Source organism: Paenibacillus sp. FSL F4-0243 (genome assembly GCF_037963295.1).
Classification (GTDB): domain Bacteria; phylum Bacillota; class Bacilli; order Paenibacillales; family Paenibacillaceae; genus Paenibacillus_AQ.
This window is the reverse complement of sequence record NZ_CP150151.1, coordinates 4,551,916-4,667,258: the sequence shown is the minus strand read 5'-3', so window position 1 is coordinate 4,667,258 and position 115,343 is coordinate 4,551,916. Positions and strand designations below refer to the sequence as shown.

Here is a 115,343-nt window from a genome sequence, read left to right as displayed (position 1 = left end):
TTGGTAGACTGCTGGTGGATTCCATTTTGTTCCGGGATTATACAGTTATTCAAGCTTTGCTGCTGCTGTTTTCAACACAATTTATCCTTATCAATTTAATTGTAGATTTATTGTATGGCGTACTCAATCCGAAAATCAGGTTTTCTCAGTAAGCTAGAGTAACTGAGAGGCAGAATTACGATAGTTTTCAATAGGGTGAATATAGGATTAGGAGGGATATCATGAGCGACAATTCGGCGGTAATGGGAACTAATTCTCCTATACCCGGAGAGGTAATAGCCCCGGAGAAAACAAAAGGCCGCGCGGGTGTTTTTATTCGCAAGTTCAGCAAACAAAAGATGCCCCTTGTGGCTGCATTTTTTATCATATTGCTTTTTTTAATTGCCATTTTCGGGCCATTTCTGACCCCTTATAATCCTGATGAACCGAACTATGATGCGCTAATGCAAGGTCCGTCTGCCAAGCACTGGGCGGGAACGGATGAATACGGCCGTGATATTCTAAGTCGCTTAATTGATGGTACAAGGTTGACTTTGGCGGTCAGTCTGAGCTCCGTATTGATTGCAGGTGTACTTGGAACTATCCTTGGTCTTGTCAGTGGATATTATGGCGGTTGGCTGGATCGGATTATTATGCGTGGCAGTGACGTATTGTTCTCATTCCCTGATTTACTACTTGCCATTGGGATCGTCGCTATACTTGGGCCTGGTTTATCCAACGTTGTGATTGCCGTTGCAGTCTTCGGTACACCCTCGTTCGCCCGCATTATTCGGAGCGTAACATTGTCTGCGAAGGAAACATTGTTTGTTGAAGCTGCCCGTTCAATGGGTGCAAAGAATCGAAGAATCATTTGGCGACATATTTTTCCTGAAACAGTCCCTAGTATCATCGTTAATTTATCCATGAAAATTGGCGGGGCAATCTTAGCCGCTGCGTCACTGAGCTTTCTTGGAATGGGTGCGAAGCCAACGGAGCCCGATTGGGGGGCAATGTTAAGCATGGGGCGCGATTATTTAAGTATAGCTCCACATATCGTTTATTTTCCGGGTTTAGCTATATTTTTGACAGTACTTGCATTTAACCTGGTCGGGGACGGACTGCGCGATGCTCTTGATCCCAAAATGAAAAACTAAGGAGGGACAAGACATGACTCAAAATTTGCTGGAAGTACAAGGGCTGAAAACGGAGTTCAAACGCGGCGATGGAAGTATAACGGCAGTTGCAGGTGTTGACTTTGTGATTAAGAAAGGTGAAGTGCTGGGTCTAGTTGGAGAATCCGGCTGTGGCAAAAGCGTTACCTCACTGTCGATTATGCGGCTCCTTAAGGATACGCCAGGCAGAATTTCTGGCGGTTCTGTTCGTTTCGAGGGAACGGATCTGACAAAGGTTACGGACAAAGAAATGCGCCAGATACGGGGAAATGAAATGGCGATGATTTTTCAGGAGCCGATGACTTCGCTTAATCCTGTGCTGAAGATTGGTTTGCAATTGATGGAGCCGATAATGTTGCATTTGGGTTATGGTCGGAAGAAGGCTCGTGAACATGCCATTCATATGTTGCGGTTAGTTGGTATACCACGTGCGGAAGACTTGGTGGATGAATATCCGCATCAGCTCTCTGGCGGTATGAGGCAGCGTGTAATGATTGCGATGGCGATGTCTTGCCACCCGAAACTGCTGATTGCAGATGAACCAACAACGGCGCTTGATGTAACGATTCAAGCTCAAATCCTTGATCTAATGAAGCACCTGAAAGAAGAACAGGATATGGGAATGCTGCTCATAACCCATGACCTTGGTGTAGTAGCAGAACTATGCGACCGTGTAGTTGTTATGTATGCTGGTCGTGTAGTGGAGGAAGCTTCCGTTCATGAACTATTTGCAAGACCGCAGCATCCATATACGAAGGGATTAATTCAATCCGTTCCTAAGTTGCGTCAAAACGTACGTCGCTTGGATTCTATTAAAGGGAATGTACCTGATCTATCACAAATGCCAGCAGGTTGTAAGTTTGCGCCACGCTGCGATTATGTCACAGAGCGTTGTCTCTCGCAAGAGCCAGAGTTACTCCCGATTGAGGGACTAGAGCGAAAGAGTCGTTGTTGGCTTACACAGCAGGAGAACACGGAAGGAGGGGAACGTTTGTGAAGGAGACTCCACTCATTGAAGTTAAAAGTCTGAAAAAGTTTTTTTCGGTGAAGAAGGGCTTTTTCGGAACTACTAGATATTTGCACGCAGTTGATGGGATCTCATTCGCTATACGTAAAGGAGAAACGTTCAGCCTTGTGGGTGAAAGTGGCTGTGGTAAATCTACTACGGGTAGATTAGTGACTCGCTTGCTGGAGCCGAATGACGGTGAAGTGTGGTTTAAGGGTCAAAATATTAGCCATATCTCAGACAATCAAATGCGGCCTATTCGTAAAGATATACAGATGGTGTTCCAAGACCCCTATGCTTCGCTTAATCCACGGATGAAGGTGAAGGATCTTGTGGCTGAACCTCTGCTCATTCATACAAAGCTCTCGTCCAAAGAACGGGATAAACTAGCATGCGAGTTACTAGAGACAGTGGGATTGAATAGTATCCACGCCGAGCGCTACGCTTTTGAGTTCAGCGGTGGGCAGCGACAACGGATTGGAATCGCCCGGGCGTTGTCTGTTCGCCCAAGCTTAATCGTAGCAGATGAGCCTGTGTCAGCACTGGATGTTTCGATTCAGTCACAAGTGCTAAATCTGTTGCAGGATCTGCAGGAAGAGTATGGCCTGACATATTTATTCATTTCACATGATCTAAGTGTTGTTGAGCATATTAGTGATCGAATCGGAGTTATGTATCTTGGTTCGCTCGTAGAGACGGCGGATAAGGATACCTTGTATGATCGTCCAATGCATCCATACACACAAGCACTGCTATCTTCTGTACCTGTACCCGATCCTACCTTAAAGAAGGAGCGCATTATTCTGAAGGGAGATCTTCCAAGTCCGGTTGATCCACCGTCGGGATGCCGTTTTCATACAAGATGTCCTTCCTGTATGGAAATCTGTAAGCAGCATGTACCGATATTCCGAGAAGTCGAACCAGGTCATGAGGTTGCGTGTCATTTATTTGATGAAGAAATGCTGAAATTAGAACGGTAACTGAAATTGTGAGATAACTTTACGGAAAAGAAGGGACAGCGATGAATATCTTATTCGATTCCGCTAATGTGGCGGATACTATTGTCTATTTAGCTTATGACGAGGAGTCTTTTCCTTTTAAGCTGGAAGCGCCCCACAAACAGTGCAGCAGTGTGACTTGGTTACATGCTCGCACTGAGGAAGAGTCTGATGTGTTAGCGGTAGGAATGGGAAAGCGCAAGGATATTACGCTTGAGAGGATTCGCCGAGCGGGTGGAGCTGCTGCTCGTGCAATTCTGAAGGAAGGACGCAGTAGTGCTTCGCTTGTTCGCTTAGCATCGGAGGCTATAAATAGGAATAAGGATATTACTGCTGCTGATGAATTACAAGCTTGGATGGAAGGTTGGATTCTCGGATTGTACCGTTTCCAAACTTATCGGGGAACTACCAAGGTGGAAGGCTCTGTTGAATTACAGCTTCAATCGATAGATTGGCCTGAGCTGTCATCGATTGAATTGGAAGCTGTACGGGTTTCTGCACAGATACGCGCTGAAGGAGCCGTAGTTGCTCGCGATCTTGTGAATGAGGTACCTGGGACACTGAACCCTGATCGTTTTGCGGAATGGATGGCAGAATTTTTCGACCGTGATGATGATGCTTTGAAAGTCCATATCTATCGAGGACAGGAGCTCGTGGAACTTCAGATGAATGGGTTGCTCGCAGTTGGAGCGGGGAGTAAGCACGCTCCAGCCCTAGTTGAAATTCGTTACAAGAGTAACCCTGAATTACCGATGTTAGCACTGGTAGGTAAAGGTGTAACCTTTGACTTAGGCGGCATGAATGTGAAGACGGCTAGCGATATCAGCGATGCACGCATGGATATGGGTGGTGCGGCTGCTGTTATTGGGGCTATGGATATTTTGATAGGGAAGCGTGCCAATGTAAATGTGACCGCACTTATTCCAGTCGTTGATAATGTGCCAGATGCTGAGGCGATGTTACCTTCGTCAGTTATCCGCTACCCTAACGGGGTAACTGTTCAGGTTGCGAATACGGATGGCGAGGGTCGACTTATCATAGCGGATGCGCTTATTCATGCCGCGAATATCGGAGCAAACCAAGCTGTTGATATCGCTACCCTAACTGGAAATGTCGGCGCAGCGCTCGGATTAGGCATCGCAGGCATATGGGGCGATGCAGATATAACACAGAGCCTGGTTGAGATCGGGGAGCGTAATGGAGAACGACTGTGGCCCATGCCGTTAATGGATGAATATGAAGCAGATCTCCGGAGTAATTATGCTGATCTCCGCAATGTTAGTACTTCTCCCTTTGCAGGTGCGATTACAGCAGCCCTATTTATTCGGCACTTTGTAGCAGAATCAATGAGCTGGGTTCATATTGATATGGCTGGGACAGTACAGTACAAACAGGATGTAGGGTACTCAGAAGCTGGAGCGACGGGATATGGTGCACGCCTGCTCGCCGATTATGTCATGAAGCAAGTGCATCATTAACAACTGGAAGAGTGGGTGAAAGTTATGAGATTGGAAATCATCGCTACTTGTATGGATGATGCTCTGACGGCTGAGGCGAATGGCGCAGATCGTCTTGAGCTTATTACTGCCATTACGGAAGGTGGATTAACACCAGGAATAGGGTTGGTGGAGCAGGTAGCCAAATCAGTTAGCATTCCTGTCTTTGTTATGGTCCGTCCGCACAGTCGATCATTTAACTATTCCAAGGATGATATTTTGACCATGGCTGCAGAGATCAGGCAGATTGCAGCCAGTGGTGCTTCGGGAGTTGTTCTTGGCGCATTAACACCGGAAAAAAAGATCGATGAGCATGCGCTTGAAATATTATTGCCGTTGACAGATGGCTTACAAGTAACCTTCCATCGTGCTTTTGACGAGCTGGAGGACCAAATTGCAGGTTATCGGACGCTTTGTAATTACCCGCAAATCACTCGTATACTTACCTCTGCTGGACCAGGTCCGGCACCTGAAGCCATTCCCGCTATGCGTAGGCTAGTAGAGGAATCAAGAGGTAGTTCGATAAGTATTTTGGCTGGAAGTGGTTTGAAGCCAGAAGGTATTACATCGTTTATTCAACAGACCGGAGTCACAGAAGTACATTTTGGATCGGCTGTTCGTCATGGCAAAGATGCTTTGTCGCCAATCGATCCAGTAGCCCTGCGGGCGTTAGCTAAGAATATTCATTCGAACGGCTAATAATAGATAGTGAAAAGGTGAATGGTTATGCATAAGGCTGAGAGCTATGTAGTAGGAATTGATTTAGGCGGAACAAAAATTGCCGCAGCATTATTCGATTCAAAGGGTACCATGTTGAATCGGGAATTAATGGAGACAGCTGGCGCGCGCACCGCAGAAGAGGTGGTGCAGCGAATGATCGGAATGATCCGCTCTGTATCCGAAGGGCGACCGCTGATTGGAGTCGGACTGGCTTCACCTGGAGCTGTGAATAGCCAGGATGGAATCGTAATTCACGGTACCAATCTTCCTGAATGGGATAATGTTCCACTGAAACATTGGATGGAGTCAGAACTTGGCATAGAAGTGAAGGTGGTAAACGATGCGAACGCTGCGGCTTGGGGCGAGTATGTAAGAGGGGCTGGTAAAGGCTCGAACAACATGGTGTATGTTACCTTCAGCACAGGAATTGGAGCTGGAATTGTTATGGATGGTGAGCTACTGCTCGGAACGAACTCATTTGCAGGAGAACTCGGTCATAATATTATTGACCCGAACGGAACGGAATGTAGCTGTGGAAGATATGGATGCTGGGAAGTATTTGCTTCGGGTACAGCGATTCGGGATATGGCACTGCGGAGTATGGAGAGCAGAACGTCGATGATTACAGAGCTGGCTAGTAGAAGTGGTGAAAAGATTAATTCTCGGCACGTCTTCGAAGCGATGGCACTAAAAGATCCGGTGGCTGTCGAGGTGATTGAGCGAACGATTCATTATATGGCGATTGGATTAGCTAACGCGGTACATACGTTTAATCCTGATCGCATTGTAATTGGTGGAGGTGTAAGCAAAGCTGGTGAACTACTGTTTCCAGCGCTGAGAGAGAAAACAGAGGAACTTGTCATGAAGCCGTATAAAGGAACTTATACTATTGAATCAGCAGGTCTGAGGGATGATGTAGGTCTTATAGGCGCTGCAGCATTATTTCATACCGTCTAGACTATCTGAACTATTTATCAAAGCTAGCAAACGGAGGGGCTGAAGAGATGGGTACAAGAGAAGAAAGAACGAGATGGTTCTTACAGGATAGATTCGGTATGTTCATTCATTGGGGATTATATTCCATTCCAGCACGAGGTGAGTGGATTCGTGGAAACGAGCGAATGAGTAGAGAGCATTATATGACGTATTTCGATGAATTTGACGCATCTCGATATGACCCGAAGAAGTGGGCCAGCGCAGCAAAAGCAGCGGGGCAGAAGTATGCGGTTCTTACGACCAAACACCACGACGGATTCTGCTTGTTTGATAGCAAGCTAACAGATTTTAAAGCGACTAACACGCCTGCTGGACGTGATCTCGTTCGAGAATATGTAGACGCTTTCCGGGCGGAAGGTATTGCTGTAGGTCTGTATTACTCTATTATTGATTGGCATCATGATGACTACCCTGGATATGGTGATAAAGCGCATCCTGATCGGGATAACGAAGCGGCTAAAGACAAGCCGATTGATTTTGATCGATACTTGGAGTATATGCATGGACAAGTGAAGGAACTGTTGACGAATTACGGCAAAATCGACATCATGTGGTTTGACTTCTCCTACGACAATATGACCGGAGAGAAATGGAAAGCAACGGAGCTAATCCGTATGATTCGCTCTATCCAGCCGGATATTATTATCGACAATCGTTTGGGTGGGAATATCCGCGCGGCCGAGCCAGAAGAATATGCTGGGGATTTCTTTTCTCCAGAGCAGATCATTCCTCCCGGTGGCATTGTTGACGTGAATGGTCAATCCATTCCATGGGAAGCATGCATTACTCTTAATGATAACTGGGGTTACCATTCCGAAGATAAAAATTATAAATCAACCCAGCAGGTGATTCGCTCAATGGTCGAATGTATCAGTAAGAATGGCAACCTCCTCCTTAATGTTGGACCAGATGCTAAAGGTGAAATGACACGGGAATCACTGGTTATCCTTGACGAAGTTGGGGAGTGGATGCGCCTTAATGGCGATAGTATTTATGGATGCGGGAAGTCTTCGCTGCCTAAGCCAGAGTGGGGACGTTATACGCAAAAGGGCAACAAGTTGTATGCGCACGTCTACGACCGTGGAATTGGCCCGATCTATTTCCAAAGCTTGAAAGGGAAGATTAAAAAGGCTAGATTACTACGTGATGGTACCGAGCTAAAGGTGGAGGTGCCGTGGATGGCTGAGGAATATTCGGATGTTGACGGTGGAGCGTTTATTACATTAAAAGGGGCTAAGCTTCCCGACGAGATGGATACGGTTATTGAGCTTGAGCTTCTTTAATTAAACCAGATAGAGTGTCCCATAAGTCATGAATGGCTGCTGGGGCACTCTATTTTTTTTATTTTGATTCGATAATGATTACGACATATACAAAGCACCAATCTGACACAGATGACCCTAATCGCAGTATTATTGCATTTTTTGGGATGTTAACGGATCGGTGCTGACTGACACTGTGAAAGCTGTTGAAGCAGGCAGCCAACGAATCAGAATACAAAGCGGCGATTCTCCAAATAACAGGAGAATCGCCGTTCTGTGAATACTAAAGGCGAGCCTTGCGGAAGCCTTCATATATATTGAGAACCGCAACTAAAATCAGGCAAGCAATTCCCCCACCTACTAACCCCGTTTCAAATTGATTAGCTGAAGTTGTTAATAAATTAGACATGTAGTTAATGAATTCTTGGTTAAATACATTCGGATTTATAAGGATAATAGCGAATACAATAAGCACTAAAAGCTCGAGGCCCGTATTACATAATGCTAATTCTCTAGTCCATTGTCTCTTGATTAATTTATATATAGTTAATGCGACTTCTAATCCGATCACAATAAGAATAATAGGCCAATAATCAAGTAACACATGCTGATTAAAAGCTGGGGCTACGAAGTTAAGTGCGCCTTCACCGCCTCTATAGACTCTGATCAGGTGTTCAGCATTAAAATAAACAGTAGCCCAAATGGCAGTCCACAGTAAACTTCCGAACACTTCGAAGCTTGTAATTGCTTTTTTCTTATGGACAAGCGCGATATCCTTCAAATCATCAGGAGTCCATTTCCTTAATTTTGTAGTAAGTGGATGACCTTCCTTTCCTTTATCCGCCCGTTCGATAATAGCGAACACAACAGTTATCCAAAAAAAGACTTGGATTCCTACTTCAAGGAAGGTTCCAATTCCTCTACTTATAACTGCAGTAACAATATCCGCAACTGTTTTATCTCCGCTATAGCCAATCAAGTAATCAGCAACCAGAGCGATTAAAGAAACAACTACAGCGATTGGTATAATCATTTTTAACAACGTAACATATAAATCGAAATAGCGTGGGCCGATGAGATACATGGGCTGATCGCGATACTCACTAGCTAAAATAGCGGGATTGCCCAATTTTGTAAGGACGGCTTTTACCTCTTTTTCGTCATAATCATCCGGTAACATATCCTCGATGGTAGATCGTAATTCGAGAGCGATATCCTCCCGATTTTGTTCCGGTAACCTCCGAGTCACTTCATGAATGTAAATCTCAATTAGATTCATGGTCATCCTCCCCTTGTAATAGGCCGTAGAGCTCTTTCGAATTCTTAAGCCATTCTTCCTTTAGCTGTAAAAAAATTTCTACGCCATAGTCACTTAGAACATAATACTTACGGGGTCTGCTCTCGGATGTGTCCCAGCTGCTCGTCACTAATTCCTGTTTCTCTAATCGGCGAAGTAATGGATATAGGGTGCTTTGATCGATGATGATGCTGGATTCCTCCAACAATTGAACGAGCGAATATCCATACTGGGGTGTTCGTAATTGACTTAAAACGGCTAGCGTTAACGTACCTCTTCTAAGCTCTGTGATTAAAGAATTTAATAAAGTACTCATTCACCCACCTCATTATTTAAAATATAAGGATTTATAATCTCTTATAAATTGTTCTTATATTTTAGGTTTAAACGCTTGCTGTCCTTGAGAGGACGTCGAAGCCGCTTATACTTACTATGTGTCATACAGTATTTGATCTATACTATGCATCATACACTATTGTTGTTCCAACATCAATTGAATAAAATAATCTTCTGAGAAATAAATAAGAAAATTTTTCTATTTTGTGAAGCAGTTTGATTAAAAGGAGGTTGTGAAATGATTCCATTTTTTAGTGACATCCCTAATGCTTCTAAAGGGGAGGTAGTTGAACCGGTTCATAGGGGGTGGTCAAAGGGAAGTTACTAATATGCTGAGCCGAGCGGAGAGTGTTCTGGAGTGGTATGATGATTTTCAAACCTATATTCCGAAGTGGTATTTGGCAAGCGTGTAGGATTTTTACTGAGCTTGACTCCTTGTCAGTTTACTAGTATACTCATATTAACAAATCAATTAACACATAAAATAAACAAACGATGGACGTGACCAAATGAGAAACAATGGATTCACTGAAGATAACCAATTAAGCTTATTGATCTGGTTGCGGCTGGTTAGGGTATATGAGAATAGTAACGATCTTTCCAATGAATTCTTGAAGCAATTTAATTTAACAGTTAATCAATTCGATACCTTGGTACAAATATTATTACATCAGCCTGTAACACAGATGGAAATTGCCGAGCATCTAACCATTACTAAAGGTGGGGTATCCCATATGCTTGGCAGATTAGAGAAAGAAGGATGGATTGAACGCAAACAGGATTGGAAAGTGAAGTACATTACTTTAACGGAAAAGGGCCAAACACTTATTGAGAAGGTACTGCCCTTGCAATCGGATTTCCAAGCCTCGTTATTCGATCCACTGACAGATGAGGAGAAGAAAGTGTTTTACAGCATGCTTAAAAAGATTCATCGCCATAGCCAAGATGAGAATCGACTCCCGCGAGGTGTTCAGTAGTATCGCAAAAGCTTTATTGATAATAAAGCTTACTTTTTTACTCATCAGTATACTAGTAAACTTAAATTCAACAAAACTCATTAGGAGGTTTTTAAAATGAAACAACAACCCATAAACGGACAACATCATGTGTCTATGCTTACTAAGGACGCTAAACAAAACTTATGGTTTTATACAGAGGTCCTGGGACTGAGACTTGTAAAGAAAACGGTCAATCAAGATGATCCATCCATGTACCATCTATTTTATGGAAATCGTAATGGTGCTCCTGGAACCGAAGTATCTTTTTTTGAAATGCCAAATGCAGGTCAGACCCGCAAAGGGACGAACAGTATTAGTTCTTTCTCCCTTCTTGTTCCTAGCGATGAAGCCTTGTCATATTGGGCTAGTCGATTAGATTCTTTTGAAGTTCCTCATGAAGCGATAGTAAGTATCGGGGAACGTAAGTCGCTTACTTTTTATGATAGAGATGAATTGACGGTCCATTTAGTATCGGCTGAAAAAGATAACGGTATCGAGCTAGTTGAACCGTGGATTACAGAAGACATCCCTCCAAAGTATGCCATCGTTGGGTTAGGACCCGTTGAATTGACTGTACGTGAGGCTGGCCGCACAAAGGCGGTTTTGGAAGATATCTTGGGCTATACACAAGTTCGGACAGTACCCTCCATGGGTGATTCCAAGAATATGGTAGATATATATGAAACGGGGAAGGGTGGTTTATACACCGAGCTCCAGGTCAAAGAAGTAAATGACAAAGATCGGGAGAGACCGGGTAAAGGGAGCATCCATCATGTGGCTATAAGAGTGAAGGATGTCGAAGAACTAACCGAATGGGCCTCCAAGATCACTTCTGCAGGCTTTAAAAATACAGGGGTCATTGATCGTTATTACTTCCATTCCTTGTATTTCCGGGATCCGAACCATATTCTTTTTGAGCTTGCTACAGATGGCCCGGGATTTGAGATTGATGAAACTTTTGACGCGCTAGGAGAGAATTTGACCTTACCTTCATTTCTGGAAGAACGTCGTGAAGAGATTGAATCGAAGCTTCATCCTATCCGCTAAACCTAATACAACTATGAGAAGAGGACATATCATGATGGAACAATATAGAATCGATGAGAAAAAAGGGTTGGAGCTAGGTTTATACACGTTAGGTGATCACACCACAGACGCCTTAACAGGAAAAGCAATTAGTGAACGACAACGGATTCAAGAGATCGTAGCGGCTGCCAAATTAGCTGAGGATGCTGGATTAGATGTATTTGGGGTAGGCGAGAGTCATCAACCGAAATTCATTACCTCAGCTGCCTCGGTTGTCCTTGGAGCCATTGCAAATGCAACCGAACGTATAAAGCTTGTCAGTTCAGCAACTGTACTAAGTACAGCAGATCCTGTACGTGTATATGAGGACTTTGCAACATTGGATTTGTTATCAGGCGGTAGAGCAGAGATTGTTGCTGGACGTGGATCGCGTCTCGGGGCCTATGAACTTTTTGGTTATGACGTAAGAGATTATGAAGAATTGTTCGAAGAGAAAATTGAATTGCTCATGAAAATAAATGAGTCCGATCGCATAACGTGGGAAGGGAAATTCCGCCCTGCATTAAATGATATGGAAATCTTCCCTAAGCCCTTAAATGGAAAGTTACCAATTTGGCGAGCGGTTGGGGGACCTCCAGCAAGTGCAATTAAGGCGGGAAGAATGGGAATCCCGATGATGCTGACCACCCTTGGTGGACCGTCATCTGCCTTTAAAGGTTCTGTAGACGCGTATCGTATGGTTGCTGCAGAGTCAGGGTTTAATCCAGCAGACCTTCCCATCAGCACAACTTCTTTAATGTATATTGATCCGGACTCACAAAAAGCATTCCGCGATTATTATCCATATATCAATCACTTGATGAAAGAGCTTCGTGGGTCTTACTATCCGAAAGAACAATTTGCGGAAGCGATGAGTGTGAGAAATGCACTGCTCGTGGGAAGCCCGCAACAAATTGTGGAGAAGATCCTCTATCAACATGAGATGTATGGCCATAATCGTTTTCTAGCTCAGATTGATGTCGGTGGGTTACCTTATGCTCAAGTGGAACAAATGATTGACCTGTTCGCATCTGAAGTAGCACCAGCCGTAAGACGTGCTACAGCTAAGAAATAAGAAAGAGGGGATAGTATGAAGATCATTGGGATTTCAGGATCCATTGTTGGATCGAAGACTAGAATTGCTGTACAGCAAGCACTTAACAACATCACAGAAAAGCATCCGGATTTCGACGTAGAACTAATTGATCTAGGAGATTATAAGCTGGAATTTAGTGATGGACGCAGCTACATGGATTATACAGGTGATACCAAAGTTGTTCTGGAGAAAATCATGGCCGCCGATGCATATATCATTGGCACCCCAGTTTTTCAAGCTTCGATTCCAGGAACACTTAAGAATCTATTTGATTTACTCCCGGTTAATGGGTTTAAGGATAAAGTTATCGGTATTGTAGTAACTGCAGGTTCTTCAAAACATTACTTAGTGGCAGAACAACAACTGAAACCGATCCTCTCTTATATGAGAGCGGTGGTGGTTCCTAAGTATGTTTTTATTGAAGAGAAACAATATGACCGGAAAGTAATTGTGGATGATGATATTATTTTTAGACTGAATCGACTAGCTAATGAATTGGTGAATACCACGAATGCGATGCAGCAAGTGAAGCAAGCGGAAGAAGCAGCGTTTTTCTTTTAAAAAGAAGGGCTCTGTTAAGAAAATACCTTCAGTCTGTAATATAAAAGGGTACTTTATCCCTAACGTTGTATTTCGTGCAACAGAATGGATCCAATAGAAAGGGGATCTGAATTCTGTTGCATTTTTTACAATTAAATATAGGTTAAAACTCTTTTTTGAAGGTTTTCAGCAAATTCTAATGTACGAAGTGCAACAGAAACCTTTTTTTGAGGTCTGTATATGACTTTCTATTGCACATTATGCAATGGAATGGAGTTCATATTCTAATTTAATCTCGTATTTCAATAGAATCAATAGTAATATCGACATAGACATGAGCAAGAACTTAACCATTTTGTTAAATAACTGGAAGTATATAATTTGAGGATTCATTTCTGAAAAGGGGGAGTAGTGTGACGAATAATCTTATTGCAAATAGTAGGTTGTATAATCAAATGATTGCAGGCTCTTTACATCACACACCAGAGCAGGTCGTGAAAAAAATGGGGGCTATGCAAGCGCAAGACTATATGCAGGCGGTTTGGGCCATCGGACTACGTTCTCCTGCTACGAAATTAGCTGATATAGAGCGTGCAATCGCTGACCGCAAGATTATTCTTACTTGGACGCTGCGAGGTACGCTTCATTTCGTCCCAGCAGAAGATGTAAAATGGATGCTACAGCTATCTGCACCGCGTTTAGCATCACAAACGAAGCGGCGAATGGCTGAGCTTGGACTTGATGATCAGACACTGGAGCGCTGTAGAAAAATTATTGTGGATGTTCTAAAGGGCGGGAAGCAAATGGATCGTTCGGTCCTACTTCAGCTAATAGAAGAGGAAGGCATCTACTCGGGGAATCAACGCGGTTATCACATGCTCTGGAATAGTGCCTATCAAGGACTGATTTGTTTTGGTCCGATGAATGGTAAACAGCAAACGATTGTATTGTTAGAGGAATGGGTGCCAGATTGCCGAGAGCTATCTTACGAACAATCGTTGCAAGAACTCGCCTTGCGGTATTTTACAGCCCGTGGATTAGCGACCGTTCAGGACTTCGCTTGGTGGGCAGGCATAACCCTTACAGATGCCAGACGAGGGCTAGAATCTGTGAAAAAAGAACTTCAATCGACAGATATAAATGGCAATGAGCATTGGATGTCTAACCATCGAGTAGTTTCAGCGGATGAAGAGTCAGGTATCTATTTACTTCCAGGTTTCGATGAGTACATTCTTGGTTATAAAGACCGGAGTGCTGTACTTGAACCTGAGACGGCTCCTTTAATTGTTCCTGGCAACAACGGTGTTTTCCTGCCTATGATTGTTGTTGGTGGCCAAGTTATAGGTACATGGAAACGTTCGATTAAGAAAAAAGGAATTGAGATAGTCATTCATCCATTTAGAGAACTTGGAAATGCTGAAGAAGCTGTGTTTAAAGCTGCTGAAAGATATGCTGCTTTTATCGGGCTGCCGATACTCAATTTTAGTGTGTCTTCTACATTGACATGAGAATGAAAATATCGTTCAGGGGTGAAGATCAAGTTCATGAATGAGAGCGAGTTAAGGTGCTTTATAGAAGACGAATACATATGGAACAGGTGCAGGCACTAACGCACTTATTAGCCCCTGAAAGTTGATTTTTCAGATAGTTCTGATAAGAACGCAACCCGGCAGGTGCGACCTGCCGGGTTTATTCATAAATCTAATTGACTATATGAACTAAATTCGTCTAGCTAATTCTGCACCCTCCCAAATAGCATTAAGCGCTCTGCGAGCTTGTACTGCATCCCCAATTACATGATAAGGAATGGAGCTTTCCTCCAAGAAGTTCTGAAGGGGTTGCTTGTTTAGGGCGCGTGATCCTACTGCGATTACTACATAATCGGCTGGCAGGCTGAGAAGCTCCCCATCTTTTTCAACCATCACGCTATTCTTTTGGATCGTCATGCACTTGCTGTTGGTCATTAATCTAACACCGTGGCCATATAAGCTTTCCATTACACAGATTTTACGAAGGATACCCAGATCATTTGCTACATCGGTTTGCATTTCTACAACAGTGATTTGATTTCCGCGTTCGACCAGGAGCTCAGCGACCTCGAGACCGACCAAACCCCCTCCAATAATAACAACTCGACCTTCAGGATGAGCTGTTCCCCATAATACATCATGTGAATTTACTACATGACTACTCAAAACACCTTCTACTGGAGGAATAATCGGGGCTGATCCGATTGCAAGAATGACTTCATCCGGACTGATTTCTTGAATAAGCTCTGGAGTAACCTCCGTATTCATTCGGATTTCTACACCTTCACGTTTAGCCGTCTCACCCATATTCAGAGCAGCCGCGGCCATTTCTTCTTTACGCGGTGCGGCACCAGCGATATAAAGCTGTCCGCCTAGAATGTCATTTTTTTCGCATAAAATTGGAGAATGCCCACGACGTTTCAGTGTGATTGCTGCTTCTAATCCGGCTGGCCCACCACCGGCTATAAGTACTTTTTTTGGTGTGCTCGCTCGCTGTAATTCATATTCACTTTCTCTTCCGGTAGCAGGATTAAATACACAGCTGATGAAAGGCACCTTCGGATTTACGAATCCATCGAAGCAGCCTTGATCACAACCCACACATTTAACAATGGTGTCCGCGCGTCCAGCTAATGCTTTGTTACAGAATTCAGAATCTGTCAATTGAGCGCGGCCAATAGCTACGAAATCAGCCAGTCCTTCGGCAATAATTCGATTAGCAATAGCTGGATCATTAATACGACCTACAGCTATAACTGGAATGTTAACCACGGATTTAATTTGTGCTGCGTTATCTACATTGAAGCCCACAGGTAAATCGATAGGTGGTACTTCATATTTAATAGCTGCGCCTGCTGGAACTCCGCGCGATACATTAATCGCATCAATACCAGCATCCTCAGCGAGCTTCGAGAAGAGCTTCATATCTTCCAGTGTAAGTCCGCCGGGAAGATCCTCGATAGCAGAGATTCTCATCAAGATAGGGAACCTGGGTCCAACGGCTTCTCGAATGGCACGGATACAAGCGAGCGGAAAGCGACAACGATTCTCCCAGGAACCGCCGTACTCATCCTGACGGAAGTTCATCGCTGGGCTTAGAAATTGTTGTGGCAAATAACCATGACCAGCATGGAATTCTACACTGTCAAATCCAGCTTTTTTCGCACGTGAAGCAGCATCTGCGTAAGCTTGAACCATCTCACTAACTTCGTGATTCTCCAGCTCTCGGGGGATATGTGTTACACCCTCGAAAGGGACAGGGGAGGAGGAGACTTGAATCAGGTTGGGAGTTACTTTCCCTCCATGCCATAACTGAAGACAGCTTTTGCCGCCTGCATCACGAATAGCATGAGCCAATTGGGTCATACCAGGAATGAATTTATCATCAAATATGGCTGGAGCATCCTCAGAAGCAGCCGTTGGGTGAACGGTTGTTACTTCAACTGTATTTAAGCCGTTACCTCCTTTTGCGCGTGCTACATGGTAATCAATCAAGCGCTCGCTGACATACCCACCCGGAGCATTCATTTTTGTTCCCATGGCAGGCAAAATGACCCGGTTCTTAAGCTCCATATTTCCTATCGTACCTTTGCTGAACAAATGTGCGAATTCCATGCTATAACTTCCTCTCTATATATAGGTTAAAAATAATTAGGTTATTTTAACCTATACTATCGAACGGAACGATAAAAGTATGTGCATAAAATCACGAAGTATTTGGCACAAATGCAGTCCTTGAGGTAAGATAAGAAAATGACCGGAAATGAAGTCCGGTAGTTCGGAGGATGAATATGGATATTGAAGTCTTGATTCTGGCTCAATTAATGAAAGGGTCAAAACATGGTTATGAGATTAAAAAAAATATCATTTTCGTAATGAGTAACGATAAAATCGTTAATAATAATTCGCTGTATCCGAAGCTGAAATTGTTTGAAAAGCGAGGTTGGGTGATTAAAAAAACGGAAATGCAGGAAAACCGGCCTAAACGGTATGTGTATTCCATCACAGCCGAGGGTGAGGAGCGGTTTCATATCTGCTTGAACGAATTTTCACTGGAGACTATTCGTATTGATAATGAATGGTCTATTCGTCTTGCTTATTATGAGCTACTGGATCAGGAGGCCCGCCGAAGATTACTTGATTACAGAGAGACTTACATGAAAGAGAAGCTGGAACATTTACAACAGTTATCCCTAGTGGTTGGGAACGGTGAAGATTTGGATTACTCTGAAGAGCTATATTTTTATACCCGAAGTATGGTATTACATGAGCTAGAGTTAATCCATGAGCTTTCCCATAAACTGGACGCCTTGGATATGCATTGATCCGTATCTCGCTGTCGATCATCATTGTAACTGAAATTAATGGAGAAGGGGGTTTTCCTTGAGAAAAGTATACTTATTAACCCTTGGTCTTGTACTCCTGTTTATTTTTTCAGCCTGCGATCAAGAACAGGCAAGTGATTCTGTAATTAAGGAAGTAACGGTTACATCCAAGGGGAGAGTCATTCAATCTGTCTTAAAGCCACTTGAAAGGAACACTAATTCAGAAGAAGTTAATGTATCTTTCCAAAGCCTTATGGCTGAACCGGATGTTTCAATTCCCTATGTGAAGCTTGGAGAAATCATAGAAATCGAATTTAGCAATACAGCCCCAAACAGCTACAAATTGACAGATTATATTTTGAAAGATAATGGCACTTTAAAGTATAAAAAAGAAACAGCAGAGCCGGTAAATGTTGAATGGGCGGATAAGACAGCTACTTTTAAGCTCGATTCGAATATGGCGGCTTTTCTTAGTTCAGATAGTAAGGATTATGAATCAGGGGCAACTATACGGGGATTTAGACTGACAGGCGAGTGGCTAGACCAGACTAAGGAAATCACGTTTGTTATTCGAACAGATGCTAAGTAGGTATGGAGATCATCATAGTGTATATGGGAGAACCCGGGATTGCGATTCATCAATCAAAAAGACTAACCAGAAAGTCTGGTTAGTCTTTTATGTTGTTCGATCTTTTTATTTCACTTTAATGCCCATGGCTTGCGCAACCTTAGTGAATACTTCGGTATTTTCGTATACTCCTGTAAACAACTGAGCGTTTTTGCCCATGGCCGTAATTGGAATATCCACTGCTGTATGACCTGAAGTCGTCCAGTCTACAACGAAATTCTGTTTGGAGTTAGCGATGGCAAACGGACCATCTTCTTTGGAAATGCCGTCACCTGATTCATCTTCAGCGTCTACGGCTTCAATAGAGAATCCACCTGTTTCATGGTCGGCGAGAACTAGGACAAGGGTATCCGGATTCTTTTTAGCGAAATCTTTGGCAATCTGTACGGACTTATCTAACTCTTGTCCCGCTTTAATCGTCATCTTGGCATTGTTTTGGTGTGCAAATTCGTCAGTACCCTCTTCTTCAACCATCAGGAAAAATCCTTTTTTATTTGCTGCAAGCGTGTCTATCGCTTTTTTCGTCATTTCAGGCAGGGATACAACCGGGTTGTAGATATCTCCTTCACCCTCTGGCTTTTGCTGGAACATTTCCTCATTTGCAAATAACCCGAGAAGCTTGCCGCTTTTCGCCTTTTGCATATCGGTTTTGTTCGTTACGTAGGAGTATCCAAGCTGTTTAGCTTTGTCTACAAGGTTCCCTTGCGTTCCTTTGCTCTTCTCTGAAGGATCTTCAGCTGGCTCATCTGCGAATTTACCTGGATTCCCAGCAGGATACCAGAAGTCTTCGCCTCCACCGAGAAGAACGTCAACTTTGCTCTTGGTCAGAAGCTGCAGAGCGATATCACTTTGTTTGGAGCGATCTTCAACATGAGCACCAAAGGCGGCGCCTGTAGCATCAGTAACTTGGCTGGTAGTTACAACGCCTGTAGATTTCCCTGCTGATTTTGCATATTCCATAATGGTTTGTACGGACTTTTTATCTGCATTCATCCCAATGGCACCGTTATAAGTCTTGACTCCGCTGGCATAGGCTGTGGCTGAAGCAGCTGAATCTGTAACAGGGACAGTGGAGCTTGTATGAATTAGTCCAGCATATGGCATAGAATCCATCGCTAGATTTCCTTTTTCACCTACTGTAGCTAGGCGGATGGCATTGCGCTGGGCAGTACCCATTCCGTCACCGACAAACAGAATCACATTTCTTGTGTTTGATGAAGCTGCATTGGCCTGATTTGGTGCTTGTGTAGTGACTACGTTGGAAACGAAGAGAGCAGTTGCTGCAGTCGCTACAATTGCCGTCTTAACGCCGTACTTTTTCGGTGATTTCATAATTTCCCTCCTAATGTATGTTTACAACCTCATACTATAGTAATTACATTAAGAGAATGTTTTCGGATATTGTAAAAAATGTAAATTGTAGCGTGCTTGAAAGCATAGGATTTACAGTAGGCAAGATTTCAAAATAAAATATATCTAGGTGTATTATTACAATATTGAATATATTCATCTCCGAATACAGATTTTAAATGCTGCTCTTCCTGAAGAATAAGAAAATGAATGGCTACAATGTTAAGAAAGAATATAATTAGTGTTAATGAATTTGGATACATAAGATACAATCCAAGAAACATGAGATCAAAACCGACAAATGCGGCGTTTCTACTAAATTTATATATACCGTGCGTGATGAGTTTTGTTACAGTAGACTTATCAATCCCAACTCTCCACGAAGTACGCATGGCAATCATTGCTTGTATGAAAATGGAACATCCGAGGGCTACTACACCAACACCGATAAAGTGAATCGCCGGATGATTAAAATGTTCTCCTACTAGTGTAACTATGTATGACTCCGCTAAGGAAAACATAAACCACGCTGCTCCCCACACAAAAGTAGTAGTCTTAACGAACAGCTCGGTATAATGGATCATAGATCGTTTATTTCCTTTAGCTAATACGTTACCTTTAATGTGGTTCTTTTTGTAAAGTATAAGGAGCTTCAAAAGGTAAGAAATAAGGAATATGAAGAAAAGAATTAGGGATAGGATATTTTTTAGATTACTCATTGTAATTTCCTCCTCACTAATACATATGAATGATTGCTCATATGTTTGCTTATATCTTATTTCCTGATGCTGTGCATGTCAACTAAATATTGATTTAGGGGGATAATGTGAAAACGTCAACGTATAAAAGATGGTGGTTAAGGGTCCTGATTATTGCGGCTATTGCATTAGTAAGTGGAATCGGAATGCTGGTTAAGCCATCGGGGTTGTCAACATATACTTCAAAAGAGTATAAGGTCACTTTGAAGTATCCCTCCGAGTGGGAAGTAAATCCAGAATATGCTGAGAGGTATCAGGGGAACGACGGATTTTTTCAATTATCCGCTATTTCTGGAGAGGGGTTATCCATCGATGAAGTAGCAAACAAGGATGCATTTCATCAACTGAAGCCTTATGGCTCTGATCCACAAATCATTGAACTGACACTAGAGGGGTTAAAAGCGGAAGAGAAAGCACGATTGATTGTGCCTTCTGCTGATCAGGAAGAGGAATGGAATCATCAGGCTGCTATTATTTTGAAATATCCAGAAGCGGTGAAAATAGGAGATTCTTTGTTCAATTATTTTATTTTATGGGCGGATATAAAACATGTGGAGGACATAGGTCAGACTGTTCGATTTACTGGAAAACCGTAAAGTGTTTGCACACGAAGATAGTCTGCTGGCTTAATTACCGGTATTTCTAGGAAATATTCCAACTGCCATTTTTGTGTTTTTTGAGCTTGACGACTCGTGGGATTATCCCATGGGGGGTACACTCGTAGTGCTCTTTTGCCACCGTCACCTTTATTGGATAATATATCTTGTTTACCTAGCACAGCTTTTGGAAATACAAATTGACCAAAGTGATTCTCATTGCGCGTACTTATAACGAAGAGATCAGCAGGATCTGATTTATCATAGGGTTGGATGGGGCCATCTCCAATTCTCTCCCATAACGTGACAAACTGCCCGATCTTTGTAGGTGTGATTTTTGCAACACGGAATCTAATGGATAGCGCGTTTATATTAAATATATACGCCCCATAATCAGCATTGTGTGGTTCATGAATGAGGTCAGAGCAATCAAGATTGCACGGGTTATATACAAGCTCTTGGGTAGCAAGCAGATCACTATGAATGATACCTGAAAAGCTGTGATTCTTAAATTTCATCTGTTCAAATCTCCCGGTTGAGTTCCTTAGAAACTCCTAATGTTCTCTATCATAATGCAAGAATAGGGAGTTCACAACCGTGAACAGAGCACCTTTCCCTTGAGATTGGAGGTAGTCGTATGAAATCCATACATAAATTAATTGAAATTTTTAAGCTGAGTGTTTTGAATATAGAGTCTGTTCCAGAGTCGTTTAGTTCTGAAGTGTATAAACTTACTCTTAATAATCTAGACAACGTATACGTGAAAATTCCATACAACAGGGATAAACTGGTTCGCGAATTTGAGATGCTTGAAAGACTAAAGGGTGTTATACCTGTTCCAAAAGTATTGGATTTCTGGGACGGAGATAATAAGAGTGTCGGTGCAATGCTTCTATCCGCTATAGATGGGGTGCCTTGTACGAGTAACATTGATCAGAGTCTGGCGTTTCAAATCGGTAATTATCATGCCATGCTTCATGAAGTTACCATGCCAGCGTATGGATGTTATGGATCCGATGGTTTTCAGATGGTAGAGAACAATAGCTGGAGATTATACCTGAAAAATAATTTTGAAAAGTGGAAAGAACCTTGTAAAGAACTCCTTCATCCTGATTTATTTGAGAAATGTATTACTCACTTTGATAGCGTATATTCGGCGTTACCTGAACCTGATGGGCCTTGTGTTGTTCATATGGATTTTCGACCAGGCAATATATTAATAAAAGATAATGAAGTCGTTGGTATAATTGATTACGAGAGTGCTCGTGGTGGTTCCTCTGAAATTGATTTTACAAAAATGAACCGATACGTCTGGGAAGTGAACCCGCTAACCCGGCTCCCGTATGTGCAAGGCTACGAATCGGTTTGTCCTTTACCTGATCTCGAAAATATTATACCGTTTTATAATTTTTATGATGCTTTTAGTGCGGTAGTTTGGTGTAAAACCAGAGGAATTGAGAACAATAAGGCATTTCTTCAGGAAAGTATAGAGGTATTGCAAAGATCTATAGAAGGAATGAAATGATTGGAAAAAATGTGAATGACTTTATTGCATGTTGGGAAAGTGCTGTGCATGCTTTATTGAATAATCCTATGCTTGGTAACTAAATAGAAGAGAAATGTTTAATCGTATGGGGGAGTAGAAGCTTTGGAAATAAAAAATAAACAAGTTGAACAACGGTATTGTCCTTTATGTAAAGAATTAAATCATTGTGGTGCTAATAGTGGTGATTGTTGGTGTTTTCATACGGAAATTCCTGCAGAACTACTAGAAAGGGTACCTTTGGAACTGAGTGGTAAAGCCTGTATCTGTCAAAGATGCGTAGAGGCGTTTAAAAAACATTAAATTGAAATTTAACTAACTCAAGACGAAAACAGTAATTATATTGTGTATACTTAAATAGTAATATAAAAAAACATATGGGGGACACAGATGAGAAAGCCTATAATTGCAGTTGATATGGATGACACGATATGCCATCTAGTCAAACGAGCTATATACCATAACAACAATGATTTCCCCACTCATGTACTGAAGTACGAGGAGATGCTTGATTGGAATACGGATCATTTACGTCATCCAGATTGTACACAAGATGTATTCTATGGGCGGCCTGGTTTATATGAGGAGCTTGAATTATTCGACGAGCATGTTGTAGGTGAAATGGAGAAACTGCACAATGCTTATGATGTTATTATTGTTACGGCGGCCCAGCCCAATGCAGTTGTTGAAAAATGGAACTGGCTGCAGAAGCATATGCCGTTTATTCCCATCGAAAATTTCTTCCCATGCAAACGAAAGAATCTTATTAATTATGATCTTCTGATCGATGACGGGGTTCACAACTTGGTTCCTGCATTGCAGGACGGAAGGAAAGTACTCTGTATTCCGCATCCATGGAATTTGAGAGCCCGTGAACAATATGGATTTCCATTATTGACCTCCTGGGAAGGTGCGAAAGAGAAGATTGATCAGATTTTTGAAAATTCAAGAAACTAGCTGATTTGAGGAGAGTTGCTCACATAGAGCAATTCTCTTTTTTTATGCTTTTTAGATTTTTTTGCCTATTTTTTTGCAACTACTTCATCTGTCGTAGTAATTATGGTATACTGCAACTACTACGACAGATGAAGTAATCATAGGGGGTACCATTTTTGATCAGCAGTGATGTTATACGTGGTTACAATGATACGATGATCCTCTACATGCTGCTCGATGGGGAATCCTACGGGTACGAGATTTCTAAGAATATCAGGCAGCTGACTCAGGAGAAGTATGTCATGAAGGAGACAACGCTGTATTCCGCCTTTACCCGGCTGGAGAAGAACGGGTACATTGAATCCTTTTATCTGGATGAGAGTCTTGGCAAGCGGCGCACATATTACCGGATTACCCCGCTGGGTCTCGCCTATTACCGAGAAAAATGTGAGGAATGGAAGGTTACGCAGGAAGTTGTAAACCAATTTATCAAGGAGTGGTGATAGTGCATGGAGACGATCATAGTATATCTGGATAATATGTTTGCAGGTCTGCCGAAGACTCCGGAACTGGAGCGTTTGAAGCAGGAGCTGCTGTCCGGGATGGAAGATAAGTACCTGGAGCTGAAGCAGGATGGTAAGTCTGAGAATGAGGCGATCGGTATCGTTATTTCGGAATTCGGCAATATTGAGGAGCTGACTGCTGAGCTAGGCATCCATCCAGCCAGACAGGAGAAGACTGTGCCCATGCTGAGTGAAGAAGAGGTTTATGCTTATGCGGCTGCCAAACGTAGCTCCGGATTATGGACCGGTCTCGGTGTTTTTCTCTGCGCATGCGGGGTGGCGCTGTTGATTACTCTTAGTACATTGTTTGAAAATAATGCTGATATGGCTGATAAAGGTTCAATGCTGGGGATGGTCGGAATGTTCGTGCTGGTCGCTGTGGCCGTTGGGATGTTCATTCATAGCGGCATGAAACTCGAGCGCTTCGAAAGTCTAGAGCAAGGCTTTCAGCTACCTTATGCGCTCAAAACGGCGCTTCAGCGCAGTCAAGCCCTTTATGCTCCGACTTATCGCCTTGCTTTGATTGTGGGCGTCTGTCTTTGTGTGCTGTCGCCGACCTTTATCTTCGCAACTTCTTATGTCAACGATGACTATGCTCCATATGGAGTCGCTGCTTTTCTTTTTATTGCGGCTGTGGCGGTGTTTCTATTCATCTATTACGGGAATATTCAGGGAACTTATACGAAATTGCTGGAGGAGCCGAACATCACTGCAGAGAAGCAGGAAGAGAACCGATTTGTTGGAGTTGTTGGGGCTGTGTTGTGGCCGTTGGCGACGGCGATTTTTCTGTTTACGGGCTTTGTCTATGGGCGATGGGACGTTAACTGGGCTGTATTCCCAATTGCTGGCATCCTGTCCGGTATGTTCAGCAATGTGTATCATATTCTAAAGCGCAAAAATGTCTCCTGATTATACTGACTGCACATTAAGGTAACCTCATTCTTTGGAGGTTACCTTTTTTCTTTTGTCCAATTTGCTGGAACATCATTGACATGATGTATTAAATGTATTTAAATGGAATAGACCGACGGTCGGTCTATAAAAAGGAGGACTCAGAATAAATGAGAATTTCCAAAGAAGCGGAAGAACGCAGAAATGAAATATTAGATAAGGCAGAAATGCTTTTTTTTACGAAAGGTTATGCGAGAACTACAGTGAACGACATCTTGCAGGAGATCGGGATTGCCAAGGGCACGTTCTACTATTATTTCAAGTCGAAGGAGGAGGTTATGGAAGCAGTGGTCACACGATTCATCGATGCTGGAGTAGACGTTGCGAAGATCATTGCTGCTGATTCAAAGCTCTCCGTACATGAAAAGCTACTACAAATCATAATGGCACAGAAACCTGATTCGGAGAGAAAAGGTCACATGATTGAACAGTTTCATCAAGCTGAGAATGCACTAATCCATCAGAAAAGCTTGGCTGAAACTATTTTGAAGCTAACACCTGTGTTGACAGAGGTGATTGAGCAGGGAATCGAGGAGAGCTTGTTCCACTGTCCTTATCCTAAAGAAACGATGGAATTTCTGTTGGTCGCCTCACAATTTCTATTGGATGAAGGGATTTTCAAGTGGCAACCGGAAGAGATCATTCTCAAAATTCAGAGCTTTATTTATATTATGGAGACTACGTTGGGAGCTGAAAAAGGAAGCTTTTCCTACGTAACGCAAATGTTTGAGTAAGGTCCGTGCAGGGAGGATGAATGAGACGTAGGGGAGAGATCGTCAATGCTGCTACACATTGTGAAAAAAGATTTTCAAAGAAATAAAATTATAACGATCGTCTTAATTATTTTTATGATGTTATCGGCCTTGCTTGCTGCTTGTGCTTCTCAAGTCATTATGGAATTGACCGGTTCTTTAAGTCATTTGCTGGATAAATCAAAGGCTCCCCATTTTGTTCAAATGCATGCTGGTCCAATAGATAACGCAGGTATTCAAAAATTCGCCTCAACAAATCCACTTGTTAAGAATCAACAAACAGTAGAAATGCTAAGGATAGATGGCTCGCAGATTGTCTTGGGTAACAGCAATAAGTCGGAAGAGAACAGCGTAATGGATATAGGTTTTGTTAAGCAGAACCCATCATTTGATTTGCTGCTGAATTTAGAGAATCAAGTGATTAGGGTAGCTGAAGGAGAAATCGCAGTTCCTATTTATTATATGAAGCAGAATGATCTGAAGATTGGTGATCAGGTTACCCTTTCCAATGGACAGTTAGATCAAAAATTTATGGTTACGGATTTTGTTCGAGACATCCAAATGAATCCAGCTATTGTTAGCTCTAAGCGCTTTGTCGTAAATGACACGGATTATAATGTACTTAAGAAGAACCATGGAGAAGTTGAGTACTTAATTGAATTTCAAATCACCGATTTAAGTAGACTTAGCGAGTTCCGGAATACCTATCAATCCTCAGATATGCCCGGTAAAGGACCAATGATAGACTATCCTTTGTTTAAGACGCTGAATGCGCTGACAGATGGGATTATTGCAGTTGTCATTATTTTGGTAAGTATCCTTCTTATGATTATTGCCGTCCTATGTTTAAGGTTTACGATGATCGCGACCTTAGAGGAGGATTATAGAGAGATTGGCGTCATGAAAGCAATTGGGATTTCACAGCGAGATATTAGAAGGATCTATTTGGCAAAATATATGGTTATGGCAGCATGCGCTTCACTGCTAGGATATTTATTATCTTTGGGTGTGGTGCGATTGTTTACAGCGAATATCACATTGTACTTGGGGACTGCTCCGAAAACGATACTTCAGCCTATTGTTCCAGTCTTAGCGGTCGGTTTGATCTTCGGCATGATTGTGTTCTTTTGCAGAGTTATTCTTAGAAGGTTTAATCGTATAACAGTAGTAGAGGCTTTAAGGTCAGGGACTGTGGGGGAGTTGAAAGGCAATAAAAGTAGAATGGTGCTGAGTAAGCGCAGGCATATAAATGTGAATGTTTTTCTTGGCCTAAAGGATGTTTATGGACGCTTCACCATGTTCGGATTGCTATTCTTCGTATTTGTGATCTGTCTGTTTATCATTCTTGTACCAGTAAATATATTGAATACCCTTCAGTCTCCTCGGTTTATTTCTTATATGGGTGTAGGTCAGAGTGACATGAGAATAGATTTGCAGCCATCTGATCAAATAGAGAAGCGATTTAATGAACTGATAACGACGCTAAATAAGGACTCCGAAATAGCTAAATTCTCACCATTAATTACTTCTCGATTTAAAGTGCTAGGCAGCGATGGCGTATGGGAGAATATCAATGTTGAAACAGGAGATTTCTCTATTTTTCCGCTCACCTATATTAACGGAGGAATCCCTGAAAGTGGGGATGAGATTGCCCTTTCTGATCTGAATGCCAAGGAATGGAACAAAAGGGTAGGGGATAGCGTTCTTTTGGAGGTAGATGGCACTTCGAAAAAATTGACGGTTAGCGGGATCTACCAAGATATAACGAACGGTGGTCGAACTGCAAAAGCCCGATTACCTTATAACCCGAAGTCCGTGCTATGGTATATCGTAGCTTTAGATGTGAATCCGAATGTTTCCGTTCAGGAGAAAATGGATCAATATGCAAAGTTATTTTATCCAGCCAAAGTTACTCATCTAGAAAGCTATTTATCTCAGACGCTCGGGAATACGATTCGCCAATTAAAGCTGGTCACTGGCTTATCCATTGCTATCTCGATATCAATTTCAGTATTGATTACAGCTTTATTTCTAAAAATGCTGCTAGCGAAGGACGTCTCGCAAATTGCAATTTTGAGAAGCATTGGCTTTACGTTAGAAGATATTCGAAAGCAATATCAGGTAAGGCTGCTACTGGTTTCTGGTCTTGGAATCATTCTCGGAACCTTTGCAGTTAATACCATCGGTCAAAAATTCACTCAATTACTCGGATCCTTTATGGGAGCATCCCAAATACAGTTTGTAGTTAATCCGGTAATAGCTTATCTTGTTCTCCCTCTTTTTTTCATGCTCATTGTAGCACTCACAACCGTAGTAAGCACGATATCGATGAAGAAATCCAATTTATCTAAACTGATTGTCGAATGAGGGTGAGGTGGTAGTATGTTCATATTAGAGACGAAGGGTTTAAATAAAACCTTTGTAACCGGGCAAGGAACCCCGCAGACGGTATTAAAAGATGTTCATCTACAGGTATCAAAGGGAGAATTCGTAGCTATAATGGGGCCTTCTGGCTCAGGGAAATCAACATTGCTCTATACGATCAGCGGTATGGACCGGATGACTTCAGGAAGTGTTGTTTTTAAAGGGCAGGACATCAGTGGTCTTTCTGAGAGTGAATTAGCTGAACTGCGTTTAAATCAAATGGGATTTATTTTTCAGCAGATGCATCTTTTAAAAAACCTGACTATTCGGGACAATATCATCTTATCCGCTTATCGAGCTAAAATCGTTAGTCGTAGAACCATCAATAACAGAGCCGCTGAGTTAATGAAAAAAACCGGAATCTCTGCACTCGCTGAGCGTGATATTACACAAGTGTCGGGTGGACAACTGCAAAGAGCAGCGATCTGCAGGTCAATCATCAATGAGCCTGATATTCTATTTGGTGATGAGCCAACAGGTGCATTGAACTCTAAAGCTGCTAGTGAAATTATGGAGATATTAATAAATATTAATCAGACCGGTACAACGATTCTACTGGCTACACATGATGCGAAAGTCGCTGCTCAGGCAGAACGTGTCCTGTATATGCTGGATGGCAGCATAGCTTCTGAGCAATGGCTTGGTAAATTCAATCGCATAAATGGGGACTTAAAAGAGCGGGAAGAGAAGTTGTCGGCTTGGTTATTGAAGTTGGGATTCTGATTGATAGGAAAGGGATACATAACATGGGAAATCTGAATTATAACTTAAATTTCGAAATGCTATGTGCAAAATACGAGTTAGGTCATTTGAAAAATGAACCAGAACAGGTAACAGGTGGTCTTCTACACAGAATGTATCGTCTACAAACGGACAAAGCGCTCTATGCAGTGAAAGCTTTAAATCCTCAAATTATGCAGCGGGATACTGCTATGTACAACTATACTCTTTCTGAAAAGGTTGCAAATATGGCTTATCAAAATGGGATAAATGCAGTACCGGCCATCGTATCCAAAGATAGTTTTATGCATGAATTCGAGGGTCAATTCTATTTATTATTTCCATGGGTCGAAGGTAAGGCATTGCCATCAGGAGGTATTAATATAGGGTGTTGTAAAAAGATTGGCGAAAACCTTGCTAAAATTCATAAGATCGATTTCGCTACACTTCTTAATCATCATCCTAATGGAAATCTTGAGGCAGTAAATACATCCACTGTTTGTTGGAATGAATATGCACTAACAGCAAAACAGGATGGTTTGGAATGGTCTAGCTTGCTATTAGATAACCTGAACCAAATAAATCATTGGGAACAACTTGTAGATTCTTCAGCGGAACAATTATTGAATCATATGGTGATCAGCCATCGGGATTTAGATCAAAAAAATGTACTATGGGATGAGCATCAGATACCCATTATTATTGACTGGGAAGCAGCAGGACCTATCCATCCAACCCAAGAGTTAATAGATGTAGCACTTTATTGGTCAGGCTTTGAATCGGGAAGTGTAAGCAAAGATGCTTTCTGCACGCTTATTAATGCATACCGCGATCATGGCGGCGAGATTTATGCTAACTGGTCCGATGTGCTCAACTATGGTTTTCATGGGAAGCTAGAATGGTTAGCTTATAATATCAGACGGTCACTTGGAATAGAGAGTACGGATGATACAGAGCGAGAACTTGGAACCCGTGAAGTAATAAATACAATCACTGCTTTAAATGACTATGATAACTTTATTCCTCAGTGTATCGAATGGTGTAACCAAGACTACTAAAGGAGAACTTATATATGAATGTAGTAAAAGCTACTATGGAGGATATAAGAGGATGGCTGGAGCTAGCGGCAGAGGTGGAGTCCCTTTTTGGGCCGATGGTAAATGATCCGAATTTCACTCTAGCATTAGAAAAAAATATCAGGCGACAAAGCGCTTTTTGTGTACGAGAAAACAATGGTTCGCCAGGTTCAAGATTACTTGGAGCTGTGTTATTCTCTTCATCCAATGCCCCTAATTACAAGATTGGTTGGTTATCTGTTTCAGCCATAGAGAGAAATAAGGGTGTCGCGACAGCCCTTCTTAACTATATTATCGAAAGTATCGAAACCCCAGCAGAGATATTCGTTACTACTTTTGGTGAGGATCATCCAGAGGGCCAACCTGCTAGAAGATTTTATCAGAAGTTTGGTTTCTTCCCTATGCAGGATGGGGTTCCAAATGGCCTCGAAGGTGGCTCAAGACAAAATTTCAAGCTGACGATCGCTCACAAGGATTCATTATGAAAAAAATAATTTATTTATCGGTGATTTCATTTTTCTTGCTAGCGATTTCTTTCAGCCCGTTGTTCAACTATATCCGTGAGTATATGATTTCAGATCAAATCAATCAGCGTTATGAGATCAACCATGCTGAGAAAGGGTATAATACGTTAAACGTTCAAGAACTAACGGTTGATGATAAGCATATTAAGATCCAGGAAGAAAATACAGGCAGGAAAGCAGAATTGACCCTTTGGGATGAAGAGGAGAGTGTCCCGCCTGGAGATATTGTGAAAGTTCAGTTTTTATTAAATGGTCAAAAAATCTCAACTCCTGATGAAATATGGTTGTCTAATCGGGAACGAGGAAGCAGATATTTCTCATGGATAGATATTCTCACTGTTACGGATCGAAAGACTGGCGAGAAAGAAATTAATATAGTCCAAAGACTTACAGATGATAGTCAGCCGATGGAAAAGAGAAAATGGAAAATAAACACGATCTCACATGATGGCAGTATAGAAGAAAAGGTGCTGAGTTATGCTCAAAGAAGTGACAATCATCTAGGGGTGAAGCTTATCGAGTTCTCGGGTACATCACTTATGGGTATGGGCTACTATTCGGATATTACTAAAAGCTATCCAAGTGTATTTTTCCCTCTAATTTATCCATTTTTAACAGGTGTCGTGGGAATCTTTCTATTGATCATTATAGTTGTTCAATTACTGATCGAGCTTCATAATAGGCGCGTTATTAGGAAAAACGGGCGATAACGGTCATAAGATATGTTCTGAAATTACTTATAATTTCGAATCACCTTTAACTTGGTCAAGGTTAATAAAGCAAATAGTAGTAGCAGGACTCCGATGGAACCCATGACAGGGGCTGGACTGAAGTGATCGGACAGGAATGAAACGGCTGTAAGACCAAGTGAGGGTGCTACACTCATAATGGACCCAAGTACACCGAAGACTCTACCTTGTATATCCTCCGAAACTTCCAGCCTGAGGATGGTATTTATCAGCAATGTACAGAATGAGAACATAAAGCCAATAAGAAGAATGATGGGAATGGCTAAGGCAGCAGTAGTGACGAACGATAGCAGGAGGTACAGGGGACCCAGACATAGCAGTCCAGTCATGATAAAGAAGCCGCGATTCTTTAATTTGGAGCCGAGAAACAAGATCATGCTGGAACCAATCATATAACCTAGTGGAATACAGGCTTCCATGAGTCCAAACTGAAAGGGACTAGAATTCCATACTTTGACGGCCATAACTTGCGTTAGCATCAGTGAAGGCATAAAGAACAAAGTGAGCGTAGGAAGCATGATGATTATTGCTCGGGCGAAGGGGTATTTCCAAATATAACGAACGCCATCCGCAAGATCCTGTGTGAATTTTCTTTCTTCTTTAGGTCCGGTATTCACTCGGTTTGGGAGTGGAAGGGAGCGGACAGCAAGAACTAGTAGAAAGGAAACGAAAAATGTAGCTCCATCAAATAATATGGCATCTGCCGCTCCAAAACTTGCTACAAAAATACCTCCAGCCGAATACCCAATCGTCCTACAGATGTTCTCCGACAGGTTCAGAATCCCGACTGCTTTTTGCACATGTTCTTTTCCAACTACAGTGGTAATTGAAGCTTGATACGCAGGGGATTGGAATAATGCTGAGACTGTCGTAAGTCCCGTTAATATGGCCACGATAATGAATGATGTAGAAGACATGGAAATGGTCAGAGCAAGCGTAACTGCTAGACCGCAGCTTATCAAATCAGTGATTAACATAATGGTTCTACGATTGATCCTGTCTGCGAGTGTGCCTCCTATCGATCCGAGTAAAGAACTGAGCAATAGATTGATTATCGTAATAATGGCAATCATTTTAGCGCTTCCGGTCGTCTGAAGTACCCATAAACTTAAAGCAATGCTGTGAAAGGTATTTCCAAACAAAGAAATGGAATAGGAGCTGAGTAGCAGCATAAATCTCCGGTTTCCCCAAAGGGTTGGATAGGATTGAGCGGTGGTGGATGCATGTTTTGCTAATACAGGATCTGTCATGGGTAAATCTCCTCTCGACTTAAACGCTTAAGTGAATATCGAAAAAAAATTAATCAACAAAATAACGATTATTCTCTTGTTTGGAGTAGTCAGGACGATGTAATAACTCCTGCATTAGTTCAAAAGCAGTGGCTGATTTATCCCCAGTGAATATGAATTTCTGAACGTCTTCTCCAAGCATTTCTGGGCAATTACAGGTACATAGAACAGAAAGACGTGCGAATACCCCGGATTTTTCAACACAACTTCCGATAAACTCATTAATAACTATGGCCTCTTTGTAGATCCCCTCCGATAAGATTGTATTCAATTCTTCCATATTTTGAACTTTGAATATTGCTTTCTCAGGTAAAGGAAGACTATCTTGGATAAAGTTAGTGAGCAGGGAGTTATTGAAGCTCTCCATAATTAAACAAACCTGTGAAAGATCCTCCGGCATTACCTTCCGTAGAGCTGAACGATAATTGTAAAGAACTTGCTTAAACAGCTTATCTTCAATCATGCTGTCGATCAAAATCAAGGGGATACCTTCTACAAAATGTTTGGAAATCGAATAGAAGGATTCATCGTGCACATCGATCAGAAAGACGGCTTCGAGCTTTCTTTCAACGATGATATTCAGAGAAGGATGGTCAGTACCAAGAGAATATAGCAGCGTATGATATCCGGCATCCGTTAAACGCTGTTCCAAAGCACGAATAAATGTGAATTGGGCATAGAGTTTCCAAGGTGGCATATAAGCAGAATTATGGACAAGTACCCCTACTAATCCCGTTTTTTTATTGGCAAGCGAACGGGCTGCTAGATTAGGAATGTAATGAAGTTCTTCGGCAAGTGACAGAATTTGATTGCGGGTCTTCTCAGGAATGGTTTGGTTATCGACGCGGTTCAGAACATAGCTTACAGTCGCAACGGAGACATTAGCTTGTAGCGCGATGTCTTTCATTGTAGTCTTTTTCACCAGTAAACTTCTCCCTTGCTGAGATATTTATTTCCAAATATTATCATTAACACTTGAAAAGAGTCAACGATTGACTTTATACCAAGAAGCAAATGATGCTTGTGTTCATTTTTATAATTTGGGTAAATAGATATAAGAAGCTAAATCAGTCAGCGAGAAGAGGTGTGGCTCATGGGAACGAATCTTAATCGGGAAGAGAGCGCGCTGTGAAACCGCTTTAGATACTGACACAAATTTGTGAAATTATTCACTTAATTATTAAGAATTTTAATATATAATTAATTCATAATCAAAATTAGGGGGAATCGAAAATGAGACTATTTAAAATGATTTTAGTGGCTGGGGTTTCGGTAGCAGTATTGGCAGGTTGTGGAGCAAATGAGGATAAAGCAAACAATTCGGCGGCAACTTCAGCTCCGGCTGCTGAGCAGACAGATGCTGTCACTACAGCTTCGATTGTGAATCAAGCAGATGCATTTACTAAGGCTGTTAGCAAAGATGGAAACTGGATTGTTGCGATTCTAAATGATGTAACGATTCCTGATGAGGTTGTTGTAGCTGGAGAATTCCGTAATAAAGGAGCCGCAGATGGCGACATCTACCGTAAGATTGCCCTTTATTCGCAAGATGCTGATCACAAGATCACTGCTACTTATACACTAACCGTACCAAAGTTTACAGTACAAAGTGAGAATTTGAAAGTTGAAGGCGGAACGATTAAAGGCGATGTTTATGTAGAAGCGAAAGGCTTTACTCTGCCTGAAACCGCCACTATTGATGGTAACCTCTATTTCGCAAGCGAAGATCTGAAAACATCAGCTGTTATTGATGGAAAAGTGACTGGAACAACAGAAGTTAAATAATTTCGTAATCAACTTATACAGTAGAAGCCAATCCATAGACTATGGGTTGGCTTTTTTCTTTTTGTGATTATGTGATCTTCAGTTGATTTTCTTAATATTGAACTTATAATATTACTACCACTACTAGGAGGAACACATATGTCTAAGGAGTATTCACGCACATATATCGAAAGTGTAAAGCTTGAAATGTTAAATAGATTGGGACTTAAGCAAGTGTTCTTTAAGGAGCAAATAGGTGACGGCCTGATTTTTGAAGCGGTTGGTTTTGATAAAGGGAGCAAGCATCGTTTTTGTGTTAGACCGAAGACGAAAACAATTGACGAATTTATTTCAGGGAAATGGATGAAGGTCCGCAGCTTTACAATCAAAAGTGTGGAAATTTAAAATTCAAGTCTAAAAAGGGAACCCCATTTAAATCGGAGTTTCCTTTTTTATTTTTGAGAAGGATTCATTGATAATGTGAAGTATCGCCGTACAGATCGATGGTTGTATTGTTGTCAGTTAGGGTTACTTTACACAATGCTGTAGAGAGAATATCCGGTAGTTCCCCTAATTCCTGCAATGATTTATTGAGAAAATGAGCCATAATTACTTTCAGGGTCATCCGATGCGTGACAATAAGTACCTCATGTCCTTCATTATCGTTAATGATACGCTCAATAGTCGGCGTTACTCTTTGTTCAAGCTGACTATAGGTCTCACCTGGGGCTAGAGGAATAAAAAGATCAGGTCTGGTGAAAAAATGATTGTACTGTAATGGATATTCTTGTTCAATCTGATCTGTGTTCATTCCTTCCCAAATGCCCATGTTAATTTCCATTAATGAAGCTTGCTGTTGAATCGGTAAACTCCGATTTCCTCGTAAAATCTGCGCAGTATGCAATGCTCTTGGACTAGTACTAGAATAAATGGCTCCTAAATTCTCACCTTCCAAACGTTCTCTCAACCATTCCGCTTGCTGTTCACCCAAGGTTGTTAACGCTGAATTTTGATGTCCTTGCATTCTTTTCTGCAAATTCCATTCGGTCTGCCCGTGACGGGTTAAAAATAATACTGTCTCTTTCATTAACGAAACCTCCCTTTTGAATAGTTGTAAGTATAAGATAAATAATTATAAATAAACAATATATAATAGTTAATATCCATAATGTATAGTTATAGTAAGAAAGCCGAAGGTCCGTTAAACAATGATTTTATTTTATATAGTTAGGAAGAAATCAGGATGAACTATCATGTATTAAAATTGTTTTATTATGTTGCAATAACAGGGAGTGTGACCAAAGCCTCTAAACGTTTGCACATCAGTCAACCCGCTATATCAGCGCAGATCCGCAAATTTGAACGGGAGAATAATATCGTATTATTAGAGGTCATAGGAAAGAGAATGGTGCTAACACCGATTGGGAGAAAACTGATCGAACCACTTGAAAAGTTATTTGCTATGGGTGAACAGATACAGCAGATTATTGAGGATTATCATAAATTTCCTGCGGGCCATATTCGGATTGCAGGTAATTACCTGGCCACAAGCATACTCATCCCCCGGTGGGCATCATTATACAAACAATCTTTTCCGGAGGTTAAAATTCAGATCTCTACTGCTAATTCTCATGAAGTCATGGAACAATTAAATAACTTTGAAGCAGACGTGGCGATTTATAGTGATATGGCGTTTCCTTCTCATCATACAGGGGTGTTCGAACATCGGGAGTTGTACAAGGACGAGTATGTGTTCGTAGTTTCTTCAAATCATTCTTTAGCCAAGCAGGAGGTTAGCTTTGAGGAAGTGATGGCTGAGGCATTTATTATGAGGGAGGAAGGTAGTGCAGCCAGAGAGAGAATTGTACAATTATGTGAAGAAAGAAAGGTACAACAACCGAAGATCGAACTGCAATTTAATGGAGTAAATGAGGTTATTCAAGCCGTGATTGCCGGTTATGGGATTAGTTTTGTATCTGCGTTGTTAGCAAAGCCTTATCTTGATCAGGGTATGTTAGCCAAGGTCGAAGTGGAAAATGTAGTCTCTAAGCATTCGATATGGATGAGCCACAGAAAGAAAGAGCTTCAAGAAAGCTATATCCAGTCATTTATTAAGCTCGTCATGAAAAAATTAAAAGAAGCGGATAATTTATACTCGGTTCCAACGCATACACCTTAATTAAAATAACTTATGAATTACGATGTATGCATTGAACTGAGATCAAAGGTTGGAATGTAATTGAAGCAACTCAGGTGCACTAATGTCTTCTGCTTCAGAAGATTTAAATTGAATGTTATATAATTGTGAGTATAGCCCATTCATTTCTAATAAGGAATCATGTGTACCTTCCTCAACAATCGAACCCTGATTTAACACGATAATTCTAGATGCTTCACGTATGGTGGATAGTCTGTGTGCAATAACCAATGTGGTTCGATTCTTCATTAACAAATCAAGCGATTGCTGAATCATTCGCTCAGATTCGTTATCGAGTGCGGAAGTTGCTTCATCTAGAAGAAGGAGTGGAGCATCACGAAGAAAAGCTCTGGCAATGGCTATGCGTTGTCTTTGTCCACCAGATAAAGTCGATCCATGTTCACCTAGAATAGTGTCATAACCATGGGGCATCTTCGTAATAAACTCTTCTGCACCTGCGAGCCGAGCGGCTTCTCGAATATCCTCTTCGCTAGCTGTATTAGTACTGAAGGCGATATTATCTCGTATAGTTCCTGAGAACAAATAAGGGGTTTGGGGAACATAAGTAATCATTGCTCGTGCTTCTTCAAGCTGATCATGTACAGACTTTCCATAAACCGTGATGCTTCCTGAAGTAGGCTCATAAAGTCCATTACATAATCGAACGAGCGTCGTCTTCCCTGACCCGCTTGGCCCGACTACCGCGATAGTTTCTCCATGTTGTATATGAATATTAAGCCCTGTAAATAGGGAGGCTTCATTATCCGGTTTACCCGAATAGTTGTAGTGGACATCCTCTATTTGTAATGCAGCGACCTCTACGGAAGCAAATGTTGATGAGCTGGATTCTGGCAAAGGATGAGTAGCTCCTTCATCAGGTGCATCAAGTATAGCGAATACGCGGTCAGCTGCACCTAAAGCCTCCTGGACACCTCCCCATGTTTGAGACATATGGACAAAAGGCCATTGAACCCTACCCATCAAAATAATAAAAGCGAGTACTTCACCTGCTGATGTTCCGCCACTTAGAGCTGATAACGCAATTAAAGCGGCGCATGTCACCATTACGAGATTGTTGATAAAGGCAGAAGATTGCCATAAGAGACCATTTAGAAGCGATTTTCGCAGCTGCATTCTTCTTAACTTCTCACGTTCTAACGCATATTTATTTAAGAGAGTTTCTTCAAGCGAAAAGGCTCTGACGACCTTCATTCCTTGAAGCGTTTCTTGTAAGATTCCTCGCAATTCCGCCTCTTTTGCATATATTTGAGTAGATAATTTTCGTAATCTGCGATCAAAGAAACGTCCGGAAAGAAAAACAAGGGGGCCTGATCCAAGAGCTAACAGGGCGATCCAGACATCCATTTTAGCCAAATATAGAAAGGAAATGAAACAGAGAAGTAGATTATAGCCTAGATCGTATACGATGCTGTTTATCATCCCCATGGCCATCCCTGCATCCTTAGTGTTACGCGAAGTCAAATCACCTGAATGCAAGGACTGAAGGTAACGAAATGGAAGTCGGTGACTTTTGTCAAACAGCTTCGCACGAATATCCCAAGCCATCCGACTTTGCATAACAAAACGGAAGTAATGCTGCACCATAAGACAGCAGATAATGATGACACATGCAATGGCACAGATTACAGTTATACGTGTTAATGCATCCATATTGGCGTTGTTGATCGTATCAATAAATACTTGCTGAATGGCTGCAAATCCTATGTCCATTACGAGTTTAGCAGAGAGCAGGAGTACAGCCACAATAAATCCAATTCGATAAGGGCTAGCGTAAGAGATTAATCTACGCAGAGCATACCCCAGTTTAAGATTCTTGGATTCCATCTCATTCATATCTCTACCTCCCTGACCAGAGCAGAAATATCAGCCTTCTTCATTGAGGTCTCAACCATATTGTAATACCGTCCTTGTAAAGTCATTAACTCCAGATGAGTCCCAGCTTCAACAATAGAACCCGCTTCCATATAATAAATGTGATCTGCATTTCTGATGGTAGATAATCTATGTGCGATAACAACCGTTGTACGATCATGCATGAGTTCTTGCAGGGCCTGGCCGACAATCTCCTCATTATGGCTATCAAGTGCAGCTGTGGGTTCATCAAGAAGGAGAAGCTTAGGCGCTCGGACAAACGCTCTGGCAATAGATAGCCGCTGCCTTTCACCGCCAGATAAGGTATGGCCCCGTTCCCCAATGGAAGTCTGATATTGAAGGGGGGTTCTCATAATAAATTCATGTATCCCCGCACTTTTTGCTGCTTTAATAATTTCTTCATAGGTTGCGTCAGGTCTTCCCCATGCAATATTTTCATATAGAGTTCCAGTGAACAGATAAGGCTCTTGAGAAACATAAGCCAAATGATTACGCCAAGACCGAGGGGGAATGCTGCTTAACGGCAACTTACCAGATTGGATGACCCCTTCATTAGGTTCATAGGTTGCGAGTATTAATTGAAGGAGGGTGCTTTTTCCACTGCCACTAGGACCGGCAAACGCAGTTACTTTACCTGGTTCTATGGTTAGATTAACGTTAGTTAATACTTGATGATTACCATAATGAAAACCTACATTCTCAAAGGTGATAGGGTACAAGCCACTAATTGCTTGGTTGTTATTCATCGGCATTTCTTTATGAGAATCTTCCTGATTACATTCACGGCTTGCGTCTTCTTCTGGTAAATCAATGACTTCAAACAATCGTTTACCTTGCGCCAGCGAGGCTTGTAATTCTGTCCATAGATTAGCCAGCTTTGATACAGGGTTTGTAATTTGCTCGAAACAAATCAGAAATGCCGCCACTGCTCCCACATCCAATCTCCCTTGGATAACTAGATATCCGCCGTAGGAGAGAACATATAGCAATCCACTAAGAATAACGGCAAAGGGCATATTATAGCCCACAGCTTCTAAGCGTGTGACAGGTAAATGAATGTTGAAATATTGCCTAACACGTTGTGTAAATTGATTATGCAGCTTAGGTGCAAGGGAGAAGGCACGCACAACCTCAGCACCCTGTACCGTATCTTGAATAAACATTTGTTGAGCGGTTTCAATTTGCTGTCTTTGCTCGTGCATGGAACGTAGGCGGGAAGTGAAGGGAATCATCACAAGTGGAACAAGCGAGCAAATCAATATAGTTCCGAGCGTTAAGACATATTGGAGTGAGAGCAGATAAGTTAGGAGAAATGTAATTTGCATCAGATTACTGAATAGTTCAATGGTCTTCTGATTGATACCTTGCTGAGCAGCTGGGGCAGAATCATTGATACGACTAATGAGATCACCAGAATGATAACGATCCAAATCTTTCATCTGTACGTTTAATAATCTAGCTAGCAGTGATACCTGAAGCTTGGAGGTCGACTTGAATTCAAGCACACCTGATAAGTAAGTCAATAAGAAGCTGGCTAAAGCATCTACAATAACGATTATTAGAGCAAAGATAGCACCAGACATTAAAAAGGACATGTTCTGATTCGTAGCAGCGTTGATTATACGTCGTAAAGATTCGGCTATACCAACTGTTGCAAGGGAAACGACGGCAGCTAAGAGACATAATATGAGGTACCAGCCTAAATAGGGTTTTCCAAGTTTCAGTAAACGCATAAAAGTGTTAGAAACTACTTTGGATTTTTTGATCGAGTCTGCTCCTATGTTTGTAGATCCATTCAATTTAGACCCTCCCCACTATGGTTTTAATTGCTGTGGTTCACTTAAAAGATAGGAGGTTCCTCATCGAGCATTACTTTTGTGGTGACGGCAAGTAATTCTCTCAATTTATCCATTCGAAGATGGTAATATAATCGATGGTCGGTTCTTTTTAGTTCGATAAGGTCTAAAAAGAATAGGAAGTTGGCATGATAAGTTACTGCCGCGGGCGTTATGCCAAGTGCTGATGCAATTTCTTGTCCATAGTGAGGGCGATTCCTTAAGAGCAGCAAGAAGTCTAAACGTCGTTTATCCGAGAATGCTTTTAAAAAAAGTTCAGTTTTCTCTCGATCAGCAGCCGGTCCGAATACATGGTCATTAAAAATGCCGAATATAACCCATGCGATACGGGAACTTCCTGCGTAAAAGAAGAGAACATGATTGCCAACTTGTGAGAAGAAGCTGACATGAAAAGTAGTGGGAACATCATAAACTGCAGGTTCATTTTTGTTGATATCACGAATGAATCTTTCAGGATTCGCTAGGAACAGACCTTCATAACGCTGAGAGGCTTGTTCAGACTCCCTTTTTAACTCCTCTTTCCAAAGTGAAAAGACATCCTTGTAGAACTGGTTTAAAAGCTGCATATAACGCAGCTTAGTTTCTTCGGGATAAGCAAGACACTCTAGTAATGGCCCCTGCGCTTCAATCACATCCAGCTGTGGTTTTGTTCTTGCCACAAGCTCAGCCATTAAGCGGGTATCCTTCTTGACGATTTCCCAATCGTTTCCTTCTAGCAACTCATCTAATTTATCGTAATACACACCATATACCATTTCAGCGACTACCTTTTCTGCAGGACTCTTTTCCAGTCGATTTATCCATGCTTCAGCTGTTTGTGGTTCTGGACAGGTACAAATGGATTCATAGAAAGCAAAATCGAGTGCTTTATGAAAAAAGTTGTACTGGAAAAAAAACTGAAGTTCTCGGTAGGAGTGAGGTGACAACCGTGCTCGTGCATCTTTATGATAAGACAACACTTGTGGGTCCATTTCAAGTTTGTAATCCTCTGCTGCCTTAAGCAACTGCTCTTCACAAGCAATCATTCCCATAGAAACAATGAATTCCAAAGCTTCGTTATATGCAAATTTTATGTTCGATAGTAAGGTATCTTTCATGTTATCTTCCATCATAACCTCCGATATTTCTTGTTATAGAATTTAAATGTTGGGATAATACAAGTAATATTTAATCATTACTTAATGTTAAAATAAACCATTCGCTTTCTTTTGTAAAGGGATATTTTACAATTCGTACTAACTGCTGGGATTCGGTTGTCGTGCATGGTAAACTATGGATAAAAAATAGGAGGGGCTATGATGGAGCAAATCGTGTTCAAACAAATTGAATTTGTACGTAGTGTTACTGTTCGTGCAGTTGAAGAACTTTCCGAGGAAATACTAGATATCATTCCACAGGGCTTTAATAACAACATTAGATGGAACTTGGGACATATTTATTTGGTGCAAGAGAAGTTCGCTTTTCATTCCGCTAGGGAGCTTATGCAATTGCCGGAAAGCTTTGAACGATTATTTGCAAAAGGTACTAAACCTGCAGAGTGGAGCGAGAAACCACCAACACTTGAAGTGTTAATTAAGATGCTTTCGGAGCAACCCAAACGTATTCAGGAAGCAATGCACAATCGCTTAAGTGAGCAAGCAACACCGCTTACAACCGGAAGTGGATTAACCTTAAATACAATCGGAGAATTCATAAATTTCACGCTTTACCATGAAGGGATGCATTTTAATACAATCAAACTATTAAATCGATTTGCTGATAAAAGTCTTTAGAGATCTTTAGTAGATAAAAGTCTAAGGTCAAGGAGGTATTCGATGGAGGTTGGAAGAATTTTAGGTATTGCATATAATGTGATCCCAGTAAAAGACTTGGAGAAATCTGCAGCTTGGTTTGTGAAACATTTTGGTTTTAATATTAGGGATCGAAGAGAAGGCAATCTAAGCTTATTTAGAGAGAATAGACCGATCCTATGTTTAACACAAAGTGATCATGATTCAAGAGCTGTGTTCGAGGTAAGGGATAAGAAAAGATGGGTGATCACTTTCTTTACTAATGATGTCGTATCACTTCATAACAATTTGAGTTGTGAAGATGTGAAAGTCGGAAATATTAGTGACGAAGGTGAGTATGGTAAGTTTTTTGTATTTGAAGATCTGGATGGTAATTTATTTGATGTTTGGGAACACCATGATTGTGAACTGGTTTATTAGCCTCACTAAGGATATCGAGTTCAATCGATATCTTTTGTTATATATTGGAACGAAAAAAGATTTGTAATGAAAACGGTTTTATGATAATCTAATTAATGTAATACATGTAACCGGTTACACATTGGGGGATGAAATGAATCATGATGACGATTAAAGATGTTGCAAAAATAGCTGGAGTGTCGGTAGCAACCGTTTCTAGGGTGTTAAATGAATCTGGTTATGTGAATATCGATACTCGAAAAAAAGTTGAGGCAGCTATCAAAGAAATGAATTATACCCCTAATGAGGTTGCAAGGTCATTGTATAAACGGAAATCCAAATTAATAGGACTTCTATTGCCTGACATTACGAACCCATTCTTCCCGCAATTAGCACGTGGGATAGAAGATCGGATGCAGGAGCATGGTTATCGAATAATCTTTGGTAATAGTGATGAGAACGAGGAAAAGGAATTGGATTATATTCAAACCTTTATCCAAAATAATGTCATTGGCATGATCTCATCAACCAATTTTCCCGAGAAAGATATTTATTCTAATTTGAAAATTCCGGTTGTATTTCTTGACCGTACTTCTAATGACAGTCCCTCCGTATATGCAGATGGCAGAAAAGGCGGACGCCTTGCTGCTCAAGAAATCATTGCACGGGGAAGCACCAAAATTACAGTTATGCAAGGACCGGCGCATATTAAACCGGCGCAAGATCGATTTCAAGGTGCGATTGAAGTACTTGATGAAATGGGAATCACTTATCAAGTGATCCAGACTTCATCCTTCTCCCACACGGAAGCGGAACAATGGGCTGTAGAGTTGTTTGATAAATATATAGATACAGATGGTGTAATTGCCAGTAATGATATCGTGGCGACAGCTGTTATTCATGAAGCACATCGCTTAGGTAAAAGAGTGCCACAGGATCTCCAAATCATTGGATTCGATGATATCCCACTCAGCAGCCTGTTGTCGCCTTCGTTATCCACTATCCGTCAGCCTGCACATGACATGGGCCGTGAAGCAGCTGGTTTACTTATTAAGTTAATTGAGCAAGATAAAGTAGAAGATAAAATCATTCAATTACCCGTTAGCTTTGTGGAGCGGGAAACAACAAGAAGAAAAGAATAGATGACAACATAAGAAAGGTTGATGGACATGGCTAAAATTTGTGTAATCGGAAGTTGTTCAATGGATTTGGTGGTGACCTCATCCAAGCGACCTCACGCAGGGGAAACTGTTCTTGGAGAGAGCTTCGCTACCGTTCCAGGAGGCAAGGGAGCGAATCAGGCTGTAGCTGCTTCACGTTTGGGCGCAGAAGTTACGATGGTTGGTTGTGTAGGGGAAGATTTCTATGGTACGGAAATCATGGAGAATCTTAAGAGAAATCGGGTTTTTACAACCAATGTGGAACCGGTTACACATATCGAGAGCGGGACAGCTCACATCATTTTAGCAGAAGGTGATAACAGCATTATCGTTGTAAAAGGAGCTAATGATTTAGTCACTCCTGAGTTGGTTGAGCGAGCACTGGATGCTATAAAAGGGTCTGATATGGTGCTAATCCAACAAGAGATACCCGAAGAAACGGTGTCTTATGTAAGTGAGCTTTGCCATAAATTCAATGTACCTATGCTGCTTAATCCAGCTCCTGCTCGTCCCATCAGTGACACGATTATAGAAAATGCCGCCTATCTGACACCGAACGAACATGAATGTACGATTTTATTCCCTGGGATGAGTACTACAGATGCTTTACGGAAGTATCCCAACAAGCTGTTTATAACAGAAGGAAGCAATGGCGTACGATTTTACGATGGAGAACAAGAAATTCTGGTTCCTACTTACAAAGTGAACGCTATAGATACGACCGGAGCTGGAGATACTTTTAATGCGGCATTTGCAGTTGCTTTAGCTGAAGGCAGCTCCATTCTGGATAGTGTAAAGTTTGCCAATCGAGCAGCATCTTTATCCGTTACTAAATTTGGTGCTCAAGGTGGTATGCCAACAAGAGCAGAAGTGGAGGCGAATCTTTAGTTATGAAGAAACAAGGGATATTAAACAGTCATATTTCCAAAGTGCTTACTGACTTAGGCCACACTGATACAATTGTCATCGCAGATGTGGGGCTTCCAGTTCCACCAGGTGTTCCGAAGATTGATTTGGCGGTTAAACTAGGGGTTCCTAGCTTCCAAGATATCGTTGATATCATTTCGGAGGATATGGTCATCGAAAAGGTGATCGTTGCAGAGGAATTAGAGACTGATAATAAAGTCACCTCTCAATACTTGAATAATAAATTTAAGGGAATACCGATAGAAGCGTATTCACATGAGCAATTTAAGCAGCTGACGATGCAGGCTAAGGTTATTATTCGCACGGGTGAAGCTAAGCCGTATGCAAACTGTATTCTACAAGCTGGGGTCTATTTTGGATAAAAAGGGGGTTCTAAGTGTATGCACATTACGATGAAAGATATTCATAAGTCTTTTGGCGCTAACCGTGTATTGACCGGTGTGAATTTTGAACTTAAGGATGGTGAAGTTCATGCCCTGATGGGTGAGAATGGCGCAGGTAAGTCTACGCTGATGAATATTCTGATCGGTCTGCACCAACGTGACCAAGGGACCATTCGTATAGATGATCAGGAGAAATACTTTACGAATCCCAAAGAGGCAGAACAATATGGAATCGCATTTATCCATCAGGAGCTGAATGTATGGCCAGATATGACGGTTCTGGATAATCTATTCATTGGCAAGGAACGAACATCCAAATTCGGCCTGTTAAATAGGAAAGAGATGAAAGCGTTAGCAAATGAACAGTTTGCTAAGCTCTCTGTGACCATTCCTTTGAACCAAGAGGCGGGGGAATGTTCAGTAGGTGAAAAACAGATGATTGAGATCGCTAAAGCGCTTATGACTCATGCGAAAGTTATTGTTATGGACGAACCTACCGCTGCATTAACCGAGAGAGAAATACAGAAACTATTTGAAGTCATTGCCTCGTTAAAGAAAGAAGGCGTCTCTATCGTCTATATTTCGCATCGGATGGAAGAGATTTTTACGATATGTGATCGAATCACCGTGATGCGAGACGGGAAAACCGTAGATACGAAGCCCATTCCTGAAACTAATTTTGACGATGTAGTTCGGAAGATGGTAGGTCGTGAATTAACGGACCGGTTCCCTGAGCGTACTTCTAAACCCGGAGAAGTGGTTCTTGAAGTTAAGAATGCTTCAAAGAAAGGGCAATTTAAAAATGCTAATTTCTCTGTGCGAGCTGGCGAAATCATAGGATTCTCTGGATTAATGGGATCTGGACGTACAGAGATGATGAGAACCTTATTCGGATTAGAATCATTAGACCAAGGTGAGATTTGGGTGAAGGGACAGAAGATTACCATTCGGAATCCCAATGACGCTATGCAAGCTGGAATCGGCTTTGTTACAGAAGACCGCAAAGATGAGGGGTTAATCCTAGATTTCTCTATTCGAGATAATATGGTACTGACGAATTTATACGACTTTGCCCCTAAAGGTGTAATCAATGCTAAGAAGGAACAAGAATTCGTGGACATGCTTATTAAACGGCTACACATTAAGACACAATCATCATCCACTTTGGTCCGGAATTTATCTGGGGGTAATCAACAAAAAGTAGTTATCGCCAAATGGATTGGTATTGGCCTCAGTGTTCTTATCCTTGATGAGCCTACACGCGGCGTCGATGTTGGGGCAAAACGGGAAATTTATCAGCTTATGAACGAATTAACTGAACGAGGTGTCGCCATTATTATGGTATCCTCAGAACTTCCTGAAGTCTTAGGGATGAGTGACCGCATCGTAGTTGTTCATGAAGGGGAAATCAGTGGAGAACTTTCACAACAAGAAGCTACGCAAGAAAAAATCATGACGTTAGCTACAGGGGGGCAATAGTAATGACTACTATCAAAGATGAGAGTGTAAAGAAAGGTTTCCAAATTGGGCAAATCACGCAGAAATTAGGGCCATTACTAGGGCTAATCATTCTAATTATTATCGTAACCGTGCTGAATCCAAGCTTTATGGAACCCCTTAATATATTGAACTTGCTTAGACAAGTCGCAATTAATGCGCTTATCGCTTTTGGGATGACCTTTGTTATTCTAACGGGTGGTATCGATTTATCAGTAGGGTCTATTCTAGCTTTATCCAGTGCCTTCACAGCCAACTTGATGTTGTCAGGCTGGGATCCAATCTTAGCTATTGTTGTGGGTTGTTTAGCGGGTGGACTGATGGGGATGGTCAACGGACTGATGATTACGAAAGGCAGAATGGCACCTTTTATTGCTACACTGGCGACCATGACTATTTTCCGCGGATTAACGCTTGTATACACGGACGGTAATCCGATCACAGGTCTTGGTGACAGCATGACGTTCCAATTGTTTGGTCGTGGATATTTACTAGGAATACCTGTACCTGCTATCACGATGATTATCGTATTCGCTGTGTTGTGGATTGTACTGCATAAAACGCCATTTGGCCGTAAAACGTATGCTATTGGGGGTAATGAGAAAGCTTCCATTATTTCAGGGATCAAAGTAGACCGCATCAAAATAATGATCTATTCCTTAACCGGTATGTTATCAGCATTGGCTGGCGCCATCTTGACCTCTAGATTGAACTCAGCGCAACCAACAGCAGGTACATCCTATGAGTTGGATGCGATCGCGGCAGTAGTATTAGGGGGGACGAGCTTAACAGGTGGCCGTGGACGTATCGTAGGTACATTAATTGGTGCTCTTATTATCGGGATTCTGAACAATGGCTTGAACTTGCTCGGCGTATCATCATTTTACCAAATGGTAGTTAAAGGGATCGTTATTGCGATTGCTGTACTCATAGACCGTAAGAAAGCCGTATAAGGGGGATTCCACATGAAAAAGCTCACATTAATTTTTACTTCCTTACTCTTGATTCTTATGACGGGCTGTTCCTTAGAGCCTCCAGAGTGGGCAAAGCCGAACAGCGGCGGAGGCCCAGGGAATATGAAGATTGGATTATCCATTTCTACCTTGAACAATCCGTTCTTTGTATCTGTTAAAGATGGAGTTTTGGCAGAAGCTAAGAAGCTTGGTATGGAGGTTCTCGTTATCGATGCGCAGAATGATTCAGCCAAGCAAAGTAATGACGTTGAAGATTTAATGCAAAAAGGTGTAAATGCGCTGTTGATCAATCCAGTAGACTCTTCAGCGATCTCGACGGTTGTTCAGACAGCTAACAGTCTAGATATTCCAGTCGTTACTTTGGACCGTTCTGCAGATAAGGGAGATATTAAAGCCCTTGTTGCCTCTGATAATGTAAAAGGTGGATCAATGGCAGCTGAATATATTGTAGAGCAACTTGGAAAAGGTGCAAAGGTTATAGAACTAGAAGGATCACCGGGAGCATCAGCTACCCGTGAACGCGGGAAAGGATTCCATGAAATTGCCGACACGCAGCTTGAGGTGATTGCGAAGCAAACTGCTGATTTTGACCGTACGAAAGGGTTGACCGTTATGGAGAACCTTCTCCAAGGAAATCCAGATGTACAAGCGGTTTTCGCTCATAATGATGAAATGGCTCTTGGTGCTATAGAAGCGATTCAGAGTTCAGGTAAGAATATTCCTGTCATCGGTTTTGATGGAAATGAAGATGCACTTAAATCCATTGAGGCGGGTAAACTCACAGGAACCGTTGCTCAGCAGCCTGCATTAATTGGGCAGTTAGCGATTCAAGCAGCGAAAGACGTATTAGATGGCAAGACGGTTGAGAAACTGATTGCCGCACCTCTAAAACTGGTCGTAAAAGAATAAGTAAATGACTATAGAAAAACACTGCATTCGCCGATTTGGTGAGTGCAGTGTTTTTGATATATATAAGCTTATTTTTCCTCAATTACTCTATCCGGTAACTGTGTTACATAACTATCTGATAGATGGAGAAGCTCTAAAGCACGATCGAACTCATCCTCGGTCGTTTGTTGCGTGTGGTTACCATCGCCAGATAAGGTATAATGCTGACCATCCTCGAAGCCACTGCCAGATAGGAAGAGCTCTTCATTATTTACGAACGATCCTGTAGGCAAATAATAGCGCTGAGGAAGTAGGTTATAAGTCGATTGATTCAATAAATCTTGTCCGAAATGAATATGATCCGCAAGAGAAACACCCAATAAATTAGATACAGTAGGCAAAATATCCACTTGACCGCCCAACTGTTCTTTTACACTTGGCGTTGTAATCCCTGTCGCTGATAGGATCAATGGAATATTAATTAATTCGCGTTCCGTATATTCATGACCAAGGATTTCCTGTAATAAGACGTGATCGTCCTCTTTTAGAGAGAAGATAGGAAGTCCGCGGTGATCTCCGTACAATGCAATCAAGCTGTTATCCCATACCCCATTTTGTTTGAGCTCATCAATAAAAAGTCCCAGTGCATAGTCAGCATAATTTTGAGCACGAATATAATCTCCGACTAATGTTCCTTCGAATCGTTCTGGAAGGGCCATTTTGTATTTTTCCTCAGGGATCGAGAACGGATTATGTGCTGACATCGAAATAACATGGGAGTAGAAAGGCTGATCCCTCTGATCCATCCTTGCTAGCTCTGCAGCTGTTTTCTCATACAACACCTCATCAGAAGCTCCGTAAAATACCGTGTCCTCTTCACCATAATATTCCTTATCGTAATATCGATTAAATCCTAAGGCAGTATAAAGCTCGCCACGGTTCCAAAAGTCGACTTCATTGGTATGGAATGTTGCCGTATCATAACCTTGCGCTTGAAGCAGCTTAGGTAAGCTTGGAAGCTCTTTTGGCGCATACATTTGAGTGGCTGGACCATCAGGTGGAACATAGAAAGAAGTATTTACAATGAATTCGGCGTCAGAAGTATTTCCTTGTCCAACCTGCTGGTAGAAACGCGGAAAGTAATAACTGCTAGCCGCAAGCTTATTCATATTCGGCGTAATTTCTACTCCATCAATCTTAAGGTTGATTAAGAAGTTCTGGAAAGACTCCATCTGAAGAATGACCAGGTTCTTTCCTTTGGCGGCTCCAAATTGAACCGGATTTGAGGTTGCTTGAATTCCTTTGGTCTCGTTAATCGCAGCTTGTGTAATCTTGGCGACGTCGATTTGTTCTTCTTCTTGATTGGCTAATAGAGAGTAAGCTTCATAATTGAGAATGCCCATTTGCTCGGCTTTAACAGTTTCGTTCATACTGGCTCGGTTTGGAAAAATATTCATTGCACAAATGACGATGGAAATACAGAACAAGATCGCAACCGCTTTCCGGTTACTTTTACGCGACATAGCTTTTTTCCAGTTAAGTGCCTTTTGTTTTCTAAACATGATCAAACCAATGACAATGATATCCACGAAAATAAGCATATATTGCGGACGAAGGACCGAGAAAATACTTTTCTTAACGGCTCCTACTTGTTTGACCTGATCTAATACTTGCGAAGTAGCAATGATGCCAAAATGATTATGATATACAATGAGTGAGAAAAATAGCGTAGTGATCAACACATTGACCAGCATGTAGATGGCAATTTTTCGTTTCGTTGCGAACCATTCAATCAAGCAAAAGACTAGAAGCACAAAAGGGATTTCTTTAAGCCATGTGGTCCACGTAGGCCCGTCTTCAAAGAGAAAATACCAAGCAAAATAACTTTTAACTAGCATAATGAGAGAGAAAAAAAATAGGGATCTTTTACTGAGTGTACGAGGTTCTTTAAACGGCATCTCTTATGCCCATCCTTTTCTTTTAGATTAGTTCATTCTATTACTTGAAGTGTTTAAAATCAACTAGATTGGGGTATAGAAGAGACTTATTTTCCTTAATATTACATTTAGGTGAATGAAACCATACATAGTATATAAAAATTATTTTATGGGAAATGAACTTTTTAAGTTACTCCTAACTCTTATAGGGGAGAGAGGTGAAGGCATGGATGTTGCTCGTTGGGTGAAAAAAGCCAAAAAGGGGAATAAAGAAGCATTGCTCCACTTAATCATGTCTGAAAAAGACGTTTATTATAGGCTAGCGTTCAGCTATATGGGGAATGCGCATGATGCCATGGATGCCATGGACGAAATGATCGTCACACTTTATGAAAAGATCGGTCAACTAAAGAAAGAGGAAGCATTTTATAGCTGGAGTAAGACGATTTTGGTGAATGGCTGTAAACGACTCCTTCATAAGCGCGGCAAGCTGGTGCTGTTAGAGGATTGGAGTAAGGTTGACGATAGGGAAATAGGCCAAGTAGTGAGTAGTAATGATCCTTATCGCAGAAGTGAGCAGCAAATGGATATGGAGACCTTGTTGTTACAAGTAAATGAACATCAGAGAGAAGCGATTCAATTAAAGTATTTTCATGATCTCGATTATCAAACGATAGCTGACATTACAAAGGTTTCGATAGGAACGGTTAAATCAAGAATTTACCATGGATTACAAACGCTCAAAAATCAGTACAGAGGTGATGTTGATGAACAATAATGTCGAGCAACAATTAGCTGATGAGAAGACGCGCATAGCATCCATTACCGCACCTGAAGAATTAGAAATGAGATTAAGAAAGGCTTTGAATTCGGCTCCCGCAAAAAGAACGAAAAGAATAGCACCGATTTGGAAGGTTGCGGCGGTTGTTTTATTGGTGACAGTGATCTCTGGACAAAACTACAATGCTTTTGCTTATTTTGGCAAACAGCTTTTTGGCTTTGATGAATTGCTTAATGGCACAACTTTACAACAGCTAAATGAAAAAGGGTTGGGACAAAACATCAACAAGAAAACTACGTTACTAGACGGAACAACTCTTACCATTAACGGAATTATGGCGGACGCCAATCAATTCATTATGTATTACACCTTAACTAACCCAAATGGACTAGAGGATATGTCTGTAGACGCTTTTAGACCCTCAAAAATAAGTGGTTTTTTAACCGATTCTAACGCAGTAAGTGGTACATCATTAATCAATGAAGAGCATGCGGAGATTAAAGGACAGATGTCGTTTGACAGCGTAAATCCATTTTCAAAAAAACTAACGTTACACTTTTGGCAGCAGCTAGTAGAGAACGGCCAGATGAGCGAAGGAACAGTTACGTTCCCTTATAACCCTAATGAGGCCATGGAAACTCAGATTAAACAATCGATTAACAAGAAGGTTAAAGTTGACAAAGGGACGATTACCTTCAAATCAATTACAGCTACACCAACGATGACTGTAATAAAAGGGAAGCTGGATGTCGATAATTTTGATCGAGTGAAGCTTGGATTACATGGGATACAATTAATTGTCGATGGAACACCTGTAGAGATCCTGGGTAGTGGTAATCAAACCTCATTAGGTGGAAGAACATTTGATATTCGCTTCGACACATTGCCTAAGGAGCTACATTCCATGCAGCTAGTCGTTAAAGAGTTTCCTGGATATCAAAAGCTGGACGAAAAGTATTCCCTGACTTCCCTTAGTGATAAGCCATTGATGTTGGGTGATAAAGAATTATGGTTAAAGGATGTCTTCAAAACCTCCCAAGGCATCGAAATAACAATCGCTTCTGACGATGATGTAATGCTGGATGGTGTGTCTATAGAGACGAACAACGAGAGTACACCTTTAAAAACAACGATCAATCAAAAAGAGACAAAGCAAGTGGACGGTAAACTAATGAAAGAACGAACTTTATTATTTGATACACAAGCAGAGCCTGGGTCACTACTAATAGAAGGAATACACTATTTGAAGGCATACAATAAGGTGATTGAGATTCCAGTAAAGTGAAGAAAAGTGCAATATCCATTTTTTATAACATATGGTAATCTATATGGACGTGAGAAAAGGAGGGGCACATGGATAATACAGAGGTTTATAGAGTGAGGCGTCCGTCGTTAATACCACTTCTGGTGTATATCAGTCTGCTAATGGGGATTCAATTATTTCAAATTTATAATTTAAACTATCGCTATACAAGTAGTGACAACTTAGTGCTATCTTGTTTACTTTATGGTCAGGCTATTTTGTGTTTCATTGTTGCAATTGTTTTAGTCTACAGGATATTTACGATCAGAAGAGTTGTTGAAATTCAGATTCAACCGGAATCTATATTAATAGAAGATCTAGGAATAGAAGCAGAGCGGATTAATGACATATATATAAAAGGATATTTTAGTCCTGTAATTGGGATTAGACCTAAAGTGAATAAATTTGTTCCTTATAAATTATGCTTTAATTTTCTGTCACAAAAAGATGAAGATGAAATAATGAAACAGTTAAAAGCTTGGGCCGAACGAAATCAGATCAATGTATCTCATAAAAGTTTTTCGAGATGGCTCTAAGCTCCTCTAAACTAATATGTGAAATGAAAGACACTGACTCCTTGTTGGTGTCTTTTTTTGATTAAATCGTTATGTCATATGACATGTAACGAAGCTAATTGGTGACAGAACGTTTCTAGCTAGAATGACAATCCGTTTGTGATACTCAGAACAGGTTTACTATTTACAACTAACCCTATAGAGGAGAATGGATTATGAAGAAAAAGACACGCAAGCTTAGCGTCATCGCACTATTATTATCAACAGCTGTATTTACAGCATGTTCAGCACCAGTCTCCACTAACGCAACCAGTTCGAAAGGCTCTTTTAATGGAAAAGAAATCGAGGCTTTCGCGGACCCTATATTTGCGCAGAAAATGAAGGATTACAATGTGAACGGATCCAATTTTGTAGTGGTTAAAGACGGAAAGGTGCTCGTGAATAAAGGGTACGGATATGCGGACAAAGAAAAGAAAACACTTGTCGATAAGAATACCGTCTTTCAGATCGCATCCGTGTCGAAGACATTTACCGCTTTAGCAGCTTTGCAGCTAGTGGAACAAGGAAAGATGGATCTTGATCACGATATCAATGCGTATCTTGGAGGAATGAAAGTACCTAATGAAACGGAAACTCCGTTAACCTTAAGAAATATGTTGTCATACACAACGGGCTTTGATTACCCGGATAAAGCTAACTTTGTTGCACCGGAATATGTAGATCAAGACATCCCAATGAAAAAGTTTATGACGGAGCATATGCCGACGGTCGTTCGGACACCTGGTGAAGCTTACACCTATGATAATTTTGCATTTTTACTTGCGGGTTATGCGATTGAGAACGTAAGTGGTACCCCGTTTTATAAGTATATGGAGAACCATGTGTTCAAACCGTTAGGAATGAACTCTACTAGTGCTCGATTTACCCCAGTGCTGTTAGATAGAATGGCCACGCATTATGGTCCAGATGGTAAACCTCACCCAACCTTTGGGCATGCTCCTACCGATGGGCCACAGGGCAGCATCCTTTCCACAGGAGAAGATATGGCTAAATATTTAACTCTTTTTCAACAACAGGGTAGCGTGAATGGAAAGCAAATCATTAGTAAAGAAACCACAAAGATGATGCAAACCTACTCTGTATTTGCGAATGAATTGCTTCCGATGACGACGATTGGAGGATTTGAAGGGTATCGTAATGATCTGATGAATGGCTATCATGTGGTTCTCAAAGGTGGAAATATGCCTGGTCATCAATCACTGATCGTATTATTGCCAGAGGAGAATACCGCTTTCTACATGTCCTATAACAATGACACAATGATGAGCTTAGATATTTATGAAGCCTTGATGGATCACTATTTTCCTGAAAAGAAAGCACCAGAGGCGCCAACGTATCTCCCATTACCTGCATCAGAAGCTACTAAATATACTGGAACTTATTTGAACACCAGATTCTATTTCTTGAAATCGAACTTCACCTATGCAGATGGCAATCTGATTATGGAGACTGGAACAAGCGGTACACATACGTTACGAATGATTAATCCGCTATTGTTCGAAGATGAATTAGGTAACAAATTGGCCTTTAAAAAAGATCATAAAGATCAGATCGAATACTTTTATTATACGAATCCTAATAGCCCAGACTTTGTTTCAGATGCTCGTAAGGTTCACACGAAGCCAGCATTCGCTGATGTATCTGAGGAGAGCGCTTATAAATCTTACATCGACAACCTGTATTCGCTTGATGTGATAAGTGCTAAATCTGGCAACAATTTCGAACCACAGGGAACGATGACGCAAGGTGAGTTTATGGATGCTCTAATTCTTGCTCATGGTTGGTACGGCTTTCCTCATTTAATTGAGGGGAATAAAGAATTAACGAAAAAAGGTATCCCTGGTTTTGATCGTAATGCTGTTATTACAAGACAAGTAGCAGCCGTTATGATTCAAAATCTAAAACAAGCTAAGCAAGCTTCAGAAATTACGCTTAAAGGTGACACAGACTCATGGGCCACTGATTCGATCATAGCATTAGTGTCACAAGGCATTGTAGATCCTGATACAAAAGTGAATGATGACGGGACTGTCGATTTTCGTTCTAAAAAGCCTTTGCTTCGCCAAGAAGCGAGTGCATTACTTGATCTTGCTTTTGGATACTATACGTTGCCAATCAAACACTAAGAATTGGACACCTCAGAGAGACTCTTTGGGGTGTTTTTTTTAATGATAGGAGTTTAAGAGCTAAATGAAATTATCGGTAGTATAAGGTTGTTTTAGATGCTAAAATTACCCAAAAGTATACTCTAAACAGCAAGGAGGTATTTTTTTGGATTACAAAGGGTCATCGGTGTATGACAATGAAGATTTTTTCTATAACTATTTATTGAGAAGAAACAGAGCGGATAGCCCAAATAACATTATTGAAAAGCCGGTTATATATGATCTTATGGGTGATGTACTTGGGAAAAAGGTGCTCGATTTAGGATGCGGGGATGCTAAGTTCGGATATGAGTTGCTTGAGCAGGGATGTAACTTTTACGAAGGTGTGGAAGGTTCAAGTAATATGGTCAAAGCGGCAAAAAAACTGTTAAATACATCTAAAAGTGAGATTCACCATGCTACTATAGAGAGTTGGAATTACCCAAAAGAGAACTATGATTTGGTAATCTCTCGGTTAGCTATTCATTATTTACAAGACCTAGAACCAATCTTTGATAGTATCCGTAGTGCGCTTATCCCTAATGGTCAGTTTATTTTTAGTGTACAGCATCCGGTTCTAACATCATCCATGAAAAGTGCAACAACTTCAGAAAGAAAGTCGGACTGGATCGTCGATAATTATTTTGAAATGGGTAAGAGAATGGAGCCTTGGATTGGAGAAAGTGTAGTTAAGTACCACAGAACTTTTGAAGAGTATTTTCAGTCACTGAAAAATGTAGGATTTAAAATAGAGGATATCAGAGAATGTAAACCAAATCCTCAGTTTTTTGATAGTGAATGCGAGTATAAGAGAAGGATGAGAATCCCACTTTTTCTCGTGTTTAAATGTATAAAATAGTTTGTTGAAGTAACGCTAGTCTAATGAGCATATGAATGAAAAGAATTGCAATGAGGAGGTCTACGATGAAACGAATGCCATATATACGCCCCACTGAGCATTATGATCAACAAATTATTGAGATCGATGAGCAGATTTGTGCATTGATAAAACAACGTAAGGAACGCTCGGATAATAATCCAGGATTTCCACCATTTGAGTATATTTCTGATTGGGCGGGCAAGTTTGAACTTTACGAGGATTTTTTGAAATCGGTATTTGGGACATTATTTAATGAAGAACATTTTAAGCCGATGGTCGAGCCAACTGATTTTAAAAAACATATTGCTGTTCTACAATCTATTGAGGCAGATGAGTTCTTCTATACACTGACCTCTATACGACAATACAGTAATGCAAGTGTTATCACGCTTAGTATAGATTGGGATATTACCTCTGAATTATATGCTAATAAACCTAACCACTTTGAGTTATATATAGATAAATCGTATGATTGTCGAATGACGAATGGTGGAAGTTCATCAGGACATGCAGCCTATAACTACGTAGTATCTCCGCCTCTCGCAGATGATAACTCCGGTATTAAATTAGAGTTCAGGGAATTTAGTCCACCCTTAAAGAAGGATGGGACAGGTACTGAAATTGTGTTTAAGCTAGAATAACCATACAAAGTATTTTAACAATAGAATCTAGCAGGAAGAGGTACGTATCTATGAATCAAATGATCTGGCTAACTGGACTATCGGGTTCAGGTAAATCTACGCTTGCAGAGGAACTGAAAAATCACATTGAGAATTGCTACATTCTGGACGGTGATACATTGAGAAGAGGTATTAATCAGGATCTTCAATTTAGCGAAGAAGATCGACTGGAAGTTGGTAGAAGAATTGGTGAGATTGGTAAGATTCTGCTTGATGCGAACCTGAATGTGATCGTTGCCTCGATCTCTCCATACCGCTCTACACGCGATAAGGTCCGTTCTCTCATAGGGGATTCCTACAAGGAAGTTTATGTTCAATGTCCTTTGGAAGTATGTGAGGAGAGAGATCCGAAAGGTCTATATAAACAAGCAAGAGCCGGGCAAATCAAGCATTTTACGGGTATTGATTCTCCATATGAGGAGCCCGTTAGCCCGGATGTGATCGTAGAGACAGACAAGTTTTCCTTAGATGAATGTGTGTCGAAAATCCTTCAACACACATCAGCTATGGGGAGGAAATAAAACATTTATTAAATTTGATAGAAAAGACGAGCAAACCATCAACGGTTGCTCGTCTTTTTACGTTCCATTGTCAGTAACACTGCTGGAAAATAGTTCTGCGAATATCATTGTAAATGATAATCATTATCATATATGATGGGGGTATAAATCTCTCAACATGGAGTGATAGAGAAGGGGGAGCGCAAGACAGTGACATTGAATGATCAAGCTTTGCTATGGAATCAGGCATTCATCAAGATCATAGATATACGACATACAAAAATGGAACAAGGCGAGGAGCTGCATGCGTACAGAATGCCCTCAAGCGTCTTCTTATATGTGACTAGAGGTAGCGCACATCTCCAACTGGACGGCATAGCACACCGCGTCAGCCGGTTTTCCTTGCTCCATGGGGGCAAGGGTCTCTACCTTGATATTACGGCAGATGAGCTGCTGGAATACTATATTATTTTGTATAAAGCAGTACTAGCACTACCATCCCGTCAAGAAACGATCAAGCTGATGGAGAAGCACAATCCGTTTCAAATGCAATATGTATTTAAGCCCCATTATCCGATTTCCGTTTTCCATCATGTCACCTCCATGAGCAAGGAGTGGCATCGTTCAGATCTACTCAATAAGCTTCAAGTTAAAGCGATATTTTATCAAATGGTTTATGAAATTCTAGAGCAGATGGAACGCCAGAATATCATAGCCGTTAAGCCTGACTTGGTGGCCCAAGCGGTTCGTTATATTCATGAACGCTATCGGGAGCCGATAACCCTAGAGACGCTGCTTGAACACCTTAGTTGCAGCTCCAGACAGCTACTGCACGCCTTTAAGAAGCAAGTGAGAACAAGCCCGATCGATTATTTGATTCAATTGCGGATGAGCAAAGCGAAGCAGTTGCTTCTATCCACAGATTTCACGCTGAAGGAAATTGCCGAGAGTGTAGGCTATACCGACAGCTATTATTTCAGCCGTATCTTCAAGAAATACGAGGGTGTTTCTCCCACCAGCTTTAAAGAAGCAGCGTTGCAACAGGAGCAGCGTCGAAATAATCCATCCTTCGTGTTCAGATCTCCCATTGTTGCTAGAAGGCAGCAACGTTATATTGGTAATGAGTTTGAGAATCATTATCAATATAAAAGAGAAGGGGAAATACCGATGTATCGTAAGTCAAGAACAACAATGGCAGCAACCTTATTATTTTGTTTCGTTCTCTTTTTGAGTGCATGCTCGACAGGGGGAACGAATGTCACACCGACAAGCAACAGCACTTCTACTAATAATGTTGCAACTTCCGCAAGTCCAGCTGCGAGTCCGTCGACGGATGTAAGCAATGACACAAGAGTGATTAAGCATGCGATGGGGGAAGAAACGCTTACCGGCGCCCCTGAACGTGTTGTCATATTGACCAATGAAGGAACAGAGGCACTTTTGGCACTGGGCATCAAACCGGTCGGAGCCGTTCAGTCTTGGATTGGTGACCCTTGGTACGACCATATCAAGAAAGACATGGAAGGCGTTACGGTTGTGGGAGACGAGCTTCAGCCGAATATTGAATTGATCGCGAGCCTCAAGCCGGATCTGATTATCGGTAATAAGGTCAGACAAGAGAAAATCTACGACCAATTAAAGCAGATAGCTCCGACGATATTCTCCGATGACCTGGCAGGAGATTGGAAGATTAATTTCAAGCTCTACTCCGAAGCTTTAAACAAGCAGGAAGAAGGAGCGCAGGCGATGGCAGACTTCGATAAACGAGTTGCGGAAGTCAAGGCGAAGCTCGGTAGCAAAGCAGACACGAAAGTGTCGGTGGTGCGCTTCTCCGCGAAACAAGTGCGTATTTATCAAAAGCAAACGTTCTCCGGCGTGCTCTTGAGCCAATTAGGAATTGCCCGGCCTGAGTCGCAGGATAAAGACTCCTTTATCGAAGTGATGACCAAAGAGACGATTCCTAGCATGGACGGCGATGTGCTCTTCTATTTCGTGTCGGAGACTCCGGGCAAGGACGATGCATCGAAGGTCGTGGAGGAATGGAAGAAAGATCCGTTGTTCCAAAATTTGAGCGTTTCAAAGAACAACAAGGTGATTCAAGTCGATGAAGCGATCTGGAACTCGGCAGGCGGATATGAAGCAGCCAATCTGTTGCTGGACGAACTCGTTAAATACTTTGATGTGAAATAATAAAGGCGTATCGAATCAACAAGCTGGCGCTGTATTCGCGTCAGCTTGTTGACGATTCCGGCAGTTTAGTTGTTAAGACTGCCAATGAATAGGAGGCTCGGTGCAGACGTGAATGGTTCTTTCCTAAGCAAGCGAAAGCTCGCCGGCCTAGTTGTCGGTGCAATTTTGCTTCTAATTAGTATGTTATGCAGTGTATTGTATGGTCTTCATCAATTCAGCTTGAAAGATCTATGGCTGGCTTACAGTCAATTCAACGGTTCCAACGAACATCTTATTCTGACGAAGGTTCGTGTTCCCCGAACCCTGATTGCGGCACTGGTGGGGGCAAGTTTAGCAGTAGCCGGGGCGATAATGCAGGTTCTGACAAGAAATCCGCTGGCTTCGCCCTCCGTCTTCGGTGTAAATGCGGGCGCTGTGCTATTTATAGTCATCGGGCTACTCGTATTCGGTTCCTCGTTAACGATGAGCGGCATGGTCTGGCTTGCTTTCGCAGGTGCGGTTGCAACATCGGTGGTCGTCTATACGCTTGGCTTGCAAGGAGGCGGTTTCGAGCCGGTAAAGCTGACCTTGGCCGGCGCTTGTATGGCAGCTTTCGCTTCCTCAATTACATCCGGCATTATTCTAATTAATAAGCAATCGTTGGAATCTGCCTTATTCTGGATGATCGGCTCTGTAGAAGGAAGAAATCTGGAGCATTTATTGATGGTTCTGCCTTATATGGCAATAGGAATGACGATCTCACTATTACTCTCGGGCTCGTTAAATATTATGGCGATTGGAGACGATAGCGCGAAGAGCTTGGGACAGCGTCTAACGCTGGTCCGCGTGCTGTCTGCTACGGCAATTGTACTATTGGCGGGAAGCTCGGTAGCAGCAGCTGGTCCGATTGCTTTCATAGGACTTATTGTCCCTCACTTATGCAGATACATCGTTGGGCATGATTTTAGATGGCTGCTTCCTTATACCGCATTAGTTGGGGCGATTCTTTTGGTGACTGCGGATTTAGCATCGCGCTTTATTCTGGAATCCAGAGAAGTTCCGGTTGGTGTCGCAACGGCGATTATCGGCGTTCCCTTTCTGATCCATGTGGCTAGGAGGAAACAGCATGCTTAAAGCGCGTATAGCGAAGCATTCATTCTTGTTGTTTTTAGGTTTAACTTGTCTCGTTGCTGCCTTGTCACTCCTTAGTTTATCCGTTGGGGGAGTTAGCGTACCATTAAAAGAGGTACTTGCTTCTCTTACGGGGCGAAACGCAGAAGCCAGCAACCTGATCATTATGCAGTTCCGTTTGCCTCGAATAGCAGCCGCTATACTCATTGGCGCAGCATTGGCTGTAGCGGGTGCGCTATTACAGGGCGTCATTCGCAATCCTCTCGCTTCGCCCGATCTGCTGGGTGTAACCGGAGGGGCATCGGTAGCTGTGGTTGCCTTCATGACTTTCGTGACCGGCTACAGTATCCACTGGGTACCGTTCATTGCCATCGGCGGCGCGTTGGTTGCGACAACAATTAATTATGTATTTGCTTGGAAAAAAGGCGTGTCACCGTTTCGGCTGGTGCTGATCGGCATTGGCATTTCTACGGCAATGGGCGCGCTCACAACGTTTCTGCTAATTAGCGGGCCGGCTTATTTGGCCGCACAAGTGCTGAATTGGATGACGGGAAGCATCTACGGCACCAATTGGAGTTATATTGAAGTGCTGTGGCCGTGGGTAGCGGTATTCATTCCTTTATCGCTACTGCTCGCGAAGGAATTAAATGTGCAATCCTTAGGTGAGGATGTCGCTCGCGGGCTTGGAAGCAAGCTTCAGTTAAGCCGAATGATTCTCTTATTTTATAGCGTTGCACTTGCCGGTGCTGCAGTTGGCGTAGCCGGGACGATATCGTTCATCGGATTGATGGCACCGCATATCGCCAGAATGCTGGTTGGAAATTCTTACAAGCTGATCATCCCGGTATCCGCATTAATAGGTGCAATCATTCTACTGTTGGCGGATTTGGCAGGAAGAATGCTTTTTCAACCGCTAGATGTTCCGGCAGGCGTGTTCACAGCAGGCATTGGAGCTCCTTTTTTCATGTATCTGCTGTTTAAGCGCAAGAAGATTTAGATCTTCTTTCAAAAGGATGAGAACAGAGGGAGGCAAAGAATGGGTCAGAAATTGGAGCTTTTTGACGTAACTATAATCGGTGGAGGACCGGCGGGGTTGTATGCTGCCTTTTACAGCGGAATGCGCGACATGAAGACGAAACTGATTGAGGCGAGAGAGGAGCTCGGAGGAAGGACATTAATGTATCCGGAGAAGATCGTCTGGGATGTCGGCGGCATGGCCCCCGTTCGAGCAGCGCAGCTGACAAAGCTCATGATCCAGCAAGCTCAAACTTTTGATCCGACCATTGTACTGGGTCAACAAATTACCGGGTTGGAGAGATTGGTTGATGGCACGATGCGTATAACATCTGCAACCGGAGAGCAGCATTGGAGCCGGACGCTGATTTTGGCCATAGGCCATGGTGCGCTAAAACTTGCTAAGCTTAATCTGCCTGGAGCGGAAAATTACGAAAAAAATAATCTCCATTATAACGTTACGGATGTGGCAAGCTTTCGCGGTAAAAGAGTGCTAATCTCTGGAGGCGGTGATTCAGCTGTCGATTGGGCTAATGAACTAGTAGGAATCGCTTCATCGGTTACGCTCGTGCACAGGCGGGAACGATTCAGTGGTATGGAACGGAATGTGAGGCGGATGAAGGCATCGAACGTTCAAGTTCTTACGCCATATGCCATTAAGGATTTATATGGGAATGGCAATCGCCTTGATGCTGTTTCAATCGCTCCATTAAATGCGGAGGGGGAATGGACGGATGAAACAGAACAGGAGCGTCTTGCGGTGGATGCCGTCCTAATTAATCATGGGCTACGCGGGGATTTAGGTCCTATTGTAGATTGGGGGTTAGTGAGAGAGGATTGGAATTTTAATGCGGACGAGAAGCTGGCAACCAATCTTCCAGGAGTGTTCGTGGCTGGAGATACGGCAAATTACGGCAGCAAGCTTTATCTTATTGCCGGAGCTTTTACGGATGCAGCGTTAGCCGTGAACAGCGCCAAGTTGTATATCGAGCCGGATGCGTCAACAAGAGCGCAGGTCTCCTCACATAACAGTAAGTTTGATGAGAAGAACAGGGCGTTAGAACTTGTAGAGGAACGACGCTGAAGGGATGACTTACAAGCGATGTAAATTCACTAATAGTTTTGGAAAGTTTATCTATATTTGAAGCAGAATTTCAGCTACTATTGTTAAAGGATAGAACAGTAACTGTTCCTACACTAATGCACATAATTAATAAGACGGTACACTATCTCCCTTATAGTTTAGTGATGCTGAATCTGCTTATGTCTATGGATCTCTACCTATCTATCCTTCTAATTTATGATCGGAGATGGTATAGATGAACTCATTGAAAAATAAAATTGCAATCGTTACTGGAGCAAGCAGATCCACAGGAATCGGAACAGCCATATGCCGTTCACTTGCAAGCCAGGGGGCAGATATTTTCTTTACGCATTGGCATCCTTTTGATGAAACAGAAGGGAATGGTGGAGAAAAGGAATGGCCGGAGCAACTTTGTGCAGAACTGAAAAGCTTGGGAGTCAGGGCGAGTCACATGGAAGCAGATTTTTCCAATCCTGAAATCTCAATAAAGATTATGGATCAGGTAGAACAAACTTTAGGAAATGCTTCCATTTTGATTAACAATGCAGCTTATTGCGTGCCCACGAATTATCAGAACCTGAGCATCACTTCGTTAGATCAACACTATGTAGTGAACAATCGTGGCACGGTTTTACTCAGTACTGAATTTGCCAGAAGATTCGAAAAGAATCAATCAAAGGGGACTCCAGGTAGAATTATTTTTATGGTTTCTAAAGGGCCTGACCCTGATAACCTGGCTTATATATTGACAAAGGGTGCATTAATTGGATTAATTGAACCTCTTTCTGTTGGTTTAGCTCCGCTACATATCACAGTTAATGGTTTTGATCCGGGTCCTACGGATTCCGGGTGGATAACGAATGAGATGAAAACTCATTTTTTGCCTATGTTTCCAATGGGAAGAATCGGGTTGCCTAAAGATGCAGCTAGAGGCATTAGTTTCTTAGCGAGTGATGATTCGCAGTGGATTACAGGGCAAGTAATAAAGTCTGAAGGTGGATTTCTAGGAAAATAAAGACATGAGTATTTCATCCTGGCTACCGATTGAACGGTAGCCTTTTTTAGTTAGTGGGCAGACTATCGCTACAAAACATGGAAATTGATGATATAATATCCAAACTCAATAATTTAGATATGAAGGGAGAAGCCCATCATGATTACTCTCAGAAAGATCACACTAGAAAACCGACGTGCTATTTTCAATTTGGAGGTTTCAGACGATCAACGTCGCTTCGTAGCTTCCAATTTATCAAGCATGGCTTCGTGTTATGTCCTTGTAACCAATGGTGGTCATCCATTTCCGTTTGCGATTTACGCGGATGAAGAGCCGGTTGGTTTTGTGATGATGACTTATGGAATCACTGGATATGAAGTGCCATCCTTTGTAAATGATAGCTATTGTATCCTGCGACTAATGATTGATAAACGATACCAGAATCAGGGGTACGGCCGAGAAGCCATGACAAGAATTTTAGAATTTATCCGCACTTTACCGGCTGGCCCCGCACAATATTGTTGGATTTCTTATAAGGCTGATAACTTGCCCGCTAAAAGGCTCTATGAAAGCTTCGGTTTCCGTGACAGCGGCGAAATTATTGAAGAAGAGCTAACAACCATATTGCGACTTTGATTTGCTTTTTACTTGGAGATTTCGAACCGTTTTGTGAAATCATCGTTACTTTGAAGCAGTATCAAATCACAATTCACGTATCGGAGATGGAACTGGCTCCCATGTATTGATCGATGTCTCATAGCAATGAGAGAAACTGCTACTCGAAAATGCTAGTAACGGTTTATACTAATTATCTATATTCCAACAGTTCAATTACATTGCCAAACGGATCTACAATGGCGCTATAGATGCCTGGAGGACACTCGCGAGGTTCATCGTATAGCACTTTGATACCAAGCAGCTTATATTGCTGAATAGAAGCGACTAGGTCCTCGACTTGGAGTCCAATTACAACTTGTGATTCTCTTGGATACTGAACTTGAGTATTGAGCTCCACTTGACAGAGTACAATCGGGATAGGTTCGTGCTTCAAGCTAATAAGGCAATCATCATATTGGGTGGAGATTTCGAATCCTAATTTATTACAATAGAAATCAATGGCAACAGTCATATCTGCTATGTTAATAGAAATAACACTGATATTAGGCATACAATTATTCCTCCAATAGGTTAGAATACGTGCACAAACAAGGGATAGGATCATTTATTGACAGCACAATATTCCTTGACCTGCCTCTAACTTGCTCTTAAGACTTGAAAGCATCTGTGCCCAAGCCTGCTCATGCCAGCTTCTAGCGGTTTGTGACGGTTCAGATTCTGTCCATCCCGAATGACATATCGTAACAAGTGTACTATCGGAAAGAGCTTTCAATTTCACCTCCCTTCCTTCAATTCGACTAATACTTCTGGTGCAAACCATTCCGATAGACAATCCGCTTCAGTCCATGCCTTCCATACCAATTCTAAATTACTGTTAACGACGATTTGTGATACTAGACTCATCTGGTCATCTCTTATCAGGAAGATTACTGTCAATTTGATTAAGTATATGTGATTAATCAGCTTGTAAAGTCTTCTAGTTTGCTCGCTTTCGGTTAAATTTCTCAAACAATAACAGCGGCAAATTAACGACGATTGGTGGATCATGCGGGAGAGGATCTCTTAAGAGGATGTGTACGTGCAACTTCGTTGTAATATTCACTTCAACAGGTTCATCAAATTTCCCTCGCAAACATGTATCTAACTTAAAATAGTCAACAGGATTACGACTCCATGGAATACCTGCTGCAAGTATGTAATACGTACCAGGTGAGATATCAGTAAATATGCATTCGCGATTGCGCATATTGAGCGCAGTACCGACGATGGGTTTCTGATCGGGAATGGGGCGTGGAAATAAACCTACAAATAATAGACCGCGAAAATCCGATGGTGTCTCTAGTTGACAGTGAATGCACATTTGTGGTGAGGATGGCAATGTATCAGATGTTAAGGGTGTGTGTTCATATTGATTCATATGGGAGAATAACTCAGACGAAGTGGCTGCAAACTTCTTAGGTGATAGGCCGACGAATTGCTTGAACCGATGATGGAAGGAGCCGGCACTTCGGAAGCCTATCGAGAGCATAATCTTCGTTAGCAACGAAGGTTGTTTCAGCAGCGCTTGTTTACCAGATTCTATCCGCAAGGCGGACAAGTATTGGCGTGGTGAAATTCCTGTTGCCTTCTTAAATATTCTAGTGAAGTGATAGGCGCTATAACCGACTAGATGAGCGAGTTGCTCTGAAGTTACTTCTTCATCAAGATGCTCCTTCATGTATTGAATAGCTAGCTCCGTCGCGTGGATATAGCTATGATGTGGTAGATGAGTAGGCTCTACGTTAACCATCTCCTTCATTATCATAGGGGGTTCATAGTGTGTAATATTAAAAAAACCTATATATGTAGTATTTTAGGTTTTATTTGAACGCAGTACAATGCTTAGTTGAAAATATGTAATAAGGAAAGCTCGAGGTGTGAAATGGACAGAGTAGCGAATATAAGAACTGAAGAGAAGAGATATCATGACTTGTGTTACGATAGTTATAATTTGTTCGAGCCAGGTTCCTGGCTACATAGACCCGTAAAGACGGTAATCGATCTATTAGAAGAATACAGAGATCAAGAATACTTAAGTGTATTAGATTTAGGAGCTGGGATTGGTAGGAATAGTATCCCCATAGCGGAATCCATGAAAAATAGAAATGGGAAGGTAGTTTGTGTTGATTTATTGGAGTCGACCATAGAAAAATTGGAAGGTTATAGTCGAAAATTTGGAGTCGAACCATTTATTGTAACAAGACTATCTGACATTGAATATTTCATTATCGATCAAGAGGAATATGACATTATCTTAGCTGTATCTGCCTTGGAACATATAAGTTCGGAAAAAGCTCTGGAAAGTAAACTTAACGAAATGATTATTGGAACTAAAAGAAATGGAATTAATTGCATTATTATCGGATCGAACATACAAGAGGTAAACCTTGAAAATGGACAAGAACTAGACCCGATGTTTGAAGTGAATATACCTACAGAAAGAATGATTGATTTATTAGTTCAGCAGTACACTGGATGGGAAGTTAAACAACGATTTGTAAAACAAATAGAATATGAAATTGATAGAAAAGGCCACCCCGTAAAACTGACAACAGATTGTATAACCTTTGTTGCTAAAAAAATATAATAAACACTAGGAGATTGTTATGCCTTTCACTTTTGCTCATCCTATTTTTGCACTTCCTTTTAAATATGTGAACCCAAAATACTTTAGTGCTACCGGCTTGATTCTAGGAAGTATGTCACCTGATTTTGAATATTTTATTATGCTTGAGCCCCATCACAGTATAGGGCATTCTATAACAGGATTATTTTTACAGGAAATTCCCCTATGTGTGATTATTGCACTAATTTTCCATTTTATAGTTAAGGAGATATTAATATTGCATCTTCCTTCGAACTATAATATAGATCAACGAGCGTACAATACCTTGAGCAAGTGGAGATTGACCTCTAAGGGCTGGGTAGTGTTCATCATATCTGTGATTATTGGTTTCTTTACTCACGTGTTCATCGATGGTTTTACACATTTCAATGGTTACTTTGTAGAACAATTTCCCCCATTAAGGGATATAGTGATTTATAATTTCACTCTTTATAAAATATTGCAGCATTCGTTTTCTATATTCGGATTACTCATGGTAACTTGGATCATAGTTAGGTCGTTGTATCGACATCGAGAAACGGTAACAATGATACCAACAGTTACAACAATACAAAAAAATATTTTCTGGACATCAGTAGTTGTTGTAGCGATAGCAGTAACTAGTATGAAGTTACTTTTTAGTTCGAGCAGGAATATAATTGGTATTCTTGTGGTTTCGCCTATTACAGGGGGATGTTTAGGAATATTGCTTGTATCGATCGTAATAAGAGGTTTACAAAAGACAAAATAATCATAATTCGATTCGTTAAATAAATTACGAGTAAGAATATCATCGCATCATTAAAGCATCTATTGAATGTTTTTTGAAATAATAGAATTTGTAAAATTTTGAGACTGCGGAGAAATGTGAAACAAATTCAATGGATGGTCCTATATTCAACTGTTGGGGATGGGGAGCCCTGTTTTTTATTAAGCACACGCCTCTATGGGATGTAGAACGGACAGAGTGGATCTTATATCCTCCGAAATGCATGTTTTAGTCGAGCTTACGGACAAATGTATGCGAAAAACCGAATACAATGTGCCGCCGGTAACGTAAACGAGCCAGCGCCGTTATTCGCCCTGATTCACCCGGAATGGGCTTGTTATTAGGGAATAAGTGCAATATGGCCCGTCCCTAATATATGTGCTTATTTCATCGAAATAAAGGCTATACGGTTGGTAAGCGGAACCTCACACGGATACGAGTATGGAATTACGGATGTACTCAGCTTGTAACTTTACCTCCAAGGACGCCGTCAGGTGCTTTTTTTTATTATTTTAAAAATGGTTGAGAAATACATAGTTAATAAGGGGAACTTTACTTATAATATTATTTTAGCGTATTTTTCCAGTACGCTGTATTTTAAGCAACACTGGCTGAAAGGAAGTTATCCCTTGTTTGAGACTTTGCTTTTAAATTTCTTGTTTTTATTGTTTCCAATCTTAATTTTTCTACTTTTCTTTGAGAATCGTGCTTTTGCTTATAATAGTAAGATTCTAGTTCTACTGTCGGCAGTGACCATGTGTCTCTGCATAGCGAAACCTTTTAAACTCGATATGGGCTTTATTTTTGATTTGAGATATATCCCGTTTATCATTGTGGCTCTTTTTGGTGGATACAAGAATGTTCTACCGCTATATATCCTTTTAAATATCTATCGATTTTATGTGGGGGGAGAGGGTACGTTACAATCCTTTCTTTTCGCCACTTCAATCCTAATCCTGGTTCCTCTATATAGTAAAAGGTTCTTAAAACTAGATTCGAAAAGTCGCATCATCGCGGCAACAATAATTTCTTTTCTGACGATGGGATTTTACCTAATTATATTAGGTTTTACACAGGGGAGTTTAAATAGGGAATATTGGTTTCTCACCTTAAATGCCTTTACGACGCATGTCGGGGTGATGTGTATCAATATGATCTTAATAGAAAAGATTATTACTAATATTAAGAATCGCGACCGAATTATGCAATCTGAAAGATTAAATGTCGTGAGCGAGCTAGCGGCAAGTGTATCACATGAAATCAGAAACCCGCTTACAGTGACCAGCGGTTTTTTGCAGCTGTTGAATAAATCGAAGACGATCACAAAGGAGGAGAAACAGTACGTAGAGTTATCTCTATTAGAATTACAGAGGGCTGAAAAAATCGTGAGTGACTATCTTTCATTTGCTAAGCCGCAATCCGATAATATGGTTTATTCCAACATGCAGGAGGAGGCAGAATATACTAAGAATATCATCATGCCTTATGCCACTATGCACAAAGTAGAGGTCAAATTTAATTTTAAAAATTCGCTGTTCAAAAATTATGATCGGAACCAAATACAGCAATGTCTTATTAATCTATATAAAAACGGAATCGAAGCCATGAAGGAAAAGGACGGTGGTACGCTGTTCATCGATATTTCGGAAAAAAAACAAAATATTATTATCAGTATTCGCGATACTGGCATTGGAATGACAAAGGAAGAAATATCGCGTCTCGGTAAACCGTATTATTCGACCAAAGCTGAAGGTACGGGACTGGGGATGCTTATGGTCTACAGTACCATTGATAAAGTGAAGGGCATTGTTGAAGTTGATAGTGAAAAAGGCAAAGGCACAACGTTCCTTATCACCATTCCAACATAAGGGCAAGTTGCAGAGCGTCTCGTTTGCTGTTTATCCCCCACTAGGAGTGTGTAATACCTTTCATGAATGGATTTCGTGTCATAAGGGCAATGACCCTGTGCGAAGTGACAGCTGGAGGTGCAGTAATGGAGATATTTGTAACTATAGGTGTCAAACTGATCATTAGTTTCTTTGGTTTGTGGATCATTACCTTTATTACTGGCCGCAAGACGCTTAGTCAATTGACGCCTCTCGATTTCCTGTCATCATTGATTTTAAGTGAGATTGTAGGGAATACGATATATGATAATGAGGTGAAGATCTGGCATCTGCTGTTTGCGCTTTTCATCTGGACCGCTTTGTCTTATTTGTTTGAAAAGGCAACGACCCATTTTGTGAAGTTCGGGAACATGGCGGAAGGCCGGACGGTGTTGCTTATTGACGATGGCAAAGTGAATCAGGATTTGATGGAGAAATACGATATTGAGTTTACCCAACTGCTGTTTATGCTGCGGCAGCAAAATATTTTTTCTCTAAGTGAAGTGAAGTATGCTCTGCTCGAAACGAATGGCTCACTGTCGATTATGCGAAGATCTGAAGAGGATCAATCGGAGCAGTCTTCCTCTTTTTCCATTACAGTTATTGATAAAGGTAGGCTGCTGGAAGATTCGATGCGTGGCAGACCGATGAATAAGATACAGATCCAGGAATGGATCAGGGAGCATGGCTATCAATGCGTTGAGGACATTGCTTATGCTGAATACAAGGAAGACGGATCACTCTATATCATACCTAAAAACAAACCATAAACCTTGTTAATAGTAATATATTTTAATGGAGGTACATCTTTATGGGGATTTCTTTATGTAAAGCAGACGTAAGTGATGCGGAATTTATTCATCAAATGCAAGTCAAAGCCTTTATGCCATTACTGGAGAAATATAAGGATTATGAAACCAGCCCAGCCAATGAATCCGTAGAAAAAATGATAGATCGAACTAATTAGTCTTTTACAGATTATTTTATGATTAAGAATTCTGATATTGTTGTGGGCGGTGTCCGAATCGTTAAAAAGGAAAACAACACTTACCGTGTCAGCCCCATATTTATTATGCCAGAATACCAGGGGATGGGGATCGCCCAGCAGGTTTTTGCAATCATTGAACAGAGATATAATGACGCGAAAAAATGGGAGCTGGATAGTATTGAGCAAGAGCAGAGGAACTGCTATTTATATGAAAAGGTAGGATATAAAAGAACAGAAGAAACAAAGCGAATAAACAATAAATTAACTTTAGTATTTTATGAAAAATATATGGATTAAAATTTAGACAGCGGACAGCTCGTGTCCACTGTCTTTTTTTGATTAAAATTAATAAACTCTAATACGCTTCACAAATAACGATAAAAGTAATCCGATAACTGCAATTGCTGCGATAAATAAGTATGCATGTGTAATTCCTGCGGTTAAAATTTCAGGCTGTGCAGCAGTTGGATGTGTATTAGCGAATCGTGTTTGTCCGCTAGACATTAGTGTAACAGCGAACGTTGTACCAAGAGCACCTGCGATTTGTTGAAGTGTGTTCATAACAGCTGCCCCATCCGGATAGTATTTCACGGGTAACTGATTTAAGCCATTGGTTTGAGCGGGCATAATGACCATAGCTAATCCGATAAACATAGCGCAGTGTATTAAAATAAAGGTCAGGTTACTGGTTTCAGTAGAATTGCATGTAAATAGAAAACCTGCAATGGTTGCGATGGAGAATCCAAGCGGCAGCAATAATTTCGGACCGAATTTATCAAATATTCTACCCGTAACTGGAGCCATAGCTCCGTTAATCACACTGCCTGGAAGGAGTAGAATTCCTGCAGCTGTAGCTGATAACAATAAACCTCCTTTTAAATATAACGGTAATAAAATAGCAGAGGATAAAATGATCATCATTCCTAAAAAGACCATTATTAGACCTATTGTAAACATAGGATATTTAAACACTCGTAAATTTAGCATCGGCGTTTCCAACTTAAACTGTCTAAATACAAACAGGATTAAGCTGATGACACCAACGATAAGAGGCAGATAGACAATGATTTCACTTAAAGCATGATCAGCGATGTTGCTAAATCCAAATACGATGCCACCAAATCCGAAAGTAGAAAGTAGAATGGATAAAATATCTATTTTAGGTTTAGAGATTTTGGCTACATTTTTGATAAATGTTAATCCGAATCCAAATGTAAATAATAATAAAGGTAAACTTGTCCAAAAGATAAACTCCCAGCCCAAATGATCCACGATCAAACCAGACAAAGTTGGCCCGATGGCCGGTGCACACATAATAACAAGTCCCATCATCCCCATGACAGTTCCACGTTTATGTGCAGGGAAAATTATTAGAATAATGTTCGTCATTAGGGGCAGCAATAAACCAGTTCCCAAGGCTTGCACTAAACGCGCAATTAATAAGGAGGTGAAATTGGGGGAGAGGGCAGCAATTAAAGTACCAATGATAGATAATAACAAGGATGCTGTGAATAATTGTCTAGTGGTAAACCATTGCATTAATAGGGCGGATATCGGAACGAGGATACCTAGTACAAGTAAATATCCTGTGGTTAGCCATTGAACCGTTGAGGCGTTGATTGAAAATTCATCCATTAAGTTGGTAAAAGCCATATTTAAGGCGGTTTCACTAAATAGTCCGACGAATGCTCCTAGCATAAGGGAGAAGGCCATTAGGGCGGGACGTTTAACTTGAACAGCTGCTGTTGATTCCATGATAGGGATAAACCTCTTTTCAGAAATGGATTCGTATTATTTTTGAAGAATAGATGATTTGTCAACTATAGAGCAGAGGATATGCATTTATGCCTCTCTTACATTATTCTGCACACGAGTTAACAAATTTGTTAGCGCTGAGTACTCCGCAGGAGAGAATCCTGTCGCTATAATTTCGTTTAATTTGATCGTCACCTCATTGATTGTAGTCTCTAATTTCCTGCCTTCGTCTGTGACAAAAACATTTACCGAACGACGGTCTTGCGTACTTGTTACTTTATGAATGTACCCCTTGTTCTCTAAGCTAGCGATCATGCGGGCAACACTGGCTTTATCCTTCCCAAGTTTATTAGCAATCTCGTTCTGAGATAGACCTTCTTTCTCAAGCAACAAAGCCATAAGTAAATGTTGTTCAGGCGCAAGCCGAACGGGAGCAAGCAATTTTGTTAAATAATTGGCTATTTCTAAATGCAAATCGCGAATAACTAACCCTAGCGGGTCTTTGGAATCCATATGATCTCTCCTAATTAGAAAAATAGATGATATATCAACGTTTATGATTTGTTTATATTAACATAAAGTAACACATACATGTCAAGTCAAAGAGAAATCAAGTACATAGGATTAACAAAATTTATAGTAGAATTATAGACTTTGGTACAAGCGTGAAGACCTCTTCCACAATATATTGTTGTAAATACAGTGTAGGAGGGAAAATCATGAAGCAAAGAATATCTTCAATAAGAAGAGTCAAAAGTTCTTTGAGTAAAGGAATAAAAACGAAACGTAGTTCCGGAACGAAAAGAGTAGGGAAGTCAAGGATTCATATTAGACAAGCTAACGCATTTGAATTGCAAGTTTTTAGATTAGTCAACGAAGAACGTACGAGTAGAGGAATCGCTGCCTTAACTCTAAATACGCGGCTAACTGATCTTGCGGTTTTGAAATCAAGAGATATGAGGGATAATAACTATTTTAGTCATACCTCTCCAACTTATGGTACCCCCTCTCAAATGCTAGATCGATTTGGAGTGGAGTGGCGTGCTTATGCAGAAAATATCGCGGCGGGCCAAGCAACACCTGAAGCAGTAATGAGAACGTGGATGAATAGTACTGGTCATAGAGCTAATATTTTGGATCCTCGCTTTACGGATATTGGGGTTGGTTATATAGGGGGAACTGCGACTAGTCAATATCAACATTATTGGACACAACTGTTTATTCAGAAACCATAAGAGATCACAGAGAAGCCACTCTATAATGAAATACGCCTCTGATTGTGTGTCTAACCATTGAGGTGAAGTTCATTTACGGGGTGGTTTGTTTTGTGTTTTTGAACTGCTTTACAGAAACCTTTCTGGAAGAATGTCGTCTAACAAGATATGGAATTTTGAGGAGGGGAACTATGCGTAAAAGATGGATACTTATAGGCGTCTTGCTGCTTATGGCAATCACTCCATTGATTGATGTCACAAAGGTACAAGCCGCAAAAGTATTGTTTGACGGAACTAGTAGTGCGGAGCAACTAAAAGCACTAGCTTCGATTAATAAAATTCGGCAACAAATGGGGTTGGATGAAGTGAAACTTGATCCTGCCCTCGTTAAGGCGGCGATTAATCATGCTCGCTACGCTAATGCTAATTTTACAATAAAGTCTGAAGGCGATTTATCTATAGAAGTGAAAGGTCGTGAGTTCTTTACTCAACAAACGCCTAAAGAGAGAGTGTTAACGTCGGGTTTAAGCGGAGAAGTACCGGAGATTATGGAAACCGTATATATGAAAGAGCGGGCCTATGATGAATTTGATATGGCTTCAGAGATTAACGAGCTAGCAGTTATGCATGATCGCAGGGAAGTGATGCTGACCCCGGCAGTTGCTTCTATTGGCATTGCACGAGTGGGTAAGTCTACCGTGATTGTTGGTGCTGTGAAGTCAGAAGGCGTAATGACTACACCAGCGACTGCGAGCGTATTTCCTTATGATGGAATGACGCGAGTGTGGTCAGGCAACATTTACAAAATGAATGCACAGCAGTTAATTCAAGGAGAAGCTACAACACTTACGGTCTTTAGTAGTCTACGGGATGTAGCGGACATAAAGGCTAAACTAAGCACACAGGCAGGCAACCGCCACATTAGTATCCCGCTTAGTGTGAAGAAACTCAATTCTGGTTACGGGTATGTATTAACAGCGCAGCGTCAGTTGAGGGGGGATCGGGAGTATACCGCGGAGGTTTCATTTCAATCTGGTGGCGAAACGCTAGTGAAAAAATGGACCTTTAAGACAAGCCCATTCCTGTATCAGTTGAACATTGATGATATGCCACTTCTATCAGCACCGCCGCTAAACATTGTGAATGGTATTTCAGAAGTGCCCATGCGTTATCTCTTTGAGTTATTTGGAGCCAGGGTAGAATGGAACAAGGCAACTCGCACGATTACCGCTGAAAAAAATGGACTTTCTCTGAAGATGACCATCGACGATCATACAGCCTACATTAATGGACAAGCTGTGCAGATGAATAGCCCACCTCATCTATACGGTTACGCGACCTATGTTCCTCTCCGATTTATATCCGAAACGTTCGGATATGATGTAGAATACGATCCGATTCAACGTTCGGTGGACATTTGGACAGGTCTTTTATGAATATAAATAATCTATTTTTCCACATACTATATTGTAATTACAGATACTTCAACGACCCCAAGAGAAATTGGAGCAAGCTCGTTAGAACCCTTCAGCATCATGAACTTCTCTTAGTGACTGGAGGGAAGGGCAGCTTTATGATGGAGCGAAAACGACATTCGTTTAAAGCTGGTATGTTATTCTATATTTCTCCAGATGTTAAGCATTCAATAGAGATAGATTCTGAAGATCCCTTATGCTTTCTGTCCGTTCATTTCAACTATGCGAAGGTGAGCATGAACGAGGAGAACTGGGGAATTAGTGGTGATGTGGATTCACTCCATTTGCAAGCTGTATCCGAATTGAAGGATTATTATCAAGTGGAAGATATCTTCGGACAAATGATTCAGAGCTGGAATACTAAGCTGCCAGGGTATGAATTTGTAGCGAAGACTTTGTTACAGCAGCTTATCATTGCAATTGCTCAAAATACACAAAAACAAAGTCAAAATTACTCCACTTCATTAAAGGTGGAAAAAATTATTAATTATATGCATCAAAAGATCAATGAGAAAGTTAGCTTGAGCGAATTGTCAGATTTGGTACAGCTTTCACCTGCTTATTTATCGAGAGCATTCAAAGAGATTACAGGTTATTCGATCATTGAGTTTTTTAATAAAATGAAAATTGATAAAGCGAAAGAGCTGATTCTTGAAGGGGACATAAAAATCAAAGCGGTTGCGCAAACCCTTGGATTTACGGATGAATTTTATTTCAGCAGAATTTTTAAAAGAATGACAGGCATCAGCCCTTCGGAATTTCAGAGCAAAAATGTCCATGGAGTTTAGAATAATGCATGGTATAGAGCCAATCTGACTGTTAATATGAGGTTGTTATTGTTAGCAGAAAGAAGGCTTTTTTATGTCCATGTGGAAAAGGAATTTGATCGTTTGCTGGTTTGGTATGTTTGTAACGGGTGTAGGTATGAGCCAGATTGCGCCAGTATTGCCACTTTACATTAAGCATCTTGGCGTGGATAACGCCGATTCCGTTGCTCAGTTTTCTGGCATTGCTTTTGGGATTACCTTTATCGTTTCAGCCATATTTTCACCCATTTGGGGACTGGCGGCAGACAGGTTCGGACGGAAACCAATGCTTTTGCGGGCAAGTCTTGGGATGGCGATTGTGATCAGCTGTATGGGTTTTGCGCCTAATGTGTATGTATTAATTGCACTAAGATTATTACAGGGCACAATAACAGGTTATAGTACAGCTTGTACTACATTAATCGCGACTCAGACGGATAAGGAACATGCAGGATATGCTTTAGGAACTCTTTCAACAGCCAGTATTGCTGGAGCCTTGCTTGGCCCAACGATTGGTGGTTTCATTGCAGAGAGCATGGGTTTACAAAGTTCATTTTTTGTTACGGGTGGACTGATGCTGGTTGCCTTCATTACAACGGCTTTGTTCGTGAAGGAATCTTTTCATCGTGAAGATAAAAAGACACTAAGTATCAAGGAGGTCTGGAGCAGTGTTCCAGAGAAAAGCCTAACGCTAACCTTGTTTGTAACCTTCTTTATTCTAACTGTTGCTTTATACTCTGTAGAACCAATTATTACGGTATATGTTACTCAGCTCTCCAAGAGTGCTAGTCATGTGGCTCTGCTTGCAGGGATGACCTTCTCAGCTTCAGGGCTGGCTAACATCATTGCTGCTCCAAGGCTTGGCAAGTTGTCTGACCGAATAGGTGCTCAAAAAGTTATACTAGTTGCGCTTATAGCGGCAGGACTTCTGTTCATCCCACAAGCGTTTGTTCAGAATCCTTGGCAGTTAATGGGTCTGCGTTTTCTACTAGGATTAGCGGCAGGTGGGTTAATCCCTTCTGTGAATATCCTCGTTAAGAAAATCACACCAGATGCGCTTACAGGCAGAGTATTTGGCTTTAACATGTCGGCAGGTTATCTTGGCACATTTGCGGGTTCGGTTCTAGGTGGGCAAGTGGCAGCCTGGTTTGGGATCCGAGATGTATTCTTTATTACGAGTGTTTTGCTATTGATAAATGCAGGCTGGGTTTATTTTAAAGTGTATAAAAAACTAAGATTAAATGGGAGAGAAGACAATGGAAGACTTAAAGAGATCAGAAACTGAATGTATTGATGCAAAGAAAACGGCGCTGGTTGTAATCGACTTGCAAAATGGAATTGTTAACATGCCTAATAAGGCTCCACATACAGGTGAGCAGGTGGTTCAGAAGGGCAGCAGTTTAGTTCAAGCCTTCACGGAAAAGGGGGCGTTTGTAGTACTTGTAAGAGTATCCTCGTTAGATGGACAGGATATGTTAAGACCTCAAACAGATTTGAAGATGAATGCAGGATCCATTCCAGAAGGTTGGGATACCTTGGTACCTGAATTATCTGACTTCAAAAACGCACATGTGATATCTAAACGTCAGTGGGGGGCATTCTTCGGAACGGATCTTGATTTACAGCTACGGCGTCGTGGTATAGATACAATTGTCTTGTGTGGTATTTCTACATCCATAGGTGTGGATACGACAGCTAGAGAAGCTTATCAGCTTGGTTACAACCAAGTTTTTGTGGAAGATTCAATGACTGCTTCTACGAAAGAAGAGCATGACTATGTGTGTAAAACGATTTTCCCTAGAATCGGCAAGATTCGGTCGAGTGGTGAAGTAATATCCCTCTTAAAATAGGATGAAAAACCCTCATGCTCTCTGTAATCCCAGAGATTGTCATGAGGGTTTTTGTTTGAAATCATGTACTTACATGAAGATAAGGAGTAGTATCCCAGCCAAGAAGCAGTAGTAAGAGAAGTACTTCAAATTACCTTTAGCCATAATCCCCATAAACCAGCGCATAGAAAAATACGTAACGATTAGTGTAGTGATAAATGCAATTAAGTATGGAATTGCTAGTTGCGCTCGGTTCGGGTCACTGGCAATATCAGATGCCCCCATAACAAGTCCGCCCAGACTGATTGGAATATACAGCATAAAAGAAAAGCGTAAAGCAGTTTCTTGCTTCATTCCCACAGCAATGGAAGAGATGACCGTTGCGCCTGAGCGACTTATCCCAGGAATAAGAGCTACAGCTTGGGCTAGTCCGACTATGACTGCATCCTTCGTTTTTAAATCCCCATCTTGTTTACGACCGCGAAGATTACGAATTAACCATAAAGCAACCCCGGTTACCAGCAAGGCGATGGACACGGTGTGTACTGACGAGAAGATCTCCTCAATTTGGTCCTTAAAGAACAAGGCTACGATAACCGCAGGCATGGTGCCAATGATAATGTACAAAGAGAACATAAAATCTGACTTATATTCCTCTTTGCGGGTCAGAATAAATTGAACGAATCCAGTGATCAATCTTCCGATATCTTTGCGGAAAATAAAGCAAATCGCAATTAGAGAAGCCGTATTTGTCAGGATTTCAAAGGATAGCCCATTCTGTTTTAAGCCTAGCAATTTCTGCGCGATGATTAAATGGCCGCTCGAGGAAACGGGGATTGGCTCAGTTGCCCCTTGAACAAACCCTAGAAACAAGTATTTAAGCCACAGTATAATATCTTCCATTTTTCCTCCCAGTATTTTTGTAATCTTTTTAATCATATCTCATTCAATGAAGAAATGACAATAGAACCATCGTGCCATATCGAAGTTCATTGCCTTAAATGAGGGCTTGACTGAACCAGTTATAATATTCTTGAATGGCTTGTTCACTAACCGAGCCTATCGCGAAAGTAAACTAAATGAGGTGGAACTATTTGTAGTTCATTAATTAAAATTCATCGGCAGGACATTCCGAAAGCCGCCAGCGTTCTGGCAGAAGCCTTCGCAAAGGATGATCCACTGTATAAGCATATTTTGCCTGATGAAACAACCAGACTCCGCGTATTAAACATTTTTTTTCATCGTTATATTGAGATGTTGTATCCTTATTCGGATTTACTAACGACGTCAACAAATTATGAAGCTGTCGCCTTGGTGTTCCATTCGGAGCGTCAGAGCGGGACATTGATTTCGAACGTCAACTATATGAAACAAATTGGGCTGGCGATTCTCAAGTGTTTACCGATTTGCCGTATCATTGGTGTGCGAGGATTTATTCGAGGGTTAGCCACTTTGCGCAGTATGAGCTCCTTATGGTTATCGATGTTTGGAGATCAGAAGTATATGCATTTGGATATGCTTGTAGTGCAAGAACGTTACCGTGGACAAGGCTATGTATCGAAGATCTTGAAGCCGCTGCTTGCCGAATGCTGTGAGAAGAATGCATTATGCACGTTAGAGACACAGACGCTAAGTAATCTTCCCATCTATGAGCATTATCAGTTCCGCACAGTTAAGGTTATCCCCTTACCCAACAGTACATTAGAGCAGTATTGCATGGCGTATTCTCCAAGCGTTACTGAGTAGTTATTAAAACGGGGCGTCCCATTCAGCCATTTCATGGCTTTTGGGGCAGCCCTTTTTTTGATCATGAACTATATTTCGCAGCAGGGATGATTATTTTTATGGCTGTGCCATAACCTGGCTCGCTTTCAATGTGGATACCATAAGGTGATCCAAAGAGCAGCTGAATTCGATCATGAACATTCTGGATGCCAATCCCTGATAAATGATGTTTTTTGCTTACATTCACCTGCTCAGGAGCGTTCGGCATCCCTATACCATCGTCCATAATTTCGATGATTAAATGCTCATCCCGCTGGGAGATGAAGATTTGAATATTGCCGCTGACGTATCCAGGGAAAGCATGGAAAAACGCGTTTTCCACAAAAGGCTGAATGATCAGCTTGGGGACCAACAGCTCCGTACTGTCTTCAGAAATCTCAAAGTGGACACCGATTTGATCACCGTATCTGATCTGATTGATAAATACATAATGCTTTAAAGTCTCTATCTCCTGTTTTACAGTAATCATGTCCTCTGTAGATCCTAAGGTATTCTGAAGCATGGAGATGAGGCTATCGATCGTTTGATCCACCTGTTGGGTCCGATGCATGTTGGCTAAATATTTGATCGAACTCAGCGTATTATACAGGAAGTGAGGGTTGATTTGCATTTGCAGAGCATTGAGATCTGCCTTCCGGCGTTCCTGCTGTTCGTAGACAACTCTTTCGGTATACCGGTCAATTTCTCTAATCAGATGATTGTAGGCTTTGGTTAATACATTAGTCTCGTAGCTGCCATCTTCCTGCAAGGGATGCAATTTCAGACTGTCCCCTTTGGACGTTTTCATCGTATTGACTAACTGATTCAGGGGCTGAATGATTCGTTTACTAAGCCAATAGACAAACAACATGCTAATCACCAGTACAATGCTAACTACCTTGATGATTTCGTTTGAGATTGTATATAGCGGCGCAAATGCAGTTAATTGATCAACCTCCTCCATAATGTAGGCATTAAACTCCGGAAGGAAATACGAAATATAGGTTTGTTTATTTTCTGAATTTGTGACGATACCTCCTTGCTCCACAGCGTTCATGGCATTCAATAGAAGAACGGAATTATACGTGCTAATGGAAGCCTTATTGCTGCTGGAGAGAATCGTACCCTCTGCTGAGATAAGCGAGATATGAATGCCTTCCGAAATGTAGGGGCTGTATTTAAGATAGATGTTAAGCTCGTCCATAACAACGGCTGTATATCCGTACATTGAACCGGAAGCACTATCTACCAAAGGTTTCGTAGCAAAAATATAGTTTTTATAGGGTACAGTTTCTTTGAAAAGATCTGAACTGCTATGATATTGAATTCGATTGGGGATAACTCCATTAATCGTCATATAATCCGATACGATTTCATCCGGTATTTTATCCCATTTCAAGTTATTGCTTGAATAATGGCGTCCTCCTTTTCCCGGCATTGCCGAAACAATGATATGGGAGTTGTCGGGACTGAGGTAATCTTTGTAGATATCAATATATCTTCCAAGACTCATAACCAGATTGGTATGCTCAAGCGAGGTCAGAGCCGGCTTGGTAATATAATTTTTAAATTCAACACTACTGTTTATCTGCAGCATCGTATTCACAACCTGGTCATTGTATCGTAGTAAATCATTCTTTACCAAATTCATATTGGCGGATGAATTCTGGACGACTTGATTTAGTAGAATCCGCTCTGAAATTTTCGAGGAGGCCATGGTAAGGATGAAGGAGATTACAAGAATCCCCATTAACATAAGGATTAGAATTTTGATAAAGATACTATTCTTACGAAGCAAGCCGTTCACCTGTCTTTACTGGGAGATTTGAGTACGGAACTCCACAGGAGTCTTTCCAGTCATTTTTTTGAATACCTTCGAGAAATAATTATGTTCTGAGAATCCGGTTAAACGGCTAATTTCTGATACGGTTAAATTAGGGTCCAGCAGCAGTTCTTTCGCTTTATCTATTCGCACCCTGCTGATATATGTAGTTAAATTCTCTTGCGTTCGCTGTTTGAAATAAGAGGAGAGGTAACTATAGTTAAGATGCAAGGTATTTGCCATTTCTGATAATGAGATTTCATTAGCATAATGTTTGTTGACGTATTCATAAATCTGGTGCAGAATCATCGATTGTTGATCTGTTTGTTTCATACTGGATTTCAGTGCATCTAGGAATTGTATCAAAATACTCTCTAATTCATTGATGCTATAAGCTAAATCAATGGTTTTAAATAACTTTAGTCTGGACGAACCAAGCTCAGAAATGGGCTGCTTAATATGCTCAAGTGTACTCATTGCCGTATAGATGAGATTTTGACATAAACGTTTCAAGCTATATTCGTCATAGTCCTGTGTAGATAAGATTTTCAGAAAAAACGCTTTCAATTGTTCTCTGGCGTCATCTATAGCCAAAATCCGTAACAATGAAGTAAACTGATTCAGGTCGAAAGATAACTTTTCGCTAGGAATGAGAATTGCATTTTCCGGAACTACTACTTGTGTTGGGAAATAGATCAGTTTGCCAAGGTACGGTGTTAATCGCAAATGCGCTTCCTTAATCTGTTCTAAACCGGAAAATGGATTGGAAAGAATAAATGAGATATACAGAAGCTTTTCTTTCACGGCCTCAGCTAATGATTGAATTGATGTCATTATATTTTGAGCTGCAGTCTCCTCATAGTTTAGGAGAATTAGAAATTCTGTCTTAAGGAATATAAAAGAATAGGTTAAGTTATTAGATAAATGTTGCTTTGCCAATGAAAGAAGGAGCTCCTCCATTTGGTTTTGACTCCACTCTGTTCTGGACAGAAGTAAGCTGTTGCTGGCTTTTGCCAGCATAAAGCAATTTCCTCGAAAATATTTTGTGAGCAAGTCTATAGATTCTTCATTTGGTAACGAATCATGTTCAAGCCATTGGGCAAGGATCAACGAAATGTCCAGATTAGGACGAATATTACCGGATGTTTGTAAGTTCACTGAACCACACAATGTCTGGATTAAAGTTATAAGCTCAGCAGAAGAGACTTTCGGTTTGAGTAAATAATCAGTAACGCCGTATTTAAAGACTTCCCGAACATAATCGTATTCACTGTAGCTGCTTAATACGATAATTTTAATTTCCGGATATTTCACTTTCATGATTTTTGAGAATTCTATTCCGTCCATAACTGGCATCACAATATCGGTGATGACGACATGTGGACGTGTGGATTCGATATGGTCGAGCGCATCTTGGCCATTTGAGACCTGGGAAACGATTTCAATTCCATATTTGCTCCAGTTACATAAATGCATAATCCCCGTTCGAAGGATGGCTTCATCGTCTACGATCATCACCCGATAGGTTGAAACGTTATTGTTCATAGTAGGACACCCCGTTATTTCTCTTGTTGTATTTTTCTCATCATATAACAATCTTTCATATTACGGTATGGGATCTGGTTTGAAAAGCTATATACAAATAAAAAGTGCTATCGACCATAATTTTTACTAGGAAAAAAATAACATTTATTAAATGAACAATAATTACTACTAAGAAAGAACGAATGATTATTATACTTATCATTTTGAATTCTCTAAAATTAGGTTCAAGCGTTAAAGAATGAACCGCTTACATACAAAGTCAAAAGGGGTTGTAGAAATTGAAAAAATGGTTATCAGTATTGCTCTTAGTATCAATGACAGCAACGGTACTCGCTGCTTGCGGGTCATCAAATTCAGCGGAGAAAAATGAAAGCGGTACTACTAAGAAAAAAGTGATCGCTTGGGCCTGGGACCCTTCCTTTAATGGTGCAGCTTTAAAGATCGCTGAAGATCTTTACAAAAAAGAAAATCCTGATTTTGAGCTAGAGGTTGTTGAAATGGCCAAAACGGACTTGGAACAAAAGCTGAATACTAATCTGGCAGCAGATGTTAAAGACGGTCTTCCAGATATTATTCTGGTAAATGATCCTAATATTCAAAAATATGTAAACGCATATCCAAATACCTTCGCAGATTTTGGTGACAAGATTGATTACACTCAATTCTCTCCATACAAGGTCGATGCACTTAAGGTAGACGGTAAAATGTATGGTGTTCCTTTTGATATTGGTTCAACAGGTATGTTCTACCGCTCGGATTATCTGGAGGAAGCAGGTTTTACGGATGCAGACTTACAGAATATCACTTGGGATCGTTATATTGAAATCGGTAAAATTGTAAAAGAAAAGACGGGCAAATACATGGCGACCATTAATCCAAATGATGAAGCCTTAACCTCCATTCTTCTGCAATCGGGTGGATCGTGGTACATCACACCTGACAATAAAGGAAACTTTGTTAATAACCCTGTAATGACAGAGACCCTTCGTGTATACAAAGCGATTTCTGATTCCGGGATTGCTAAGCCTGTTACAGGCTGGAGTGAATTTGTAGGCAGCTTTAATGCTGGTGATGTAGCTACAGTAGTATCGGGAGTGTGGCAGGTATCATCTATCATGGACGCTAAAGATCAAAGTGGTAAATGGAAAGTAGCGCCAACGCCAAGATTGGGAATTGATGGTGGTGTTAATGCATCGAATGAAGGCGGTTCCAGCTGGTTCGTGCTTGATGGCTCAGCTAATAAAGATCTTGCGATTGATTTCCTGTCCAAAACAGTGGGCTCCAGCAGTGAATTCTACGAGCGATTCTTGACGGAAAATGGCGGTGTGGGTTCCTTTATTCCGGCATTCTCCAGTGAGGCTTATGGTCAAACCTCAGAGTTCTTTGGTGGTCAAGCTATCTACAGCGATTTCACGAAATGGTCTACAGAAGTTCCGGGGATTTCTCTGGGAATGTATACACAGGAAGCAAAAGATGCACTTAAAAATGAATTGCCAAACATTCTGAATGGCGCGGATTTGACGCAAAGCTTAGCTAACATCCAAAAATTGTTCGAACAACAGGTGCAATAAATATAAAGTTAGCAGGTGGGAATAGGATATGGAGAAAAAGTGGAATAAATCTACTATCGCGGGATGGCAGTTCGTATTATGGCCTTCACTGATCATAATGCTGTTTAGCTTCTATCCCATGATTCAATCATTACTGTTATCATTTCAATCAGGGAAAGGGACTGTGTACAGTTTTGTAGGGCTCAAAAACTATGTGCGTCTATTCTCCGACCCTATGTTTAGACAAGCGGTCTCGAATACTTTATTATACCTGGTTATTCAGGTGCCAATTATGTTGTTCTTGGGCTTAATCATTGCCTATTTTCTTAATATGCCTGGTTTGCGCTTTAAGGGGTTTTATCGTACGGCGATTTTTCTCCCGTGTGTAACCTCATTGGTGTCTTATGCAGTCTTGTTCAAAAGCATATTCTCTGTAGACGGTATTCTCAACCGTATGCTTATGTCCATTCATTTAGTGAGTGAGCCTGTTGGATGGCTCACTGACCCACTTTGGGCCCGTATTGTTATTATTCTAGCAATCACATGGCGTTGGACGGGTTACAACATGATTTTCTATTTATCTGCTATGCAAAATATTGATCCTAGTGTGTATGAGGCGGCTTCTATTGACGGAGCTTCAAAGACTCGGCAGTTCTTCAGTATCACTACACCAATGTTGAAACCAATTATTTTGTTTACAGCAATTATCTCAACGAATGGTACGCTGCAATTATTTGATGAGGTCGTTAATATTACCAATGGTGGACCGGGTAACTCGACAATGACGATATCGAATTATATCTATAACCTATCGTTCGTATATACTCCTAACTTTGGTTATGCGGCTACAGTCTCCTATGCCATTGTAATCATGGTAGCTGTGTTGGCATTTCTTCAACTTAAGGTGGGAGGCGAAAAAGATTGAGCAAGCTAAATAAATCAGTCATTCATTTCTTTTTAATCATAGCGTCTGTCATTTCTCTATTTCCTTTTGTATGGATGCTTATTGGGATGACGAATACTTCTTCGGATATAGTAAAAGGAAAATTCTCGTTTGGCTCAAGCTTTTCCGATAATGTAAGTCATTTATTCGGCTCGACCAACCTTGGCCAGGCGTTCTGGAATTCTGCTCTGATCGCGGTCGTGGGTACCCTCTTAACATTGCTGCTTAGCTCGATCGCAGGGTATGGATTCGAGATTTATCGGACGAAAGGTAAAGATCGCCTGTTTGGTATTCTAATGCTCTCCATGATGATGCCGTTTGCAGCGATCATGATTCCACTGTTCCGGATGTTCAGTAAATTTGGAATTTTAAACTCGCCTGTAGCAGTTATTCTGCCTACCATTACAACCGCGTTTATGATTTTCTTTTTTATGCAGAATACCAAATCCTTCCCGCGAGAATTGCTGCAAGCAGGTCGTGTGGATGGGCTGGGTGAATTGAGATTATTCACAAAAGTGTATATGCCAACCATGAAACCAACCTATGCGGCAGCAGCGATTATTACATTCATGAGTAATTGGAATAACTTCCTGTGGCCGTTGATTGCACTCCAAAGTCAGGATAAGAAAACACTGCCTTTGATCGTGTCATCGTTAGCTTCGTCTTATAATCCAGATTATGGCATGATTATGGTTTCCATAGTTATCACTACATTGCCGACAGTATTAATCTTCTTCTTGCTGCAGAAACAATTTGTGCAAGGGATGCTCGGATCTGTGAAGTAGTAACAAAATGATATAGTAGGGACGGGGGCATTTAATTGTCTCCGTCCTTATAAGGTTTTGTTTAACAATAAATAGCACAACCTTCGATGAATTGATATAATAGAAACATATATTCGCGTACTTCAGAACCCTATACGGATGTATACGGGTTTTATTTTTATTTGGTGAGGATGGCAGAAAGATGAATTGGTCGGATTTTGGCGAACGAAATAAACGATTGAATCCCCTATGGAATCTGGGGGCTGGGATGAACCTTGGCGAAATCCAACCATACAAAGAAATGGTGTCTTTAAGCATCTTGTTGCAAGTCTATTATTTGGAGCTAGAATCCAATGAGAGAAGATCCAAGGAAGATATAATAGCGTTGGCTTGGACTGCATTGGAACGGTTCAATATTGCGAATCTCGGGACTACCGAATCCGTAGAACGTTTAGTAGACGGCCTGCTCTGGAGCGGAAATGGTGGGGATTTTGAATCCTATTATTATGATGATGCGGCTCGGCAAATGTCTGTGCAGAAATATAAGTATTTCATGGTGGATGAGGATGCGACCCGCAGTAGCTGGGAAGAGAGCGGCAGAACAATCTATCGTCTCTCCGAATATGCCATGGAGCTTATTTTTATGAGTCATGAGATTATTGAAGAGTTTCAGATCAGCATCAAGCTGCTTGAGATTCAAATGCATATTAAGCATGGACGTGTAACAAGGGCACTTCAGGATGTGAATGAGCTTATCTCCCGGGTCCGGAAGATGACCCATGAACAGCAGGAATACAGGAATGCATTGCGCCGTAACCCGAAGCATATTTTCAGTGAATTTGGAGTGGCTCGGCATCAGCGACTCGAAGAAATTCATCAGCAGTTCGAGGAAGAACGCAAGCATTTTGATAACATTCATCGTTCTCTGGCCCGGCTTGCCAATGACGAGAAAGATGTGATCGACTTTAACGAGATTCGTATTCTTTCAGAACGAGTGGAGCTCTCTAGGCGAGTACACGATGAACTGGCCGAGATAGTCTTGAACATTTTTGAGGTGGAGACTAATTTAAGATTGAACTTCCCTGAATTATTCTGGGGAGCAGCCGGATTTAACTTCCGTACTCATATCTGGGAGGAATGGGTTAAAGAAGAGGGGCTTCCAAGCGGCGACAGCCTTGAACTGCTTCTTGGCGGATTGTTTGCTCCGAATCAGGATTTTGTTTATCCGCTTCCCTGGGCTTGGGAGGAGCAAGAGGTTGGTTTTATCCCGGATATAGTAATAGATGAACTTGAAGATGAGCTCTATGCTGAGAATGCTCAATATATTCCTAAAGGTATTCCATGGGCGGAAGTCGTTGAACTGTGGAAGCCTGTGTTCAGTGCGCTAGCCGAGCGGGGAAGCTTTACGTTTACTACAGAAGCTTTTACCGAGGAGGAATTAACAAGATGGGCACGCACACCAGATGCTGTCGATCTGTGGGTGCAGTTTTTTCATTCAGAGATTACTGTGCAAGAGCAGGCTCCTGAGAACAGCAACGGATCCGATGAATGCCAGTTGCTAATCCGTTATGTACTTGCGGATGATCCTCAATTGGAGAGCCTGCGCGGCAAGCTATTGCGGACGAGCATTGCGCAAGAATCAGGCCTAAGGGTACGCTGGTCTGGTCTAGACATGAGCCCATATACTATTACGATCGTGGAGAGGTGAGAGGTTACTAGCATGAGTTATACATTAGAACAGGTACAGCAAGCTTCACGGCTATTTTTTGAATTACTTCGTAAAAAAGTAATCCCTCTCGATGATCCTGCGGCAGCGGAATGCCTGCAGGATGCAGGAACATATGATGCGCTTCAATATGTTGCCAAGGAGGCAGGCTGCCGAGTGATGAATTCGGGACACCGTCTCCATTTGTTGGTCAATCCACTCGGGTCAGTGTTCGCCACCAACTTTACCCAGTTGAAGAATAAATACTCACGAATTGAGCGTAAAACTCATTTACATATCATTAATATCATCATCCTTGTGTTTCTGGCCGAGATGGATCAGGACGAGACTCACTTTAAGTCCGGGCAGGACAGTATGTCCTATATACAGATATCCGATCAGGTGTCTTCACTTTTCCAAGCATGGATGCAGATGGATGATGAAGGTCGGTTTAGTCAGCAGTGGCGCTTGGATATTCAAGCGATGTCCAAGGTGTGGACTAACCTCTATATGCAAACTAAGAGTCAGGAAGAGAGCGATCTTCTGACAAGAGGCGCAGGCTCACGAATTGGGCTGATTCATGAAGGCATGAAGCTCCTCGAAGAGGAGAAGCTCGTGTTCATCTCGGAGTCAGAGAAGCGGATATTCCCACGGGAAGAGCTTTATGAGAGAATGCGGTATTTATATCATGATGTTGACCGGTATCAGGAATTGAAGAAACTCATCGGACGAACTTTAGCTGAGAAAGACGGTGCTATTAATGCCGCGGATTGAACGCATACGGATTACAGGACTTAAATACGAGAAAATGCTCAAGAAATATGATGATATGATTCTGGATCTCTGTAACGAAGAGGGGCCAAGCAATACGCTTATTACGCTTATGAATGGTGGCGGGAAGGGCGTACTGCTGCAATCCATATTTCAGTTATTAATGCCCAAAACGCCATGGGGAAAAGATAGTGAGAACCAGGTGGAAGCATTTTTTCATAATCATAAAAAACAACTTAAACCTTACACCTTTCATGTAGCTATCGAATGGCATCTGGACAACAATGAGCGTAATGAATATATGACGACTGGTATTGCTATGACGGCACATAACTCACTGGATCAGCAGGATATTAAAGTGGATTACCTTCTATACGCACTTACTGATTATGGCGATGCATCTGAACTCACCCTTTCGACGTTGCCACTCTTCGATGAAGAGACTGCTGAACCTACGAGTTTTGAAACGATCCAGCAATTTATACGAGATCGGCGAGGGGAAATTGTACCTTTTGGTAGCCATAGCTCGGATTTAAAAAGATATTATGATTTCCTGGCTACCCGGGATATCCATATCGCCGAGTGGCGCAATATGCGGCGGATCAATGGGGAAGAGGGCGGTATTAAAGGTTATTTTAAGAAGAATGACGCCTTTACTAACCATAACTTATTCGAAAAGCTAATTATCCCTGAGATCGGCTCCAGTCTAAATGAGGGACCCAAAGAAGAAGACAATACGCTGCAGCGGATGTTTATTGACACGGCGACAGTAGCTCAGCGTCTACCGATGCTTGAACAGCGGGAACAGGTCTATACAGAGTTTCTTGGCATGGCTGCACCTTTATACGAGCTGGTGAAGCTAGGAGTAGAGGCAGAGAGTGTTGTTCAAGAAACGGAACTTCGTGGGCGTCAGATCTTTACGGTTATTCATGAAGAACAGAGAAATGCGGAAGAAGAGCGAAGTAAGGTTGGTAATGAACTGGCGGGGCGTTATCAGGATGCGAAGCAATTGCGATTTGAGACGGACAATCTAAAGTATTTGCGCAGCAAGGAAGAAATGGAACTGAAACAAGATGAGTTCAAAAAGCTTAGTGATGATCAGAGACGTGCACGTGGACGGCTGGACGATTCCAAGGCTCAGGAGAAAAAGCTAGAAGTGGCTCATTTCTTAGCTAAACGTATGCTCCACACACGACAAATTGAGCAATGGCAGAAAGAAATTCAAGCAATCGAAGGATCTCTGGAGATGAAAGAACGTCAAGAGGTCATTCAGACGGCTAAAGAAAAGCTTCGTAAACAATGGGATGTGGTGTCAAGCCTCTGGCAACAAACGATCAGAGGATTTGGAACAGCAGAGCGAGCACTGACGACTGAAGAAAAGGGTCTGCGCAAGGAGCGGGAGAGCTTCCTGTTGGAGTTAGCAGGCCTGGATATCCAGATTAATGATTTGACGTTATCTATCCGTCAATATACAGAAGAACTCGGAACATTCGCAGCTCAGCATGGTCAGGACGCTGCACATGCTCCGGTGGCGGCGCTTCAACGTACGATTTCAGCTGCCAAAACGATAATTCTGGATATGGAAGTGCTAGACGAACAGCATAAAGAGGCAGAGAACCGAAAGCTGGCACTGCATAAGAATCACGCAGAACTCAGCGAGAAGCATCGCTCTTATGAACGAGAGGTAGACGAGCTCGGGGCACTGCTTGATTCGCAGACCTATAAAGAATCACAATTATGGTCACAGATTGTTGTTCTACTGGAAATGTTTGATGAACATAATCGTTTGGGAGCTACTGGCCTTTTTGAAGAGCAGGATACGATTCAACTACGATTTATCCGAAAAATGGATGAAGTGGAGCAGCAGACAAAACGTTCCAGACGAGAGTACTATAATCAGCTTATGGACGTGGAACTTCAGAACCAATCCTACTGGCTGCCGAATTCAGATATTCTCGCGGTCAAGGATACACTCGATTCGCTCAAGATTCAATCCACACCGGGCAGTTCCTATTTAAATGATCGTCCATACCTTGAACGTGAGGAAGAACTAGAGCGCTATCCACTCCTTCCTTATAGTCTGATTGTTTCCCGGCGCGAAGCTGATAAAATCAAACCGGATTTGCTGAAGGACACGCTGCTGAAATCAGCGGTGCCAATCTTTATCCGTGAAGAGATGGTAGCTTCAGATCCAGTATCTTTTAAGCTTCTAGCTAACCAAGGCCCACAAATGGTACTGGAGCCAGATCGGTTCTTAAACTTTAAGAGCGGTATTCAGGCGAAGCTTAAGGAGCAAGAACAAGTGCTTCAGGACGCGGAGGCTTATTTATCGAAGTTGAAATCTGTGCGTCAGGAATATGAGCGGTTATATCAAACAGAGAACACTGTGACGATTACAGCCAAACGCAATACTCTTATGAAACTGCAAAGTGAACTTCAGCAGAGCATTATCAGTCTGAGCAACGAGATTAATGAGAACGAGAGCACGCTTGCTCGGATCGGTCGGGAACTTATCGAGAATAAAGCGCTTAGTGCAGAGCATGAGCAGAGAGCAGCAGCGTTGCAAGGTTGGATTGAACGTTCGAAGAAACATGAGCAGGATCAAAAGGAGAAGAAAAAGTATACAGATCGTAAGAGTCTAGTGAGCAAAGAGCTTGCGAGTAAGGACCAGCAACTTGAGCATCTTGAAGCGCAAATGGTAAGCCTTGGCGGAGAGCGTGAGAAATGGATGGGAGATGCCAAGTATGCTCTGTTTCCTAGACTGCAACATTGGTTCCCTGAAATTGTATTTCCGACATATCATCAGCTTTCGGATGATATGGACCCCACACCAATAGATCCTGTAGAGCAGAACCTTCTGTTGCAGCAGCTCAGTACGGTTGAAAGTCTGCAGCAATCTCTGACGGAGAATGAGCTTGAAATTCGAACAAGAGCCGCCCAGATTAAAGCGGCGAGCGAGAATCTAACGGAGCTTGAAGCCAGCCTGAATCAAGTGGATGAGAATTGGCGGAAGGTAACAGAGCCTGCTGAATCTACTGAATCCATTATGGCTGCAAGAAACCGTCAAAAGTCGGAAACTGCTTCACTGGAAGAAGACTATCAGATGGTTCACGACTCTTTCATCCGCTGCCAAACCGAATTGGAGAATTTGCAGAAGGAATTGCGTAAGGTAGAAAAAGGAATCAAAGAGAAACATGAGCGTGCCGTGGAAATTTGGAATGAGCTACTCGAGCAAAAAGAGGCGGACATTCAAGAGCGTTTCCAAGAGAATGAGCTCATGCTTAACCAGTGTAAACGATCTTTGGAACGAATGGATACGCTTATTCAGACGTTATCCAATCAAATCAAGATCATGAATGCACATATTGAGGATCGGGTCAATCTACGGACTGTGCCAGAAGAATTAATGCTGAGCGTAAGAGAAGGCTGTGAGTCACTGGTTGCTGACTGGCTTCTTCGTATTAAGGATAGCCGAGTTAGACGGGACGAGGTCTCCAGAAAGGTGAAGGAAGAGAAAAATTCATTAACCGGAAAACTTGCCAAAAACGAACGGAATTCTGAACTGGAGACCAAGATTCTAGATCGTTTAAATACGGTTCATTGGGATAACTTCGCTATTGCTCAGCAAGTCCTAGATTCGATGTTACGTAGCTCACGCGATCAGATTGAGAGCATTCAAAGTGATAAGGAGGATATGGATCTGTCCCGCAAGATGTGGGTCGCCCGGGCTTCTTATCGTGTAGTACAAATCATTGATATTATGAAGCGAATGGAACGTCGGATGATTATTCATAACGAGAATAATTATGCTTTCCCGCTGGTACGCCTGAATTATAAGAATATCAGTATACCGAGATCAAGTGATGAGGTAGAGCCGATGGTGAGCGACTATTTCAATCGGTGTATCAATGAACTACTCTCAAAATATCCAAAGATTGAACAAGTACCAGCGCTGGTAATCAAAGAGGTTATAAATGACGGACGAATCGTCTATGCGGCGCTTCAGAATCGCTTCCCGATTCTTCAGGTATATAAACCAGTAACGGAAAATTACTTCCTCTACGCCGCTCCGGAAGATTATCATTATTCCGACTGGGAGATCATCAATCGGGGTACACTGGATGAGGCTGTCGGCAGTGGTGGACAACGCCAATCTGTACAGCTGCTGGTAGCCATGATGATCATGACGCATAAACGTGTAAATCGTGAGAACAAAGGGTGGACGGTCTTTTTATATGACAATCCTTTTGGAGAAATGGTTTCTAATAACGTGCTTGATCCCGTATTTGAAATTTCTAAGGCTCTCAAATTTCAGTGGCTGATTGTTACGCCGCCGGAGCTTGTGAAGAATGACGTCAGCGTTCGCTTTGGTGTATACTGGCAGCTCTATTTCGGAGGTGTGAAAGGGGACATGCTAGAATCCACTCTAGTCAAGGGAGGAAGAAAGCTCATTCCTGTTTCACTGTTTTGATCAGCAGCGTTTACCAGCGTCCATAATGAAAGGGGCGTACCGAAGTAGCATTAAGCTACTCCGGTACGCCCCTTTTTTCGCGTTTAGGATGAATTAGGGAGGTTTTCCCTAATTAGTTTTTAGATCCACTCCATATATTGGAATAGCATCTTATTTTAATTCTAGGAGATGAATGATTATTTCGGTTTGCGTTCAGAAATATATGAACCGGTTAGCGTCAAGAAGATTCCCAGCAAAGTTGCCCAAGTGATCTTTTCATTCAGGATAAGGGCAGAGGCTGCCACCGTAACTACAGGCACAATATATATGTACACACTTGTTTTTACGGCTCCTAAGATTCCTACAGCCCGATTCCAGGTGACAAAACATAAAGCAGAGGCTCCCAGTCCTAAAAAGAGGATGTTAGTAATATTTTGGATTTCTTTGAATCTACTTAGATCCAAATGAAAATCAAAGATAAATAAAGCTGGCAGCATAAATAAGATTCCATAAAAAAATACTTTACGGGTAGCCCCAATCGTATGAGCCTGTAAATCGCTTATTTTTCGCATTAATACAGAGTAAATGGCCCAAACCATAGGGGCTATGAAAGCCAATAGGTCTCCGATCGGGTTCAGTTTTAGAAGAAAACTTCCATTTAGCCCGATTAATATAATTCCAGACAGCGCAATTACAAATCCTAATATAAACTGACGATGAAATTTCTCTTCCTCCAAAAAGAAGTGAGCAATCACAGCTGTGAAGAATGGAGCAATTGAGACAATCACGCCTACATTGGAAGCAAGGGTGTAGACTAGGGCAATGTTCTCTAGAAGAAAATATAAAGTAATTCCACATAATCCTGCTGAAATAAATAGTAATTCTTGCTTAATGGATTTCGTTCGCACTGGACGTGAATAGATCAGTAACAATACAAAGTAACCCAAAAGAAAGCGGAAGAACAGAATTTCAACAGGCGTAAAATCCGTTAATAGTATTTTTGAAGAGATAAAGGTCGTTCCCCAGATGATAATCGTAATTAGTGCCAGCAGATGTCCCGTATTGGTCTTGCGTTGATCCATCATATCATGCGTTCCGTTGATCGCGTTTGTCCCGGCTGCTGAATAAATATACGCATGTATTGCTTAGGGGTTAAGCCAATCAATTTTTTGAAAAAATTTGTGAAATGGCTCTGATCGCTGAATCCGGTTAGTGAGGCCACTTCTATGGGGAGTACTCCTTGTTCTAAAAGTCGCTTGGCCTGAATAATCCGAATGGTTTCCAAGTATCGATAAGGAGATATCCCTTTTTGTCTGGTAAATAAACGCAGTAAATGATATTTGCTTAAGCTTGTCAATTCACTTAATTGATTGAGGGTAATATTCTGCGCATAATGAGTCTCTATGTATTCGCAAATGGTTTTGATTTCAGAGGTAAGGTCTTGTGAAGAATAGAAAGGCTCTGCATCGGAATATTCCCTCAGAAGCTGCTCCAGGAGAAACAGAAACAATTCTTCTTTTTGAAAATCAGTTTGATCCTCTAATATCATTTGATGTAGATCGTGTAATGAGGTTGCCAGTTCACTTTGGTATAGCGCATTATGTGTGAACCGAGGCAAGTAGTCCATGCCGGTAATTTCAAGCACATACTTACGCATTATCTCAGGCTGAATATTGAAGGCGCGGTAATCAAAAGAGTTTCCGTCCATCGGTTCACAGTTGTGGGTATCTTGCGGATTAAAGATGATAACATCTCCGCTGTTAAGGATATGTTCTTCATTGTTACAAATCATAAGTCTTTTGCCTTGTTCAATAAAACCTATAACGTAATAGTCATGAAAATGGTTAGGGAATTTTTGCATGATCCCTTCAAAGCGATACGCCTCAAAATTCAAGCCGCTATCGAAGACGATTGTCCGAACTTCACGAGTCACTGCTGCACCTTCTTTTCCAGTTATGTATAAGCATTATAATGTGAAAATCAGGTGCATTCTTGCACGATGTTGCGTTTCCGGGACTTCTTATGTTATATGACAGCTTCCTCTGGCTCTAAAATTTTTGGAATGGTTACCGTAAATGTAGTGCCTTGCTCAGGAACACTTTCTACAGTGATCGCTCCGCCATGATTATGTACAATATTCTGCGTGATCATAAATCCAAGGCCTGTTCCTGTTTCTTTTGTCGTATAAAATGGTTTACCAAGTGCTTTAATCTGTTCCTCTGTCATCCCGCAACCTTCATCTTGCACGCTGATTCGGGCTTCGCTTTCATTCGTAAGCACATGAATATATATGTTTCCTCCACTATTCATTGCTTCCATCGCATTTTTAAGTAAATTAATAAATACCTGTTTCAGCTGATAAGCCTCACCATGGACCCATATGGAGTGATCTGTACAGACAGGGAGGATCTGAAGGTTTTTCAGTGCAGCTTGTCCATTCATTAGTGTGGTGACTTGTTCTAGTAAAGATAATAAATCCACTGGTTTACTGACATGCGTCGTTTGTGGCTTGGATAAGACCAGCAGCTCGTTGACGATAAATTCGATGCGTTTCAATTCTGACTCAATAATGAAAAAATATTTATCATTCATGCGCTCGGAAGAGCGAAGCAGCTTCATAAAGCCGTTAATGGCGGTAAGCGGATTTCTGATTTCATGAGCGATTCCAGCTGCTAATTGCCCTGCGGTAGATAATTTCTCGGATTGGATTAGCCGTTCTTCTTCCAGCATTTGCTGAGAGACATCTTTAAATATTCCGATAAATGCCTTGTTTCCATTGAAGATAATCGGTAATGTGAATCCATCCACAAATTTCTGCTGACCATTTAAGCAATTAATTAAGTAGCAAACAGAGCCAATCGTGTCACCACTGTAATATCTTTCCCTTCGTTCTTGGAGGATAGCATGATTGGAAAGGTCTACAATATTAGTAGTGGATGTACCCACCAATTGATTCAGGCTCTCCGCATGGATTAACTGTAAGCCCGCTGAATTCACATACTGAATAATCCCTTTTACTGTAATAACAACGGTCAGAGGTAATCCCTCCAGGAGTTGCAGGAATGATTTATCTTTTTCTAGTAGACTGCTTTCCGCTTCTTGCAGCTGATTTTCTATATGCCTGATCAAGGTCTTGTTCTCAAATTGAGTAAAATAATATAGGGATGCACCATTAGCATCAGAAACGATAGATATGGAGATCTCTATTGATAACAGCTGTCCGGTTGGTAGGTAGTAGTCCTGTTGGAATCGATGCGGATGGATGTTCATAGAGGAAAGAGACCTTCCAAGCTCAGCAATTTCATGGATCTGACTTAGAAGGGTTCGGACGGATGGTGAAGGTGTTATTAACTCGTTATGATCATATCCCAATAGGGTACTTAGGGCTGAATTCCATTTTAGGAACGTTCCATCTAACGAAACTAGAGCCATTCCAATTACAGCATGTGTAAAAGCAAAATCAAAACTTTGGAATTCATTGGACCGCACTGCTATTCACCTCTCATATTCTTTCCACTATATGTAATAGTCATAGTATAAAACATATAATCAAATAAAATATATAAATTTTTATATGATCGAGAATCGTTCGAAATAGCTATGTGTTGTTGTGAAAATAAGGGTGCAAGAGTCAAACGATTTCAGTTAGAATTAAAGGATATGTTGTATTTTTAGAAAGTGGAGGTGTTGTGCCGTGCAATCAATCGTTGGTGAAATCAGAGAAATTAATCGCTATCCAGTCAAGTCATTTGCAGGTGAACGATTGGAAACCTGTGTAATAGAACCGTATGGAATGTTAGGGGATCGCTTCTGTGCCTTTTATGATGAGTCAAAAGAGGGCTGGTGGCGGTATTTTACGGCTAGAAATAATCCTAAAATGCTGACCTACCAAGCGCAATTTATCAATGGAGAAATTCATGTAAGGGCTTCGGATGGACGAACCTTTGGGTGGGATGAGCATTTATTGGAAGAAATCCAAAGCCAAACTAAAACGCAAATTACCATGTCTAGTATAAAAGCTTCACATCCACAGCCAGAGCACCCGCAATTGTTATCGGTGGATGGCGCCAGTATTTTACTCATTACGGATGCTAGTTTGAAGAAGCTAGAGGCTGCGTGGGGACATACCTTAGATCAGCGCCGGTTTCGTGGGAACTTTGTTATAGCTCTACGCGATGAATCTCTTTTCGAAGGGGATTGGATCGGGCGGCAGCTCTCCATAGGAGATGTTCAGCTACAGGTAGATAGTTTTTGTGAGAGATGTATGGTTATCACGATGGACCCGGATAGTCAGGAAAGAGACCCTAAATTATTGAAAAAACTAAACCAAGAGTTTGAACTACACTTCGGAGTGTACGCTTCTGTAGTTAAGACAGGGGAAATCAGAATCGGAGACAAAGTAGAATTAATGGATTAGATAATGATATAAACGTCCTTTACATTCTCATATGGATAATTTACCCTTTAAAGGAATGGAAAATTCATAGCGGGAGGGAATGTATGAAGAAGAAAATAATATCCCTGTTGATGGTATCTTTACTTTTAGTAGTTTATCTTCCAACGAATGCATTAGCAGCGGATAGCAGCAAAACGCAAACATATGTGAACACTCAGAAGGTCGCAGCAGAGAAGGCAGCATTCTTAACGGAAAAGATAGGAACGACAAGTCTCCAATATGCTCTTATCGATGGCGATAATATCGTTATGAGCGGCACAGCTGGATACAGCCATGTGGAGAGCAAGACAGCACCAAGCACTACAACGATGTATGGAATTGGCTCGACGAGTAAAATGTATACGACCGCTTCTATTATGAAGCTCGTTGATCAAGGAAAGGTAGATTTGGATGCACCTGTCGTATCGTATCTGAATAATTTTACAATGGAAGATTCACGCTATAAGCAAATCACCGTACGAATGCTGCTGAATCATTCATCAGGTCTTGGGGGTTCGAACTTATCAAACTCTTTCTTATTCAATGATTCTGATTCTATCGCCAAAGATAATTTGCTAGCGACTTTGACAACTCAACGCCTAAAGGCAGATCCAGGAGCCTACTCAGTATATTGTAATGATGGATTTACGCTGGCGGAGTTGATTGTTGAGAAAGTTAGTGGAATGGACTTCACTACATTCATCCATCAGAATTTTACAGGTCCTTTAGGGCTTGGGCATACGAAAACGCCAGTAGATTCTGTGGATTCTAGACAGCTGGCAAGTGTATACAATGCTACCTACCCTGCCGCTTTACCCCAAGAGACGATTAACGTGATTGGAACAGGGGGCATCTATTCTACGGCTGAAGATTTGGTGCGATTTGCAACTATTTTCACTGGAGGATCGAAAGAACTTCTGTCAGAAAAATCAGTAAAAGCGATGGAGCAAGAGGAGTACAAGCGTGGAATGTGGCCAAAAGGAAAAGATAATTCGTTTGCGTATGGATTGGGCTGGGACAGTGTAAATTTATATCCATTCAATCAGTACGAGATCAAAGCTCTGACAAAGGGTGGGGATACAACTCTGTATCATACTTCACTTGTTGTATTGCCTGATCAGCAGATGGCAGCAGCTGTGGTATCTTCTGGTGGGGATAGCACAACCGATCAGATGCTTGCTAACGAAATATTGCTCAGTGCGCTACAAGAAAAGGGAGTTATCAAGGAATTAAAACCTACACCTACATTTAAAGCTTCGAACAAAGAGGTTATGCCGCAGGAATTGCTGGATTATGCTGGTGTCTATGCTGATTCTACACAACTGATGAAGATAGAGATTAGTAAAGCTGGGGAATTGAGTATATCTTCGATTATGGCACCTACATTTCCAGCTCAGAAATTTTCGTATAATACAAACGGTGAATTCTTAGATGCAACGGGTACTAATAAAGTCAGCTTTGTGAAGGAAAGCAATGGTCGTGTCTACCTTTGGATTCAAGGGTACGGGGTCATTCCAGGGCTTGGTGAGACTGCTCTTTCTCAATATTCAGCTGAAAAGCTAGAGGCAAACGCTTTATCCAATGAGGTCTTGTCAGCTTGGCAGCAGCGTCAAGGGAAATTGTATTTTGATGTCAGTGAGAAGTATAGCTCACAATTTTACATGAGTATGCCAGTAGCTGGAATTGCTATGTTCCCTGATGCACCGGGCTATATGGGCTCAAATAAAATAACTGGGCCGAATAAAGCTGAAATGACCGTGCAAATTCCAACTTTAGGTGGGCGCGATCTTGCGGATATTGTTTTTGAAAATAAAGAGGGCGTGGAGTATCTCAAGATTGGAAACCAATTATTTATAACGCAGGATGCCATTAAACCTATCTATGCCGGCCCGCAATCATTGGTAACCATTCAAGCAGATGGATATGCGAGATGGTATGAAGTACCTGAGACAGCATCAGGCAAGTTGATGACAGTAGGGCTACCACCTAAAGGTTCCTTTGCTGTTTATGATGCGAATGGTGTGTGTGTGAATTTCTCTACTGTCAGTGGTCTTACGCAAGTTAAACTTCCGAGTAACGGGAAGATTGTATTTGTAAGCGATGTGGGTGCGAAGTTTGAATTGACAATCAAGTAGTAATAAACCATTTAAGTATATTTTATTAAAAAAGATCCTGTTATCCAGATAATATATCTGGATAACAGGATTTTTATTAGAAAATTCTATATTCCCTATTTAAAATTCTTAGAAAACTCTTTTATTTTATCTACAAAAATCCCCTTGAGCTGATCAGTACCTTCTTTGGGAGCCTTATAGGCTTTATAACCGCCAAAGGATTCGATGCAAACCGCAGCTTGTTTTAGATCATCCGGAAAATTCTTCTCAATTAACTCCTCCGTAGTCTTTGGTTTTTCGTTACAAATATAGTAGCCCATCTTCTTATTTAGTAACTCATCTTTATTTTTTTTGATAAAATCACGAATCGCTTTATATATTTTCTCGTCTCTTACTCCAGCACCTAAAATAATGCTATCAAATGCCTCAAGACTTGGCTTCTCTATTTCAATATTACAGATCTTACTCTGAGGAAGCTCTTCTGATAATACCTTTGCGCATTGCTCTGTTGCCCCTGATTTTGTAGCGTATAGAATAAGTACTGCCATTGTGGTCCCTCTTTTCAGTTTAAATTGTTCAGGCTTCAAAATACCCTCGAAAATCGAATATCTTGATAATCGAGATATTATCTATACTATCGAAAATGCAGATCTTTTGTCAAGTTAGAAACAAGTTCTCATGCGTTAATCATACACCCTTATTATGGTATCATAGGAATAATTAAGGTATCACTAACTACATCTTTTAAGAATCAAACGATAAAGAGGGGAGTGGAGATAAGTTGAGTATTATCGTAATGCTAGTCATCTATTTTTTGCTTGGAGTATTCGTGATTAAATTAGGCATCGATAACTCTAGAAGTACGCAAATATCAAAAGAAATATTAAATGAGTTAAGAGAAATCAAAGAACTAATGATAAGAAATAAATATGAATAACTTCTTAGAAGGAGGGCATCAGGATTGATCATTCCATTTTTATTATTAATTATTGCTTTTTCTGGTTTTTTTCTAAGGATATGGATTGTTGGCCCGGATAAAGAAAAACTTTCTGACGACGGTAATGAGCTAAATATAAAAGGTAAATTAATACTCGGACTTATTGGATTAATTTCGGTAATTGTCATAATGATAGCTGATGGCGTGCAGGGGATGGGAATGAAGTGGTTTTGGATTGTATTCATAATTATTTCCCTAGGATTTCAGTCATTTATTGATTGGAAATTCTTAAAGCATACGAAACAACATATCGTTTCACTGATTTTGTTAGTTGAAGGTGTGGTGTTAGTTTATTTCCTTTTCTAATCGTTTGTACCATAAAGCCTAATCTCCTTTCAGTGTGTACAAGGGATTAGGCTTTTTTGCTTATTGTAGATAAACGATCCTTTTGATGTATTGATCACTTTTTCACATAAGAGGAGGGTTAAAATCTACCCTAGTTTTAGTTATTATTCGCCTATCCGAATTCATGAATGGAGCTTTATAATCTCAAATGTAAGCGTTTCCTAAATGAGTATAAAGGGGATGAGGAGATGACGACAAAAGGGACAAAACGTTTTATATGGGGATTTCTTATAGTATGGGTCATGTTAATGACGATCTTTACGTTTAATGATCTGAATCTATCCAAAGCTCTGTATAACGAACATGAATCGCGGTTTGGTTGGTTTTTTGAGGTATATGGAGAACATCCAGCTTTTCTAGTGTTATTCGCAGCTGGGAGTATTCTATTTAGTACGGTTAGAAATGAACGGTTGATAAAGAAGATTATGGTCCGTCTGGTGTCCGGATTATTCATCCTACTTAGTGGATTTGGTATTATAACGATTACTTTAACTCGTGGGTATGGGCTGGATGGAGATCATGTTATGATCAACAGTTTAATTATAACCGTACTATTTGCAACGTTGTGTCAATGGCTATTGAACCGTATAGCTGTTCAAACGCTAAGACAGTATAATCGTGCTGCTTGGGCAGCTATCGTGATCGTATTCGCGGAGATTCTGCTTGTAAATGTCCTCAAAATCTTTTGGGGCAGGATGCGTTTTCGTAATATGGAGGGCGATTATTCTCTATTTACAAGCTGGTTTCTCCCCCAAGGCATTCAAGAGAACGGCGTCACAACGGAAGCATACAAATCCTTTCCTTCGGGTCACTCTGCCAATGGCTGGACCATGATGCTGTGGATGATGTTTATGCCTTTCGCTAATAAATGGCGCAATATCATGCTTGTCTGTGCGGTAGTGTGGGGAATCAGCACCTCGACTAGCCGCGTCATTATGGGAGATCATTTTGCAACGGATGTATTATTTGGAGCATTTATTACAATTACTTGTATGCTGCTGTTCTGTAAGCTCTTTAAGGTTGATCTGTATCCTAATAGTCAGCCTAACGCTACCGCTCTGTTGAAAGATAAAAATGCCCCCTATTTTCGTTAAAATACGGACAGTTTAAAAGAATCAGCTTCAGTACAATGCAATTAAGAAAGCGCTAACAAAATGCGGCGCAGGGGAGATGGTAGTATGAATGAAAATCAAATGCCATGGAGAGAGCGAATCAGTTATGGGCTAGGGGATACCGCGTCAAATCTGATATTCCAGATGACAACACTTTACCTCATGTACTTCTATACGGATGTGTTTGGTCTGAACCCAGGTGCGGTAGCTGTGGTATTTCTTGTTGCACGGGTAATCGACGCGATCGTCGAGCCGTTCATTGGTGTCATGATTGACCGCACGCAAACAAAGTGGGGGAAATGCAGACCCTATTTTCTTTGGCTTGCTGTTCCTTTCAGCTTGACAGCAGTACTTATGTTTTTGACGCCGGATTTTGGTGATACGGGCAAACTTGTATACGCATACATTTCGTACACCGTGCTCGGTATTATGTATTCCGGTATTAATCTACCACTGTCTGCAATCCTGCCAAGTCTGACTAGTAATTCTAATGAACGTACAGTGATCAATACGGTTCGTATGATATTCGCCGTGATTGGGGTTGTTACAGTTAGTGCTGGAACGATGCCGCTTGTGAAAGCTTTTGGTGGTGGCGATCAAGCAAAGGGTTTTCTGGTCACCATGATCTTGTTCTCAAGCATTGCACTGCTGCTGTTTCTAAACATGTTTGCGAACACTAAAGAACGAGTAAAAGCCATTGATGAAAAACCGCTTCCGATGCGAGAAGGTGTTAAAGCGCTCAAAGGCAATGTGCCTTGGTTGATCATGCTTCTGATGAGCTTGTTCCTGTGGATCACAACATCGATACAAGGACAGACCAGCATTTATTATATGACCTATTATATGAAAAAGCCTGAACTCATTCCTATCGTGAATTCGATGCAATTGTTGATGATATTTTCGATGGTGATCGCTCCTTTTGTAGTGAAGAAAATTGGGAAAAGGAACACAATTATTATGGGATCAGTGGTTTCTATCATTGGCTACCTTATTGCAATTACTGGGGGGAATGCCCTTTCTGTTCCGGTGCTGTTGGCAGGGCTTCTTATAAGCGGGCTTGGCATGGGAGTAGGAGCAGGTCTGATTTTTGCAATGATGGCCGACACGGTTGATTATGGGGAGTGGAAATCAGGTGTTCGGGCACAAGGCCTACTTTATTCTGCTGCTAGTTTTGGGGTTAAGGTGGGGATGGGACTCGGTGGAGCACTTGGTGGGGTGATATTGTCGATGGGTGGTTATGTAGCTAACTCCACGGCGCAGTCAGAATCCGCATTAGCTGCGATTTCATTTAACTATTTGTGGGCACCGATTATTGGCCAAATTATTATGATTACTTTGCTGTTGTTCTATCGTCTTGACAAGGATCAACCCGTTATGATGCGTGAGCTCGAGGAACGTCGCAATTCTTCTATCGCTATGTAAAGAAACTAGTCATTCATAAGGAGTGAAATGAACATGGTACCTAACATTCAAGAAATTATTGCACAAATGACTTTAGAGGAAAAAGCAGGTCTTTGCTCAGGACTAGATTTTTGGCAGACAAAAGCCGTCGAACGACTAGGTATTCCATCCATCATGATGACAGATGGTCCACATGGTCTGCGTAAGCAAAAAGCTGGGAATGATCATTTGGGTATATTCGATAGTGTCCCTTCTACTTGTTTTCCGGCAGGAGCTGGAATGGCTTGTTCTTGGGACCGGGAGCTAATCAAGCAGGTAGGCGCAGCCATTGGGGAAGAGTGTCAGGCAGAAGATGTCTCTATTTTACTGGGGCCTGGAGCTAATATTAAACGTTCACCCTTATGCGGCCGCAATTTTGAATATTTCTCTGAAGATCCGTATTTATCCTCCGAGATGGCAATAGGCCATATTGAAGGCGTTCAGAGCCAAGGCGTTGGAACTTCGTTAAAACACTTTGCTGCAAATAATCAAGAGCATCGGCGTATGTCTGTAGATGCAATTGTAGATGAGCGTACACTAAGGGAAATCTATTTGGCGAGCTTCGAAAGCGTGGTGAAAAAAGCGCAGCCATGGACCGTTATGTGCTCCTACAATCAGGTGAACGGTGAGTATGCTTCAGAGAATCCGTATTTACTCACGGATATATTAAAAGAAGAATGGGGACATGAAGGGTTCGTAGTTTCTGACTGGGGCGCGGTGAATGAGCGAGCTAAAGGCTTAGCGGCAGGTTTGGAGCTAGAAATGCCGTCAAGTAATGGTGCCGGTGATCAGAAGATTATCGATGCGGTTCAGAGCGGAACATTATCTGAAGCAGCACTGGATCGTGCGGTGGGTCGCTTGCTTTCTATTATTTTCAAAGCTGTTGAGAATGACAAAGAAAATGCTTCCTATGATCCTGAGGCACATCACCAATTAGCTAGAGTTGCTGCCAGAGAAAGCATGGTACTCCTTAAAAATGAGGGTAGTCTTCTTCCTCTGAAACGTGAAGGCTCCTATGCTGTGATTGGTGATTTTGCCCGTAATCCACGTTACCAAGGTGGTGGAAGCTCACATATCAAGCCAACTAGGTTGGATGATATATATTACAGCCTTCTAGAAGAAGCGGGTTCATATGCAAAATTGAGTTATTCTCAAGGTTACGTTTCTGATAGCGATGAGCCGAGTCTGGAACTTATTGGGCAAGCCATAGAAGCCGCTTCACAAGCAGATACGGCGATTGTGTTCGTCGGATTGCCAGAGCGCTATGAGTCTGAAGGCTACGACCGGACTCATCTTCGTATTCCAGAGAGTCAGATCCGCCTGATCGAAGCAGTCGCTGATGTTCAGCCTAACACTGTCGTTGTGCTGAGTAACGGATCGGCCATTGAAATGCCTTGGATCAGCAACGTCAAAGCTGTGCTTGAGGGTTATCTAGGTGGGCAAGCGCTTGGTGGTGCCATCTCCGATCTGTTATTCGGAAACGTAAGCCCATCAGGTAAGCTGGCAGAGACCTTCCCTTTGCAGCTGGAACATAATCCTTCCTACTTAAATTTCCCTGGCGAAGGAGATACCGTTGAATACAAGGAAGGATTGTTCGTAGGATACCGCTACTACGATGCTAAGCGAATTGCACCTTTATTCCCTTTTGGTTATGGTCTCAGCTATACAACATTTGCATACTCTGATCTTTCGGTAAGTTCGCACTCTTTGAAAGATACTGACACGCTGCAAGTAAGCGTGAAGGTTACCAATACTGGCGCTATGCAAGGCAAAGAAGTAGTACAGCTATATGTAAAAGACGTACTCAGTAATATGGTGCGGCCAGAGAAGGAGTTAAAGGGCTTCGCGAAGGTAGATCTGCAGCCTGGGGAAACGAAGCAGGTAAGCTTTACGCTTGATAGCAGAGCGTTTGCTTATTATAACGTGAAGCTGAAAGATTGGCATGTGGAAACCGGTGAATTTGAAATTTTGGTGGGAGCTTCTTCCCAAGAGATCCTGCTTGTTGAGTCTGTGGTTGTTGAATCAACTGTATCCCTCGCTAAATCCTATACCCGTAATTCAACTATAGGTGATCTTATGGGAGATCCACAGGCTGCTGCTATTATTCAAGCTATGCTGTCACAAGCTGGTGAGATGATGCCCATGCTTCAGGATGGCTCGGATATGATGATCGAGATGATGCGCAACATGCCGATTCGTGCAATGGTTATGTTCAGTCAAGGTACTATGACGGAACAAGGGTTAGATGAGCTGATTAATCTATTGAATTCCAATAAATAAATCTGGGAGAGTGAGATAAAAGACATGATAGATTTGAAAGCTAAACCGTTTCATCTAGATGATGAGGGGATTAAATGGGTAGAACAAACCTTAGCCTCTCTGGATTTGGTGGGCAAGGTCGGGCAGTTATTTTGTCCGATCGGGTTCACCGATGATAAGACGCAGCTGGCACTTTTGACACAAGGGATTAAGATTGGCGGGATTATGTTCCGTCCCGGTCCAGGAGAGCTGGTGCAAGAAACACATCGCTACTTGCAGGATACATCGGATATTCCGCTGCTAATTGCAGCTAATCTTGAAGCAGGAGGTAATGGTTCTGCGGCAGAGGGTACTTTCTTCGGCAAGCAGCTGCAAGTGGCGGCGACGGATAATACCGAAATGGCTCGTAAACTTGGTATCATTGCCGCGCGGGAGGGTGGTGCTGTAGGCTGTAACTGGGCTTTCGCACCCATTCTCGATATCGACTATAATTTCCGTAATCCGATAACCAATGTTAGAACATTCGGTTCTGATCCGCAGAGAGTAGCTCGCATGAGCAAGGCGTACACCGAAGCGATTCAAGAGCATGGCATGGCGGTATCTATTAAACACTTCCCTGGGGATGGCGTTGACGAAAGGGACCAGCATTTGTTGACATCTATTAACTCATTTTCAGTGGAAGAGTGGGATGCTACCTTTGGAAAGGTATATGCGGATTGTATAGAAGCTGGCGCACATACGGTTATGGTAGGGCACATCGCTCATCCTGCCTATTCCAGAGAATTACGTCCGGGGATTACAGATTTGGAGATTATGCCTGCAACGTTAGCTCCTGAGCTTTTAAATGATTTATTGCGTAACAAGCTCGGCTTTAATGGATTGATTACTACAGATGCTACACCAATGGCAGGATTCACAATGGCAATGAAGCGGGAGCTAGCGGTTCCGACATCCATCGCTGCAGGTTGTGATATGTTCCTCTTTAACAAGAGTTTAGAAGAAGACTTTGCCTATATGATGAAAGGAATTGAGACCGGCATTCTGACGGAGGAGCGCGTGAACGAAGCAGTGACACGTATTCTTGCAGTGAAAGCTGCGCTGGGACTTCATAAGAAGAAACAACAAGGCACGCTCGTTCCAGAAAAAGAAGCCCTTTCCGTCCTTGCTTGCGAAGAGCATGTGCGTTGGGCTCAGGAATGTGCAGATGAGTCAGTTACATTAGTGAAGGATACACAGGAGATGCTCCCTATTAGTCCTGAGAGTCACAAACGTCTACTGGTATTCACACTAGGAGGCGAGGAAGGATTATTCGGAGGGGCAGATATTGCACCGTACTTCATTTCCAAGCTAAAAGAGGAAGGATTCGAGGTAACGCTCTTCAATAAGAGTGAAGTTGATTTCAGTGCCATGTTCGGAGGTGTAAAAGCGTTAACGGATCACTATGATGCTGCGGTCTATATCTCAAATCTGGAGACCCATAGTAATCAAACCGTTGTACGGATTAATTGGGCACCTCCATTTGGGGCAGACATGCCATGGTTTATTCAAGAAATGCCAACGATGTTCATTTCTGTAGCCAATCCTTATCATTTGATCGACGTCCCGCGTATACCAACGTTCATTAATGCCTATTCACCAAGTAATTATGTGGTAGATGCACTGATTGAGAAGCTTGTGGGGCGTTCCTCCTTTAAAGGAGTTAATCCTGTGGACCCGTTTTGTGGCTATTGGGATACACAACTATAATTAGAATTCATAGAGATCTGTAATAGTATCAAGCGATTGAATAGGATAGTTCTATTCAATCGCTTTTTTTATAATATAATAGGGCATAAGACATATATTGAGAGAGTGAGAGGAGGGTGCTAGTTGCAAAGCTACACCTACGAAAATATTGAGATGGACGATCATCTTCCGGTCCACATGTTTTTGCACAGTACCCATCAGGTCCCGAATCATTGGCATGATAGCATTGAAATATTATTCGTACTCAAGGGGAAACTTGAACTTTTCACAAAGGACAGATTTAGAGAGTTAAATGAAGAAGATTTGTTCTTGATTAATGCTAATGAAATTCATGCGATTAAAGCTGAAGAGAATAATTTGGTGCTAGCGCTGCAAATTCCAGTTTCTTATTTACTTTTGATTGAACCTCAGATCGAAAGAATGTTATTCGATTGTAATTCTGCGGCTGCTAGCTATGAAGAACAATCTAAGTTTGATGAACTTCGTACATTGCTGGCTGAGATGATGCTGCTCCACAATAAGCGCCCACAAGGGTATCATCTACGCATACAGTCCTGTCTTCTTAATTTAACTTATTTACTCATGCAAGGGTTTCGTGAACAAGACCAAAGTCCTGAGAAACATGATGATAAGCATCGTGAACGGCTATTGCGAATTACCTCTTATGTCAAAGAGAACTACAATCGGGCAATTAACATCCAGCAGTTGGCTCTTCAGGAGTATTTGACCGTTCCGTATTTGTCGCGTTTTTTCAAAGAGTATATGGGTACTTCCTTTACCAAATATGTGAATGCGGTGCGTTTGGATAAAGCTGTAAAAGATTTGACGCTTACCAATCTATCTATTACACAGATCGCTCATGATCATGGGTTTCCCAACCTGAAATCCTTTAATGCGGTGTTTAAAGAGTTCTATCGACAGACGCCTGGAGAATACCGGAAGACCGTCTTGGACGGACGCAGTTCATTTCAGAAAAGCAGTGTGGCCCAGTTTAACTACTTTGACATGAATCCCACACAGGCGTTTGAGTCGCTTTTCAAATATCTGCCTAACAAGAATTTATCAGCTACTTCCAATCTACCAGTTGCCCTTCATATACATAAGCAGACCCATGAGATTTCGGTAAAGTCTAACCAAAGCAAGGAGCTGGCGCATACTTGGAAGAAGCTCATGACGGTGGGAAAGGCCAAAGAGGTATTGTTTGCAGAGGTACAAAGACATATCAAGCAAATGCAACAGGAGATTGGGTTTCAGTATATACGGTTTCACGGTATTTTTGATGATGAGATGATGATTTATGGCGAGAATGAGCGGGGAGAAGTGAGCTTAAACTTTGCTTATAGTGATTCATTATTTGATTTTTTACTGTGCTCCGGATTGAAACCGTTTTTAGAGCTTTCTTTTTTACCACGCCAGCTTGCGGGAGAGGGAGCTACTTCTGTTTTTTATAAAAAGAGCTTTGTGGGTAGTCCTAAGGACCTCGGTAAGTGGAATCAGATGATTCATCAGTTTATTACACATTACATCCATAGATATGGCATTCATGAAGTGAGGCAGTGGTATTTCGAGGTGTGGAACGAACCGGAAATCCATATTTTTTGGCCAGATACTTATGAAGCTTACTGTGAGCTGTTCATTTCAACATTTCAAACCATCAAATCCATAGATTCTGAGCTACGTGTGGGGGGGCCAGGTGTTTTATCTCTTACGTTAATGCAGTCAGATTGGCTGACAAGGTTTATGAATGATGTGTGCAGACGAGGCGTAAAGCCTGATTTTATATCCTTTCACAGTTATCCGTATGATGAATCGTTAAGATCAACTCAAGTGATTCAGGTGGATTATGAAGAGAATCCGGATGTGTGGTTTCAGACAATAGAGCTTTCAGCGGATACAGAATATTTATCGCGAGTCATTATTAAATTGAAGAAAACCGTATCGGAAGCTATGGGAAGAGATGTTCCTGAACTGCATATGACAGAATGGAATGCCACAGGCTCTCACCGTGATTTAGTGAATGATACATGCTTTAAGGCAGCCTATATCGTGAAAAATGTACTGGAAAATATGGATGGTCTCCATAGTTTTGGTTATTGGACGGCTACGGATTTGCTAGAGGAGTTCAAAATGTCGTCAGAAACGTTTCATGGAGGTTTGGGGCTGATGACATATAACGGGATACCAAAGCCATCCTTCTACGCGTTTAAACTACTTGCAAAATTAGGCCGCCAATTCATTCATCAAGGGAAAGGATATTACATTACTAGTAGTGATATGGGGCTGCAGGTGTTGATGTATGCTTACGCGCATATCGATTCATTGTACCAAAAAGGTGATGCCTCGCTCATTAATCGCACGAATAGATACGATGTGTTCGAAGAAGGTGGAGACATAGAGTTGACGTTGGAGCTTGCAGATATTCAGCCAGGCTCGTATACGATCAAAAGACATACAATTAACAGGCAAAATGGAAGCGTTTTCGACCTGTGGGTACGAATGGGGGCGCCTCATCCTATAGATGCTGACACCCTTAATTATTTGAAGCAAGCCAGCTGCCCGCAACTGACCTTTGAACAAGTCGAAATAACGAGCACCTATTCGTTAATTAGTAAGTTGTCTCCGCATGAGGTGCAGTTGGTGGAATTGATGCGCTTATGATGGGGTTATTTACAACTGGACAGAATCCTGGGTTCGTTAGACAAAGTTCCTCGGAGTATTGATGTTGAAGCTTGGATAGCTCTGTGAAATAGTAGCTGATCATATGATTACCACTTGCCGATCCATTCTGAAATGACAGTGATAAAAAAGTGTGGACATGACTGTAATAGTACTTCGTTTCCCGTTTAGGTAGCCTGTATACATGTGGAGGCGCGTAGGTAACAACATCAAAGAGATTGGCATAACGGTAACTCTTGCGGACATATTGTTTAAAAGCATTAACGAAGTTCGGATCGCCTACACGTGGTGAACCATAGGTGTACAGAATAGGTGAGCTGTGCGAGGTGTTGGCAGCAAGATCAATAGCACATAAAGTGGCGAGTGCTCCGCCAAGACTGTGACCAGTAATGTATAAGGTCTTATCGGGAGATAACTTTGCGAGTGTAGAGATAATCCCATCGCGCGCTGATGAGTAGATATTCGTGAAACCGCGGTGGGTAAGGGTATCTTCTTTAATGTAATTGAATCTCTCTTGTGAGGCCATAACGTTTGACATCCAATCGGTTGTGGAGCTGGTTCCTCGGAAGGCAACGATAATCTCTTGTGGAGATTCCAAAATAAATCCAAAGCGTTCCCACACCTCGCTGATGGATCTTGCTTCAATCGTATCCACGATCTGATAATCTAATGGAACGACGAACGAACCCTCTTTATTTGAGAACTGCGCATAGGTCTGTCCGCAGATAGCAGCTAGAAAGATAGCCCTTTGCTCTTGATCATTTTTTGTACCCATGTGCATCCCGCCCTTCTTCCTAAACTATATTAGGGGGACGAGGGAGAGATTCCTATATCATGCGAGACCCTGTACTAATGTAAGGGCTAAATTCTACACCGCTTGAATACTTACTTCAGATGATCTGTTATTAGGAGGTTTAACGATATGAATCTAACTTTAGTGTACGTAAATGATTAAATTACTTCGAAAGTCAAAAGTACAGCGACGCTTAATGATTTCATTTCTGCTGCTGGCTATTATCCCACTGTGCACCTTCGGTTTTCTAGCTTACCATAAATCGAATGAAGCAATCACCTCTAAGACAACTACCTTTGTAAATGATATATTACGCCTCTTAGGAAGTAAGATCGGAACAGAAGTGGCCAAATATGAGACTTTCGCCGATCAAATCATGTTGAATGGAGATATTCAGCAAGCACTGCTCCGCTACAATAGATTGAGTGATCTTGATATTAGTAACATACATAAGAAGTTTGAAGACACTGTGTTAAGCGATAAATTTTGGCTGTTTGCTACAATCAAAACACTACAGATTCTAACTAATAATGGACAAGTTCTGTACGATTATGGATACGAAGAATTTACTACAGAGGATAAACAGCGAATATTTGCTCAGGCCAAACAGAATAAAAGTGCAGATATCTGGACCACAGCCCATACGACAGCTGGTGATAATATCCTTTCATTGGCTAGGAGGATTCCGCTTTCATATGGATCGGGTGAAACTGTGGGGTTTGTCATTATGGGGATTGATGAGGAATTATTCTCACAGATATTGTTTGGAAGCATTAATATGGGACAGGGTAGTGAACAAATCATTATGAATGATGCAGGAGAAATATTGACGAGCAACAACCACTTGTTTCAGTCGGATCAAGATTTGGAAGCTAATCGTACTTTAAATCATTTGATTAATTCCCGTATGGAGACGGGGACAGTAACGCTGCGGGCGGAACCCTACTTTTTCTTAAATACACATAATGAGGTACTTCATTGGAATGTAATTAGTTTAATTCCGCAAGCCTACTTGAATATGGGATCTGTAGAGATTAGAAATGAAATGTTCTTCATTGCCGTCATATGTGTAGTTGTTTCATCCTTATTTGCAACCTTCATCTCTGTTAGTATCTCTACCCCTCTTAAGAAGTTAGTGAGTGGAATGAACCAGGTCATGCGAGGTAATTTAAAGGTAGAAATAAACGACAATCATCCGGATGAAATCGGATATCTTTCAGGGAAATTTGAAGCTATGATCGAGGAAATCAAACTATTGATTGAGCGTGTGGAGCAAGAACAGGCACAGAAGAGGGGTATAGAGCTACAAATGTTGCAGGCACAAATTAATCCGCATTTTCTATTTAACACATTGAGTTCGTTAAAATGGACGGCGATGCTAAGTCAGGCGGATAGTGTAAGCAATGGTTTGGGTGCACTGGCTGAATTACTTCGAAGTACAATTGTTCAGAAGAATGAACGGATAACGCTTGGGGAAGAGCTTCGGAACATCAAGAACTATGTGGTTATTCAACAAATAAGATACGGGATGTCATTACAGGTTGATGTGCAAATTCCTGAACAGTTATTAGATACTCAAGTGTTGAAATTTTTGCTTCAGCCCATTGTAGAGAATTCGATTATTCATGGACTAAGCGGTGAGAATATGGAACCTAGAATTACAATGACTGCTGAATTGAACGGAGAGGTGTTAAAGATTAAGTTAAGCGACAATGGGAAAGGGATGAGTGCTGAGAAGTTACAGGAGATATTGCAACTTAAAGATAATCATTCAGAGAATCGATTAGCAAATATCGGTATTGGAAATGTACGGGAGAGAATCAAATTACATTATGGAGACCCCTATGGATTAGAGATTTGGAGTAAGCCTGATCAAGGCACGGATGTTATCATCACGATACCTTATATTTCTACACTTCAGGAGGACTCAGCTGATGCGGATACTAATTGTGGATGATGAGAAAATAGTGAGGATTGCACTTAGTACACTAATTAAATGGGATGAATATGGTTTTAAATTAATGGGTGCTGTTGCAGATGGATACAAAGCTCTTGAGGTCATAGAGACAGAATCGATCGATATCGTGATTATGGATCTAGTGATGCCTAACATGGATGGACTTGAATTAATCCGAACGCTCAACGAACGCAAATTCACTGGGAAGTTTGTGGTGCTTAGTAATTATGATGATTATGCTTACGTGCGGGAAGCCATGAAACTTGGAGCAGAAGATTATATGTTGAAGCTGACGCTTAAGCCAGATGAGCTGATTGTCTTGCTGACGAAGATCTCGGAGCAATTATTAACGGAACGAGAGCTTAAAGAACAGGACATTCATATGAAAATTAAGCTTAATGAAACGCAGCTTCAGCAACGGAACAGCATATGGAGAGAGCTTCTTTTAGATCAGGAGCAGGACATGGTTTATTTGTTACAAGAAACACAGAAGTACGGGATACCCTTCGATAGACTTGCTGGTAATCTTATTATGATAAGAATCGATGATTATGTGGAGGCGCTAAGTAACGGCAAAATTAATAACAAGAGGCTACTTAGCTTTTCTATAGCGAATATTGTGAAAGAAACCGTGTCTGATCACTTTGCATTTGATTTCATAGAGATGGAGAGTAATCAGTATATTGTTATAGTTTATGAACAGAGCGGTTATTCTGACGAACCCAGTTGGTTACTGTTGATGAATAACTTAGTGCAGATGCTTAAGCTGTATTTGAATTTAAGTGTCAGCATTACATTAAGTGATGCATTCGTAGGTTTGAAGCAGCTGAGAGAACAATACACTTTGTGTCTGCGAGCATCTACAAACAACTTTTATACGGGGCCTGCATCTGTCTTGGTTGCTGGGCATTCAAAGTTAACCCAGTCACTACACTCCATTAATTATGTGGAATGGTTGGATCAAGTCAAAGCAGCAGTTGAAGTAGGGAACACAAAGCTAGTATTGGAGAATATAAGCATATTATTTAATGAGGCAAAACAAATCAAATGGGACCCTTCAGCCTTAAAATTTCACCTTTTGGGATTATTATCTGACCTAGACAACTTGATCTTAAAATGGAACACACAAGTACTATCGTCCACTGAACAAAATAGGGTAGGGGCAACAACGCTCTTAGAGAGTTTTGAGAGTGATATTTCACAAGCTGAGTCTATGGAAGGGCTTAGTCTATCTATTGAACAAGCGATGCAGGAAGCCATCAATCTATTGTATCAAGTTAAAAGTAATATTTATCGCAAAGAAGTACTTCGAATCACGGAGATTTTGCAGGAGAATGTTGAGAATAAAATAACGCTTGACCGTCTCGCTCAAGAAGTAAATATGAATGTTAATTACTTATGCCGTGTATTTAAGCAAGATACGGGTAGAAGCATTGTTCAATATATGAATGAACTAAAAATCAATAAAGCGATTGAATTGTTAAAGCTTCCGGATACGAGGATTAAAGAGGTGGCTTCACAGGTGGGGATAGATGATCCGTTTTATTTTAATCGGGTATTTAAGAAGATCGTGGGGCTTAGTCCTTCAGATTTCCGAAAGAAATTACTCGCAACTAAATAAGTCCAAGGAGGAGGCACCTGTTATGAAATATGTGGAATCTATTAAAAAGAGTTTAATTTTCGCAGGTGTGATCCTATTATTATGGGCTAGCGCAGGATGTACTCCTTCAGATTCGAGCCTGAGCAAAATGCAATCCTCTCAAGTGAAACATGAGTTTGCGAACAAAATTCTGAACTTAGCAGTATTTGAGGGAGGGCAAGGAAAGGATTATTGGCTCGCGGTGAAACAACGATTTGAATCAGATTATCCAGGGGTAACTATTAATTTGACTTCAAGCCCCAAGATCATGGAAATACTTAAACCGCAAATCGCAGTTGGTAATCCACCCGATATCATTTATATCTCACAGAGTGAGACGACAGGTATGATTGAAGAAATGTTAAGAGATAAATTATTACTCGATTTGACGGATGTATTTGAAGGGAATGCTCTCGATAATCAAGAACCTCTTAAGAATAAAATGCTGGATGGTATTTTAGATTATGCTAATCCCTTAGGGGATGGAAAAATTTATGCTGCACCGTTCTATACCTCACCAATGGGGCTAATCTATAACAAGACTCTTTTTGAGAAAAAAGGCTGGAAGCTCCCAGAGACATGGGATGAATTCTTGAAGTTAGGTGAGCTCGCTAAGAAGGATGGAAGATCACTATTTACCTACCAAGGTTTGTTTCCGGGTTATTTAGAGTCTATTTTCTGGCCGTCAGTGGCATCTGTAGGGGGGATGGAAGACGTCTGGAAGGCGGAAAATTATGAGAAGGATGCATTTAGGTCCGATTCCGTCAGACAAATAGCTGAGGTGTTGAGTGCTATAGCACAAAAAGGTTATGTCATGCCAGGAACCGTTAAGTTAAGCCATACACAAGCACAGGCTGCTTTTCTACAAGGTAAGGCATTGTTCATTCCCTGCGGAATATGGATAGAGAATGAAATGAAAGGCACTCCACGCGAAGAAGGATTCGAATTTGGTTTTCTCGCACCACCTGTGTTTAATAAGGGGGATCAGAGGTATGTCATGTCCTATTTGGATAGCCTGTTTATTCCCGCCAAGGCGAAGAATATTGAACTTGCCAAGGAGTTCCTGCGTTATCAATACAATGATGATATCGTTCAATTAAATGCGGAGAAATCCAAAGGTATAGTCACGGTTAAAAATGGTCTGGAAATCGTAAAGCCATACACTTCTCCAATATTCTATGATTCCGTTCAAATATCTCAAAAAGATGTAGCACCGATTGTTTTTCAATGGAAACAAGCATCGCAGCTAGTCATCAAAGACGTAGAGGCAATATGGAACCCAATAACTGGCCTAATGAGCAATACGCTGACTGTTAAACAGTGGCAAGATGAGGTTGAGAAAATAACCAAGAGTGTGCGGGAATTAAGTTCTTCTAAAGAATAAACCTGTTTATTGAGTGTCCTAAATCGTACAGGTTTTGTTCAATTCTGTTAATGG

The 115,343-nt window shown here is 41.4% G+C and carries 107 protein-coding genes (1 of these 107 running past the window's edge); 80 read left to right on the top strand and 27 right to left on the bottom strand.

The genetic code is table 11. The features are described 5' to 3' along the window. The 8 genes from NSS87_RS20820 to NSS87_RS20785 all read left to right on the top strand — a co-directional run. Window positions 1-152, top strand: partial view of an ABC transporter permease subunit gene (locus NSS87_RS20820; protein ID WP_042189920.1) — the end only. 772 nt of this gene lie to the left of the window's left edge; the window shows 152 of its 924 coding nt (coding positions 773-924); its start codon lies off the left edge, out of view; it ends in the stop codon at window positions 150-152. A 69-nt stretch (window positions 153-221) separates the two neighbouring features. Beyond that, on the top strand, window positions 222-1,133 hold the full coding sequence (locus NSS87_RS20815; protein ID WP_042189918.1) for an ABC transporter permease subunit: 912 nt from the start codon (window positions 222-224) through the stop codon (window positions 1,131-1,133). A gap of 13 nt (window positions 1,134-1,146) precedes the next feature. Further along, window positions 1,147-2,148 (top strand): ABC transporter ATP-binding protein, encoded by a 1,002-nt coding sequence (locus NSS87_RS20810; protein ID WP_042189916.1) that lies wholly within the window; start codon window positions 1,147-1,149, stop codon window positions 2,146-2,148. Then, window positions 2,145-3,137, top strand: a complete 993-nt coding sequence (locus NSS87_RS20805; protein ID WP_042189914.1) for a dipeptide ABC transporter ATP-binding protein — start codon at window positions 2,145-2,147, stop codon at window positions 3,135-3,137. The genes NSS87_RS20810 and NSS87_RS20805 overlap by 4 nt, the downstream gene beginning before the upstream one ends. Before the next feature lie 41 nt (window positions 3,138-3,178). After that, on the top strand, window positions 3,179-4,633 hold the full coding sequence (locus NSS87_RS20800) for a leucyl aminopeptidase family protein (protein WP_339242514.1): 1,455 nt from the start codon (window positions 3,179-3,181) through the stop codon (window positions 4,631-4,633). A 24-nt stretch (window positions 4,634-4,657) separates the two neighbouring features. Beyond that, complete coding sequence (locus tag NSS87_RS20795; protein ID WP_076300524.1) at window positions 4,658-5,350, top strand: copper homeostasis protein CutC; 693 nt, start codon at window positions 4,658-4,660, stop codon at window positions 5,348-5,350. 27 nt (window positions 5,351-5,377) lie between these two features. Beyond that, window positions 5,378-6,328, top strand: coding sequence for an ROK family protein (locus NSS87_RS20790; protein ID WP_143764145.1), 951 nt, complete (start codon window positions 5,378-5,380; stop codon window positions 6,326-6,328). A gap of 47 nt (window positions 6,329-6,375) precedes the next feature. Continuing rightward, window positions 6,376-7,650, top strand: a complete 1,275-nt coding sequence (locus tag NSS87_RS20785; protein WP_339242511.1) for an alpha-L-fucosidase — start codon at window positions 6,376-6,378, stop codon at window positions 7,648-7,650. Window positions 7,651-7,912: 262 nt separating this feature from the next. Here NSS87_RS20785 and NSS87_RS20780 read toward each other — a convergent pair whose 3' ends face one another. Further along, entirely contained in the window at window positions 7,913-8,908 is a 996-nt protein-coding gene (locus NSS87_RS20780; RefSeq protein ID WP_339242509.1) for a hypothetical protein, read from the bottom strand. Then, window positions 8,895-9,242 carry a PadR family transcriptional regulator gene (locus NSS87_RS20775; protein ID WP_042189902.1) on the bottom strand — a complete coding sequence of 116 codons (348 nt, stop codon included), beginning with the start codon at window positions 9,240-9,242 and terminating at the stop codon, window positions 8,895-8,897. Before NSS87_RS20775 ends, NSS87_RS20780 begins: the two co-directional genes overlap by 14 nt. A gap of 307 nt (window positions 9,243-9,549) precedes the next feature. Here NSS87_RS20775 and NSS87_RS20770 point away from each other — a divergent pair, with 307 nt between their 5' ends. The 6 genes from NSS87_RS20770 (at window position 9,550) to NSS87_RS20745 (ending at window position 14,469) form a co-directional block, all read left to right on the top strand. Beyond that, on the top strand, window positions 9,550-9,675 hold the full coding sequence (locus NSS87_RS20770) for a hypothetical protein (protein WP_269321764.1): 126 nt from the start codon (window positions 9,550-9,552) through the stop codon (window positions 9,673-9,675). Window positions 9,676-9,771: 96 nt separating this feature from the next. After that, window positions 9,772-10,239, top strand: a complete 468-nt coding sequence (locus tag NSS87_RS20765) for a MarR family transcriptional regulator (protein WP_042189900.1) — start codon at window positions 9,772-9,774, stop codon at window positions 10,237-10,239. A gap of 96 nt (window positions 10,240-10,335) precedes the next feature. Further along, window positions 10,336-11,307 carry a ring-cleaving dioxygenase gene (locus NSS87_RS20760; RefSeq protein WP_339242505.1) on the top strand — a complete coding sequence of 324 codons (972 nt, stop codon included), beginning with the start codon at window positions 10,336-10,338 and terminating at the stop codon, window positions 11,305-11,307. Window positions 11,308-11,338: 31 nt separating this feature from the next. Next, window positions 11,339-12,400, top strand: coding sequence for an LLM class flavin-dependent oxidoreductase (locus NSS87_RS20755; RefSeq protein ID WP_197071232.1), 1,062 nt, complete (start codon window positions 11,339-11,341; stop codon window positions 12,398-12,400). Window positions 12,401-12,415: 15 nt separating this feature from the next. Then, the gene (locus NSS87_RS20750) at window positions 12,416-12,982 is read left to right on the top strand and encodes an NADPH-dependent FMN reductase (protein ID WP_042189896.1); all 567 of its coding nucleotides are present in this window, start codon (window positions 12,416-12,418) and stop codon (window positions 12,980-12,982) included. Window positions 12,983-13,374: 392 nt separating this feature from the next. Then, entirely contained in the window at window positions 13,375-14,469 is a 1,095-nt protein-coding gene (locus NSS87_RS20745) for a winged helix DNA-binding domain-containing protein (protein WP_339242502.1), read from the top strand. A 210-nt stretch (window positions 14,470-14,679) separates the two neighbouring features. Here NSS87_RS20745 and NSS87_RS20740 read toward each other — a convergent pair whose 3' ends face one another. Next, window positions 14,680-16,605 (bottom strand): FAD-dependent oxidoreductase, encoded by a 1,926-nt coding sequence (locus NSS87_RS20740; RefSeq protein WP_339242500.1) that lies wholly within the window; start codon window positions 16,603-16,605, stop codon window positions 14,680-14,682. A 176-nt stretch (window positions 16,606-16,781) separates the two neighbouring features. On the opposite strand from NSS87_RS20740, the gene NSS87_RS20735 reads away from it, so the two are divergent. After that, complete coding sequence (locus NSS87_RS20735) at window positions 16,782-17,315, top strand: PadR family transcriptional regulator (RefSeq protein ID WP_052404357.1); 534 nt, start codon at window positions 16,782-16,784, stop codon at window positions 17,313-17,315. A gap of 58 nt (window positions 17,316-17,373) precedes the next feature. After that, the gene (locus tag NSS87_RS20730; protein WP_076286585.1) at window positions 17,374-17,904 is read left to right on the top strand and encodes a hypothetical protein; all 531 of its coding nucleotides are present in this window, start codon (window positions 17,374-17,376) and stop codon (window positions 17,902-17,904) included. A gap of 105 nt (window positions 17,905-18,009) precedes the next feature. On the opposite strand, the gene NSS87_RS20725 is transcribed toward NSS87_RS20730, so the two are convergent. Both NSS87_RS20725 and NSS87_RS20720 read right to left on the bottom strand, forming a co-directional pair. Then, window positions 18,010-19,275, bottom strand: coding sequence for an alkaline phosphatase (locus NSS87_RS20725; protein ID WP_339242497.1), 1,266 nt, complete (start codon window positions 19,273-19,275; stop codon window positions 18,010-18,012). Window positions 19,276-19,403: 128 nt separating this feature from the next. Further along, complete coding sequence (locus tag NSS87_RS20720; RefSeq protein ID WP_339242495.1) at window positions 19,404-20,012, bottom strand: isoprenylcysteine carboxylmethyltransferase family protein; 609 nt, start codon at window positions 20,010-20,012, stop codon at window positions 19,404-19,406. Window positions 20,013-20,119: 107 nt separating this feature from the next. Between NSS87_RS20720 and NSS87_RS20715 the strand changes: the two genes are divergently transcribed. After that, complete coding sequence (locus NSS87_RS20715) at window positions 20,120-20,647, top strand: peptidase M56 (protein ID WP_339242492.1); 528 nt, start codon at window positions 20,120-20,122, stop codon at window positions 20,645-20,647. Here the strand turns inward: NSS87_RS20715 and NSS87_RS20710 are convergent. After that, window positions 20,617-21,165, bottom strand: coding sequence for a MepB family protein (locus NSS87_RS20710; RefSeq protein WP_339242490.1), 549 nt, complete (start codon window positions 21,163-21,165; stop codon window positions 20,617-20,619). The two genes, NSS87_RS20715 and NSS87_RS20710, sit on opposite strands and share 31 nt — an antisense overlap. A gap of 119 nt (window positions 21,166-21,284) precedes the next feature. Here NSS87_RS20710 and NSS87_RS20705 point away from each other — a divergent pair, with 119 nt between their 5' ends. The 10 genes from NSS87_RS20705 (at window position 21,285) to NSS87_RS20660 (ending at window position 30,846) form a co-directional block, all read left to right on the top strand. Further along, window positions 21,285-22,172 carry a phosphotransferase gene (locus NSS87_RS20705; protein ID WP_339242488.1) on the top strand — a complete coding sequence of 296 codons (888 nt, stop codon included), beginning with the start codon at window positions 21,285-21,287 and terminating at the stop codon, window positions 22,170-22,172. A 408-nt stretch (window positions 22,173-22,580) separates the two neighbouring features. Then, window positions 22,581-23,147, top strand: a complete 567-nt coding sequence (locus NSS87_RS20700; RefSeq protein ID WP_339242486.1) for a hypothetical protein — start codon at window positions 22,581-22,583, stop codon at window positions 23,145-23,147. A gap of 155 nt (window positions 23,148-23,302) precedes the next feature. Then, window positions 23,303-23,629, top strand: a complete 327-nt coding sequence (locus NSS87_RS20695) for a PadR family transcriptional regulator (protein WP_042189881.1) — start codon at window positions 23,303-23,305, stop codon at window positions 23,627-23,629. 6 nt (window positions 23,630-23,635) lie between these two features. Then, window positions 23,636-24,598: a permease prefix domain 1-containing protein gene (locus tag NSS87_RS20690; protein ID WP_339242484.1), complete on the top strand. Its 963-nt coding sequence runs from the start codon at window positions 23,636-23,638 to the stop codon at window positions 24,596-24,598. Window positions 24,599-24,750: 152 nt separating this feature from the next. Beyond that, complete coding sequence (locus NSS87_RS20685) at window positions 24,751-25,374, top strand: TetR/AcrR family transcriptional regulator (protein ID WP_339242482.1); 624 nt, start codon at window positions 24,751-24,753, stop codon at window positions 25,372-25,374. A 45-nt stretch (window positions 25,375-25,419) separates the two neighbouring features. Further along, a complete protein-coding gene (locus NSS87_RS20680) occupies window positions 25,420-27,759 on the top strand; it encodes an ABC transporter permease (protein ID WP_339242479.1) in 2,340 nt (779 codons plus the stop codon). Between the two features lie 15 nt (window positions 27,760-27,774). Beyond that, window positions 27,775-28,539, top strand: coding sequence for an ABC transporter ATP-binding protein (locus NSS87_RS20675; protein ID WP_339242477.1), 765 nt, complete (start codon window positions 27,775-27,777; stop codon window positions 28,537-28,539). Between the two features lie 23 nt (window positions 28,540-28,562). After that, complete coding sequence (locus tag NSS87_RS20670) at window positions 28,563-29,594, top strand: aminoglycoside phosphotransferase family protein (protein ID WP_339242474.1); 1,032 nt, start codon at window positions 28,563-28,565, stop codon at window positions 29,592-29,594. 14 nt (window positions 29,595-29,608) lie between these two features. Next, complete coding sequence (locus tag NSS87_RS20665; protein WP_339242472.1) at window positions 29,609-30,097, top strand: GNAT family N-acetyltransferase; 489 nt, start codon at window positions 29,609-29,611, stop codon at window positions 30,095-30,097. Beyond that, complete coding sequence (locus NSS87_RS20660; protein ID WP_339242470.1) at window positions 30,094-30,846, top strand: hypothetical protein; 753 nt, start codon at window positions 30,094-30,096, stop codon at window positions 30,844-30,846. The genes NSS87_RS20665 and NSS87_RS20660 overlap by 4 nt, the downstream gene beginning before the upstream one ends. Window positions 30,847-30,869: 23 nt before the next feature. Here the strand turns inward: NSS87_RS20660 and NSS87_RS20655 are convergent, their stop codons facing one another. Together NSS87_RS20655 and NSS87_RS20650 are read right to left on the bottom strand one after the other, a co-directional pair. Beyond that, entirely contained in the window at window positions 30,870-32,135 is a 1,266-nt protein-coding gene (locus tag NSS87_RS20655; RefSeq protein ID WP_339242469.1) for an MFS transporter, read from the bottom strand. Window positions 32,136-32,184: 49 nt separating this feature from the next. Next, window positions 32,185-33,096: a LacI family DNA-binding transcriptional regulator gene (locus tag NSS87_RS20650; protein ID WP_076286597.1), complete on the bottom strand. Its 912-nt coding sequence runs from the start codon at window positions 33,094-33,096 to the stop codon at window positions 32,185-32,187. 311 nt (window positions 33,097-33,407) lie between these two features. On the opposite strand from NSS87_RS20650, the gene NSS87_RS20645 reads away from it, so the two are divergent. Together NSS87_RS20645 and NSS87_RS20640 are read left to right on the top strand one after the other, a co-directional pair. Next, complete coding sequence (locus tag NSS87_RS20645) at window positions 33,408-33,959, top strand: polymer-forming cytoskeletal protein (RefSeq protein WP_042189865.1); 552 nt, start codon at window positions 33,408-33,410, stop codon at window positions 33,957-33,959. A gap of 138 nt (window positions 33,960-34,097) precedes the next feature. After that, window positions 34,098-34,343, top strand: coding sequence for a hypothetical protein (locus NSS87_RS20640; protein ID WP_042189863.1), 246 nt, complete (start codon window positions 34,098-34,100; stop codon window positions 34,341-34,343). A gap of 64 nt (window positions 34,344-34,407) precedes the next feature. Here NSS87_RS20640 and NSS87_RS20635 read toward each other — a convergent pair whose 3' ends face one another. Then, on the bottom strand, window positions 34,408-35,025 hold the full coding sequence (locus NSS87_RS20635) for a histidine phosphatase family protein (RefSeq protein WP_339242465.1): 618 nt from the start codon (window positions 35,023-35,025) through the stop codon (window positions 34,408-34,410). Window positions 35,026-35,181: 156 nt separating this feature from the next. Between NSS87_RS20635 and NSS87_RS20630 the strand changes: the two genes are divergently transcribed. After that, window positions 35,182-36,117 (top strand): LysR family transcriptional regulator, encoded by a 936-nt coding sequence (locus tag NSS87_RS20630; protein WP_339242463.1) that lies wholly within the window; start codon window positions 35,182-35,184, stop codon window positions 36,115-36,117. Between the two features lie 42 nt (window positions 36,118-36,159). Here the strand turns inward: NSS87_RS20630 and NSS87_RS20625 are convergent, their stop codons facing one another. The 3 genes from NSS87_RS20625 to NSS87_RS20615 are packed head-to-tail and all read right to left on the bottom strand — an operon-like array spanning window position 36,160 to window position 40,996. Next, a complete protein-coding gene (locus NSS87_RS20625) occupies window positions 36,160-37,989 on the bottom strand; it encodes an ABC transporter ATP-binding protein (RefSeq protein WP_339242461.1) in 1,830 nt (609 codons plus the stop codon). Then, complete coding sequence (locus NSS87_RS20620; RefSeq protein ID WP_339242459.1) at window positions 37,986-39,827, bottom strand: ABC transporter ATP-binding protein; 1,842 nt, start codon at window positions 39,825-39,827, stop codon at window positions 37,986-37,988. Before NSS87_RS20620 ends, NSS87_RS20625 begins: the two co-directional genes overlap by 4 nt. 41 nt (window positions 39,828-39,868) lie before the next feature. Continuing rightward, window positions 39,869-40,996 (bottom strand): helix-turn-helix domain-containing protein, encoded by a 1,128-nt coding sequence (locus tag NSS87_RS20615; RefSeq protein ID WP_156113153.1) that lies wholly within the window; start codon window positions 40,994-40,996, stop codon window positions 39,869-39,871. Between the two features lie 183 nt (window positions 40,997-41,179). Here NSS87_RS20615 and NSS87_RS20610 point away from each other — a divergent pair, with 183 nt between their 5' ends. The 8 genes from NSS87_RS20610 (at window position 41,180) to rbsB (ending at window position 47,923) form a co-directional block, all read left to right on the top strand. Then, complete coding sequence (locus tag NSS87_RS20610) at window positions 41,180-41,656, top strand: DinB family protein (RefSeq protein ID WP_339242456.1); 477 nt, start codon at window positions 41,180-41,182, stop codon at window positions 41,654-41,656. 42 nt (window positions 41,657-41,698) lie between these two features. Beyond that, window positions 41,699-42,094, top strand: coding sequence for a VOC family protein (locus NSS87_RS20605; RefSeq protein WP_042189851.1), 396 nt, complete (start codon window positions 41,699-41,701; stop codon window positions 42,092-42,094). 140 nt (window positions 42,095-42,234) lie between these two features. After that, window positions 42,235-43,215: a LacI family DNA-binding transcriptional regulator gene (locus NSS87_RS20600; RefSeq protein WP_042189849.1), complete on the top strand. Its 981-nt coding sequence runs from the start codon at window positions 42,235-42,237 to the stop codon at window positions 43,213-43,215. 27 nt (window positions 43,216-43,242) lie between these two features. Next, on the top strand, window positions 43,243-44,121 hold the full coding sequence (gene rbsK / locus NSS87_RS20595; protein WP_339242453.1) for a ribokinase: 879 nt from the start codon (window positions 43,243-43,245) through the stop codon (window positions 44,119-44,121). Window positions 44,122-44,123: 2 nt separating this feature from the next. Beyond that, a complete protein-coding gene (gene rbsD / locus NSS87_RS20590) occupies window positions 44,124-44,522 on the top strand; it encodes a D-ribose pyranase (protein ID WP_339242451.1) in 399 nt (132 codons plus the stop codon). Window positions 44,523-44,540: 18 nt separating this feature from the next. Next, window positions 44,541-46,022, top strand: coding sequence for a sugar ABC transporter ATP-binding protein (locus NSS87_RS20585; RefSeq protein WP_339242449.1), 1,482 nt, complete (start codon window positions 44,541-44,543; stop codon window positions 46,020-46,022). A 2-nt stretch (window positions 46,023-46,024) separates the two neighbouring features. Further along, complete coding sequence (gene rbsC / locus NSS87_RS20580) at window positions 46,025-46,993, top strand: ribose ABC transporter permease (RefSeq protein WP_042189841.1); 969 nt, start codon at window positions 46,025-46,027, stop codon at window positions 46,991-46,993. Between the two features lie 12 nt (window positions 46,994-47,005). Next, a complete protein-coding gene (rbsB, locus tag NSS87_RS20575) occupies window positions 47,006-47,923 on the top strand; it encodes a ribose ABC transporter substrate-binding protein RbsB (protein WP_076286607.1) in 918 nt (305 codons plus the stop codon). Window positions 47,924-47,991: 68 nt separating this feature from the next. On the opposite strand, the gene NSS87_RS20570 is transcribed toward rbsB, so the two are convergent. After that, window positions 47,992-49,860 carry an LTA synthase family protein gene (locus tag NSS87_RS20570; RefSeq protein WP_339242446.1) on the bottom strand — a complete coding sequence of 623 codons (1,869 nt, stop codon included), beginning with the start codon at window positions 49,858-49,860 and terminating at the stop codon, window positions 47,992-47,994. Between the two features lie 205 nt (window positions 49,861-50,065). Here NSS87_RS20570 and NSS87_RS20565 point away from each other — a divergent pair, with 205 nt between their 5' ends. The 13 genes from NSS87_RS20565 to NSS87_RS20505 all read left to right on the top strand — a co-directional run bounded on the left by NSS87_RS20565 (window position 50,066) and on the right by NSS87_RS20505 (window position 63,730). Beyond that, complete coding sequence (locus tag NSS87_RS20565) at window positions 50,066-50,617, top strand: sigma-70 family RNA polymerase sigma factor (RefSeq protein ID WP_149646933.1); 552 nt, start codon at window positions 50,066-50,068, stop codon at window positions 50,615-50,617. After that, window positions 50,607-51,905 (top strand): DUF4179 domain-containing protein, encoded by a 1,299-nt coding sequence (locus NSS87_RS20560; RefSeq protein ID WP_339242442.1) that lies wholly within the window; start codon window positions 50,607-50,609, stop codon window positions 51,903-51,905. The genes NSS87_RS20565 and NSS87_RS20560 overlap by 11 nt, the downstream gene beginning before the upstream one ends. A 68-nt stretch (window positions 51,906-51,973) precedes the next feature. Continuing rightward, window positions 51,974-52,459 (top strand): hypothetical protein, encoded by a 486-nt coding sequence (locus tag NSS87_RS20555; RefSeq protein WP_339242440.1) that lies wholly within the window; start codon window positions 51,974-51,976, stop codon window positions 52,457-52,459. A 194-nt stretch (window positions 52,460-52,653) separates the two neighbouring features. After that, window positions 52,654-54,624: a serine hydrolase gene (locus NSS87_RS20550; RefSeq protein WP_339242438.1), complete on the top strand. Its 1,971-nt coding sequence runs from the start codon at window positions 52,654-52,656 to the stop codon at window positions 54,622-54,624. Window positions 54,625-54,769: 145 nt separating this feature from the next. Next, on the top strand, window positions 54,770-55,501 hold the full coding sequence (locus NSS87_RS20545; RefSeq protein WP_339242436.1) for a class I SAM-dependent methyltransferase: 732 nt from the start codon (window positions 54,770-54,772) through the stop codon (window positions 55,499-55,501). A 65-nt stretch (window positions 55,502-55,566) separates the two neighbouring features. Next, entirely contained in the window at window positions 55,567-56,163 is a 597-nt protein-coding gene (locus tag NSS87_RS20540) for a hypothetical protein (protein ID WP_339242434.1), read from the top strand. After that, the gene (gene cysC, locus NSS87_RS20535; protein ID WP_339248627.1) at window positions 56,160-56,723 is read left to right on the top strand and encodes an adenylyl-sulfate kinase; all 564 of its coding nucleotides are present in this window, start codon (window positions 56,160-56,162) and stop codon (window positions 56,721-56,723) included. The genes NSS87_RS20540 and cysC overlap by 4 nt, the downstream gene beginning before the upstream one ends. 189 nt (window positions 56,724-56,912) lie before the next feature. Continuing rightward, entirely contained in the window at window positions 56,913-58,892 is a 1,980-nt protein-coding gene (locus NSS87_RS20530) for an AraC family transcriptional regulator (protein ID WP_339242432.1), read from the top strand. Between the two features lie 108 nt (window positions 58,893-59,000). Further along, window positions 59,001-60,005: an iron ABC transporter permease gene (locus tag NSS87_RS20525; protein ID WP_339242430.1), complete on the top strand. Its 1,005-nt coding sequence runs from the start codon at window positions 59,001-59,003 to the stop codon at window positions 60,003-60,005. Then, window positions 59,998-60,999: an iron ABC transporter permease gene (locus tag NSS87_RS20520; RefSeq protein ID WP_339242428.1), complete on the top strand. Its 1,002-nt coding sequence runs from the start codon at window positions 59,998-60,000 to the stop codon at window positions 60,997-60,999. The genes NSS87_RS20525 and NSS87_RS20520 overlap by 8 nt, the downstream gene beginning before the upstream one ends. A gap of 39 nt (window positions 61,000-61,038) precedes the next feature. Continuing rightward, window positions 61,039-62,100 (top strand): NAD(P)/FAD-dependent oxidoreductase, encoded by a 1,062-nt coding sequence (locus NSS87_RS20515; protein WP_339242426.1) that lies wholly within the window; start codon window positions 61,039-61,041, stop codon window positions 62,098-62,100. 235 nt (window positions 62,101-62,335) lie between these two features. Next, window positions 62,336-63,115 (top strand): SDR family oxidoreductase, encoded by a 780-nt coding sequence (locus tag NSS87_RS20510; protein WP_339242424.1) that lies wholly within the window; start codon window positions 62,336-62,338, stop codon window positions 63,113-63,115. 138 nt (window positions 63,116-63,253) lie between these two features. Beyond that, window positions 63,254-63,730 carry a GNAT family N-acetyltransferase gene (locus tag NSS87_RS20505; RefSeq protein ID WP_076300494.1) on the top strand — a complete coding sequence of 159 codons (477 nt, stop codon included), beginning with the start codon at window positions 63,254-63,256 and terminating at the stop codon, window positions 63,728-63,730. A gap of 172 nt (window positions 63,731-63,902) precedes the next feature. On the opposite strand, the gene NSS87_RS20500 is transcribed toward NSS87_RS20505, so the two are convergent. The 4 genes from NSS87_RS20500 to NSS87_RS20485 form a co-directional block, all read right to left on the bottom strand. Further along, window positions 63,903-64,262: a VOC family protein gene (locus NSS87_RS20500; RefSeq protein WP_042189812.1), complete on the bottom strand. Its 360-nt coding sequence runs from the start codon at window positions 64,260-64,262 to the stop codon at window positions 63,903-63,905. A 54-nt stretch (window positions 64,263-64,316) separates the two neighbouring features. Continuing rightward, window positions 64,317-64,490 carry an SRPBCC domain-containing protein gene (locus tag NSS87_RS20495; RefSeq protein ID WP_339242421.1) on the bottom strand — a complete coding sequence of 58 codons (174 nt, stop codon included), beginning with the start codon at window positions 64,488-64,490 and terminating at the stop codon, window positions 64,317-64,319. After that, window positions 64,487-64,615, bottom strand: a complete 129-nt coding sequence (locus tag NSS87_RS20490; RefSeq protein WP_339242419.1) for a hypothetical protein — start codon at window positions 64,613-64,615, stop codon at window positions 64,487-64,489. Before NSS87_RS20490 ends, NSS87_RS20495 begins: the two co-directional genes overlap by 4 nt. Before the next feature lie 73 nt (window positions 64,616-64,688). Next, complete coding sequence (locus NSS87_RS20485; RefSeq protein ID WP_339242417.1) at window positions 64,689-65,510, bottom strand: AraC family transcriptional regulator; 822 nt, start codon at window positions 65,508-65,510, stop codon at window positions 64,689-64,691. 123 nt (window positions 65,511-65,633) lie between these two features. On the opposite strand from NSS87_RS20485, the gene NSS87_RS20480 reads away from it, so the two are divergent. The 6 genes from NSS87_RS20480 (at window position 65,634) to NSS87_RS20455 (ending at window position 70,296) form a co-directional block, all read left to right on the top strand. Beyond that, window positions 65,634-66,338, top strand: coding sequence for a class I SAM-dependent methyltransferase (locus tag NSS87_RS20480; protein WP_339242415.1), 705 nt, complete (start codon window positions 65,634-65,636; stop codon window positions 66,336-66,338). A 19-nt stretch (window positions 66,339-66,357) separates the two neighbouring features. Further along, window positions 66,358-67,107 (top strand): DUF4184 family protein, encoded by a 750-nt coding sequence (locus tag NSS87_RS20475; RefSeq protein WP_339242413.1) that lies wholly within the window; start codon window positions 66,358-66,360, stop codon window positions 67,105-67,107. Window positions 67,108-67,619: 512 nt separating this feature from the next. Next, window positions 67,620-68,993 carry an ATP-binding protein gene (locus NSS87_RS20470; protein WP_339242411.1) on the top strand — a complete coding sequence of 458 codons (1,374 nt, stop codon included), beginning with the start codon at window positions 67,620-67,622 and terminating at the stop codon, window positions 68,991-68,993. Window positions 68,994-69,118: 125 nt separating this feature from the next. After that, window positions 69,119-69,781, top strand: a complete 663-nt coding sequence (locus NSS87_RS20465; RefSeq protein WP_339242409.1) for a DUF421 domain-containing protein — start codon at window positions 69,119-69,121, stop codon at window positions 69,779-69,781. Window positions 69,782-69,822: 41 nt separating this feature from the next. Then, on the top strand, window positions 69,823-69,978 hold the full coding sequence (locus NSS87_RS20460; RefSeq protein ID WP_339242407.1) for a hypothetical protein: 156 nt from the start codon (window positions 69,823-69,825) through the stop codon (window positions 69,976-69,978). Between the two features lie 18 nt (window positions 69,979-69,996). Beyond that, on the top strand, window positions 69,997-70,296 hold the full coding sequence (locus NSS87_RS20455; RefSeq protein WP_339242405.1) for a GNAT family N-acetyltransferase: 300 nt from the start codon (window positions 69,997-69,999) through the stop codon (window positions 70,294-70,296). 48 nt (window positions 70,297-70,344) lie between these two features. Here the strand turns inward: NSS87_RS20455 and NSS87_RS20450 are convergent, their stop codons facing one another. Next, complete coding sequence (locus NSS87_RS20450; protein WP_339242403.1) at window positions 70,345-71,754, bottom strand: MDR family MFS transporter; 1,410 nt, start codon at window positions 71,752-71,754, stop codon at window positions 70,345-70,347. A gap of 87 nt (window positions 71,755-71,841) precedes the next feature. Continuing rightward, on the bottom strand, window positions 71,842-72,267 hold the full coding sequence (locus tag NSS87_RS20445) for a MarR family transcriptional regulator (RefSeq protein ID WP_339242401.1): 426 nt from the start codon (window positions 72,265-72,267) through the stop codon (window positions 71,842-71,844). A gap of 206 nt (window positions 72,268-72,473) precedes the next feature. Between NSS87_RS20445 and NSS87_RS20440 the strand changes: the two genes are divergently transcribed. From NSS87_RS20440 to NSS87_RS20420, 5 genes are all read left to right on the top strand, one after another. Then, on the top strand, window positions 72,474-72,989 hold the full coding sequence (locus NSS87_RS20440; protein ID WP_339242398.1) for a CAP domain-containing protein: 516 nt from the start codon (window positions 72,474-72,476) through the stop codon (window positions 72,987-72,989). 170 nt (window positions 72,990-73,159) lie between these two features. Further along, a complete protein-coding gene (locus NSS87_RS20435; RefSeq protein ID WP_339242396.1) occupies window positions 73,160-74,404 on the top strand; it encodes a stalk domain-containing protein in 1,245 nt (414 codons plus the stop codon). Then, window positions 74,401-75,231 carry an AraC family transcriptional regulator gene (locus NSS87_RS20430; RefSeq protein WP_339242394.1) on the top strand — a complete coding sequence of 277 codons (831 nt, stop codon included), beginning with the start codon at window positions 74,401-74,403 and terminating at the stop codon, window positions 75,229-75,231. Before NSS87_RS20435 ends, NSS87_RS20430 begins: the two co-directional genes overlap by 4 nt. A gap of 73 nt (window positions 75,232-75,304) precedes the next feature. Beyond that, window positions 75,305-76,534, top strand: a complete 1,230-nt coding sequence (locus NSS87_RS20425) for a multidrug efflux MFS transporter (RefSeq protein WP_339242391.1) — start codon at window positions 75,305-75,307, stop codon at window positions 76,532-76,534. After that, window positions 76,506-77,099 carry a hydrolase gene (locus NSS87_RS20420; protein ID WP_339242389.1) on the top strand — a complete coding sequence of 198 codons (594 nt, stop codon included), beginning with the start codon at window positions 76,506-76,508 and terminating at the stop codon, window positions 77,097-77,099. Before NSS87_RS20425 ends, NSS87_RS20420 begins: the two co-directional genes overlap by 29 nt. Window positions 77,100-77,168: 69 nt before the next feature. On the opposite strand, the gene NSS87_RS20415 is transcribed toward NSS87_RS20420, so the two are convergent. After that, on the bottom strand, window positions 77,169-77,981 hold the full coding sequence (locus NSS87_RS20415) for an undecaprenyl-diphosphate phosphatase (RefSeq protein WP_339242387.1): 813 nt from the start codon (window positions 77,979-77,981) through the stop codon (window positions 77,169-77,171). A 291-nt stretch (window positions 77,982-78,272) separates the two neighbouring features. Between NSS87_RS20415 and NSS87_RS20410 the strand changes: the two genes are divergently transcribed. Then, on the top strand, window positions 78,273-78,824 hold the full coding sequence (locus NSS87_RS20410; RefSeq protein WP_339242385.1) for a GNAT family N-acetyltransferase: 552 nt from the start codon (window positions 78,273-78,275) through the stop codon (window positions 78,822-78,824). 61 nt (window positions 78,825-78,885) lie between these two features. On the opposite strand, the gene NSS87_RS20405 is transcribed toward NSS87_RS20410, so the two are convergent. After that, complete coding sequence (locus NSS87_RS20405; RefSeq protein ID WP_042189785.1) at window positions 78,886-80,640, bottom strand: sensor histidine kinase; 1,755 nt, start codon at window positions 80,638-80,640, stop codon at window positions 78,886-78,888. Between the two features lie 15 nt (window positions 80,641-80,655). Beyond that, a complete protein-coding gene (locus tag NSS87_RS20400; RefSeq protein WP_339242382.1) occupies window positions 80,656-82,209 on the bottom strand; it encodes a response regulator in 1,554 nt (517 codons plus the stop codon). Window positions 82,210-82,487: 278 nt separating this feature from the next. Here NSS87_RS20400 and NSS87_RS20395 point away from each other — a divergent pair, with 278 nt between their 5' ends. The 6 genes from NSS87_RS20395 to NSS87_RS20370 all read left to right on the top strand — a co-directional run bounded on the left by NSS87_RS20395 (window position 82,488) and on the right by NSS87_RS20370 (window position 92,413). Beyond that, window positions 82,488-83,780, top strand: a complete 1,293-nt coding sequence (locus tag NSS87_RS20395) for an ABC transporter substrate-binding protein (RefSeq protein ID WP_339242380.1) — start codon at window positions 82,488-82,490, stop codon at window positions 83,778-83,780. A 28-nt stretch (window positions 83,781-83,808) separates the two neighbouring features. After that, on the top strand, window positions 83,809-84,684 hold the full coding sequence (locus tag NSS87_RS20390; protein WP_076121149.1) for a sugar ABC transporter permease: 876 nt from the start codon (window positions 83,809-83,811) through the stop codon (window positions 84,682-84,684). Further along, entirely contained in the window at window positions 84,681-85,487 is an 807-nt protein-coding gene (locus tag NSS87_RS20385) for a carbohydrate ABC transporter permease (RefSeq protein ID WP_339242375.1), read from the top strand. Before NSS87_RS20390 ends, NSS87_RS20385 begins: the two co-directional genes overlap by 4 nt. Window positions 85,488-85,668: 181 nt before the next feature. Next, window positions 85,669-87,174, top strand: coding sequence for a hypothetical protein (locus NSS87_RS20380; protein WP_339242372.1), 1,506 nt, complete (start codon window positions 85,669-85,671; stop codon window positions 87,172-87,174). 12 nt (window positions 87,175-87,186) lie between these two features. Next, on the top strand, window positions 87,187-87,945 hold the full coding sequence (locus NSS87_RS20375) for a DUF6063 family protein (RefSeq protein ID WP_042189773.1): 759 nt from the start codon (window positions 87,187-87,189) through the stop codon (window positions 87,943-87,945). Beyond that, window positions 87,932-92,413 carry a hypothetical protein gene (locus NSS87_RS20370; RefSeq protein WP_339242369.1) on the top strand — a complete coding sequence of 1,494 codons (4,482 nt, stop codon included), beginning with the start codon at window positions 87,932-87,934 and terminating at the stop codon, window positions 92,411-92,413. Before NSS87_RS20375 ends, NSS87_RS20370 begins: the two co-directional genes overlap by 14 nt. A gap of 176 nt (window positions 92,414-92,589) precedes the next feature. On the opposite strand, the gene NSS87_RS20365 is transcribed toward NSS87_RS20370, so the two are convergent. The 3 genes from NSS87_RS20365 to NSS87_RS20355 form a co-directional block, all read right to left on the bottom strand. Continuing rightward, window positions 92,590-93,474, bottom strand: coding sequence for a DMT family transporter (locus NSS87_RS20365; protein WP_339248626.1), 885 nt, complete (start codon window positions 93,472-93,474; stop codon window positions 92,590-92,592). Continuing rightward, complete coding sequence (locus tag NSS87_RS20360; protein WP_042189770.1) at window positions 93,474-94,325, bottom strand: AraC family transcriptional regulator; 852 nt, start codon at window positions 94,323-94,325, stop codon at window positions 93,474-93,476. The genes NSS87_RS20365 and NSS87_RS20360 overlap by 1 nt, the downstream gene beginning before the upstream one ends. Before the next feature lie 92 nt (window positions 94,326-94,417). Then, window positions 94,418-95,881, bottom strand: a complete 1,464-nt coding sequence (locus NSS87_RS20355) for an ATP-binding protein (RefSeq protein ID WP_231573307.1) — start codon at window positions 95,879-95,881, stop codon at window positions 94,418-94,420. Window positions 95,882-96,086: 205 nt separating this feature from the next. Here NSS87_RS20355 and NSS87_RS20350 point away from each other — a divergent pair, with 205 nt between their 5' ends. Continuing rightward, window positions 96,087-96,809, top strand: coding sequence for an MOSC domain-containing protein (locus NSS87_RS20350; RefSeq protein ID WP_042189768.1), 723 nt, complete (start codon window positions 96,087-96,089; stop codon window positions 96,807-96,809). An 83-nt stretch (window positions 96,810-96,892) separates the two neighbouring features. Further along, window positions 96,893-98,962, top strand: coding sequence for a serine hydrolase domain-containing protein (locus NSS87_RS20345; RefSeq protein ID WP_339242366.1), 2,070 nt, complete (start codon window positions 96,893-96,895; stop codon window positions 98,960-98,962). 95 nt (window positions 98,963-99,057) lie between these two features. Here NSS87_RS20345 and NSS87_RS20340 read toward each other — a convergent pair whose 3' ends face one another. Continuing rightward, on the bottom strand, window positions 99,058-99,489 hold the full coding sequence (locus NSS87_RS20340) for a flavodoxin domain-containing protein (protein ID WP_339242364.1): 432 nt from the start codon (window positions 99,487-99,489) through the stop codon (window positions 99,058-99,060). Between the two features lie 413 nt (window positions 99,490-99,902). Between NSS87_RS20340 and NSS87_RS20335 the strand changes: the two genes are divergently transcribed. From NSS87_RS20335 to NSS87_RS20310, 6 genes are all read left to right on the top strand, one after another. Then, window positions 99,903-100,244, top strand: a complete 342-nt coding sequence (locus tag NSS87_RS20335) for a DUF4181 domain-containing protein (protein WP_042189760.1) — start codon at window positions 99,903-99,905, stop codon at window positions 100,242-100,244. Window positions 100,245-100,471: 227 nt separating this feature from the next. Beyond that, window positions 100,472-101,377: a phosphatase PAP2 family protein gene (locus tag NSS87_RS20330; protein ID WP_076286556.1), complete on the top strand. Its 906-nt coding sequence runs from the start codon at window positions 100,472-100,474 to the stop codon at window positions 101,375-101,377. An 84-nt stretch (window positions 101,378-101,461) separates the two neighbouring features. Continuing rightward, window positions 101,462-102,817, top strand: coding sequence for an MFS transporter (locus NSS87_RS20325; protein ID WP_076286555.1), 1,356 nt, complete (start codon window positions 101,462-101,464; stop codon window positions 102,815-102,817). Window positions 102,818-102,850: 33 nt separating this feature from the next. Further along, entirely contained in the window at window positions 102,851-105,115 is a 2,265-nt protein-coding gene (locus NSS87_RS20320; protein WP_339242361.1) for a glycoside hydrolase family 3 C-terminal domain-containing protein, read from the top strand. 24 nt (window positions 105,116-105,139) lie between these two features. Continuing rightward, window positions 105,140-106,840, top strand: a complete 1,701-nt coding sequence (locus tag NSS87_RS20315; protein WP_339242359.1) for a glycoside hydrolase family 3 N-terminal domain-containing protein — start codon at window positions 105,140-105,142, stop codon at window positions 106,838-106,840. A gap of 123 nt (window positions 106,841-106,963) precedes the next feature. Next, window positions 106,964-109,498, top strand: a complete 2,535-nt coding sequence (locus tag NSS87_RS20310) for a helix-turn-helix domain-containing protein (protein ID WP_339242357.1) — start codon at window positions 106,964-106,966, stop codon at window positions 109,496-109,498. On the opposite strand, the gene NSS87_RS20305 is transcribed toward NSS87_RS20310, so the two are convergent. Beyond that, complete coding sequence (locus tag NSS87_RS20305) at window positions 109,446-110,291, bottom strand: lipase family protein (protein WP_339242355.1); 846 nt, start codon at window positions 110,289-110,291, stop codon at window positions 109,446-109,448. The genes NSS87_RS20310 and NSS87_RS20305 overlap by 53 nt on opposite strands. Window positions 110,292-110,463: 172 nt before the next feature. Between NSS87_RS20305 and NSS87_RS20300 the strand changes: the two genes are divergently transcribed. The 3 genes from NSS87_RS20300 to NSS87_RS20290 are packed head-to-tail and all read left to right on the top strand — an operon-like array spanning window position 110,464 to window position 115,289. After that, window positions 110,464-112,266 (top strand): sensor histidine kinase, encoded by a 1,803-nt coding sequence (locus NSS87_RS20300; RefSeq protein WP_339242353.1) that lies wholly within the window; start codon window positions 110,464-110,466, stop codon window positions 112,264-112,266. Beyond that, on the top strand, window positions 112,244-113,887 hold the full coding sequence (locus NSS87_RS20295; RefSeq protein ID WP_339242351.1) for a response regulator: 1,644 nt from the start codon (window positions 112,244-112,246) through the stop codon (window positions 113,885-113,887). The genes NSS87_RS20300 and NSS87_RS20295 overlap by 23 nt, the downstream gene beginning before the upstream one ends. 22 nt (window positions 113,888-113,909) lie before the next feature. Continuing rightward, on the top strand, window positions 113,910-115,289 hold the full coding sequence (locus NSS87_RS20290; RefSeq protein ID WP_339242349.1) for a carbohydrate ABC transporter substrate-binding protein: 1,380 nt from the start codon (window positions 113,910-113,912) through the stop codon (window positions 115,287-115,289). Window positions 115,290-115,343: the final 54 nt, after the last annotated feature.

What these genes read in the sequence shown, in the direction of transcription:
- NSS87_RS20815 (WP_042189918.1), top strand. Translation starts at nt 222, where the DNA reads ATGAGCGACAATTCGGCGGTAATGGGAACTAATTCTCCTATACCCGGA.
- NSS87_RS20810 (WP_042189916.1), top strand. Translation starts at nt 1,147, where the DNA reads ATGACTCAAAATTTGCTGGAAGTACAAGGGCTGAAAACGGAGTTCAAA.
- NSS87_RS20800 (WP_339242514.1), top strand. Translation starts at nt 3,179, where the DNA reads ATGAATATCTTATTCGATTCCGCTAATGTGGCGGATACTATTGTCTAT.
- NSS87_RS20795 (WP_076300524.1), top strand. Translation starts at nt 4,658, where the DNA reads ATGAGATTGGAAATCATCGCTACTTGTATGGATGATGCTCTGACGGCT.
- NSS87_RS20790 (WP_143764145.1), top strand. Translation starts at nt 5,378, where the DNA reads ATGCATAAGGCTGAGAGCTATGTAGTAGGAATTGATTTAGGCGGAACA.
- NSS87_RS20785 (WP_339242511.1), top strand. Translation starts at nt 6,376, where the DNA reads ATGGGTACAAGAGAAGAAAGAACGAGATGGTTCTTACAGGATAGATTC.
- NSS87_RS20780 (WP_339242509.1), bottom strand. Translation starts at nt 8,908, where the DNA reads ATGAATCTAATTGAGATTTACATTCATGAAGTGACTCGGAGGTTACCG.
- NSS87_RS20775 (WP_042189902.1), bottom strand. Translation starts at nt 9,242, where the DNA reads ATGAGTACTTTATTAAATTCTTTAATCACAGAGCTTAGAAGAGGTACG.
- NSS87_RS20765 (WP_042189900.1), top strand. Translation starts at nt 9,772, where the DNA reads ATGAGAAACAATGGATTCACTGAAGATAACCAATTAAGCTTATTGATC.
- NSS87_RS20760 (WP_339242505.1), top strand. Translation starts at nt 10,336, where the DNA reads ATGAAACAACAACCCATAAACGGACAACATCATGTGTCTATGCTTACT.
- NSS87_RS20755 (WP_197071232.1), top strand. Translation starts at nt 11,339, where the DNA reads ATGATGGAACAATATAGAATCGATGAGAAAAAAGGGTTGGAGCTAGGT.
- NSS87_RS20750 (WP_042189896.1), top strand. Translation starts at nt 12,416, where the DNA reads ATGAAGATCATTGGGATTTCAGGATCCATTGTTGGATCGAAGACTAGA.
- NSS87_RS20740 (WP_339242500.1), bottom strand. Translation starts at nt 16,605, where the DNA reads ATGGAATTCGCACATTTGTTCAGCAAAGGTACGATAGGAAATATGGAG.
- NSS87_RS20735 (WP_052404357.1), top strand. Translation starts at nt 16,782, where the DNA reads ATGGATATTGAAGTCTTGATTCTGGCTCAATTAATGAAAGGGTCAAAA.
- NSS87_RS20725 (WP_339242497.1), bottom strand. Translation starts at nt 19,275, where the DNA reads ATGAAATCACCGAAAAAGTACGGCGTTAAGACGGCAATTGTAGCGACT.
- NSS87_RS20720 (WP_339242495.1), bottom strand. Translation starts at nt 20,012, where the DNA reads ATGAGTAATCTAAAAAATATCCTATCCCTAATTCTTTTCTTCATATTC.
- NSS87_RS20710 (WP_339242490.1), bottom strand. Translation starts at nt 21,165, where the DNA reads ATGAAATTTAAGAATCACAGCTTTTCAGGTATCATTCATAGTGATCTG.
- NSS87_RS20705 (WP_339242488.1), top strand. Translation starts at nt 21,285, where the DNA reads ATGAAATCCATACATAAATTAATTGAAATTTTTAAGCTGAGTGTTTTG.
- NSS87_RS20700 (WP_339242486.1), top strand. Translation starts at nt 22,581, where the DNA reads ATGAGAAAGCCTATAATTGCAGTTGATATGGATGACACGATATGCCAT.
- NSS87_RS20690 (WP_339242484.1), top strand. Translation starts at nt 23,636, where the DNA reads ATGGAGACGATCATAGTATATCTGGATAATATGTTTGCAGGTCTGCCG.
- NSS87_RS20685 (WP_339242482.1), top strand. Translation starts at nt 24,751, where the DNA reads ATGAGAATTTCCAAAGAAGCGGAAGAACGCAGAAATGAAATATTAGAT.
- NSS87_RS20680 (WP_339242479.1), top strand. Translation starts at nt 25,420, where the DNA reads ATGCTGCTACACATTGTGAAAAAAGATTTTCAAAGAAATAAAATTATA.
- NSS87_RS20675 (WP_339242477.1), top strand. Translation starts at nt 27,775, where the DNA reads ATGTTCATATTAGAGACGAAGGGTTTAAATAAAACCTTTGTAACCGGG.
- NSS87_RS20670 (WP_339242474.1), top strand. Translation starts at nt 28,563, where the DNA reads ATGGGAAATCTGAATTATAACTTAAATTTCGAAATGCTATGTGCAAAA.
- NSS87_RS20665 (WP_339242472.1), top strand. Translation starts at nt 29,609, where the DNA reads ATGAATGTAGTAAAAGCTACTATGGAGGATATAAGAGGATGGCTGGAG.
- NSS87_RS20660 (WP_339242470.1), top strand. Translation starts at nt 30,094, where the DNA reads ATGAAAAAAATAATTTATTTATCGGTGATTTCATTTTTCTTGCTAGCG.
- NSS87_RS20655 (WP_339242469.1), bottom strand. Translation starts at nt 32,135, where the DNA reads ATGACAGATCCTGTATTAGCAAAACATGCATCCACCACCGCTCAATCC.
- NSS87_RS20645 (WP_042189865.1), top strand. Translation starts at nt 33,408, where the DNA reads ATGAGACTATTTAAAATGATTTTAGTGGCTGGGGTTTCGGTAGCAGTA.
- NSS87_RS20640 (WP_042189863.1), top strand. Translation starts at nt 34,098, where the DNA reads ATGTCTAAGGAGTATTCACGCACATATATCGAAAGTGTAAAGCTTGAA.
- NSS87_RS20635 (WP_339242465.1), bottom strand. Translation starts at nt 35,025, where the DNA reads ATGAAAGAGACAGTATTATTTTTAACCCGTCACGGGCAGACCGAATGG.
- NSS87_RS20630 (WP_339242463.1), top strand. Translation starts at nt 35,182, where the DNA reads ATGAACTATCATGTATTAAAATTGTTTTATTATGTTGCAATAACAGGG.
- NSS87_RS20625 (WP_339242461.1), bottom strand. Translation starts at nt 37,989, where the DNA reads ATGAATGAGATGGAATCCAAGAATCTTAAACTGGGGTATGCTCTGCGT.
- NSS87_RS20615 (WP_156113153.1), bottom strand. Translation starts at nt 40,996, where the DNA reads ATGATGGAAGATAACATGAAAGATACCTTACTATCGAACATAAAATTT.
- NSS87_RS20610 (WP_339242456.1), top strand. Translation starts at nt 41,180, where the DNA reads ATGATGGAGCAAATCGTGTTCAAACAAATTGAATTTGTACGTAGTGTT.
- NSS87_RS20605 (WP_042189851.1), top strand. Translation starts at nt 41,699, where the DNA reads ATGGAGGTTGGAAGAATTTTAGGTATTGCATATAATGTGATCCCAGTA.
- NSS87_RS20600 (WP_042189849.1), top strand. Translation starts at nt 42,235, where the DNA reads ATGATGACGATTAAAGATGTTGCAAAAATAGCTGGAGTGTCGGTAGCA.
- rbsK (WP_339242453.1), top strand. Translation starts at nt 43,243, where the DNA reads ATGGCTAAAATTTGTGTAATCGGAAGTTGTTCAATGGATTTGGTGGTG.
- rbsD (WP_339242451.1), top strand. Translation starts at nt 44,124, where the DNA reads ATGAAGAAACAAGGGATATTAAACAGTCATATTTCCAAAGTGCTTACT.
- NSS87_RS20585 (WP_339242449.1), top strand. Translation starts at nt 44,541, where the DNA reads ATGCACATTACGATGAAAGATATTCATAAGTCTTTTGGCGCTAACCGT.
- rbsC (WP_042189841.1), top strand. Translation starts at nt 46,025, where the DNA reads ATGACTACTATCAAAGATGAGAGTGTAAAGAAAGGTTTCCAAATTGGG.
- rbsB (WP_076286607.1), top strand. Translation starts at nt 47,006, where the DNA reads ATGAAAAAGCTCACATTAATTTTTACTTCCTTACTCTTGATTCTTATG.
- NSS87_RS20570 (WP_339242446.1), bottom strand. Translation starts at nt 49,860, where the DNA reads ATGCCGTTTAAAGAACCTCGTACACTCAGTAAAAGATCCCTATTTTTT.
- NSS87_RS20565 (WP_149646933.1), top strand. Translation starts at nt 50,066, where the DNA reads ATGGATGTTGCTCGTTGGGTGAAAAAAGCCAAAAAGGGGAATAAAGAA.
- NSS87_RS20560 (WP_339242442.1), top strand. Translation starts at nt 50,607, where the DNA reads ATGAACAATAATGTCGAGCAACAATTAGCTGATGAGAAGACGCGCATA.
- NSS87_RS20555 (WP_339242440.1), top strand. Translation starts at nt 51,974, where the DNA reads ATGGATAATACAGAGGTTTATAGAGTGAGGCGTCCGTCGTTAATACCA.
- NSS87_RS20550 (WP_339242438.1), top strand. Translation starts at nt 52,654, where the DNA reads ATGAAGAAAAAGACACGCAAGCTTAGCGTCATCGCACTATTATTATCA.
- NSS87_RS20540 (WP_339242434.1), top strand. Translation starts at nt 55,567, where the DNA reads ATGAAACGAATGCCATATATACGCCCCACTGAGCATTATGATCAACAA.
- NSS87_RS20520 (WP_339242428.1), top strand. Translation starts at nt 59,998, where the DNA reads ATGCTTAAAGCGCGTATAGCGAAGCATTCATTCTTGTTGTTTTTAGGT.
- NSS87_RS20515 (WP_339242426.1), top strand. Translation starts at nt 61,039, where the DNA reads ATGGGTCAGAAATTGGAGCTTTTTGACGTAACTATAATCGGTGGAGGA.
- NSS87_RS20510 (WP_339242424.1), top strand. Translation starts at nt 62,336, where the DNA reads ATGAACTCATTGAAAAATAAAATTGCAATCGTTACTGGAGCAAGCAGA.
- NSS87_RS20505 (WP_076300494.1), top strand. Translation starts at nt 63,254, where the DNA reads ATGATTACTCTCAGAAAGATCACACTAGAAAACCGACGTGCTATTTTC.
- NSS87_RS20500 (WP_042189812.1), bottom strand. Translation starts at nt 64,262, where the DNA reads ATGCCTAATATCAGTGTTATTTCTATTAACATAGCAGATATGACTGTT.
- NSS87_RS20490 (WP_339242419.1), bottom strand. Translation starts at nt 64,615, where the DNA reads ATGAGTCTAGTATCACAAATCGTCGTTAACAGTAATTTAGAATTGGTA.
- NSS87_RS20485 (WP_339242417.1), bottom strand. Translation starts at nt 65,510, where the DNA reads ATGAAGGAGATGGTTAACGTAGAGCCTACTCATCTACCACATCATAGC.
- NSS87_RS20480 (WP_339242415.1), top strand. Translation starts at nt 65,634, where the DNA reads ATGGACAGAGTAGCGAATATAAGAACTGAAGAGAAGAGATATCATGAC.
- NSS87_RS20475 (WP_339242413.1), top strand. Translation starts at nt 66,358, where the DNA reads ATGCCTTTCACTTTTGCTCATCCTATTTTTGCACTTCCTTTTAAATAT.
- NSS87_RS20465 (WP_339242409.1), top strand. Translation starts at nt 69,119, where the DNA reads ATGGAGATATTTGTAACTATAGGTGTCAAACTGATCATTAGTTTCTTT.
- NSS87_RS20460 (WP_339242407.1), top strand. Translation starts at nt 69,823, where the DNA reads ATGGGGATTTCTTTATGTAAAGCAGACGTAAGTGATGCGGAATTTATT.
- NSS87_RS20455 (WP_339242405.1), top strand. Translation starts at nt 69,997, where the DNA reads ATGATTAAGAATTCTGATATTGTTGTGGGCGGTGTCCGAATCGTTAAA.
- NSS87_RS20450 (WP_339242403.1), bottom strand. Translation starts at nt 71,754, where the DNA reads ATGGAATCAACAGCAGCTGTTCAAGTTAAACGTCCCGCCCTAATGGCC.
- NSS87_RS20445 (WP_339242401.1), bottom strand. Translation starts at nt 72,267, where the DNA reads ATGGATTCCAAAGACCCGCTAGGGTTAGTTATTCGCGATTTGCATTTA.
- NSS87_RS20440 (WP_339242398.1), top strand. Translation starts at nt 72,474, where the DNA reads ATGAAGCAAAGAATATCTTCAATAAGAAGAGTCAAAAGTTCTTTGAGT.
- NSS87_RS20435 (WP_339242396.1), top strand. Translation starts at nt 73,160, where the DNA reads ATGCGTAAAAGATGGATACTTATAGGCGTCTTGCTGCTTATGGCAATC.
- NSS87_RS20430 (WP_339242394.1), top strand. Translation starts at nt 74,401, where the DNA reads ATGAATATAAATAATCTATTTTTCCACATACTATATTGTAATTACAGA.
- NSS87_RS20425 (WP_339242391.1), top strand. Translation starts at nt 75,305, where the DNA reads ATGTCCATGTGGAAAAGGAATTTGATCGTTTGCTGGTTTGGTATGTTT.
- NSS87_RS20420 (WP_339242389.1), top strand. Translation starts at nt 76,506, where the DNA reads ATGGAAGACTTAAAGAGATCAGAAACTGAATGTATTGATGCAAAGAAA.
- NSS87_RS20415 (WP_339242387.1), bottom strand. Translation starts at nt 77,981, where the DNA reads ATGGAAGATATTATACTGTGGCTTAAATACTTGTTTCTAGGGTTTGTT.
- NSS87_RS20400 (WP_339242382.1), bottom strand. Translation starts at nt 82,209, where the DNA reads ATGAACAATAACGTTTCAACCTATCGGGTGATGATCGTAGACGATGAA.
- NSS87_RS20390 (WP_076121149.1), top strand. Translation starts at nt 83,809, where the DNA reads ATGGAGAAAAAGTGGAATAAATCTACTATCGCGGGATGGCAGTTCGTA.
- NSS87_RS20380 (WP_339242372.1), top strand. Translation starts at nt 85,669, where the DNA reads ATGAATTGGTCGGATTTTGGCGAACGAAATAAACGATTGAATCCCCTA.
- NSS87_RS20375 (WP_042189773.1), top strand. Translation starts at nt 87,187, where the DNA reads ATGAGTTATACATTAGAACAGGTACAGCAAGCTTCACGGCTATTTTTT.
- NSS87_RS20370 (WP_339242369.1), top strand. Translation starts at nt 87,932, where the DNA reads ATGCCGCGGATTGAACGCATACGGATTACAGGACTTAAATACGAGAAA.
- NSS87_RS20365 (WP_339248626.1), bottom strand. Translation starts at nt 93,474, where the DNA reads ATGGATCAACGCAAGACCAATACGGGACATCTGCTGGCACTAATTACG.
- NSS87_RS20345 (WP_339242366.1), top strand. Translation starts at nt 96,893, where the DNA reads ATGAAGAAGAAAATAATATCCCTGTTGATGGTATCTTTACTTTTAGTA.
- NSS87_RS20340 (WP_339242364.1), bottom strand. Translation starts at nt 99,489, where the DNA reads ATGGCAGTACTTATTCTATACGCTACAAAATCAGGGGCAACAGAGCAA.
- NSS87_RS20330 (WP_076286556.1), top strand. Translation starts at nt 100,472, where the DNA reads ATGACGACAAAAGGGACAAAACGTTTTATATGGGGATTTCTTATAGTA.
- NSS87_RS20325 (WP_076286555.1), top strand. Translation starts at nt 101,462, where the DNA reads ATGAATGAAAATCAAATGCCATGGAGAGAGCGAATCAGTTATGGGCTA.
- NSS87_RS20320 (WP_339242361.1), top strand. Translation starts at nt 102,851, where the DNA reads ATGGTACCTAACATTCAAGAAATTATTGCACAAATGACTTTAGAGGAA.
- NSS87_RS20315 (WP_339242359.1), top strand. Translation starts at nt 105,140, where the DNA reads ATGATAGATTTGAAAGCTAAACCGTTTCATCTAGATGATGAGGGGATT.
- NSS87_RS20305 (WP_339242355.1), bottom strand. Translation starts at nt 110,291, where the DNA reads ATGGGTACAAAAAATGATCAAGAGCAAAGGGCTATCTTTCTAGCTGCT.
- NSS87_RS20300 (WP_339242353.1), top strand. Translation starts at nt 110,464, where the DNA reads ATGATTAAATTACTTCGAAAGTCAAAAGTACAGCGACGCTTAATGATT.
- NSS87_RS20295 (WP_339242351.1), top strand. Translation starts at nt 112,244, where the DNA reads ATGCGGATACTAATTGTGGATGATGAGAAAATAGTGAGGATTGCACTT.
- NSS87_RS20290 (WP_339242349.1), top strand. Translation starts at nt 113,910, where the DNA reads ATGAAATATGTGGAATCTATTAAAAAGAGTTTAATTTTCGCAGGTGTG.